104 protein-coding genes and 1 tRNA gene (1 of these 105 cut by a window edge) are annotated in these 113,767 nt (G+C 68.5%); 56 read left to right on the top strand and 49 right to left on the bottom strand.

The genetic code is table 11. The features are described 5' to 3' along the window. Both AXA68_RS05940 and AXA68_RS05935 read left to right on the top strand, forming a co-directional pair. Positions 1-90 carry the 3' portion of a DUF373 family protein gene (locus AXA68_RS05940; protein ID WP_066414093.1) on the top strand. It extends 1,050 nt beyond the left edge of the window, so 90 of the gene's 1,140 nt are visible here — the last part of the coding sequence; its start codon lies beyond the left edge, outside the window; the stop codon is at positions 88-90. Positions 91-194: 104 nt separating this feature from the next. After that, positions 195-1,040: a shikimate dehydrogenase gene (locus tag AXA68_RS05935; RefSeq protein WP_066414092.1), complete on the top strand. Its 846-nt coding sequence runs from the start codon at positions 195-197 to the stop codon at positions 1,038-1,040. 13 nt (positions 1,041-1,053) lie between these two features. Here the strand turns inward: AXA68_RS05935 and AXA68_RS05930 are convergent, their stop codons facing one another. After that, complete coding sequence (locus AXA68_RS05930) at positions 1,054-1,512, bottom strand: transporter (RefSeq protein ID WP_066414089.1); 459 nt, start codon at positions 1,510-1,512, stop codon at positions 1,054-1,056. 110 nt (positions 1,513-1,622) lie between these two features. On the opposite strand from AXA68_RS05930, the gene AXA68_RS05925 reads away from it, so the two are divergent. From AXA68_RS05925 to AXA68_RS17565, 3 genes are all read left to right on the top strand, one after another. Next, positions 1,623-2,255: a helix-hairpin-helix domain-containing protein gene (locus AXA68_RS05925; protein WP_066414085.1), complete on the top strand. Its 633-nt coding sequence runs from the start codon at positions 1,623-1,625 to the stop codon at positions 2,253-2,255. A gap of 36 nt (positions 2,256-2,291) precedes the next feature. Further along, entirely contained in the window at positions 2,292-3,254 is a 963-nt protein-coding gene (locus AXA68_RS05920) for an aminotransferase class IV (RefSeq protein ID WP_066414082.1), read from the top strand. Between the two features lie 310 nt (positions 3,255-3,564). Beyond that, positions 3,565-3,939, top strand: a complete 375-nt coding sequence (locus tag AXA68_RS17565; protein WP_394326469.1) for a Rieske (2Fe-2S) protein — start codon at positions 3,565-3,567, stop codon at positions 3,937-3,939. Here the strand turns inward: AXA68_RS17565 and AXA68_RS05910 are convergent. Beyond that, on the bottom strand, positions 3,936-4,376 hold the full coding sequence (locus AXA68_RS05910; RefSeq protein WP_066414077.1) for a DUF5788 family protein: 441 nt from the start codon (positions 4,374-4,376) through the stop codon (positions 3,936-3,938). The two genes, AXA68_RS17565 and AXA68_RS05910, sit on opposite strands and share 4 nt — an antisense overlap. A gap of 141 nt (positions 4,377-4,517) precedes the next feature. Here AXA68_RS05910 and AXA68_RS05905 point away from each other — a divergent pair, with 141 nt between their 5' ends. Next, positions 4,518-6,062: a glycosyltransferase family 2 protein gene (locus AXA68_RS05905; protein ID WP_066414075.1), complete on the top strand. Its 1,545-nt coding sequence runs from the start codon at positions 4,518-4,520 to the stop codon at positions 6,060-6,062. A 50-nt stretch (positions 6,063-6,112) separates the two neighbouring features. After that, entirely contained in the window at positions 6,113-6,883 is a 771-nt protein-coding gene (locus AXA68_RS05900; protein ID WP_066414073.1) for a YkgJ family cysteine cluster protein, read from the top strand. Between the two features lie 16 nt (positions 6,884-6,899). Here the strand turns inward: AXA68_RS05900 and AXA68_RS05895 are convergent, their stop codons facing one another. After that, entirely contained in the window at positions 6,900-7,805 is a 906-nt protein-coding gene (locus AXA68_RS05895; RefSeq protein ID WP_066414071.1) for a dihydrodipicolinate synthase family protein, read from the bottom strand. Positions 7,806-7,985: 180 nt separating this feature from the next. On the opposite strand from AXA68_RS05895, the gene AXA68_RS05890 reads away from it, so the two are divergent. Beyond that, positions 7,986-8,390: a TRAM domain-containing protein gene (locus tag AXA68_RS05890; protein WP_066414069.1), complete on the top strand. Its 405-nt coding sequence runs from the start codon at positions 7,986-7,988 to the stop codon at positions 8,388-8,390. Positions 8,391-8,425: 35 nt separating this feature from the next. Here AXA68_RS05890 and AXA68_RS05885 read toward each other — a convergent pair whose 3' ends face one another. Then, positions 8,426-9,142: a class I SAM-dependent methyltransferase gene (locus tag AXA68_RS05885; RefSeq protein ID WP_066414067.1), complete on the bottom strand. Its 717-nt coding sequence runs from the start codon at positions 9,140-9,142 to the stop codon at positions 8,426-8,428. Positions 9,143-9,372: 230 nt separating this feature from the next. On the opposite strand from AXA68_RS05885, the gene AXA68_RS05880 reads away from it, so the two are divergent. The 4 genes from AXA68_RS05880 to AXA68_RS05865 all read left to right on the top strand — a co-directional run bounded on the left by AXA68_RS05880 (position 9,373) and on the right by AXA68_RS05865 (position 11,968). Next, positions 9,373-9,645 carry a MarR family transcriptional regulator gene (locus AXA68_RS05880; protein ID WP_066414065.1) on the top strand — a complete coding sequence of 91 codons (273 nt, stop codon included), beginning with the start codon at positions 9,373-9,375 and terminating at the stop codon, positions 9,643-9,645. A gap of 72 nt (positions 9,646-9,717) precedes the next feature. Beyond that, complete coding sequence (locus AXA68_RS05875) at positions 9,718-10,755, top strand: glycosyltransferase (RefSeq protein ID WP_066414062.1); 1,038 nt, start codon at positions 9,718-9,720, stop codon at positions 10,753-10,755. Between the two features lie 84 nt (positions 10,756-10,839). Further along, complete coding sequence (gene hisF / locus AXA68_RS05870; RefSeq protein WP_066414060.1) at positions 10,840-11,658, top strand: imidazole glycerol phosphate synthase subunit HisF; 819 nt, start codon at positions 10,840-10,842, stop codon at positions 11,656-11,658. Positions 11,659-11,782: 124 nt separating this feature from the next. Then, complete coding sequence (locus AXA68_RS05865) at positions 11,783-11,968, top strand: DUF7511 domain-containing protein (protein ID WP_066414057.1); 186 nt, start codon at positions 11,783-11,785, stop codon at positions 11,966-11,968. A 338-nt stretch (positions 11,969-12,306) separates the two neighbouring features. On the opposite strand, the gene AXA68_RS05860 is transcribed toward AXA68_RS05865, so the two are convergent. Further along, positions 12,307-14,424: a glycoside hydrolase family 15 protein gene (locus AXA68_RS05860; protein WP_066414055.1), complete on the bottom strand. Its 2,118-nt coding sequence runs from the start codon at positions 14,422-14,424 to the stop codon at positions 12,307-12,309. A gap of 104 nt (positions 14,425-14,528) precedes the next feature. Between AXA68_RS05860 and AXA68_RS05855 the strand changes: the two genes are divergently transcribed. Both AXA68_RS05855 and AXA68_RS05850 read left to right on the top strand, forming a co-directional pair. Further along, positions 14,529-16,835 carry an alpha-amylase family glycosyl hydrolase gene (locus AXA68_RS05855; protein WP_066414053.1) on the top strand — a complete coding sequence of 769 codons (2,307 nt, stop codon included), beginning with the start codon at positions 14,529-14,531 and terminating at the stop codon, positions 16,833-16,835. A 77-nt stretch (positions 16,836-16,912) separates the two neighbouring features. Then, complete coding sequence (locus AXA68_RS05850) at positions 16,913-17,998, top strand: TrmB family transcriptional regulator (RefSeq protein WP_066414050.1); 1,086 nt, start codon at positions 16,913-16,915, stop codon at positions 17,996-17,998. 12 nt (positions 17,999-18,010) lie between these two features. On the opposite strand, the gene AXA68_RS05845 is transcribed toward AXA68_RS05850, so the two are convergent. Beyond that, positions 18,011-18,502, bottom strand: a complete 492-nt coding sequence (locus AXA68_RS05845) for a CBS domain-containing protein (RefSeq protein ID WP_066414048.1) — start codon at positions 18,500-18,502, stop codon at positions 18,011-18,013. 201 nt (positions 18,503-18,703) lie between these two features. Between AXA68_RS05845 and AXA68_RS05840 the strand changes: the two genes are divergently transcribed. Beyond that, positions 18,704-21,064, top strand: a complete 2,361-nt coding sequence (locus tag AXA68_RS05840; protein ID WP_066414043.1) for an amino acid permease — start codon at positions 18,704-18,706, stop codon at positions 21,062-21,064. A gap of 339 nt (positions 21,065-21,403) precedes the next feature. Here the strand turns inward: AXA68_RS05840 and AXA68_RS05835 are convergent, their stop codons facing one another. Beyond that, the gene (locus AXA68_RS05835; RefSeq protein WP_066414041.1) at positions 21,404-22,318 is read right to left on the bottom strand and encodes a serine/threonine-protein kinase RIO2; all 915 of its coding nucleotides are present in this window, start codon (positions 22,316-22,318) and stop codon (positions 21,404-21,406) included. A gap of 178 nt (positions 22,319-22,496) precedes the next feature. Here AXA68_RS05835 and AXA68_RS05830 point away from each other — a divergent pair, with 178 nt between their 5' ends. Beyond that, on the top strand, positions 22,497-22,919 hold the full coding sequence (locus AXA68_RS05830; protein ID WP_066414039.1) for a hypothetical protein: 423 nt from the start codon (positions 22,497-22,499) through the stop codon (positions 22,917-22,919). 82 nt (positions 22,920-23,001) lie between these two features. Here the strand turns inward: AXA68_RS05830 and AXA68_RS05825 are convergent, their stop codons facing one another. Together AXA68_RS05825 and AXA68_RS05820 are read right to left on the bottom strand one after the other, a co-directional pair. Then, entirely contained in the window at positions 23,002-24,711 is a 1,710-nt protein-coding gene (locus AXA68_RS05825) for a GMC oxidoreductase (RefSeq protein WP_066414037.1), read from the bottom strand. A 6-nt stretch (positions 24,712-24,717) separates the two neighbouring features. After that, complete coding sequence (locus AXA68_RS05820; protein ID WP_066414035.1) at positions 24,718-25,614, bottom strand: hypothetical protein; 897 nt, start codon at positions 25,612-25,614, stop codon at positions 24,718-24,720. Positions 25,615-25,815: 201 nt separating this feature from the next. Between AXA68_RS05820 and AXA68_RS05815 the strand changes: the two genes are divergently transcribed. From AXA68_RS05815 to AXA68_RS05805, 3 genes are all read left to right on the top strand, one after another. Beyond that, positions 25,816-26,124 (top strand): hypothetical protein, encoded by a 309-nt coding sequence (locus AXA68_RS05815; protein WP_066414031.1) that lies wholly within the window; start codon positions 25,816-25,818, stop codon positions 26,122-26,124. A gap of 38 nt (positions 26,125-26,162) precedes the next feature. Continuing rightward, complete coding sequence (locus AXA68_RS05810; RefSeq protein WP_066414029.1) at positions 26,163-27,101, top strand: hypothetical protein; 939 nt, start codon at positions 26,163-26,165, stop codon at positions 27,099-27,101. A gap of 106 nt (positions 27,102-27,207) precedes the next feature. Further along, positions 27,208-27,903, top strand: a complete 696-nt coding sequence (locus AXA68_RS05805; RefSeq protein WP_198530022.1) for a VOC family protein — start codon at positions 27,208-27,210, stop codon at positions 27,901-27,903. 43 nt (positions 27,904-27,946) lie between these two features. Here AXA68_RS05805 and AXA68_RS05800 read toward each other — a convergent pair whose 3' ends face one another. Together AXA68_RS05800 and AXA68_RS05795 are read right to left on the bottom strand one after the other, a co-directional pair. Then, positions 27,947-28,342 carry a hypothetical protein gene (locus AXA68_RS05800; RefSeq protein WP_066414026.1) on the bottom strand — a complete coding sequence of 132 codons (396 nt, stop codon included), beginning with the start codon at positions 28,340-28,342 and terminating at the stop codon, positions 27,947-27,949. 7 nt (positions 28,343-28,349) lie between these two features. Then, entirely contained in the window at positions 28,350-30,059 is a 1,710-nt protein-coding gene (locus AXA68_RS05795; RefSeq protein WP_066414019.1) for a GMC oxidoreductase, read from the bottom strand. A 449-nt stretch (positions 30,060-30,508) separates the two neighbouring features. Between AXA68_RS05795 and AXA68_RS05790 the strand changes: the two genes are divergently transcribed. The 6 genes from AXA68_RS05790 (at position 30,509) to AXA68_RS05765 (ending at position 35,048) form a co-directional block, all read left to right on the top strand. Continuing rightward, entirely contained in the window at positions 30,509-30,994 is a 486-nt protein-coding gene (locus AXA68_RS05790) for a hypothetical protein (RefSeq protein WP_066414011.1), read from the top strand. A 55-nt stretch (positions 30,995-31,049) separates the two neighbouring features. Further along, on the top strand, positions 31,050-31,928 hold the full coding sequence (locus AXA68_RS05785; protein ID WP_066414010.1) for a lipoate--protein ligase family protein: 879 nt from the start codon (positions 31,050-31,052) through the stop codon (positions 31,926-31,928). Between the two features lie 56 nt (positions 31,929-31,984). After that, a complete protein-coding gene (locus AXA68_RS05780) occupies positions 31,985-32,860 on the top strand; it encodes a deoxyribonuclease IV (protein WP_066414008.1) in 876 nt (291 codons plus the stop codon). Between the two features lie 76 nt (positions 32,861-32,936). Then, positions 32,937-33,371 carry a hypothetical protein gene (locus AXA68_RS05775; protein ID WP_066414006.1) on the top strand — a complete coding sequence of 145 codons (435 nt, stop codon included), beginning with the start codon at positions 32,937-32,939 and terminating at the stop codon, positions 33,369-33,371. A 39-nt stretch (positions 33,372-33,410) separates the two neighbouring features. Next, positions 33,411-34,223 (top strand): class I SAM-dependent methyltransferase, encoded by an 813-nt coding sequence (locus AXA68_RS05770; protein ID WP_066414004.1) that lies wholly within the window; start codon positions 33,411-33,413, stop codon positions 34,221-34,223. A gap of 96 nt (positions 34,224-34,319) precedes the next feature. Further along, positions 34,320-35,048, top strand: a complete 729-nt coding sequence (locus AXA68_RS05765) for a 3-oxoacyl-ACP reductase family protein (protein WP_066414002.1) — start codon at positions 34,320-34,322, stop codon at positions 35,046-35,048. A gap of 85 nt (positions 35,049-35,133) precedes the next feature. Here AXA68_RS05765 and AXA68_RS05760 read toward each other — a convergent pair whose 3' ends face one another. The 10 genes from AXA68_RS05760 to AXA68_RS05715 form a co-directional block, all read right to left on the bottom strand. Further along, positions 35,134-35,820 carry a CPBP family intramembrane glutamic endopeptidase gene (locus AXA68_RS05760; RefSeq protein WP_066414000.1) on the bottom strand — a complete coding sequence of 229 codons (687 nt, stop codon included), beginning with the start codon at positions 35,818-35,820 and terminating at the stop codon, positions 35,134-35,136. 79 nt (positions 35,821-35,899) lie between these two features. Next, positions 35,900-37,054, bottom strand: coding sequence for a pyridoxal phosphate-dependent aminotransferase (locus AXA68_RS05755; RefSeq protein ID WP_066413998.1), 1,155 nt, complete (start codon positions 37,052-37,054; stop codon positions 35,900-35,902). 92 nt (positions 37,055-37,146) lie between these two features. Further along, positions 37,147-37,821, bottom strand: a complete 675-nt coding sequence (locus tag AXA68_RS05750; RefSeq protein WP_066413997.1) for a DUF7095 family protein — start codon at positions 37,819-37,821, stop codon at positions 37,147-37,149. A 72-nt stretch (positions 37,822-37,893) separates the two neighbouring features. Then, positions 37,894-38,376: a Mut7-C RNAse domain-containing protein gene (locus AXA68_RS05745; protein WP_066413995.1), complete on the bottom strand. Its 483-nt coding sequence runs from the start codon at positions 38,374-38,376 to the stop codon at positions 37,894-37,896. A gap of 10 nt (positions 38,377-38,386) precedes the next feature. Continuing rightward, complete coding sequence (gene polX, locus AXA68_RS05740; RefSeq protein ID WP_066413989.1) at positions 38,387-40,141, bottom strand: DNA polymerase/3'-5' exonuclease PolX; 1,755 nt, start codon at positions 40,139-40,141, stop codon at positions 38,387-38,389. A 702-nt stretch (positions 40,142-40,843) separates the two neighbouring features. After that, positions 40,844-42,457, bottom strand: a complete 1,614-nt coding sequence (locus tag AXA68_RS05735) for a Na+/H+ antiporter NhaC family protein (protein WP_066413987.1) — start codon at positions 42,455-42,457, stop codon at positions 40,844-40,846. 365 nt (positions 42,458-42,822) lie between these two features. Then, positions 42,823-44,049 (bottom strand): MFS transporter, encoded by a 1,227-nt coding sequence (locus AXA68_RS05730; RefSeq protein WP_066413985.1) that lies wholly within the window; start codon positions 44,047-44,049, stop codon positions 42,823-42,825. A gap of 78 nt (positions 44,050-44,127) precedes the next feature. Continuing rightward, positions 44,128-45,525, bottom strand: coding sequence for a signal recognition particle protein Srp54 (locus AXA68_RS05725; protein WP_066413984.1), 1,398 nt, complete (start codon positions 45,523-45,525; stop codon positions 44,128-44,130). Between the two features lie 85 nt (positions 45,526-45,610). Next, complete coding sequence (locus AXA68_RS05720) at positions 45,611-47,206, bottom strand: N-acyl-D-amino-acid deacylase family protein (protein WP_066413983.1); 1,596 nt, start codon at positions 47,204-47,206, stop codon at positions 45,611-45,613. Between the two features lie 121 nt (positions 47,207-47,327). Beyond that, the gene (locus AXA68_RS05715) at positions 47,328-48,572 is read right to left on the bottom strand and encodes a Zn-dependent hydrolase (RefSeq protein WP_066413978.1); all 1,245 of its coding nucleotides are present in this window, start codon (positions 48,570-48,572) and stop codon (positions 47,328-47,330) included. Between the two features lie 89 nt (positions 48,573-48,661). Here AXA68_RS05715 and AXA68_RS05710 point away from each other — a divergent pair, with 89 nt between their 5' ends. Then, complete coding sequence (locus tag AXA68_RS05710) at positions 48,662-50,281, top strand: N-acyl-D-amino-acid deacylase family protein (RefSeq protein ID WP_066413977.1); 1,620 nt, start codon at positions 48,662-48,664, stop codon at positions 50,279-50,281. An 18-nt stretch (positions 50,282-50,299) separates the two neighbouring features. On the opposite strand, the gene thrC is transcribed toward AXA68_RS05710, so the two are convergent. Together thrC and AXA68_RS05700 are read right to left on the bottom strand one after the other, a co-directional pair. Further along, positions 50,300-51,529 carry a threonine synthase gene (gene thrC, locus AXA68_RS05705; protein WP_066413975.1) on the bottom strand — a complete coding sequence of 410 codons (1,230 nt, stop codon included), beginning with the start codon at positions 51,527-51,529 and terminating at the stop codon, positions 50,300-50,302. A gap of 69 nt (positions 51,530-51,598) precedes the next feature. Beyond that, positions 51,599-52,324: a helix-turn-helix domain-containing protein gene (locus tag AXA68_RS05700; RefSeq protein ID WP_066413972.1), complete on the bottom strand. Its 726-nt coding sequence runs from the start codon at positions 52,322-52,324 to the stop codon at positions 51,599-51,601. A gap of 402 nt (positions 52,325-52,726) precedes the next feature. Between AXA68_RS05700 and AXA68_RS05695 the strand changes: the two genes are divergently transcribed. Further along, on the top strand, positions 52,727-53,866 hold the full coding sequence (locus AXA68_RS05695; RefSeq protein ID WP_066413971.1) for an alanine racemase: 1,140 nt from the start codon (positions 52,727-52,729) through the stop codon (positions 53,864-53,866). A 24-nt stretch (positions 53,867-53,890) separates the two neighbouring features. On the opposite strand, the gene AXA68_RS05690 is transcribed toward AXA68_RS05695, so the two are convergent. Beyond that, positions 53,891-55,486 (bottom strand): N-acyl-D-amino-acid deacylase family protein, encoded by a 1,596-nt coding sequence (locus AXA68_RS05690; protein ID WP_066413968.1) that lies wholly within the window; start codon positions 55,484-55,486, stop codon positions 53,891-53,893. Positions 55,487-55,654: 168 nt separating this feature from the next. On the opposite strand from AXA68_RS05690, the gene AXA68_RS05685 reads away from it, so the two are divergent. Further along, positions 55,655-57,190, top strand: a complete 1,536-nt coding sequence (locus AXA68_RS05685; RefSeq protein ID WP_066413965.1) for a M81 family metallopeptidase — start codon at positions 55,655-55,657, stop codon at positions 57,188-57,190. A gap of 93 nt (positions 57,191-57,283) precedes the next feature. Here the strand turns inward: AXA68_RS05685 and AXA68_RS05680 are convergent, their stop codons facing one another. The 6 genes from AXA68_RS05680 to AXA68_RS05655 all read right to left on the bottom strand — a co-directional run bounded on the left by AXA68_RS05680 (position 57,284) and on the right by AXA68_RS05655 (position 63,967). Beyond that, the gene (locus AXA68_RS05680; protein ID WP_066413962.1) at positions 57,284-58,456 is read right to left on the bottom strand and encodes an ABC transporter ATP-binding protein; all 1,173 of its coding nucleotides are present in this window, start codon (positions 58,454-58,456) and stop codon (positions 57,284-57,286) included. Continuing rightward, positions 58,449-59,534 carry an ABC transporter ATP-binding protein gene (locus tag AXA68_RS05675; RefSeq protein ID WP_066413960.1) on the bottom strand — a complete coding sequence of 362 codons (1,086 nt, stop codon included), beginning with the start codon at positions 59,532-59,534 and terminating at the stop codon, positions 58,449-58,451. The genes AXA68_RS05680 and AXA68_RS05675 overlap by 8 nt, the downstream gene beginning before the upstream one ends. 1 nt (position 59,535) lies before the next feature. Beyond that, on the bottom strand, positions 59,536-60,483 hold the full coding sequence (locus AXA68_RS05670; RefSeq protein ID WP_066413958.1) for an ABC transporter permease: 948 nt from the start codon (positions 60,481-60,483) through the stop codon (positions 59,536-59,538). Position 60,484: 1 nt separating this feature from the next. Next, the gene (locus AXA68_RS05665) at positions 60,485-61,468 is read right to left on the bottom strand and encodes an ABC transporter permease (RefSeq protein ID WP_066413949.1); all 984 of its coding nucleotides are present in this window, start codon (positions 61,466-61,468) and stop codon (positions 60,485-60,487) included. A 54-nt stretch (positions 61,469-61,522) separates the two neighbouring features. Further along, positions 61,523-63,253 (bottom strand): ABC transporter substrate-binding protein, encoded by a 1,731-nt coding sequence (locus tag AXA68_RS05660; RefSeq protein WP_157884787.1) that lies wholly within the window; start codon positions 63,251-63,253, stop codon positions 61,523-61,525. A 213-nt stretch (positions 63,254-63,466) separates the two neighbouring features. Continuing rightward, positions 63,467-63,967 carry a hypothetical protein gene (locus tag AXA68_RS05655; protein WP_066413944.1) on the bottom strand — a complete coding sequence of 167 codons (501 nt, stop codon included), beginning with the start codon at positions 63,965-63,967 and terminating at the stop codon, positions 63,467-63,469. A 273-nt stretch (positions 63,968-64,240) separates the two neighbouring features. On the opposite strand from AXA68_RS05655, the gene AXA68_RS05650 reads away from it, so the two are divergent. The 6 genes from AXA68_RS05650 (at position 64,241) to AXA68_RS05625 (ending at position 71,363) form a co-directional block, all read left to right on the top strand. Further along, positions 64,241-64,582 (top strand): hypothetical protein, encoded by a 342-nt coding sequence (locus AXA68_RS05650; protein WP_066413938.1) that lies wholly within the window; start codon positions 64,241-64,243, stop codon positions 64,580-64,582. A gap of 135 nt (positions 64,583-64,717) precedes the next feature. Continuing rightward, complete coding sequence (locus AXA68_RS05645; RefSeq protein WP_198530021.1) at positions 64,718-66,313, top strand: N-acyl-D-amino-acid deacylase family protein; 1,596 nt, start codon at positions 64,718-64,720, stop codon at positions 66,311-66,313. Further along, positions 66,310-67,446 carry a mandelate racemase/muconate lactonizing enzyme family protein gene (locus AXA68_RS05640; protein ID WP_066413935.1) on the top strand — a complete coding sequence of 379 codons (1,137 nt, stop codon included), beginning with the start codon at positions 66,310-66,312 and terminating at the stop codon, positions 67,444-67,446. The genes AXA68_RS05645 and AXA68_RS05640 overlap by 4 nt, the downstream gene beginning before the upstream one ends. Positions 67,447-67,537: 91 nt before the next feature. Further along, a complete protein-coding gene (locus tag AXA68_RS05635) occupies positions 67,538-68,620 on the top strand; it encodes a DUF1611 domain-containing protein (protein ID WP_066413932.1) in 1,083 nt (360 codons plus the stop codon). Then, complete coding sequence (locus tag AXA68_RS05630) at positions 68,617-69,672, top strand: dipeptide epimerase (protein WP_066413929.1); 1,056 nt, start codon at positions 68,617-68,619, stop codon at positions 69,670-69,672. The genes AXA68_RS05635 and AXA68_RS05630 overlap by 4 nt, the downstream gene beginning before the upstream one ends. 59 nt (positions 69,673-69,731) lie before the next feature. Then, positions 69,732-71,363 carry a SufS family cysteine desulfurase gene (locus AXA68_RS05625; RefSeq protein WP_066413927.1) on the top strand — a complete coding sequence of 544 codons (1,632 nt, stop codon included), beginning with the start codon at positions 69,732-69,734 and terminating at the stop codon, positions 71,361-71,363. 34 nt (positions 71,364-71,397) lie between these two features. On the opposite strand, the gene AXA68_RS05620 is transcribed toward AXA68_RS05625, so the two are convergent. Next, positions 71,398-72,357: a pantoate kinase gene (locus tag AXA68_RS05620; RefSeq protein ID WP_066413925.1), complete on the bottom strand. Its 960-nt coding sequence runs from the start codon at positions 72,355-72,357 to the stop codon at positions 71,398-71,400. A gap of 93 nt (positions 72,358-72,450) precedes the next feature. Between AXA68_RS05620 and AXA68_RS05615 the strand changes: the two genes are divergently transcribed. The 4 genes from AXA68_RS05615 (at position 72,451) to AXA68_RS05600 (ending at position 75,551) form a co-directional block, all read left to right on the top strand. Next, positions 72,451-73,020, top strand: coding sequence for a zinc ribbon domain-containing protein (locus AXA68_RS05615; protein WP_066413924.1), 570 nt, complete (start codon positions 72,451-72,453; stop codon positions 73,018-73,020). A gap of 69 nt (positions 73,021-73,089) precedes the next feature. Then, positions 73,090-73,932, top strand: a complete 843-nt coding sequence (locus AXA68_RS05610) for a phosphatase PAP2 family protein (RefSeq protein ID WP_066413921.1) — start codon at positions 73,090-73,092, stop codon at positions 73,930-73,932. Positions 73,933-74,016: 84 nt separating this feature from the next. After that, entirely contained in the window at positions 74,017-74,493 is a 477-nt protein-coding gene (locus AXA68_RS05605) for a FlaD/FlaE family flagellar protein (protein ID WP_066413918.1), read from the top strand. Further along, positions 74,490-75,551 carry a rod shape-determining protein gene (locus tag AXA68_RS05600; protein ID WP_066413915.1) on the top strand — a complete coding sequence of 354 codons (1,062 nt, stop codon included), beginning with the start codon at positions 74,490-74,492 and terminating at the stop codon, positions 75,549-75,551. The genes AXA68_RS05605 and AXA68_RS05600 overlap by 4 nt, the downstream gene beginning before the upstream one ends. Before the next feature lie 57 nt (positions 75,552-75,608). On the opposite strand, the gene AXA68_RS05595 is transcribed toward AXA68_RS05600, so the two are convergent. After that, complete coding sequence (locus tag AXA68_RS05595) at positions 75,609-75,968, bottom strand: hypothetical protein (protein WP_066413913.1); 360 nt, start codon at positions 75,966-75,968, stop codon at positions 75,609-75,611. Between the two features lie 188 nt (positions 75,969-76,156). Between AXA68_RS05595 and AXA68_RS05590 the strand changes: the two genes are divergently transcribed. Together AXA68_RS05590 and AXA68_RS16650 are read left to right on the top strand one after the other, a co-directional pair. Next, the gene (locus AXA68_RS05590; RefSeq protein ID WP_157884786.1) at positions 76,157-76,918 is read left to right on the top strand and encodes a hypothetical protein; all 762 of its coding nucleotides are present in this window, start codon (positions 76,157-76,159) and stop codon (positions 76,916-76,918) included. Between the two features lie 116 nt (positions 76,919-77,034). Next, positions 77,035-77,781 carry a hypothetical protein gene (locus AXA68_RS16650; RefSeq protein WP_157884785.1) on the top strand — a complete coding sequence of 249 codons (747 nt, stop codon included), beginning with the start codon at positions 77,035-77,037 and terminating at the stop codon, positions 77,779-77,781. 158 nt (positions 77,782-77,939) lie between these two features. Here the strand turns inward: AXA68_RS16650 and AXA68_RS05580 are convergent. The 6 genes from AXA68_RS05580 to AXA68_RS16645 form a co-directional block, all read right to left on the bottom strand. Then, positions 77,940-78,012 (bottom strand) — tRNA-Gln (locus AXA68_RS05580). 48 nt (positions 78,013-78,060) lie between these two features. Further along, positions 78,061-79,416 carry a DUF5305 domain-containing protein gene (locus tag AXA68_RS05575; RefSeq protein WP_066413908.1) on the bottom strand — a complete coding sequence of 452 codons (1,356 nt, stop codon included), beginning with the start codon at positions 79,414-79,416 and terminating at the stop codon, positions 78,061-78,063. Between the two features lie 5 nt (positions 79,417-79,421). Next, entirely contained in the window at positions 79,422-80,582 is a 1,161-nt protein-coding gene (locus AXA68_RS05570; protein ID WP_066413903.1) for a signal peptidase I, read from the bottom strand. 69 nt (positions 80,583-80,651) lie between these two features. Then, on the bottom strand, positions 80,652-81,632 hold the full coding sequence (locus AXA68_RS05565) for a hypothetical protein (RefSeq protein WP_232745054.1): 981 nt from the start codon (positions 81,630-81,632) through the stop codon (positions 80,652-80,654). Between the two features lie 47 nt (positions 81,633-81,679). Further along, positions 81,680-83,287: a DUF1102 domain-containing protein gene (locus AXA68_RS05560; RefSeq protein ID WP_066413901.1), complete on the bottom strand. Its 1,608-nt coding sequence runs from the start codon at positions 83,285-83,287 to the stop codon at positions 81,680-81,682. Between the two features lie 152 nt (positions 83,288-83,439). Next, a complete protein-coding gene (locus AXA68_RS16645) occupies positions 83,440-84,147 on the bottom strand; it encodes a hypothetical protein (RefSeq protein ID WP_157884784.1) in 708 nt (235 codons plus the stop codon). A gap of 465 nt (positions 84,148-84,612) precedes the next feature. Here AXA68_RS16645 and AXA68_RS05555 point away from each other — a divergent pair, with 465 nt between their 5' ends. The 3 genes from AXA68_RS05555 to AXA68_RS16640 all read left to right on the top strand — a co-directional run bounded on the left by AXA68_RS05555 (position 84,613) and on the right by AXA68_RS16640 (position 87,307). Further along, on the top strand, positions 84,613-85,191 hold the full coding sequence (locus AXA68_RS05555; protein ID WP_066413900.1) for a DUF7344 domain-containing protein: 579 nt from the start codon (positions 84,613-84,615) through the stop codon (positions 85,189-85,191). A 140-nt stretch (positions 85,192-85,331) separates the two neighbouring features. Next, the gene (locus AXA68_RS05550; protein ID WP_066413898.1) at positions 85,332-86,177 is read left to right on the top strand and encodes a hypothetical protein; all 846 of its coding nucleotides are present in this window, start codon (positions 85,332-85,334) and stop codon (positions 86,175-86,177) included. Positions 86,178-86,545: 368 nt separating this feature from the next. After that, entirely contained in the window at positions 86,546-87,307 is a 762-nt protein-coding gene (locus AXA68_RS16640) for a hypothetical protein (RefSeq protein ID WP_157884783.1), read from the top strand. A gap of 78 nt (positions 87,308-87,385) precedes the next feature. Here AXA68_RS16640 and AXA68_RS05545 read toward each other — a convergent pair whose 3' ends face one another. Further along, a complete protein-coding gene (locus tag AXA68_RS05545) occupies positions 87,386-87,598 on the bottom strand; it encodes a type II toxin-antitoxin system RelE family toxin (protein ID WP_232745053.1) in 213 nt (70 codons plus the stop codon). Further along, positions 87,585-87,875 (bottom strand): ribbon-helix-helix domain-containing protein, encoded by a 291-nt coding sequence (locus tag AXA68_RS05540; protein WP_066413896.1) that lies wholly within the window; start codon positions 87,873-87,875, stop codon positions 87,585-87,587. The genes AXA68_RS05545 and AXA68_RS05540 overlap by 14 nt, the downstream gene beginning before the upstream one ends. 147 nt (positions 87,876-88,022) lie before the next feature. On the opposite strand from AXA68_RS05540, the gene AXA68_RS05535 reads away from it, so the two are divergent. The 3 genes from AXA68_RS05535 to AXA68_RS17050 all read left to right on the top strand — a co-directional run bounded on the left by AXA68_RS05535 (position 88,023) and on the right by AXA68_RS17050 (position 89,099). Then, positions 88,023-88,313, top strand: coding sequence for a UPF0175 family protein (locus AXA68_RS05535; protein WP_066413894.1), 291 nt, complete (start codon positions 88,023-88,025; stop codon positions 88,311-88,313). Beyond that, on the top strand, positions 88,310-88,846 hold the full coding sequence (locus AXA68_RS05530) for a DUF3368 domain-containing protein (protein ID WP_066413892.1): 537 nt from the start codon (positions 88,310-88,312) through the stop codon (positions 88,844-88,846). Before AXA68_RS05535 ends, AXA68_RS05530 begins: the two co-directional genes overlap by 4 nt. Before the next feature lie 106 nt (positions 88,847-88,952). Further along, positions 88,953-89,099, top strand: coding sequence for a DUF7550 family protein (locus tag AXA68_RS17050; protein WP_198530020.1), 147 nt, complete (start codon positions 88,953-88,955; stop codon positions 89,097-89,099). Positions 89,100-89,145: 46 nt separating this feature from the next. Here AXA68_RS17050 and AXA68_RS05525 read toward each other — a convergent pair whose 3' ends face one another. The 4 genes from AXA68_RS05525 to AXA68_RS05510 all read right to left on the bottom strand — a co-directional run bounded on the left by AXA68_RS05525 (position 89,146) and on the right by AXA68_RS05510 (position 94,133). Next, on the bottom strand, positions 89,146-90,339 hold the full coding sequence (locus tag AXA68_RS05525; RefSeq protein ID WP_066413891.1) for an ABC transporter ATP-binding protein: 1,194 nt from the start codon (positions 90,337-90,339) through the stop codon (positions 89,146-89,148). Between the two features lie 148 nt (positions 90,340-90,487). Continuing rightward, positions 90,488-92,734, bottom strand: a complete 2,247-nt coding sequence (gene purL / locus AXA68_RS05520; RefSeq protein WP_066413888.1) for a phosphoribosylformylglycinamidine synthase subunit PurL — start codon at positions 92,732-92,734, stop codon at positions 90,488-90,490. A gap of 359 nt (positions 92,735-93,093) precedes the next feature. Continuing rightward, the gene (locus AXA68_RS05515; RefSeq protein WP_066413886.1) at positions 93,094-93,936 is read right to left on the bottom strand and encodes a BKACE family enzyme; all 843 of its coding nucleotides are present in this window, start codon (positions 93,934-93,936) and stop codon (positions 93,094-93,096) included. Then, positions 93,933-94,133, bottom strand: coding sequence for a hypothetical protein (locus tag AXA68_RS05510; protein ID WP_066413885.1), 201 nt, complete (start codon positions 94,131-94,133; stop codon positions 93,933-93,935). The genes AXA68_RS05515 and AXA68_RS05510 overlap by 4 nt, the downstream gene beginning before the upstream one ends. A 124-nt stretch (positions 94,134-94,257) precedes the next feature. Between AXA68_RS05510 and AXA68_RS05505 the strand changes: the two genes are divergently transcribed. The 3 genes from AXA68_RS05505 (at position 94,258) to AXA68_RS05495 (ending at position 95,987) form a co-directional block, all read left to right on the top strand. Next, positions 94,258-94,605, top strand: coding sequence for a hypothetical protein (locus tag AXA68_RS05505; protein ID WP_066413883.1), 348 nt, complete (start codon positions 94,258-94,260; stop codon positions 94,603-94,605). A 196-nt stretch (positions 94,606-94,801) separates the two neighbouring features. Then, positions 94,802-95,272 (top strand): TRAM domain-containing protein, encoded by a 471-nt coding sequence (locus AXA68_RS05500; protein ID WP_066413880.1) that lies wholly within the window; start codon positions 94,802-94,804, stop codon positions 95,270-95,272. A 193-nt stretch (positions 95,273-95,465) separates the two neighbouring features. Next, positions 95,466-95,987, top strand: coding sequence for a Tfx family DNA-binding protein (locus tag AXA68_RS05495; protein ID WP_066413879.1), 522 nt, complete (start codon positions 95,466-95,468; stop codon positions 95,985-95,987). 58 nt (positions 95,988-96,045) lie between these two features. On the opposite strand, the gene AXA68_RS05490 is transcribed toward AXA68_RS05495, so the two are convergent. Further along, on the bottom strand, positions 96,046-97,098 hold the full coding sequence (locus AXA68_RS05490; protein ID WP_066413878.1) for a succinylglutamate desuccinylase/aspartoacylase family protein: 1,053 nt from the start codon (positions 97,096-97,098) through the stop codon (positions 96,046-96,048). Positions 97,099-97,221: 123 nt separating this feature from the next. Here AXA68_RS05490 and AXA68_RS05485 point away from each other — a divergent pair, with 123 nt between their 5' ends. Beyond that, positions 97,222-98,049 (top strand): MBL fold metallo-hydrolase, encoded by an 828-nt coding sequence (locus AXA68_RS05485; RefSeq protein WP_066413877.1) that lies wholly within the window; start codon positions 97,222-97,224, stop codon positions 98,047-98,049. A 49-nt stretch (positions 98,050-98,098) separates the two neighbouring features. Here AXA68_RS05485 and AXA68_RS05480 read toward each other — a convergent pair whose 3' ends face one another. Beyond that, on the bottom strand, positions 98,099-100,609 hold the full coding sequence (locus AXA68_RS05480; protein ID WP_066413876.1) for a DEAD/DEAH box helicase: 2,511 nt from the start codon (positions 100,607-100,609) through the stop codon (positions 98,099-98,101). Positions 100,610-100,903: 294 nt separating this feature from the next. Here AXA68_RS05480 and AXA68_RS05475 point away from each other — a divergent pair, with 294 nt between their 5' ends. Together AXA68_RS05475 and AXA68_RS05470 are read left to right on the top strand one after the other, a co-directional pair. Further along, the gene (locus AXA68_RS05475) at positions 100,904-101,377 is read left to right on the top strand and encodes a DUF5807 family protein (RefSeq protein ID WP_066413872.1); all 474 of its coding nucleotides are present in this window, start codon (positions 100,904-100,906) and stop codon (positions 101,375-101,377) included. A 672-nt stretch (positions 101,378-102,049) separates the two neighbouring features. Further along, positions 102,050-102,520, top strand: a complete 471-nt coding sequence (locus AXA68_RS05470) for a DUF6653 family protein (protein ID WP_066413870.1) — start codon at positions 102,050-102,052, stop codon at positions 102,518-102,520. Positions 102,521-102,556: 36 nt separating this feature from the next. Here AXA68_RS05470 and AXA68_RS05465 read toward each other — a convergent pair whose 3' ends face one another. Beyond that, complete coding sequence (locus tag AXA68_RS05465) at positions 102,557-103,912, bottom strand: twin-arginine translocase subunit TatC (RefSeq protein WP_066413868.1); 1,356 nt, start codon at positions 103,910-103,912, stop codon at positions 102,557-102,559. Positions 103,913-104,029: 117 nt separating this feature from the next. Here AXA68_RS05465 and AXA68_RS05460 point away from each other — a divergent pair, with 117 nt between their 5' ends. After that, on the top strand, positions 104,030-106,252 hold the full coding sequence (locus AXA68_RS05460) for a twin-arginine translocase subunit TatC (protein ID WP_066413867.1): 2,223 nt from the start codon (positions 104,030-104,032) through the stop codon (positions 106,250-106,252). Between the two features lie 35 nt (positions 106,253-106,287). Here AXA68_RS05460 and AXA68_RS05455 read toward each other — a convergent pair whose 3' ends face one another. Continuing rightward, positions 106,288-106,731, bottom strand: coding sequence for an arsenate-mycothiol transferase ArsC (locus tag AXA68_RS05455; RefSeq protein ID WP_066413865.1), 444 nt, complete (start codon positions 106,729-106,731; stop codon positions 106,288-106,290). Between the two features lie 312 nt (positions 106,732-107,043). Here AXA68_RS05455 and uvrA point away from each other — a divergent pair, with 312 nt between their 5' ends. Together uvrA and AXA68_RS05445 are read left to right on the top strand one after the other, a co-directional pair. Beyond that, on the top strand, positions 107,044-109,998 hold the full coding sequence (gene uvrA / locus AXA68_RS05450) for an excinuclease ABC subunit UvrA (RefSeq protein ID WP_066413864.1): 2,955 nt from the start codon (positions 107,044-107,046) through the stop codon (positions 109,996-109,998). 70 nt (positions 109,999-110,068) lie between these two features. Next, the gene (locus AXA68_RS05445) at positions 110,069-110,452 is read left to right on the top strand and encodes a RidA family protein (protein WP_066413861.1); all 384 of its coding nucleotides are present in this window, start codon (positions 110,069-110,071) and stop codon (positions 110,450-110,452) included. A 50-nt stretch (positions 110,453-110,502) separates the two neighbouring features. Here AXA68_RS05445 and AXA68_RS05440 read toward each other — a convergent pair whose 3' ends face one another. Continuing rightward, positions 110,503-112,527 carry a MutS-related protein gene (locus AXA68_RS05440; RefSeq protein ID WP_066413859.1) on the bottom strand — a complete coding sequence of 675 codons (2,025 nt, stop codon included), beginning with the start codon at positions 112,525-112,527 and terminating at the stop codon, positions 110,503-110,505. A gap of 168 nt (positions 112,528-112,695) precedes the next feature. Between AXA68_RS05440 and larE the strand changes: the two genes are divergently transcribed. Beyond that, positions 112,696-113,685 carry an ATP-dependent sacrificial sulfur transferase LarE gene (gene larE / locus AXA68_RS05435; protein WP_066413856.1) on the top strand — a complete coding sequence of 330 codons (990 nt, stop codon included), beginning with the start codon at positions 112,696-112,698 and terminating at the stop codon, positions 113,683-113,685. Positions 113,686-113,767 lie beyond the last annotated feature (82 nt).

The following is a 113,767-nucleotide window of genomic DNA, read 5'->3' as shown; positions in this document are numbered from 1 at the left end:
GTCAAGCTCGCGAGCGACGTGGGGACGGAGACGCTGGAGGACGTGATCGAGACCGACGCCGACCCGGACCGCGGGACGGAAGGCGAGTGACGGAGTCGACGGCGAGCGGGTCCGGTCGCGTCCGCCCCCTGACCGGTCCGCGGACCGGCCGCGAGTGGGGCGGGTTTTTGTCCGTCCGGGTCGCCGGGGCGGGTATGGACGTGTACGGACTGATCGGCAACCCGGTCGGCCACTCGCTGTCGCCGCCGATGCACGAGGCGGGGTACGAGGCGCTCTCGATCGACGCGCGCTACGTCACCTTCGAGCCGGAGCCGGACGACGCCGCGCGGGCGGTCGAGGGCGCGGCCGCGCTGGGCGTGGCCGGCCTCAACGTCACCATCCCGTTCAAACGCGACGTGCTCGCCGCCGTCGACCCCGATCCGCTCGCCGAACGGATCGGCGCGGTGAACACGGTCGTCTTCCCCGACGACGGGGAGGAAGAAGTCGACGCCGGAGACGGAAGCGGGCGCGACGCTCCCCGCGGCTACAACACGGACGCGGCGGGCGTGACCCGGTCGTTCGAGCGCCACGGCGTCCCCCTCGACGGGCGCGACGCGGTCGTCGTGGGCGCGGGCGGCGCGGGTCGTGCGGCGGCGTTCGCGCTTGCGGACGCCGGCGCGAGCGTCCACGTGGCCAACCGCACGGCGGAGCGGGCGACCGACCTCGCCGCGGAGGTGCCCGGCGCGACCGGCGGCGGCCTCGACGGCCTCGACGAACGGGTGCCCGCGGCCGACGTGCTCGTGAACGCGACGAGCGTCGGGATGGAGGAGGACGCGACGCCGGTTCCCGCCGACCTGCTTCACGCCGACCTGGCCGTCCTCGACGCCGTCTACACGCCGACCGAGACCCGGCTGCTCCGCGAGGCCGCGGCGGCGGGGGCGACGACGATCGAGGGCGCGTGGATGCTGCTCTTCCAGGGCGTCGAGGCGTTCGAGCGCTGGACCGGCGAGGACGCGCCGGTCGAGGAGATGAACGCGGCGTTGCGCGCCGAACTCGAGTGACCGCGCACTCGGCTTATAGCCCGGCGGGGCTCGCCAGCACCCCGGCGGTGAGGATCAGCCCGACCGAGAGCCCGGCCGCGGCGTAGAAGAACGGCTTCGCGTCGCGGGCGGGTTCCCGCAGTTTCCCGGTCTCGAGTCCGTCGAGGAGCTTCCCGCTCGCGACCTCGACGAGTCCCGTGATCAGGAACCAGAGGGCGAGCATCGTGAGCACGAGGTGGCCCCGCCCGGTGCCGGTCAGCGACTCGACGGTGTACAGCGTTCCCGCCATGTGTCCGCCGGTGGCGAGGAACGCGAGCGCCGCGATCCGGCTGATCCACCGGAGCCGACCCGCCACCGCGGCGAGCGCGTCGCCGCCGAGGTCCCCGCGGGTCGCCGGCGGGACCACCGCGAGCGCGACGAAGAGCACGCTTCCCGTCCAGAGCACCGCGAACCCGACGTGTACGGACCACATGACCGCATCGAGGATCGACATGACCGATCGTGTGCCCGCGACGACTTAACCGCGGCGAGACCGGTACCCCGACCGCTCGCGCCCGGGCTCGTCGCGGGCCTTTAAATACCGGGCGCGTGTATCCGACCCCAATGGCCCTGCTGAAGAAGATCAAGGAGAAGCTCGGGTTCGGGAGCGACGCGTCCGACGACGAGAGCGGGGAGACGACGGTGACCGTCGAGCGGGACGCCGGCGGCAGCGAGCCGGACGACGGGAGCGACGCGCCCGACGGAAGCGACGACGACGCCGCGGGGACCGCGGACGCCGTCGTGGACGAGGGAGAAACCGACGAGGACGGCGAGCCCGGCGGGGACGAGTCGATCGAGGACGAAGCGGCCGGGGACGAGACCGACGAAGACGGACCAGCCGGAGACGAGGCCGACGAAGACGAGGTCGACGCGCCGGAATCCGCGGACGAGGAGGCGATCGAGGACGGGGAGGACGACGCCGACGCGAGCGCGGAGTCCGAGGTCGACGGCGCGGACGGTGCGGACGACGCGTCCGACGAGGGCGACGCGGACGACGAGGGCGACGAGGGCGGCGTCGACGGCGACCCCGTCGACCGGATCAAGGGTATCGGGCCGGCGTACGCCGAGCGGCTCGGGACGATGGGGATCGAGACGGTCCAGGACCTCGCGGCCGCCGATCCCGCCGACGTGGCCGAGGGCGCGAGCATCGGCGAGAAGCGCGCGGTCAAGTGGGTCGATCGCGCCAAGGAGTTCTGAGGTGTCCGCCGGCGACCGTCCGGTCCGGCAACGCGAATGAGCGACGACGCGGACCGCAGGGGCGACGACGCGGATCGCCGGTACCACGTCGACGGCGAGATCGTCCCGGCGGAGTCGGCGACGGTCCACGTCGAGGACCGCGGGTTCGTCTACGGCGACGCGGCCCGCGAGACGATGCGAGCGTACGGCGGTCGCGTCTTCCGGTGGGAGCGACACGCCGATCGGCTGGCCCGGAGCTGTGAGGCGCTCTCGATAGACCACGGCCTCTCGGACGCGGACTTGAGAGGGCGGGTCGACGAGACGCTGGCGGCGAACGACCTGTCCGAGGCGGTCGTCGAGGTGTCGGTAACCCGCGGCCGCCGGGCGGGCGGATCCGGTCGATCCGGTGGGTCCGGCGACCGGTTCGACCCCCGCGTCGGGGGCGATCCGACGGTCGTCGTGACGGTTCGCCCGCTGCCGAGGGGCGGCGTCGGGTCGGATCCGGTCTTCGACGGACCCGCGACGCTCCAGACCGTCAAGACCCGGAAGACGCCGGACCGGGCGGTTCCCGCGGACGCGGCGACGCACGCGCGAGTGAACGAGGTCCTCGCGCGGCTCGAACTCCGGGTGACCGGCGCGGACGAGGCGATGCTTTCGGACCCCGACGGCCGCGTCGTCGGTGGGGCGGACTCGACCCTCTTTTTCACGGACGGCACGGGACTCAAGACGCCCTCGCTCGACGGTCCCGTCGTCCCGCGCGTCGCTCGCGCGGAGGTGATAGACGTCGCCGAGGAGGAGGGAGTGCCGGTCGAGGAGGGATCCTACGCCCCGAGCGAGGTGCGCGAGGCCGAGGAGGTCCTCCTCGCGAACGCGACGTGGGGGATCCGGCCGGTTCGGACGGTCGACGGGATCGCCGTCGACGGCGACGGGGACGGGGTCGCCGGCCCGCTCACGACGCTGCTCTCGCGGCTGTTCGACCGGCGCGTGGAGGCGGCGTGTTACGGCGGCGAGCGGTCGTAGCGGGTGGCGGTCGTGGCGTCGCGTGGCGCTCGTGGTCGATCCGGTCGTCCCGACGCGCAACGTTCAAACCGGCCGCAAGCCACCGGTTCGTATGGACGCGGACCGGCGGATCGCCGCCCTCGACGAGGTGCCGGAGGACAGCACGCTTCTCGTGACGCTCCGCCCGGTCGATCCCGACTCGGTCTCCGAGAGCGAGGGCGACGTGGGGAGGAACGGCGACGTGGACGCGAACCGGAACGTGAAGACGAACGGCGGCGTGGAGGCGAACCGGAACGTGAAGACGAACGGCGGCGTGGAGGCGAACTCTGGCGTGGACGGTGACGACGCGGCGGCAAACGGCGGCGGCGCCCTCGAGGCCGAGGCGATCCTGATCCGCCTCGACGACGGCGTCTCGGCGTTCCGCAACTACTGTCAACACTGGACGGACGTGCGCCTCGACAAGGACGACGGCGCGTTCGTCCGGAACGGGGAGGTGTTCTGTCAGAAACACGGCGCGACCTTCGAGGGCGGGACGGGCTACTGTAACTTCGGTCCCTGCGAGGGCGCGGTGCTCGAGGGCGTCGACGTGACGGTCGACGACGGCGCGGTGTACCTCGCGGACGACGCCTACGAGTTCGTCCGGCGCGGTCCGAGCCACCGAGACGACGACGCCGGCGACTCGCGGATCGACTTCACCGGAAACTAAAAGCGCGTGCGGCCGCCGCCGGCGTCCTCGCGGCCGAGCGCCTTCTTCAAGAAGTTCATCCACCGCTTCCGGTCCGCGGCCTCCTGCCGTTTCGCCTCGGTCTCGGGGTCGGGCGCGTTCAGCCCCTCGAGCGCCTCCAGCGCCCGGTCGATCCCGATGATCGACGCCGCCAGCTCCTCGCCGCGCTCGTAGCTCACCTCGTTCTCCTCGATGCGCTCGAGCCGCTCCAGTCGCTCGCGGCGGAGGTTCCGTTTCGCCCGCTCGACGCGGTCGCGCTCGCCCGGCGGGACCGTCTCCCGTCGCTTGATCTCGAAGACGAACGACTGGAGGTCGATCGGCTCCCCCTGGACCTCGATCTCCTCCGGGATCCGCGCGCCGACCGTGGCCGCCTCGCGCTCGACGCGCTCGAGGAGTCCCTTCCGCTCGTACTCTCTCACGACCGGGGCGTAGGGGGCGGTCGCACTTCGCTCCTTCGGCCGGGCGGGCGGAGCGGTTCGATCCGGGCGGAAGCCCCCGAGAGGAATTCGACAGACGGAAGAGACATGGTTATCTCCTCACGCCGCCTCCTGACGGGTCGAATGTATTCTCGAGGCGTCATCACGTGGGAGGTGATCGCGGTGTTGTCGCTGATCGCGGTCGCCGTCCTCGGGCTGGCGCTGTTTCTCCCCCCGGAGCTGCTCGTGCTCGTCGTCGCCGTCGCGGCGATGGCGACCGTGTACTTCAGCGGCGCGGTCTACCTGCTCGCGCGCCCGGCGTGGATTCCGGCCCGGTTCGACGGTCTCCCCGTAGTCTTAGGCGTCGGCTTCCCGCTCGTCGTCGTCGCGGTCGTCGGCTACCACTACCGGGCGCTTCTGACGCCGGTCGCGGTGGTGTTCGCGCTCGGGCTGCTGTTCGTCTTCCTCTACTACTGGCTGGTGGTGCCGCTGGCGCTGTTCCAGAAGATCCGGAACGCGAACGCGGCCCCGGAACCCGCGGAGTGGCCCCCGCTGACGGTGCTCGTCCCCGCCTACAACGAGGAGTACTACGTGGGCGACTGCCTCCGGTCGGTCCAGACGTCGCGCTACCCCGGCCCGCTCTCTATCGTCGTCATCGACGACGGGAGCACGGACGGCACGTACGCGGAGGCGTCGGCCGCGGCGGCCGACGGGACGCGGGTGATACGCACCGAGAACGGCGGGAAGCACGCGGCGTTGAACCGCGGCCTCGAGCACGTCAAGACGGACCTCGTCGTCTCCGTCGACGCCGACTCGACGCTTCACCCGGACGCGCTCGCGGAGCTGGTCCGGGACTTCGGTCGCCACGAGAACGTCGGGGCGATCGCCGGGAACGTCAAGGTGGTCAACCGGGGGTCGCTGGTGACGAACCTCCAGGCGTTGGAGTACGTCGTCGGGATCAACACCTTCCGGCGGGCGTTCGACCTGTTCGGGGCCGTGACGGTCGTTCCCGGCTCCCTCGGCGCGTTCCGCCGGGACGTCCTCGAGGAGGTCCGGGGGTACAGCGCCGACACCGTGACCGAGGACTTCGATCTCACGATAGCGATCCTCAAGCGCGGGTACGCGATCCACGCCAGCGAGGCGATCGTGTACACCGAGGCCCCCGACACGTGGCGTGACCTCTACGCGCAGCGCCGGCGCTGGTTCCAGGGAAACCTCCAGACGGTGGTCAAACACCGCGAGGTGTTCGCCGACGGCCGGTACGGGATCCTCCACCGGGTGGCGTTCCCCTACGTGTTCCTCTCGATGTCCGCGCTGCCGCTCCTCGGCGTCCTCGTCCTGGCGCTCATCGTGTTCTCGCTTTTCGCCGGCGGGACGGGACTGCTGCTCCAGCTGGCCGGCTTCTTCGTCCTCCTCCAGGTGCTGCTGTCGGCGCTCGCGGTCCTGATCGAGGGCGAGGACCTCCGGCTCGTCGTGCTCGCGCCGTTCTCGCTTTTCGGGTACAAGCAGTTTCAGGACGCCGTGTTGCTCCGGAGCCTCGGCGCGCTCCGTCCCGGTCGGGACGACGAGTGGCTGAAGCCGACGCGGGCCAGACAGCGGGCCATCGGGCCGTCGGCGGCCGTCGAGGAGACGGACGCGCCGCTCGCCCCCGAGCGGGAGCCGAACGCGCCGTCCGCGATGAAGAAGTGACCGCCGCCCGAAGGGACGCCGTTAACCCGATCGCGACCCGATCGACCGACATGGAACCGCTCGAAGCCGAACTCGACCGCGCCCGCGACCTCGACGTGGCCGAGTTGGCCGACGCGATCGAGTCGATCGGCTTCGAGTGTACGCGCTGTGGCGGCTGCTGTACGGGATACGCCCCAGACGAGCCGGGGGGCGCGCCGGCCGACGAGGACGAGAGCGAGGTCGACAGCAAGGCCGACGGCGACCGCGCCGGCACCGACCGCGAACCCCACACCGCGACCGTCTTCCCCGACGAGGTCCGCGAGGTCGCCGACGCCGCCGAGGACGCCTTCGGCGAGGCGTACGACTGGCGCGACGTGGCCCGCCCCATGCCGTACGGGCTCGTGGAGGGCGAGGACGGCGACCCCGCCGGCGAGACCTTCGAGTGGGCGCTCGCGACCGACGACTGCGGCGACTGCACCTTCTACGAGGAGTCGGACGGGCGGGGAGCCTGTACCGTCCACGACTCGCGGCCGCTGATCTGTCGGACCTACCCCTTCAGCGTCGCGCTCGGCGGGACGAGCCAGCCGATGGGCGAGGCGGTCGACGGCGAGGGGATGGTCCGCGCCCACGAGTGCGAGGGACTGGGTCGGGACATCGCCCGCGAGGACGCCGAGTCGCTGGCGGCGGCGCTGAAAGAGCGGGCGATCCGGGAGCTGGAGGAGGCGATCGCGGTGCGGGACGGCTACGACCCGACCGCCGCCGAGCGGGCCGACGGCGACGTCGTCGTCTTCGACTCGGAGGGCGCGAAGAACGCGGACGGGACGCCGATCGGCGGCGGGTGAAAACCGAGAGATCCCCTCACACCGCGTCCAGCGCCGCGTCGACGTCGGCCGCGATCGCCTCGCGCCCCGCCTCGTCGGGGAGCGTCAGCGGCGGGCGGACCGCCGGGTCGGGGATGAACCCGCGGTGGGCGGCCGCGACCTTCGTCGCGGGCGCGAAGCCGTGTTCGGCACACCGGGCGAAGAGCGGGGCGACCGCGCGGCGATGGAGGGCCAGCGCGCGGTCGTCGTCGCCGGCGCGGATCGCCTCGCCGAGCGCGACGAACGCCTCGGGGATCACCTGCGAGAGCGCGTTGATCCCGCCGTCGACGCCGACGCTCGTGCTCGGGTACAGCTGCGCGTCGACGCCCTGAAACACGGTGAACGACTCCGGGGTCGCGCGGATCTTCGCGTCGAGGGCGGTGAGGTCGCCGCTCGTGTCCTTCAGCCCGAGGACCGACTCGTGGTCGGCCACGTCGGCGACGACGTCGGGATCGATCGCCTCGCCCACGGTCGCGGGAATGTCGTACAGGTAGAACGGCAGGGGGGCGTCGTCGGCGACGGCCTCGATGAACGCCAGTTGGCCCTCGAGATCGGTCGAGGTGTGGAAATAGGGGAGCGTGATCAGTCCCGCGTCGGCACCGACCTCTCGGGCGACCGCGAGCCGGTCGCACACGCCGGCGACGGCGGTGTCCGCCGCGCCGGCGACCACGGGGACGCGCCCGTCGACCGCCTCGACGACCGCCTCGATCACGGTTCGGTACTCCGCGTCGTCGAGGCTGGCGAACTCGCCGGTCGTCCCGCAGGGGACCATCCCGTCGAGGCCGGCGTCGACGAGCGCGTCGACGTGGCTCGCGAGCGCGTCGACATCGACGCCGCCGTCAGTGTCGAACGGCGTCACGATCGGGGGCGAGACGGCTCCGTAGCGGAACTCGGGTCCGGTCATGAGGTCCGGTTCGGCGGGGCGTCACAAAGGCGTTCGTCCCCCGCGGCAGTTGCCGGGAGCGAGGGGCCGGACGTGGGACACGGGCGAGGGCGGGGCGGTCCGGCGACGCTCGGACCGCGACACGGGTCGGCAGCGGTACAACTATGGTAACCGGTCTCGACGTACCGGTCGGAGTATATCATGGAAATCTCCGAGAAGCTCCTTTGTCTGTTCAGCGCCGACGTCCGCGAGGAGGACGGCGAGTACGTCGTGGAGGTACCGCGCCGAGAGGTCGAGACCGGATCGATCGAGCCGGGCGGCACCTACCGGGTCGCGCTCATCGAGCGGGGCGGCGGCGGCGAGAGCGACGAGCGCGACGGCGCGTCCGCGTCCGCCGGCGACGGTCCGCAGCCCCCGGTCGAGCCCGGCGAGATGCGGTACGTCGAGATCGAGGACCTCGGCAAGCAGGGCGACGGGATCGCTCGCGTCGAGCGCGGGTACGTGATCATCGTCCCGGACACGGAGGTCGGCGAGCGCGTGAAGATCGAGGTGACGGAAGTGAAATCGAACTTCGCGGTCGGCGAAGTGATCGACGAGGACGTGTAGGCGGGTGCGCGTCGGGGCGCGTCGGCTCCGCGACCTCACTCGGCTCCGATCCTGGCGTCCCAGTAGGAGACCGTGGCGACGTAGTCGCCGGGGATCGTGTTCCCGATCAGTTCGTCGACCGTCCGGAACGGTTTCGCGACGGCGCTCGGGAGGCCGCGGTAGAACCCGTAGGGCAGCACGAAGTCGTGCTCCTCGCCCGCGAGGGTCATGTCGGCCGCCCCGAGGAGCTCCGCGACCTGGCGTTCCGAGTAGAGCCGCGAGCCCATCGGGAGCAGCCACGTGTACAGCACGCGGAGGCTGCGGGCGTTGAACGTGTCGAAGAACACCTGGTCGCTGCTCACCCGGCGGAGCTCCCGCATGAACTCGAGCGGCTCGTCCATCAGGTGGAAGAATCGCATCGCGACCACCGAGTCGAAGTGATCGTCCGGAAACGGCAGCCTCGAGGCGTCACCGCGCAGGAACTCGACCGCATCCGAGACGCCCGCCTCGGCGGCGCTCTCCCGGCCCTGCTCGAGCATCTCCCTGGAGATGTCGAGTCCGACGATGTCCGCCCCCTGGTCCGCGAGCATGGTCGTGAACCGACCGGTGCCGCAGGCGACCTCCAACACCCGGTGGCCGTCGTCGATCGGTCCGAGCGCGGAGAGCACCGCCTCCTTCTCGCGCCGGTCGATGAGGGCCCCGCCGCCCGAAAAGCGGAGGTCCTCGTACTCCTCGGCGACCTCGTCGGCCTGATACCAGTCCTGACCCTTCACGTTGTCTCCGGTGGACGCCGAACGACCAAAACCGTACTGGATGCGCGTCGACGGAGCTCCCCCGGACGGCGGGAGTCGTCCGGGTCGCCGGCGATCCGAGCGCCCTCCGAGTCACCTGCGATCCGAGAGAACCGCGTCGGCAGGGATGATATTAACACCTTATATAATAACGATCGTATACCTCTATATGTAGCCAACCTTTACCACCGATCGCGGAGTTTTCCGGACGTATGAGTACCAGTCCCGTGGGGTCAGCCGATCAGGACCGTCTCACCGAGAACGAATACCGCGAGCGTCTTCGCGAGCTCCCGCCGAGCGCCAAGCTCGTCGCGAAGGTCCTGGAGGGCGACGCCCCGCTCTCGCAGGGCGGGCTCGCCGAGGAGTCGCTTCTGCCCGACCGCACCGTCCGCTACGCGCTCAACCGCCTGGAGGAGGAGGAACTCGTCGACTCCCGCTACAGCTTCAAGGACGCCCGCAAGCAGGTCTACTTCCTGACGGTCTAGCTCGGTTCCGCCGCGCGATCCCGCCGTCTCACCACGGAGCCCTTTTTTACCCTCGACCCGATGGACACCCGTATGGACCTGTCGGTCGTCGTCCCGACGCTCAACGGTCGGGACCGGTTAGCCGCCTGCCTCGACGCGCTGGCGGCGCACGCGCCCGACACGGAGGTGATCGTCGTCAACGGCCCGTCCGCGGACGGCACGACGGGGATGGTTCGCGACCGCGACGACGTCGACGTGCTCGTGGAGATCTCGGACCGGACCGTCAACGTCGCCCGCAACGCCGGCATCGAGGTGGCGAACGGGGACGCGGTCGCGCTGGTCGATTTCGACAACCGGATCGGCGAGTCGTGGCTCGCGGGCGTCCGCGCGGGACTCTCGGACGCCGACGTGGTGACCGGGCCGGTCCGCGAGAGCGGACCGAGAGCCGACGACGGCCGAGCCGACGCTGACGATCGGACCGACGGCCGTGAGGACGGTCGGACCGACGGTCGCGAGGACGGTCGCGAGGACGGTCGGGGCGGCAACCGACGCGACGACCGCGAGGATGACGACTCCGACGGCCCGGAGCGCCGTCGGATCGCGGGTCGGGAGGTGACGTACTTCGCGGGCGGGAACGTGGCGTTCCGGCGGGAGGCGCTGCGGGACCTCGACGGCTTCGACGAGTACCTCCGGGTCGGCGGGGCGCGGGACGCCTCCCACCGGCTCGCGCGGATGGAGCGCGAGGTCGTCTGGCGCTCCGAGGTCGCGGTCGTCGAGGAGCCGCCGAATCCGACCGCGGCCGACGGCGGGCGGACCGCCCGCGACTGGGGCTGGAAGTACCGGGCGCTCGCGTACCGGCTCGCCAAGAACTACGGGATCCGCCCGACGACGCTGGTTCGAACCGGCAAGCACGCGGTCACGGACGCGACCGCGGTCGCCCGCGACGTGGTCCGCGGGGAGGCCACGCCGTCCGGATGGGTCGCGAACGGCCGCGACGTGGTCGCCGGGATCGTCTCCGGCGGCTCCGACGGGCTGGTCGCGCGCGCTCGCGACCGGAGCCCCGCGCGCAACCCCAACGGCGTCTCGACGCGCGCCGACCGCGCGGTGGCCCGGTACGACGTGCGGGAGTGAGTCGTCGACTCGTCGACGCGGAGGAGAACGATCGACGCCGTCCCCGCGCCTTTTACTTCCCTCGTCGCGAACGGTCGACAACGAATGGGACTCACGAAGCGGATCATCCCCTGTATCGACGTCGACCTCGACGACGACGGCGACGCCGCCGTCTACACGGGCGTCAACTTCGAGAACCTGGAGTACACCGGCGACCCGGTCGAGCTGGCGAAGAAGTACAACGCCGCGGGCGCGGACGAGTTCGTCTTCCTCGACATCACCGCCAGCGCCGAGGGGCGCGAGACGATGCTCGACGTGGTGAACGCGGTCGCCGACGAGTGTTTCATCCCGCTCACGGTCGGCGGCGGGATCCGGACGAAGGCGGACATCAAGGAGACGCTGCGCGCGGGCGCGGACAAGGTGTCCATCACGACCGGCGCGCTCGAGCGACCCGAGCTCATCGAGGAGGGCGCGGCCGCGTTCGGCTCCCAGTGTATCGTCATCTCCGTCGACGCCCGACGCCGACACGACGACGCCGGCGACCACTTCTACGAGGACGCCGATGGCGAGGAGGTGTGGTTCGAGTGCACGAAGAAGGGCGGCCGCGAGGGCACCGGGATCGACGCGGTCTCGTGGGCGAAGGAGGCCGAGGAGCGCGGCGCGGGCGAGCTGTTCGTCAACTCCATCGACATGGACGGCACGAAGGACGGGTACGACATCCCGCTGATGACGGCCGTCTGCGAGGCCGTCTCCACGCCCGTCATCGCCTCGTCGGGCTGTGGCGGCCCCGAGGACATGTACGAGGTGTTCACCGAGGCGAACGCCGACGCCGGGCTCGCCGCCTCCATCTTCCACTTCGGCGATTACACCATCGAGGAGACGAAGGAGTACCTCGACGAACGGGGCGTTCCGGTCCGGCTGTAGGAAGAATTGAGATCGTTCGATCAGATCTTCTCTCGATAGTTCGGATCCGTCGCAGTTATTCGTCCATCCCCGCCGCGAGCCACGAACCAACAGCTATTATCCGATGGAACATGAACTATCATGTATGTCCACGTCACCGATGCGTGTTCGCGGCGAGCGGCCGGAGATCGTCTGCCGGTCGGCGGCGGATGAGGAGTCCCCGGACGACGAGGTGACGTTCTTCGAGGCGGATCGGGACCCCGACGAGCGGACGACGCGGTGGATCACGGTGCGGGCGGCCGACTGCGTGCCGCGCGAGGAGTGGCGGTAGGTGGTTCGGTGCGGTCGATTCATCAGCGGTGTTCGACCGATCGGAGGATAGTCCGCGTCGAACGTCGTTGCTGACGCGGAGACCACCGCCAAAGCCCCAGTCGCGAGGACTCGCGCGACTCGCTGCGCTCCTCGACCGCTCACTCCGTTCACGGTCTGCGGTGCTTGTGTCGTCGGGTTTCGTCCTCGCGACTGCCCCTTTGAGTCCCACCCCGCACGCCCAGCACCGCACCTCACGCCTCCCCAGCCTCGTCGCTCACTTCGTTCGCGACATCCCTCGCGGGCGGTTCGCGGGCCTTCGGCCCGCTCACCGGCGCGCCACCGCACGATCGTGGGAACTCAGTCGTCGGCGGGGACGGGCTCGGCCGCCAACGCGTCGTGTTCGTCGAGCAGCCCCACGGTCGCCAGCCGGATGGCGTGGGGCCACCCGAGCGGCGTGGCGCTGTCCGGCGTCCCGTCGTCGAAGAACTGCTCGGGGAGGTAGCCGGTCGGCTCACAAAGCGATCCGTCCGGCGAGACGAGTCCGAGCAGGTCGCGGGCGCGCTCGGCGAACCGCTCGGCCCGCGGGTCGTCGCGGGCGTCGAGCAGGGCCGAGAGCTCCCCGCAGGCGTGTGCGCCCCACGCGGTCGAGACCGTCCACACCTTCTCCGTCGGCTGGTCGCCGCGTCGCCAGCCGTCGCCCTCGTAGCGGAACAGCCCCGATACCTCGTCCGTCTCGCGGGTCAGCCCGTCGACGACGGTCTCGACGTGTGAGACCAGCCGGTCGAGCCGCTCGTCGTCGACCGCGCCGCCCGCGTCGGTTCCGTCCTCGAGCGCGTCGTACGCCCGGTGCGCGCTCGCGAGCGCGAGCGTCGCGGAGTCGATCCGGTCGTCGAGGTCGCCGTGGACCGTCTCGCGGAGCGCGTACCGACCCCGATCGGGGACCCAGAGGTCGTCGATCGCGTCGTACACCTCACGGGCCCGGCGGCGGGCGTGAGCGGCGGGGCCGTCGCTGAACCGGTCGGCGTCGTCGCGTTCGCCGTCCTCGTCGCCGGCGAGGTCCTCGAGCCCCTCGCCGTGGCGCGCCAGCGCGCTGTACGCCTCGAGGAACGTCGCGGTCGTGTGCGTGAACCGGCCGATCGAGTCCTCCCAGGCGTTCTGACAGGCCACCGGGCGGCCGTCGTCCGTGAGCGTCGAGTCGAGGCTCGCGAGCGCGTCGACGAGCGTCGCGTCGAGCCCGTCGACGTCGACGCCCGCCCCTCTCGCCCGCGCGAGGAAGGCGATCACGCTGCCGGTCTGGTCGGCCTGGTAGTCCACGTCGGGGCCGTCCTCGATGCGCGCGTTGGCCCAGCCGGGCGCGAGCGCGCCGTTCCGCGGCCACACCCGATGGGGCCAGGAGCCGTCGGGACGCTGGGTCTCGACGTACATCGCGGCCGATCGGGCGTGCCAGTCGTCGAGCCCCAGCCCGAGCCGGTCGTCGGACTCGAGGAGGAACGTCGCGATCTCGGCGTCGTCGCGGAACCAGGTGTAGCCGTAGCCGCCCGAGTGCTGGTAGTGCGGGTCGAAATCGGGACCCGCGATCCGCAGCCCCGTCTCGGCCGACAGGAGCGACAGCACCCGCAGGTCCGCGACGACCGACTCGCGCTCCGGGACCGACGCGGGCACCGCCGGGGTCGTGTCGGCGGCGGCGTCCGCCAACGCCTCCGGGGAGTCCAGCCCGGCGAACAGCGCGTCGAGGCGGCTCCGGGCCGCCTCGCGGGTGGTCTCCGACCGGTCCGAAAGCAGCGTGCCGAGGGTCGCCGCGCCGTCCTCGAAAGGGACCTCGACGACGACCTCCCCGGAGAGCCGCTCCTCGTCGTAGCGGGCGGCGTCGCGGTCGCGCGGGAGGTCCATCGGCGCGTCGTCGAGCACCTCGGGGAACGTGGGCGGGAGCTGGCCGCGGAGGTCGGCGAGGCCGGTGGCGCTCGCGAGGAAGTCGTGTTCGTCGGCGTGGTACACCTCGACGGCGTCGTCGTAGCGGAGCTGTCCGACCCGCTCGTCGCGCCCGTCGGGGGCGAACGCCGCGTACGCGACGAGCGCGAAATCGTCGGCGTCGCGGTCGGCGTCCGGGGCGGGCTCGACGATCGCGTGCGTGAGGTGGGCGTCGCCGACCGCGAGGTCGTACCGGCGCACGGTCGCGCGGTCGGTCTCGTGGACCGTCTCGACGAGCGGCGTGTCGTCGACGTAGCGCTGCCGCGAGCGGGAGGCCTCGAACCAGGTCACGTCGCCGTCGACGGCGAGGCCGAACCGCGAGCGGGTGAGCCCGGTCTTCCCGGTGAGCGGGTAGCCGAAGTCGCGGAGCCCGCCGTCGGGGGCGACGTGGACGAGCCGGCCGTCCCCGCCCGTGAACCGTCCCTCGACGGTGCGTCGCTCGCCCGCGAAGAGCCGCTCGTGGCCCGCGTGTCGCTTGTAGTCGTCGAGCGCGTCGCGTAGTTGCATTGGTCGCCGGGACGTGCCGAACGTGAATGAATCTTTGGTGAAATTATCAATCACGATTTTCCGTGTGGGAAACGTTCAAGCGCGTCCGGGCTCGGGTAGGTGGCATGCACGAGCCCGGTCCGCCGCGGACGACGAGCGTCGGGCGGCCGGTCGAGTTGGCCCCCCGCGACCCGGACCCGGCGGGACGCTACGAATGGACGCTGCTCGAGACGCCCGCCGACAGCGACGCCGTGGTCGACGATCCCATCGACGGTGACGGCGACGGCGACGAACCCGGAGGCGACCCCGAAGAACGGGACGATCCCGTCCTCGAGCCCGGCGAGACGAGTCGTCCGGACGACCCGGTCGTTCACCTTCACCCGGACGCGCCGGGAATCTACGTCCTCCGGCTCGACGCCCCGGACGGTTCCCATCGCCAGCGCGTGCGAGTCTTCCCCGACGAGCGTCGCGAGACGACGATCCGCGTCTCAGCGGACGAGTTCCCGATCGACGACGACGCGGTCGACCGAGTCTCGCTCCTGTGGCGGTACAACGACCGCCTGCTCGCGCGCGACCGCCCGACCCGCGAGGGCGACGAGTGGGTCTACCGGACCCGCGTCCCCCCGGGCCGTCACGGCGTCGGCTTCGTCGCCAACGACGACCGCGCGACCGAACGCCACGTCGTCCACGAGGTCGAGGGACCGGGCCGTCCCCGGCTCTCGCTCGACTGGCGGGTCGAGGGCGGTGGCGGGAACGCCGACGGCGACCGCGACGGCGTGGGCGACGACATCGGGAACCCCCGCCTCGTCGTGACCGCCGACGTCGGCGTCCCGCCGGACTCGGAGACGGATCCCGGAGACGTAGAGGTGATCTTTCTGGTCGACGACCGGGACGCGGACCCCGAGACCGTCGAACGGATCGAGGGGCGCGCGGAGGGTCGCACGCTGTCGGTTCCGCTCGGCGAACTCGAGGCGATCGGGACGGCCGGAGAGGGGAGCAAAGCGGCCGGTGACGAGAGCGGGAAGGGCGACGGCGGGCTCCGGATCCACGCCGTCCCGCACGCGGAGCGGCACGGCGTGGCGGCGACCCTGCGGCTCGGTCGCGACGCGGAGGGGCGGCCGACGGCGACCGACCCGCACGCCCGCCCGGCGTGGGCCGAGTCGCCGACGGTGTACGAAGTGTACGTTCGGTCGTTCGCGGGCGACACGCTCCCGACGACCTTCGAGGAGATCGAGCGCCGGGTCGAGTACCTGGAGAGCCTCGGGATCGACGCGCTCTGGCTGACGCCCGTGCTGGCCTCGCCGACCGAGCACGGCTACCACGTCACCGACTACTTCGAGACGGCCGCCGACCTCGGCTCGCGGGCCGCGTTCGAGTCGCTGGTCGACGCCTGTCACGACGCCGGGATCCGGGTGATCTTCGACCTGGTGATCAACCACACCTCGCGGGACCACCCGGCGTTCCAGCTCCACTCGGCCGGCGTTCCGGCGTACGCCGACCGCTACCGCCGGGCCGACGCCGACGTCGACGTGACGGGGATCGACTGGGCCGCGCTGCCGGCGGGCGACGTGCCGGAGTACCGCTTCGACTGGGAGAAGATCCCGAACCTGAACTACGACGACCCCGCCGTCCGGGCGTGGATGCTGTCGGTCGTCGACGAGTGGGCGGGCGTCGTCGACGGCTTCCGCGCGGACGTGGCCTGGGGCGTCCCGCACGGGTTCTGGAAGGAGGTCGCCGACCGCGTCCCCGACGGCTTCCTGCTGCTCGACGAGACGCTCCCGCACGATCCCTTCTACGGCGAGGGCGAGTTCGACCTCCACTACGACACCTCGCTGTACGCGACGTTGAACGCGATCGGAGCCGGGCGGGAGCCGGCCGACGCGCTGGCCGACGCGCTCGAGCGAGCGCGGTGGCTCGGCTTCGACGACCCGAGCGCGCAGCTGCGCTACGTCGAGAACCACGACGAGGACCGCTACCTCGCGTCCCACGGCGAGGCGGCGCTGCGCGCGGCCGCCGCGGTGACGTTCACCCTCCCCGGCGCGCCGATGGTGTACGCGGGCCAGGAGCGCGGCAACGAGACGACGCGCGGACCGTTCCGCTGGCACGACGGCGACAACGCGCTCACCGCGCACCACCGTCGGCTCTCGGCGCTCCGGGACGCCGAGCCCGCGCTCCGGTCGCGGGCGGTCGACTTCGCGGCCGGGCGCGCGGCCGTCGAGGTCGTCGACGGCGACTCGGACCGGGTGACCGCCTACGAGCGGACGGCCGATTCGACGCGAACGGAGGGGACCGCCGATCGACTGCTCGTCGTCGTGAACTTCGGTTCGGACCCCGCGACCGTCGCGGTGCCGGACCGGGTCGGTCGGGAGCTGTTCGCCGACGAGCCCGTCGACGGGGAGGTCGTCGTCGGGAGCGTCGCGGTCCTCGCGTGAGCGACCGATCCGAGATCCGCCGGCCGATCCAGGGGGTCCACCGACCGGTATAAGTGTCGCGTCCCCCCGTTCGACGTATGGACGACCGAACGCTCGCGGACCTCCTCCAGCGATTCGGACTCTCCGAGAAGGAGACCGACACGTACCTCGCCCTCCTGGAATACGGCGAGGCGAAGGCCAGCACCGTCGCCGACGCCGCGGGCGTCTCGAAACGCTACGTGTACAGCGTGAGCGAGTCGCTCGCGGACCGGGGGTTCGTCGAGGTCCACGACCACGCCGTGCCGACGAGGATCCGCGCGAACCCCCCGGAGGAGGCGATAGAGCGGCTCCGGTCCGACGCGGACGCGATCCGCCTCGGGCTCGAGGAGCGCTATTCGCGGGCGGAGCGGGAGACGGAGCAGTTCGAGGTGGTCAAATCCCGCGTCACCGTCATCAAGCGGATCCGGTCGCTCGTCGAGGGAGCCGAGGCGGAGCTGACCCTGTCGCTCCCCGCGAAGCACCTCCCCGCGGTCCGGGACGCGCTGGCGGACGCGGTCGACCGCGGCGTCCTCGTGTTACTCGTCGTCACGGCCGTCGAGGACGCGGATGGCGTCCGCGAGGCGCTCGGGGAGACCGAGGGCACCGATCCGACCCTCGAGCGGATCGCGAGCGTCGTCCGAACCTGGGGCGAGGCGATGCCGACGATCCTGACGGTCGACACCGGGAGGGGGCTGATCGCGCCCCCCGAGCTGTTGCGGCGGTCCGACTCCGACCGCCAGGCGATCGTCTTCGCCCAAGAGCAGCTCTCGCCCGTCATCGTGGGGGCGTTCCTGGGGAACTACTGGCCCGCCGCGACCGAGGTGTCCCTCTCCGAGCCGGCCGCGCTCCCGGCCGAGTACGAGGACTTCAGACACGCGGTGTTCCAAGCCACGCGACGCCTCAGGGAGGGCGAAACCGTCCGCGCGACGGTCGCCGGCAGGCGGCTCGACGAGGACGCCGAATCGGTGGAGGTGAGCGGCCGCGTCCGCTCGGTCAGGCAGGCGATGGTCGAGCCGACGAGCAACGAGTTCCCCGTCGAGAACTCGCTCACCATCGAGACCGACGCGGGCTCCGTCTCCGTCGGCGGGCAGGGCGCGTTCGTCGAGGACGTGGAGGCGGAGCTCACCCGGCTGGAACTCGAGTGAGCGGGAGGAAGCTCAGATCCGTCGGTCCCGGAACGCGCGGATCACGTCCTGGCGCGCGACGAGCCCGACCAGAACCCCGTCGTCGTCGACCACGGGCAGTCGGTTGATGTCCGGATCGTCGCCGGAGAGCAGCTCGAGGACCTCGTCGACGCCGACGTCCGGCGTCACCGTCGCGGGGTCGGCGGTCATCACCTCCGAGATGGGCCGGTCCGCGTTGCGAACGAGGTCGATCCCGAGATCGAGGTCGCCCCACGGCGGTTTCACCTGATACGTGAGCGTGTCGACGAACGGCGGGAGCCCGATCGGGATCCACAGCGTCTCCTCCTCGGGTTCGAAGAGATCGACGAGGTCGGACTCCGTGATCACGCCGACGACGACCCCGTCGTCGTCGACGACTGGGAACCCGGAGAAGGGGTTGCGGGCGAACTTGTGGAAGACGTCGCTCACGTCGGCGTCCGGGGAGACCGTCTTCACGTCCTCGACCATCAGGTCGCGTGCGTTCATACCGGCCCCTCGCGGCCACGGGTGGTAGGCGTTACGACCGGCGGGACGAGCGTGTCGCGGGCGGGGGGTTCGGCGGACGTCAGGCGGGAGGTTCGGCGGGTCGTCGGACCGGGGAGACGGATCGACGGCGAGACGGACGGATTCCCTCGACGGGGGATCGAACCCCGCCGTTTTTTACGCTCGAAAGACGCGGTGGGGGGCATGGTAGAGCACACGCGAACGCTGGATTTCAAGGTGGCCTTCGCCATCGGGCTGGGGACGATGATCGCGGCGGGGATCTTCTCGCTGTCCGGGACCGCCGTCTACCGCATCGGCTCCAGCGCCGTCATCGCGTTCGTGCTCGCCGCCGTCGTCGCGGGGATCACCGCCGCGGCCTACTCCGAGTTCGCCTCGGTCTACTCCGAGAACGGCGGCGGGTACCTCTTCTGTTCGCGCACGTTCGAGGAGTTCGACCGCCTGAAGTACGGCGTCGGAATATCGCTGTTCCTCGGATACAGCGGGACGACGGCGTTCTACCTCGCCACGATGGACGAGTGGTTCTTCCGGTTCATCCTCCCCGAGTCGCTCCAGGTCCTTCCCCACGGCACCGTCGGCGTGCTCACGGCGGTGGTCCTCGGCGTCCTCAACGCGCGGGGGACCGAGGAGTCCGGACTCTTCCAGCTGATCGTGACGAGCGCGAAGGTCGGCGTCCTGTTCGTGTTCGTCGCCGGGGCGATCCTCTTCGTCGGCGCCGGCGACGCCGCGACGACGTTCGCGACCGGGTTCCAGTTCGAACCCGTCGGGATCGTCTCCGTGGCCGCGCTCGCGTTCATCACCTTCTTCGGCTTCTCGGCCATCGCGGCGAGCGCCGGCGAGATCATCGAGCCGCGGCGGACCGTTCCCCGCGCGATCGGCGCGAGCATCCTCACCGTCACGGTGCTGTACGCGCTGGTCATCGTGGCGATGGTGAACGCGCCGGTTGCTCGCGAGGTGCTCGCGCAGGGCGAGACCGCGATGGGCACCGTCGCGGCGTCGTTTCTCGGCCCGTGGGGACAGCTCCTCATCGTCGCCGGCGCGGTCTTCTCGATGGTGTCGGCCTCGAACGCCTCCATCCTCGCCGCCAGCGGCATCGGGTCGCTGATGGGTCGACAGGGACACGGGCCGCGCCGGTTCGCCCGCATCCATCCCGACTACCGGACCCCGTTCTGGAGCGTCTCGGCCGTGATCGCGACCATCGTCGCGCTCATCGTCGTGTTCATCACCCTGTTCTCCGAACACGGCCTGCTCGGCGTCGGGCTGCTCGGGCTCAACCCGCTCACCGGGTTCGCCACGTTCAACCTCCTCGTCCCGCTCGCCGTCGTCAACGCCACGCTCGTCTACTCGCGCCGGAAGTTCCCGGAGATCGAGCGGGGCTTCCGGATGCCGCTCGTGCCGGCGCTGCCGGTCGTGGGGATCGCGGCGAACCTCGCGTTGATCTCGAACCTCCCGCCCGTCGGCGTCGGCGTCGGCGTCCTGGTCGTGCTCGCGCACCTCGCCGCGTACCTCGTCTGGGGCGGGGCGCCACACGTCGAGGAACTCGTCGAGGAGGTCGTCTCGCCGCACATCCCGATGGGCGCCGGCGGCGGGGGGCCGTCCGTGGCGGGCGCGGCGACGACGAGCGGGGAGGAATCCGGCGACGACCGGTTCCGGATCCTCGTCTCCGTGGCGCGCCCGAGTCGCGTCGTGCCGTACGTCAAGCTCGCCGAGCGGATCGCGAGGGGAACCGACCGCGACCCGGTCGTCCAGGTGTTGAACGTCACGCACATCCCCGAGCAGACGCCGAACGAGATGGTCCGCGAGACGGCTCAGGACCGGATCGAGCGCATCGACGACCTGCTCAGGGAGTCGGACGCGGAGATCGGCGTCGAGTACACGGTCGAGGGCCACGTCTGTCAGGACGTCGCGTTCGACATCCTCCAGACCGCCCGCGACGACGGGGCCGACCGCATCCTGATGGGGTACCCGGAGGAGCACCAGGACATCGCCGAGACCGTCGAGTACGAGGCCCCCTGCGACGTGTTCTTCACGAGCAACGTCGACGCGATCGACGACCTCACGACGATCAACCTCGGCGCGGGCGGGGGGCCACACCACACGGCGTTGCTGCCGTTCATCAACCGCCTGGGGAGCGAGGGCGCGGAGATCCACGTCATCAGCATCGACCCGCAACGCGACGGCGGCGCAGAGCCCGTCGAACGGACGGTCGGCGCGCTCACCGACGTCGAGTCCGTCTCGGTCCACAACGTGACCGCCGAGACGATCGCGGAGGGGCTGGTGTCGACCGCGGAGCGGAACGGCGGGCTCCTGTTGATCGGCGCGACCCGCGATCGTCGGCTCCGGCGGTGGGTGTTCGGGAGCACTCCCGACCGCGTCATCACGCTGGCCCGCGGGGCCGACGTCCCCGTGTTGGTGTACGCGGGGACGAGCGACGTCTCGGGCCGCATCGAGGACTACCTGTATCCCGTCTACCGATACCTCCGGCGCCACCTCGTGGAGCGACGATCGCTCGATTCCGGTCCGGACGCGTCGAACGAGACGACCTGATCCGGGGAGACGAGCGACGCCGGGCGGGGTCGCGCCGTCGCCGGCCGCCGAGAGCGGCATCACGACCCCGGACGGGTCCGATCCGCGGCCGCCGTTTCACGTAGCGCTACGGGAGTGGTTCGAGAGAGACGTCACGTGACGTCCCGGCGGCACACCTGACGGCGATCCGGATTCACTTCCCCGTCCGATGTCTCATTCCAGCCGTTCGGCGGAACGCTGGGTCACTGATCGGCGCTCTCCCCGGAAGACGGCGCCTGTTCGGTGAGGACGCGGTCGACGACCAACGAGGCCCGGTTCGCGCGACCGGAACGTTTCCAATTTTCTATCGCGACATGTGGTTTATTGGCTCTCGAAGGTCCGAACGGTCTCGAAGGAGCCGTCGGCGATCGCGGCGGCGATCGCGGCGGTGTCGGCGTCGCGGTCGATCTCGTGGGGATACTTTCGGCCGAAGTAGCGCAACAGGTTGGCGACGTCGCGTTCGAGGAACTCGCGGGCGTTCTCGTGGTCGGTCGGGACCGCTTGAGGCCAGTCGAACAGCGTGACGCCGTCCTCGGCGACGGCGACGTTGTGTTCGGACACGTCGGCGTGGATCCAGCCGAGATCGTGGGCGGTCACCAGTTCGCGGTAGATCAGATCGAGGACGCCCGCGGCCTGTTCGGGTTCGAGCTTGGCGCGGGCGAGCTCGACGCCGGGGAACTTGTCCATCACGATCGCGTGCCGGTTGTGGTCGACCGGACGGGGAACCGACACGTCTGGATACAGCGACTCCATCGCCTCGTACTCGCGTTCGGCCGCCTTGCGCGCGGTGTACATCCAGGAGACGTGGTCACGGTCGGCGGTGTACTCCCGCTCGCGGTTGACCGCCCGAAAGTTGGTGTACCCCTCCCGGTGGTACTTCAACGCGAGCGGCTTGAACGACTGGACCTCGTAGACGTCGCCCTCCTTGCCGAGCCCGAGCGGGGAGCCGACCCCGTCTATCGTCCCGCGCTCGGAGAACGTTCGGAGCGCGAGCGCGTCGTACCCCTCGAAGGTGAGCTGGTACCCCTCGTACTGGAGCGTCTTCCGCTCTATCAGCTCCCGGTCGAGACAGCGGTCGATCCGGTAGTCGATCTCCTCTGCCGTCAGGTCGGCGTAGTCGGGTAGTTTGTTGCGGCGCACCCACTCGGAGAAACGCATCCCCTGCTCGACGCCCGAGAGGAGGTAGAAGTCCTCGGGCTCGAGTTCCGCCATGTCGCCGGCGACGTTGCGTACCATACGGGCCCTACTCCGGGGATTCGTAAAAACGGCCCGCGTTCGAAAGGTGCGGTCGGTAAACCATACTTCGCGATATAGAATCGAGTTCGGCGTGTCAAACGAACACGAGACGGGAAGCGCCGTCCGAGGGGTCGTGTGAACCCGTACCATTACCACGATCGGCCGCGTACCGGGGGCCATGGACCTCCGGCGATGGACGCCGTTCACCTTCCTCGCACCCAGTCGCTACGTCGACCGCGACGATCGGTGGGAGGAGTTCGACCTCGCGGAGTGGTCCCGGTCGGAGTACGACTGGACGCAGGACCCGTGGAACGGCTTCCGGGACTTCGCGCGGCGGCCGCGCGAGTGCGTCGAGGCGGACCGCGGGGACTGCGAGGACTACGCGCTCGTCGCGCTCTCGTGGGCCGTCGCGCACGACCGCGACGGGATCGGGATCGGGTTCTGCTGGAACCTCCCGTACCCCTGGCCCCGGCACGTGATCGCGTTCGACGACGAGCGCGTGTACTCCTCGGGCGAGATCCACGAGGGGAGCGTCGCGGAGTGGCGGGAGGGCTCCAGGTACTCGTTCGTGCTGAAGCGCCGCGTCCGCGACCCGGCGTGAGATCGAGTCCGACGCGCCCGGTCGGGCCCGTGCCGACGGACCGTCCGCGACCGGCCGCCGATCAGAGGTGTCGATCGACGAATCAGAAGTGCCGCTCGACGATCTTCTCGCCCGTGCGGGCGGCCAGCGCCTGCCCCGTGTTCGTCGGATTCGCGCCGCCGACGCCGTTCGCGAGCGCGGAGTGATCGGCCACGAACAGCCGGTCCACGTCGTACGCCTCACACGCCTCGTCCACCACCTTCCCCATCCGCATCGTGCTGTGGACGTGGAGCGCCGTCGGCGGGGAGTCCGAGCGGTGGACGTGCGAGGCCCCCGCCTCCCGCAGGATCTCGGCCGCCGTCTCGGCGAGTTCGTCCCGCCGCTTCCGGTCGCCCTCACTCGGCTCGTAGTTGACGATCGGGATCGGTCCGTGCTCGTCCGAGGCACCCGGAGCGACGCTCACGCCGTTTCGTTGATGGGGGCGGTCGTCGCTCACGACGAGCACCTGTAACATCCGGCGGTAGTCGGAGAGCAGGCGTTTGAGATCGCTCCCTGCTAGCCGTCCCATCGTGTCCCAGGGCGCGTCAGCGGGGTCGTTCTGGAACGCGAACCCCGACGCGCTCGCGCCGAACCCGAGGATCGCCCCGATCCCCGGCGCGGTGCCGACCGTCTGGAGCATGCCCACGCCGGGGTAGTCGAGGCGGGCGGCGATGTCCTGTCCCTCGTGTTGGTCGACGGTCGGCTTGCCGATCGTCTCCTCGAGGTCGTCGCCGTCCCACAGCCCCATCACGTTGTCGCCGAAGTGGATCGTCAGCCCGCGGCCGACCCAGTCGTTTTCGGGGAGATCGGCGTTGAGCCAGAGTCTGGGCGTCTCGATCGCCCCCGCCGCGAGGACGACCACCTCCGCGTCCACCCGCTCCGTCGCCCCCGACCACGTGTCCCGGAACTCCACGCCCGTCGCCGTGGGCGTGTCGCCCCGGGGGGTCTCCGTCAGCACGTCGGTGACGAAGGCGTTCGGCCGGATCGTGACGTTGTCGGTGCGTAGCGCCGCAGGGACGAAGCTCACGTTGCTCGCCCGTTTCGCCTTCTCCTCGAAGGGGGCGCCCCGCGGATGCGGATTCCCGGCGATGTTGCCGAGCGCGAGGGTGTCGCCCTCCACGTCGGGATAGGTGAACTCGCCGTCGTAGTCGCCGTCGACGTGGAGCTTCTCGTCCGGTTGTCGGATCGCGTTCGGCTGGGGCCGGTACCCCGGCTCGGTGACGTTCAGGTCCTCTATCAGGTCCCACCCCGCCGCCTCCGCCCCGCGGAAGAACAGCTCCTCCTTGGCGGTGACCGGGGCGGGCGCGACCTCGCACATCTCCTCGACCTCCCGATAGTAGGGAACCAGGTCGGCGTACTCGATCGGCCAGTGGCCCTGCTCGTCGATCGACGCCGGGTACGCGCGGGGGTGACAGCCGGTGTAGTGGAGGGTGGTGCCGCCGACGCCGGCACACTGGAGGATCGCTCCGTCGCCGGGGAACTTCCGGAACCAGAACCCCCGCTCGTGGTCTGCCGGCCCGAACACGAGGTTCGTGATCATCTCGAGCTCGCGGGTGGTGAACTGCTCGTCGAGGAGGTCGCCGCTCAGGTCCTCGACGCTCGAGGAGGCCTCTCCGCCCGGCTCCTCGTGCGGGTTCGGCCACTGCTCGTTGCCGTGAAACGGGCCGGCCTCCAGCACCAGCACGGAGAGTCCGGCCTCCGCCAGCTTCCAGGCCGTCACCGGACCGTCACCGCCCGCCCCCACCACCACCGCGTCGTAGGCGTTCTCGACCATCGGCGCTCACCCGGACTCGACGGGGAACGGCTCCTCGTAGCCGCTCGTGTCGTACTCGTTCTCGCGGAACGACCCGGGCTCGCGGCGGATCGCGACCCCGGTCGACTCGTCTATCGTCGTCCACGCGTCGCCGTCGCCGAGCGGGCCGTCGGCGGTCCCGACGTACCCGCGCAACGCGGCGTAGCCGTTCGCGAACCCCGGGAAGCCGGTCTGTCGCCAGCTCTGAACCGCGGCCGGGTCGTTCGGATGTTCGCGCCGGCTCGGGGGTTGCGTGAACTCGTCGTACCCCTGCCACTCGCTGTAGTAGATCATCTCCATGAAGCCGACGACGAGCTGGCCGACGAGGCCGGCGTCCAGCTCGAGGAGGTCGTGGTCGGTCGGAGTGAACTCGACCTCGAACTCGTCGAGGATGGCGATGGCCCGCAGCCGGTCGCGCCGCGACAGCTTCGCGAACGGGCCGACCGCGTCTTCGGTCTTCGCCGCCGAGGGATCGTCGGGGCCGAGAAGCGACAGCGCGCGGTCGAGGCTCGGCTCCGCCTCGTTGTCGCCGCGCTCCACGAGCGTCAGCGCCGCCGCGTCGAGGACGTGGGCGATCGGGTCCGCGATCGGGATGTTCCCCTGGGGGCCGAGATGGGGGAGCCCGAACTGGAAGCCGTCGTCCACGTAGGTGATCGCGAACTCGTCGAGGTCGATCGCGAGCCCGCCGGCGACGTGTTCCGGGCCGATCTCCTCCGCGAGCGCCGGCGTCTCGGGAACGACCGCGTCGGCGATGGCCCGGAACGTCACCCGCGTGTGGGGGTCGACGTCCGGACCGATCCCGAGGAGCTCCAAGAGCAGTCCCACGGTGGACGTCAGGCTTCGCCGCGCGGCCGTCAGCCACGCCCCGATGCGACTAGTTACCATGAATCAAGTGGAACGAGCGAGTGGAAAAATCTTGTCCCGATGACATCCTTCGATCGGCGCGTCACGGACCGCGGGCGCGAGCGTCCGGACGCGAACGGCGGCGAGCGTGCCCGACGCGGACGCGCCGGCGGCGACCGCGATCCACCAAAATCTATATTATTGATGACCCAACAAGTACGTGTGGAGAGGTATCAAGGGACAATGAGCTTTCTGTTGGATCCTCCCGCGCTCGTGGGCATCGGCGTCCTGCTCGACCGCTACGTCGGATCGCCGGTTCGTCGCGCCCGGTTGGCCGCGGGCGTCGTGCTCACGTTTCTCACCACGAGCACGCTGCTGTACCTCGACGTCCTCCCGTGGTGGTTCACCGACGAGGACGGCCCCGAGTGGATGCTGAACTCGGGGCTGGACACGGATCTGACCAGGGGACCGGGAACGGACGTCCTCGCCGTCATCATGTTCGCCGCCTATCCGCTCTGGATGAAGCTGGGACTCGATCTCTGCGACGACTGACGCCGCCGGGGACGGGTCGATCACACGGGTGAGACGACATGAACGAACACACCGAGGCGTTCACGGACGACCCGAGGGGCAGCACCCGCGAAACGATCGAGGCGGTGTTCCGGACGGCGGACCCGCTCCCGCTGGAGACGCTCGTCAACGAGGGAGGACGGCGGGTGAACGTCCCCGAACGGGAGGTCCGCGTCGACGAGCACTGGCGCGGGTTCTTCCCGTCGGACCACGTCGTCAGCACCGCGAACCGGTTCCTGCCGCTGCCGGCCGGGTTCCACAAGCGGTTCCGGCCCGACGGCGACGCGTACGTCGGCGAGACGACGGACGCCGACGGCGTCGTCACCGGCCACAACCGGATCCGGGAGGTGGAACACGAGGGGCGGCCGTACGGCTTACTCACCTACACGGACCTCCAGTACCGCCCGTTCTACGACCTCCTGTTGCCGGTCACCGAGGACCTCGCGGTCGGCAAGGCGTTCGTCGGCCGGTTCCCGTACGGGATCCGTCTCCTGACGTTCGGACTGACGCGGCGGTACGACTTCGACTTCCTCGCGCCGGCGGACCACGCGGCGCTGTGGGAAGAGGGGACGGTCCCCGAGCCCGACGCGCTCGAGGGGTGGTGGGACGTCCGGCTCGTCTCGAACGCCGGGCTGTCGGCCCCGCACTTCGAGTTCGAGTTCGAGACCACCGAACACGGCGTCGACGGGCGCTACGAGGTGCTCGACGCGGCGGGCGGCGACGTCCGGCTCGACTTCGACGAGGAGCAGCTACAGATGTTCGACTTCTCGAACTGGCACGACGAGATCCGCCAGGTGACGGAGGAGTTCATGGTCGGGAAGTACTGTCAGAACGAGCGCCAGCTGCTGCCGTCGCTCGGTGAGGGCTCGTTGGGCCACCTCCACGCCGAGGACACGCCGACGGAGGACCGGCTCTGTCTCTACTACGTGATGGAGGCGAAGGACGGGCCGGAGGCGTGAGCCGCATGGACGTGTCGCGTCGACTCGGACGCTCCGGACGCCCCGGACGCGAGCGACCGGGGTCGGGAGAGCGGACCGGCGGCGGCGTGGCGGGCCGGTGGTGCCCGTGAGCGACCCGATGCGCCCGAAGATCGAGAAGCCGCTGCCGGAGATCTCGCACGTCGCGTTCGTCGTCGAGGACCTCGAAGAGAGCATGCGCCGGTTCGGTGATCTCCTCGGCGTCGAGCCGTGGCTGGTGTACCGCTACGAGCCGCCGCGGCTGACGGACACGACCTACCGCGGCGAGCCCGCCGAGTACTCGATGCGGGTGGCGATGGCGGACGTCAAGGGACCGATCGACGCGGCGGCGTCCGTCGCCGGGGGAGGCACGGTCAAGCGCCTGCTCGGGTGGCTGACGTCGCTCCGCGACCTGCTCGGGTTCGGATCGTCAGCGGGGACCGGTCCGGACGGGAGTGGAGACGGAGAACCGCCGCCAGGGATCCCGCTCCCGGAGCTACCGACGCCGGGGATCCCGGGCGTGAACGTGGAGCTGATCGAGCCGCTGCGGGGACCGAGCACGTACACGGAGCACCTCGCCGAGGGCGGCGAGGGGATCCACCACGTCGGCTGTTTCGCCTACGACGACCCGCACGCGGTCGTCGCGGAGTACGAGGACGCGGGGATCCCGGTGGTCCAGAGCGGCGTCTTCGACGGGCTGGAGTTCTGGTACCTCGACATGCGGGAGGCGCTCGGCGGGGTGATCCTCGAGGTGGCCGCGAACCTCACGGCGATCGAGGAGCCCGACGTGGTCTTCCCCCGGTAGCGTCGGTTCCGCGGACGGAACGCGGTGTCGGCGCGGGGAGACGCTAGCGCCACGGCTCGTGGACGCGGAGGCCGGTCGCGCCGAGGACCACCGTGACCGCGCCCGAGAGCTGTGCGAGGAGGACGATCACCCACCGGACTGGAGTCATGTGCGCCGGGTCCACGAGATGCCAGCCCTCCGCCAGCAGGAAGAAGAGGCCGAAGAGGGTCGCGAGCGCGTACCCCCAGGGCCGGTCGGCCGCGACCCACCACAACCCCACCGCGCCGACGAGCGTGAACGCCCCCATCCCGACCGTCGCCACCGGCGGGGCGTTTATCGGGTCGAAGGGAGCCCAGTTCCCGGCGAGTTCGTCGGCGATATGCATGAACTCGAACACCAACGTCGCCGCGAGGGCGTGCGGCGTGTACCGCACCCGGTCGGGGTCGATCGTGGTCGGCATGGGTGGATCAGAAGTGCCGCTCGACGATCTTCTCGCCCGTGCGGGCGGCCAGCGCCTGCCCCGTGTTCGTCGGGTTCGGTCCGCCGACGCCGTTCGCGAGCGCGGAGTGATCGGCCACGAACAGCCGGTCCACGTCGTACGCCTCGCACGCCTCGTCCACCACCTTCCCCATCCGCATCGTGCTGTGGATGTGGATGGCGGTCGGCGGGGAGTCCGAGCGGTGGACGTGTGAAGCCCCCGCCTCCCGCAGGACCTCCGCCGCGATCTCCGCCAGTTCGTCCCGCCGCTTCCGATCCCCCTCGCTCGGCTCGAAGTTGACCTGCGCGACCGGCCCGTGCTCGTCCGCGATCCCGGGCGCGACCGAGATCCCGTTGCGCTCGTGCGGCCGGTCGTCGGTGAGGACGAAGAGGGGGAGGAGGCGGCGGTAGTCCGCGAGCAGTCGCTTGAGTTCCGATCCGACCAGCCGGCCCGTCGTGTCCCAGGGCGCGTCCGCGGGGTCGTTCTGGAACGCGAACCCCGACGCGCTCGCGCCGAAGCCGAGGAACGCGGCGATCCCGGGCGCGGCCGTGATCGGCTGGAACATCCCCACGCCCGGATAGTCGAACCGGACCGCGCTGTCCTGGCCGTGGTGCTGGTCGACCGTCCTCTTCCCGATCGTCTCCTCGAGATCGTCGCCGTCCCACAGCCCCATCACGCTGTCCGGGAAGTGGATGGTCATCCCGCGACCGACCCAGTCGTTTTCGGGGAGATCGGCGTTGAGCCAGAGCCTGGGCGTCTCGATCGCCCCCGCCGCGAGGACGACCACCTCCGCGTCCACCCGCTCCGTCGACCCCGACCACGTGTCCCGGAACTCCACGCCCGCCGCGGTCGGAACGTCCCCCAACCCCCGCTCGGTGATCACGTCGGTGACGAAGGCGTTCGGCCGGATCGTCACGTTGTCGGTGCGTAGCGCCGCGGGAACGAAGCTCACGTTGCTGGCTTGTTTCGCCTTCTCCTCGAAGGGCGCGCCCCGCGGGTGGGGGTTCCCCGTGATGTTGCCGAGCGCGAGGGTGTCGCCCTCCACGTCGGGATAGGTGAACTCGCCGTCGTAGTCGCCGTCGACGTGGAGCCGCTCGTCCGGCCGCTTGATCGCGTTCGGCTGGGGCCGGTACCCCGGCTCGGTGACGTTCAGGTCCTCTATCAGGTCCCACCCCGCCGCCTCCGCCCCGCGGGCGAAGAGCTCCTCCTTGGCGGTGAACGGGGCGGGGGCGACCTCACACATCTCCTCGACCTCCCGATAGTAGGGAACCAGGTCGGCGTACTCGATCGGCCAGTGGCCCTGCTCGTCGATCGACGCCGGGTACGCGCGGGGATGGTTCCCGAGGTAGTGGAGGGTGGTGCCGCCGACGCCGGCACACTGGAGGATCGCGCCGTCGCCGGGGAACTTCCGGAACCAGAGCCCCCGCTCGTGATCGGCCGGCCCGAAGAGCAGCTCGTTCAGCATCTCGAACTCGCGGGTGGTGAACTGCTCGTCGAGGAGGTCGCCGCTCAGGTCCTCGACGCTCGAGGAGGCCTCTCCCCCCGGCTCCTCGTGCGGGTTCGGCCACTGCTCGTTGCCGTGAAACGGGCCGGCTTCGAGTACCAGTACCGACAGCCCGGCCTCCGCCAGCTTCCAGGCCGTCACGGGGCCGTCACCGCCCGCCCCGACCACTACCGCGTCATAGGCGTCCGCGACCATGCGTGCTCACCCCGGCTCGGTCGTACCGGCTCGGTCATACCCGACCCGCTCGGCGTACGGGGTCCGGTCGCCGCGTCGGACCCGACCGTGTCGCTCGCACGGCCCCGAAGCGTCGTCTCCGTGCGCGAACCGTCCGTCCGCCGAGCAGCGATCATGCCATAGTGTCACACGGGCAAGGATTAAACGTTTGGGCGGGAGCCCGAGGGGGATCACCACGGCGACCGGTCCCGATCGGAGGAGTGGATTCGCCCGCGGGTAGGCGGCGGATCGCGCGAAGGACGGACGCAACCCGGTAACACGGCAGTTCCCGGTCGGGTCGTGTTTGGGATCCGGTATTAAATAGTTCGGTGACAATTGCCAACTATGCGCATCCAACGACCGACGGGTCCACGAACCGCACCGCGTCCGTCTCGGCTCCGACCGCACCCGCGTCGTTCTCGGTCGGGTAGATGACGGGGATCAACCTCTGGGACGTCGTCAACGTCCCGTTCGACGCCGTTCGGACCGCGTACCGCCAGCTTCGAAAGGCGCTTTTCACGGCGTCGAGACCCTCGGGAGAGTACCTCGTCGTCGACCGGACGGTCCCGGAGCTCGAACGGGAGCTGGGCGCGTTCAGTTTCGCGCCCAACTGGGAATTCTCCTACTACGAGCGCGGCGAGATCCTGAACCTCGCCCGCGTGGTGTACGAGGAACGGACGGTCGACGGGACGACGTATCGCTGGTGGCAGACGCACCTTCGCGGCTGGCACGGCGAGGACGGACGGATCGAGCTTCACGCCCACTGGGAGCTCGAACCGACCGAGACCGGCAACGCCCACATCGACGGGGTCGGCTTCGACTTCGACCGTGGGATGGAGACGCTGGCGTCGTTCCTCGAGGAGGCCGGCATCGAGTACGAGGAGACGACGATCGAGACGGACGGCGGCGGACACTGAGTCGCGGCCGACCGCGAACGCAACCGCTTTCGGCGCGCCGTCCGACGGTGACGGTATGACCGCGCCGGCAGGCGAGTGGCGGCTGATCCGCGAGGAGGCCCGTCCGGGGCCGATCCAGATGGCGCTCGACGAGGTCGCGGCTGAGACCGCGAGCGACGGCGGACCCGCCACGGTCCGCACCTACCGCTGGGACCCGACCTGTCTCACGCTCGGCTACGGGCAGGACCCGGAGACGGTCGACTGGGACGCCTGCGAGCGTGCGGGCGTCGACGTCACCCGCAGGCGGACCGGCGGCGGCGGGATCGTCCACGACTCGTACGGCGACGTCGCCTACTCGATCGCCGTCCCCGCCGGAGACGTGCCCGGAGACCTCCTCGACGCCTACCACCTGCTGTGTGAGCCGATCCTGGACGCGTTCGCCCGGCTCGGGATCGACGCCGACTACGTCGAGGAGGCGGTCCCGGAGCTGTACCACCCGGCGTGTTACCTCCGGGAGCTCCACCCCGCTCACGACGTGGTCGCCGCGGGTCGGAAGGTCGCCGGCAACGCGCAGTACCGGACCCGCGATGCGGTGATCCAGCACGGCTCGCTCACCTTCTCGGTCGACGCGGAGGCCCACCTCGACGCGTTCGCCGACCCGCCGGTGGATCCGGAGACGTTCCGGGAGCGCGTCGTCGGTATCGACGAGCTGGCCGACGTCGACCGCGCGGAGGCGGTCGCGGCGGTCGAGGAGTCGCTCGCGTCGTGGGTCGAGGCGGGGATCGAGGCGGAGGCCGAGAGGGAGGGCAGGCCCGGAGACGGTCGCTCGGACGGAGCCGGCTCGCTCGACCGGGACGGCTCGTGGACCGACGCCGAACTCGAGCGCGCGCGAGATCTCGTCGCGGAGCGGTACCGCGACGACGACTGGGTTCGGTCGCGTCCCGGCGACCGCTGAGCGGTCCGGCCGGCGCCTTCCGAAGCGGCTTTTCCCCTCCCCCGCCTATCGCCCGTATGAGCCTGAAGGTCGGCGCGCACGTCTCCATCTCCACGTCGAGAGCGTCCAACGATCCCGAGACACCACCACATGGAAACATCGCGAACGCGGTGTTCAGACAGACGCAGTTCGGCGGCAACTGCGGACAGATCTTCACCCACTCCCCGCAGGTGTGGGAGGATCCGAACCTCGACGAGGAGGAGGCCGCACAGTTCCGCGAGTACACCGAACGCGACCTCGACGGGCCGTGGGTCATCCACACCTCCTACCTCGTCAACCTCTGTACGCCGAAGGAGGGGCTCCGCGAGAAGTCGCTGGAGTCGATGCAACGGGAGGTCGACGCCGCGGCCGCGCTCGGGATCCCCTACGTGAACGTCCACCTCGGAGCCCACACCGGCGCGGGCGTCGAGGGCGGCCTCGACAACGCGGCGAGCGTCATCGACGACGTCGACGTCCCGGAGGGCGTGACGATCCTGGTCGAGAGCGACGCGGGCGCGGGGACGAAACTCGGCGGCGAGTTCGAACACCTCGCGGGCGTCATCGATCGGACGGAGACGGACATCGACGTCTGTATCGACACCGCCCACGCGTTCGCGGCCGGCTACGACCTCTCGACGGCCGAGGCGGTCGACGAGACGGTCGCGGAGTTCGACGACGTGGTGGGGTTAGAGCACCTGAAGTGTATCCACCTCAACGACTCGAAACACGCCTGCGGCACCAACAAGGACGAACACGCCCACGTCGGCGAGGGGCTCATCGGCGAGGAGGGGATGGAGCGGGTGATAAACCACCCCGACCTCGCCGAGCTCCCGTTCGTGCTCGAGACCCCGACGGAGGACGGCAAGAGCTTCGCGTGGAACATCGAGCGCGTCCGGGAGCTCCGCGGCGAGTGAGGGCGACGGGGACGCGGGAGACCGGAGACGCCCGTCTGACGCGTTTTTAAGTCCGTTCGGCGTGTGAACGCGACCCATGACGGCCACGAATGCGCTGCTGTTCGGGCGCGGGCGCGGGCGAGCGGTCGGGCTCGTGGTCGGATTCGCCGTCGCCGTGGGAATCGTGACGGCGGCGACCCTCCTCGCGAGCGCGGTCGATCACCGGACCGTGGCGACGCTCTCGACGCGGACGCTCCCCGCGGTGGCGGTGTACGCGCCCGCGCCGATCGCCGCCGTCGGCGCGTACGCCCGCTGCGGCGGACCGGCCTGTCTGGCGGTCGGCGTCGTCCCGGTCGTCGTCCTCGGGGTCGCGAGCGCGCTCGGCGCACCGGTGGTCGACGGCGGCGCGTGGGTCGCCGACCTCACGGGATCGCTTCTGGCCGGCGGCCTCGCGAGCGCGTTCGTCGGCTTCTGTGCGGGCGTCACCGCCGCGCTGGTCGCCGACCTCGTCGGGATCGGGTCGGGCGAGTGAACCCGACCGCTTAATCCCCGCCGCCGCGAACGGGACGACGTGAGACGGTTCTCGGCCGAGTACCTCGAGTTCACCCGCGAGGGGATGTGGGCGGACGGGCGCGAGGCGCTCGCGGATCTCTCGCTTCCCGACCGCGAGCGCGTCCTCGACGTCGGCTGCGGCACGGGCGAGTTCACCCGGGTCCTCGCCGAGGAGGCGGGACCGGACGCGACCGTGATCGGCGTCGACGCCGACGCGGACCTGCTGGCGGTCGCCCGCGAGGAGACGTCCGCGCCCGCGTCCTACGCCGCCGGCGACGCGACGCGGCTCCCCGTCCGGGACGACGGCGTCGACCTCGCGACCTGTCAGGCGCTCCTCATCAACCTGCCCGAGCCGGCGGACGCGGTGCGGGAACTCGCGCGGGTCTCCGCCGACCTCGTCACGGCCGTGGAGCCGAACAACGCCGAGGTGGCCGTCTCCTCGACGGTCGAGGCCGAGTCGGACCTCGAGCGGGAGGCGCGGGAGGCGTACCTCGCGGGCGTCGGGACCGACGTGGCCCTCGGCGACCGCGTCGAGTCGCTGTTCGCGGACGCCGGCCTCGTCGACGTCCGAACCCGGCGGTACCTCCACGAGAAGCGGACGGCCCCGCCGTACGCCGAGCCCGCCCTCGAGTCCGCCGCCCGGAAGGCGTCCGGCGCGGGGCTCGACGACCACCGGACGGAGCTGCGCGAGGTGCTGTCGCCGGCGGCGTACGACGACCTGCGCCGTCGCTGGCGGGAGATGGGTCGAGACGTGGTCGCGGCGATGCGCGACGGCGAGTACGAGCGCGTCGAGCTCGTTCCCTTCGAGGTGACGGTGGGGCGGGTTCGGTGACGGCGAGTCGAGTTCGGTAGAGTGCGGGCCGTCGCTTCCCGCCCCTCCCTCGCCGGGTCCGGAAGGACGAAGTCGGTCGGCCCGGACCGGAGAGACATGCCAGCCGCAGTCGTGACGGGGTCGTCGCGGGGGATCGGTCGCGGGATCGCGCTTCGGTTCGCCGAGGACGGCTACGACGTCGCCGTCAACTACCACACGAGCGAGGACGCCGCCGAGTCGGTGGCGGCCGAGGTCCGGGACCGAGGGCGAGAGGCGGTCGTCGTCGGGGCGGACGTCTCGGATCCCGAGGCGGCCGCCGGACTGGTCGAGACCGCCGCGGACGCGTTCGGCGGCGTCGACCACGTCGTCAACAACGCCGGGATCGACCAGCACGTGTACACCGAGGAGTTGGATCCCGACGACTTCGACCGGGTCATGGACGTGAACGTCAACTCCGCGTTCAACGCCACGAAGGCGGCGCTGCCGTACCTCCGAGACTCCGCGGACGGTCCCTCGGTGACGAACGTCTCCTCCATTCTCGCACACACCGGCGCGCCGATCGAGTGCCACTACGCCGCCTCGAAGGGGGCGCTGCTGTCTCTCACCCGCAGCCACGCCGCCGACTTCGCGCCCGAAGTCCGAGTGAACGCCATCGCGCCCGGCCACGTCGAGACGGACATGACCGGCGACCGGACGCCGGAGGAGGAGCGCGAACAGCTCGAGGCGATCCCCGTCGACCGCTTCGGTCGACCGGAGGACATCGCCGAGGCGGCCGCCTACCTCCGGGACGCGGGGTTCGTCACCGGCGAGACGCTGAACGTGAACGGCGGCGAGTTGATGAACTGATCGGCGAGGAGGCGATGCGCTCTCGTCGAGGACGACGAGGACCGGCCGTCTCTCGACGGTAACCGGCGGAGGGTGAACCGATCGGTCACACGAACGCCGGGATCACCAGTATCATCGCGACGTTGATCACGGCGTGCGCGAGCACACAGGCGACGAGGTTGCGGGTCCACACGTAGACGCCGACGATCGCCGACGTGAACACCGCCTGCGGGATCGCGCCGACGAGTCCCCACGCGGGGTAGTGGACGGCGAGGAAGACGACCCCGCTCGCGGCCGCCGCGAGCCGGACGCTGCCCGTGAGTTCGGTCAGGCGCTCGATGGGGTACCCCCGCCACAGCACTTCCTCGGTGACGACCGCCGTGGCGACGATCGCCAGTTTCACCGGCAGAGACAGGGTCGCGAGCGTCGAGAGCGTCTCCGGCTGCTCCAACCGAAACGCGACGACGGCCGCCCCCGTGACCAGCACGCCGAGCACGACTCCCGCGACCCCCGCGGCCGCTCCGAGGACCGCGTCGCGGCGGCTCGGCGGTTCGAGCCCGATCGATCCGAGGGGCCGTCGCTCCCAGTACAGGACGACCGCGAGGACCACGCCGACCAGGATCCACATGACGGCCGAGTTGACCAACAGCCGCCCGGCCGTCGTAGTGCCGAGACGCTCCGAAACGTCCAGCAGACCGATCAGCGGGCTCCCGAACAGCGCAACGACCAGCCCGACGACGACGGCGAGCGACGGGGCGGACCGAGACGCGGGGCGCTTCGTATCGGCGGACACTCGTGACCCTCCACGGTCGACCACTCGGCCGACTAATATGAAGACGGGTGCCGGCTCTCGCGATGCGGGAACCGCCGCCTCAGTACGCGTCCAGTCCCGCCTCGATCCGGTCGAACCCCTCCTCGATCCGCTCGGTGGAGTTCGCGAAGGAGAGGCGGAGCCGGCCGGGCGTCGAGTCGCCGAAGCCGTCGCCGGGCGCGAGCACGACGCCGTGCTCCTTGAGGAGGAACTTCGCGACGTCGATCGCGGGCGCGTCGAGGCCGGGGTCGAGGTAGGCGTAGAACGCGCCCTCCGGACGGGGACACGAGAGGCCGTCGATATCGGCGACGCGGTCGACGACGAGGTCGCGACGCTCCCGGAAGGCGTCGTACATCTCCTCGTACGGCTCCTGCGGGCCGGTGAGCGCGGCGATCGCCGCGTGCTGGGCGACGCTCGACGCGCAGGCGGTCGTCGACTCGTGGACGCGGGTCACGTCGTCGATCACGTGGTCGTCGCCGGCGAGCCAGCCGAGCCGCCAGCCGGTCATGGCGTACCGCTTCGAGCAGGAGCCGACGGTCAGGACGTGGTCGGGGTGGCCGGTGTAGGCGGCGATGCCCTCGGCGGGGCCGTCGTAGGTGAGCCCGAGATACACCTCGTCGGCGATCACGTAGGCGTCGTGGTCGGCGGCGGCCTCGACGACCGCCCGGCACTCCTCGGGGTCGAAGACGCGGCCGGTCGGGTTCGAGGGCGTCGTGAGCACGACCGCGGCGGTGTCGTCGCTCATCGCGTCGATCACGCGGTCCGCCTCGAGGTCGAACCCGGTCTCGGCGGGCATGGGCACCTCCCGGAACGTGCCGTCCGCGAGCCGCGCCTGCGTCGCGTAGTTGGGCCAGGTCGGACCGGGGACGAGCAGCTCCTCGCCCGGCGAGACGGTCGCGAGCGTGGCCAGGTGGAGCGCCTCCATCCCGCCGACGGTGACGACGATCTCCGAGGGGTCGTGTTCGACGCCGTAGTCGCGCGCGAGCGTGTCGCTTATCGCCCGGCGGCAGGCGGGCATCCCGGCGTTGGAGGTGTAGTGGGTCGCGCCGCCGCGGGCGGCGTCGGCGGCCGCGTCGATCACGTGTCCGGGCGTGTCGAAGTCGGGCTCGCCGACCTCGAGTCTGACGAGGTCTCCGCCCTGCTCCTGGGCGAGGTCGTACATCACGCGGATGCTCGATCGGTCCGCGTTCCGGACGCGGTCGGTCGGCGTGGGCATACGATCCCCACGCGGATCGGTCCCAAAAGGAGTCGGGTCGCGGAAATCGTCGGGAGGGTCTGCGCCGCGTCGCCGCGGACCGGCGGCCCCCGCTACACCATGTCGCCGCGGACCGACGACCCGTCCTGGTCGGCGCGCTGGGCCGCCAGCGCGTCCGCGACCGCCCCGGCGACGTCGTCGTCGACGCCGAGCGACGCGAGCGCGGCGGGCAGCGTCGGCATCGCGAACGCCGCCTCACGGAGCCGGGAGAGGGCCTCCTCGTCCCGGCGGCCGTCCGCCCACAGACAGACGCCGCGAGGGTCGAGGACCTCGCCGTACGCCTCCCGAGCGAGCGCGCCCTTGAGCCGCTGGGTCACGTTGTCGCCGAAGCTCGCGTTACACACCTCGAGGTGGATCGGGGCGTCGGCATCGGTGCCGGCGGCGTCCGCGTCGATCCCGGCGAGCAGCTCGGCCGCGAGGCACTTCTCGGGGGCGGCGTAGCCGTTGTCGCTGGCGCGCACGCGGTCGGGGTTCGCCTCCGCCCACGACGCGCGAACCGTCGATCCGACCCCCTTGACCCCGTACTCCGCCTCGAAGTCCGCCGCGGCGTCCGCGTCGCTCTCCATCAGCACGTCCTTCGTGAGGTAGACGTCGAGCCGGTCGATCGGGTCGAGCCCGAGCGCGACGTCGCCGAACGCCCACACCTCGCGGACGGGGACGGGCATCTCCTCCTCCTCGACGCGGTCGACGATCGCCTCCAGCCGGTCGACTGCCCGCTCCAGTTCCATCGGCCCGCGGTACGGGCGGGTCGGCCATACGGGTTGCGCTCGGCGTGGGGACGACGGGGAGTCGACGACCGGCTACCCGTCCGCGCCGATCCCCGCCACCCGCTCGGCGACCGACGCCCAGTGGCTCCCCTTCCAGAACCACTGGCCGCAGTCGCGACACCGCCATCGAGGCCGGGGATCGTCGGGGACGTACGACGGGGGATCGGCCGCCCCGTCGACCCGCTCCAGCGGGCCGTTACAGGAGCCACACCGGGTCGGCTCCGTCGCGATCGAGACCGGATAGCCCGCGTCGGCGACCTCGCGGAGCTGGTCGAGCACGTCGCGCTCGGTGAGAAGCAGGGAGTCGTCGACGCGGGCGGCGAGCTCGCGGTCACGGGTGAGGAGGGTCCGTTTCTCGGCGGCGGCCAGCGCCGCGAGCCGGTCGTCGTCCTCGACGCCTTCATCGAGCGCGTACGCCGCGTCGTACCCGCAGAACCGGAGGTACCTCGCGAGCGCGCCGCACATGACGTCGAGGAGGACGCGGGGCGGGTCGTCCCCCGTGGGATCACGAGTCACGGCTTCGTGGCTACGCGAGAAAGTCGCGAAGCTCGTCGATCGGGTACGCGTTGAGCACGTCGGCGGTCTCGGCCCAGCCGCGGCGGGCGGTGTGGACGCCGTACCGGGCGTTGTCGAGTTCGCGGGGCGCGTGCGCGTCCGTGTTCACGGCGACGGTCGCGCCCGCCTCGATCGCGGCGCGGACGGCGGCACCGTCGGCGTCGAGCCGGGCGGGGTTCGCGTTCACCTCGATCGCGACGCCCTCGCTCGCGGCCGCGGCCGCGACCCGCTCCATGTCGGGATCGAGCCCGCGGCGCTCGTTGATCAGCCGGCCGGTGGGGTGACCGAGAACGTCGACCTCGGGGTGTTCGACCGCCCGCACGAGCCGCTCGGTGGCGGCGTCAGGCTCCGCGTCGAGCGCGGCGTGCGGGGAGGCGACCACGACGTCGAGGTCGGCGAGCGTCGCGTCGTCGGTGGTGATCCCGCCGTCGGCGTCGATGTTGGCCTCGATGCCGTGGAGCACCTCGACGTCGGCGTCGACCGCGTCGGCCGCCTCGGCGACCGCCGCCGCCTGGTCCGCGATCTCGGCCTCCTCGAGCCCGACGTTTCCGAACACGCCCGGCCCCGCGGCGTGATCGGTGACCGCGTGGTACTCGTGGCCGCGGTCGGCCGCGGCCGCGATCATCTCCGCGACCGTGAACGCGCCGTCGGACCAGTCCGTGTGGGTGTGGAGGTCGCCGCGAAGGTCGTCGGGGGCGACGAGATCGGGGAGATCGCCGGCGGCCGCGGCCGCGACCTCGCCGGTGTCCTCTCGGAGCTCCGGCGGGACGTACGCCAGGTCGAGCGCGTCGTACACGCCCGTCTCCGTCTCGCCGGCGACCCGATCGCCGACCCGCTGACCGGCGTCCGGGTCCTCGACGTCGCGCACGTCGAAGAGGCCGTACTCGTTGAGCTTGAGCCCGCGGTCGATCGCGCGGTTACGGACCGCGACGTTGTGCGCCTTCGAGCCCGTGAAGTATTGGAGGGCCGCGCCGAACTCCGCGTCGTCGACGACCCGCAGGTCGACGCGGGTGCCGTCCGCGCGGACGCTCGCCTTCCCGGTGCCGGCCTCGATCGTCGCGTCCGCGGCCGGCCAGTCGACGAAGGCGTCGACGACCGGCTCGCCCTCGTCGCTCGCGACGAGCAGGTCGATATCGCCGATCGTGTCCTTCCACCGGCGGATCGAGCCGCACACCTCGACGCGGGCGACCCCTTCGAGGTCGGCGAGGTACGCGAGGGCGTCGTCGGCGACGGGCCGGGCGTCCCCGAGCCGCGTCCGCTCCTGCGACTCGCGCGCGAAGGGGAGGTTCTCGAGGATCGACTCCTCGGTCTTCGCGCCGAACCCCTTCACCTCGCGGATCTCGCCCGCCTCGGCTGCCGCCTCCATCTCGTCGAGCGTCGTGATCGCGAGCGCCTCGTACAGCGTCCCGACGGTCTTCGGGCCGACGCCCTCGATCGCGGTCAGCGCCTCGATCTCGACCGGCAGCTCCTCGCGAAGCTCCTCGAGTTCCGCGATCTCGCCCGTCTCGACGTACTCGACGATCTTCGACGCGATGGCGTCGCCGACGCGGTCGATCTCGGCGACCGCCTCCTCGCCCTCGGCCGCCAGGTCCTCGATCGGGGTCGGGTGTTCGCGGACGTTCTCGGCCGCGCGGCGGTACGCCGTGGGCTTGTACTCGACGCCCGTCGCCTCGAGTCGATCCGCGAACTCCTCGAGGAGCGCCGCGACCTCGTCGTTCCGGCTCATTCGACGACCCGTTCGGCCGGCCGGGTCTTATACTGTCGGCCGTGACGGTCGATCGCGGATCCATCACGGATGGAATCACTCAGTACAGTCGAAGTAACGATCGCGGTGGCGCGCCCGGGAGCGGGCCGCAGGCCCGCGACCGGAACGCGAGGGACGTCGCGAGCGTGGCGAGGTGCGAACGAAGTGAGTACCTCGATTGCGAGCGGTGTAACCGCGAGCCGCGAGCGGCGAGGCTGGGGAGGCGTGAGGCGCGGGGCGGGTGCGTTCCCGCGAGTAGCGAGGGACCGAAGGTCCCTCTGACAGCCGGCGCTTCGCGCCGGCGACGAAGCGAGCGGGAGCACGGAAGTCGCAGCCCGCGCAGCGAACGGAGTGAGCGAGCAGGACCGTCTTCCAGTGGTCGGGTGGACTCAAAGGGGCAGCCGGGAGGACGAAGCACACCGACGTAAGGACCGCAGGGAGCGAGCAGCGCGAGCGACTGAGGACCGCAGCGAGGTGCGCGAGTCCTCCCGGCTGGGGCTTTGGAGACGTTCTCCGCAGTCACGTTTTCAGCAGCGTACAGCCGAGCGGCTGGGGCGTTGGTAGTGTTCACCGCGCCAGCAACGATCCCGTTCTACTCGCCTCGATCCCCATCGAAACATCCGTGACGCCGACGCTCGCCGAACGACCCCGATTCGACCAAAAAAACCGGCCACCGCGACGCCGTCAGTCGTCCGACGGCGAGGACTGCTGTTCGGTCCGCGCCGCCTGCGGCGCGAGGTTCTTCCGGCTGGCGTCCCACTCCGAGAGCCCGTAGACGAGCCCGTAGAGCAGGCCGACGCCGATCGGCAGCAGGACGAGCGGCGTGATCCGGGTCGCGCCCCAGACCAGCAGCATCACCGAGGCGACGAGGATGACGGTCACCGCGTAGTACATCTGCGTCCGCACGTGGTCGATGTGGTCCGCCCCGGTGAACGTCGACGACAGGATCGTCGTGTCCGAGATGGGCGAACAGTGGTCGCCGAAGATGGCACCGCTGAACACCGTCCCCACCGCGACCGGCAGGAGCGTCGGAGCGGAGCCGCCGATGCTCCACGCCAGCGGAATGGCGATCGGCGTGACGATGGCCATCGTCCCCCAGGACGTCCCGGTGGAGAAGGCGATCACCGCCGAGGCGAAGAGGATGACGACGGGCAGGAGCATCGGGGAGATGATCGTCTCCGCGACGTTCGTCACGTAGATACCAGTCCCGAGCTCGGTCGTGACGGTACCGATGGTCCACGCCATGACGAGGATCGACGCCGCGGTGATCATCATGCTGAACCCGTCGATGATCGTCTCCATCGCCTCCTCGAGGTCCATCAGGCCGCCGGTGACCCCGCTGATCAGGCCCATCGCGACCATCGAGAAGGATCCCCACAGCAGGGCGTCGACGAACGCGGCGTTGCCGACGATGTCGATGAGCGCCGGGTTCTCGCCGGCCGCCGCGATACCGGTGTAGGCGGAGCCGGCGAAGACGACGGTGATGAGCGAGCCGACGGGGAGGAGGAAGTACCGGAGCTGCGGCGAGTCCGTCGCCATCTCGCCCAGGCTGTCCTCGGCGCTCTGCATCGGGACCGCGTTGTCCCGGAGCACCTTCCCGTGTTTCCACGAACGGTGCTCGGCGTCGAGCATCTCGCCGAAGTCACGCTGCGTGATGATGATGATCCCCACCATCACGATGGCGAACAGACAGTACATGTTGAATGGGATGCTCTGGAGGAACAGGCTGAACGCCTCCGGAGCCTGTCCGGAGATCCCGGCCGCCTCGTACCCCTGTTCGATCATGCTCAGCTGGTAGACGACCCAACTGGAGATGCCGAACGTCGCCACCGGCGCGGCGGTGGAGTCGATGATGTACGAGAGCTTCTCTCTGGACATCCGCATCTCGTCGGCCATGTCCCGCATCGTCGTGCCGACGATGGCGGTGTTGGAGTAGTCCCCGAAGAACCAGAGCATGCCGAAGATCCAGGTCGCCAGCCCGACCTTCCGTTGTGAGTCGAGCCGCGATGTGGCGGCGTTTCCGATGGCTTTCGCCCCACCGAGCCGCCATATCATGGCGACCCCGCCGCCGAGGAACATCACGATCGTGAGGATCTTGGCGTTGAACAGGCTCTCGCCGAGTGACGAGACCGTCCAGTTGAGCGTCTGGATGATCCCGATGCTCCCCGTGAAGATGATCCCGCCAGACCATATCCCGAGGAACAGCGAGAGGATCGCCCGACGGGTGACGATCGCGAGAACGATCGCCAGGAGCGGCGGGACGACCGAGATCGCCCCGAACGTCTCGGCTCCCGTCATCGGCTGCTCCCCGTGCCGCGAGATGCTTCGAGACGACCCGCCGGCGGGTCGTGGCTCGGTCCGTGCTCCGTTCCGGTGGTTAGGCTGTGTACAGGTAACATGTGCGACTCCCTACCACGTCCGGTGTAGTGTCGAGAGATATCGTACATAAACCCACCGATGTCCAAACAAAATGTGTTAATGTAAACACGTGAACCGTGAACAGTAGTCGAATCGATGAATTCCGTCGTTCGATCGGCGAGACAAGTAACGCGAATCTCGTGTTTTCTGGCGGATCGTTGACCGGCAAAACGTTCCGCGGTCGGGCTCGATCGCCTCGTCGGGCGTTCGCGTCCGCGGATCGTCGAGGGGGACGGCGGTTCGGATCACTCGGTGATCCACAGTCCCGCCGCCGCGAGCGCGGCCAGGGCGACGGAGCCCGCGAGCAGCGCGAACGCGGGACGGAACCCGGCGACGTCGGCGGTCGCGCCGACGATCCCGGGCGCGAGCGCGCCGGCTCCCATGAGGAGCGTGCGGATCGCCCCGAGCCCGCCGCCGGCGATCCGATCGGGGAGCTCCTCGATCAGATAGGCCCCCCGAACGGGGCGATACCCGTGCGAACCGATCCCGAGAACCGCGACGAGCACGCCGAGAACGAGCGGGCCGGCGTCAACGAGGACGACGACCCCGATGAGCGAGGCCGCAGCCAGCCCGAGCGCGATCGTCATCACCGGGAGGCGGCCGAGCCGGTCGGAGAGGTCGCCGGAGACGAGCTGGACGAACGTGACCGCGAAGAGGACCGAGTACAGCAGGCTCGCCGTGGAGGTGGAGAGCCCGGCGGCCCGGGAGAGATACAGCGGGAAGAAGGCGACGGCCCCGTTGTACGCGAACGAGGAGGCGATCGTCACGAGCACGAACGCCGCCATCCGCCGGTCGCGAAACAACACGAGGTAGTCGCGCGGTCGCGGGTCGGGCCCCCCGCGAGGCTCCCCGCGATCGGCGTTCTCGGGGAGCCGGCCCGGAACGCGGAGCGCGAACGCGGCCGCCACCGCGAGGACGACGACCCCGGAGACGACGAACAGCCCGCGCCAGTCCGCACCGGGCAGACGAGCCAGCACGCTCGCGAGAAACGGCGGGGCAGAGAGGAAGAGCACGACGGCCGCGGGCGCGGCGACCCCGCCGAGCGCGCCGAGGGTGTCGTGCGCGCCGAGCGCGCGACCCGTCCGCGCCGGGTAGACGCGCGCGATCAGCCGCACCGCGACCGTCTTGTGCGCGCCGGTCCCGCCGCCGATGACGAGCATGACGGCCGCGAGCGCGACGAAGGGGGCGTCGACGGCGAGCGCGAGCGCCCCAACCCCCGCGACCGCCGCGCCGACGGCCATCACCCGCACCGCGCCGACCCGATCGGCGAGCGCGCCGCTCGGGAACTGCATCAGCGCGTACACCAGCATGAATCCGGTGTAGGCCGTCCCGACCGCGGCGTTGCTCACGCCGTACCCCGTCTGGAGGGACTCGAACAGCGGCGGAAACGCGTACCGGATGAACTTGCCGAGGAACCACAGAAGCGCCGTCAACAGGAGCACGTCGTACTCGGCGAGCCGCCGGAGGTCCATCGGTCGCCCTTGTCCGGTCGGGCTCTTAAACCGGAGGAAGTCGGCAGGGTTGGCGGACGGGAGAGCCGACGGGCGTGGCTACCCGAACGGGCCCTTGCCGCCGCCCATCATGTCGCCGAGGCCGCCGCCGCCACCGCCGCCCATCTTCTTCATCATGCGCTGCATGTCGCCCTCGCCCATCCCCTGGAACTGCTCGATGGTCCGCTCCATCATCGAGTGCTGTTCGAGCAGCTGGCGGACCGTCTCCTCGTCGGTCCCCGAACCGCGGGCGATCCGGCGGGTTCGCTCCTGACCGACGACGCGGGGGTTCTCGAGCTCCTCGTCGGTCATCGAGTCCATGATCCGCTCGAACTTGCGCATCCGGTCTTGGGTCACGTCCATCGCGTCGTCGGGAAGCTGGTCCATCATCCCGCCGCCCATCCCGGGGATCATGTCCATCACCTGGTCTAAGGGCCCCATCCGGTTCATCGCGTCCATCTGTTTTTTCATGTCCTTCAGGGTGAAGCTCCCCTCCAGCATGTCCTCCGGGTCCCAGTCGTCGTCCTCCTCCTGGGTCTCCTGCATCGCGCGCTCGACGCGCTCGGAGAGCTGTTTCAGGTCGCCCATCCCGAGCAGCCGCGAGATGAACCCGGAGGGCTCGAACCGCTCGATGTCTTGGACCGTCTCGCCGGAGCCGAGGAAGGCGATGGACGAGCCCGTCTCGTTGACGGCGGTGAGCGCTCCCCCGCCCTTCGCGGTCCCGTCGAGTTTGGTGATCACGACGCCGTCGATCCCGATCGACTCCTCGAACTGGCGGGCCTGGTCCTTGGCCCCCTGGCCGATGGCGGCGTCGAGCACGAGCAGCGACCGGTCGGGGTCGACCTCGCGTTCGATCTCCTCGATCTCGGCGATCAGGTCGTCCTCGAGGGCGTGTCGGCCCGCGGTGTCGACGATGCGCACGTCGGCGTCGGCGGTCGCCTCCATCCCCTCGCGGGCGATCTCGACCGGGTCGTCGCCGTCGGGGTCGCCGTAGAAGTCGACCTCCGCCCGCTCGGCCATCTGTTTCGCCTGGTCGTACGCGCCGGGGCGGAAGGTGTCCGTCTGGATCACGGCCGGGCGGAGTCCCTTCGTCGAGAACCACCACGCCATCTTGGCGGCGGAGGTGGTCTTCCCGGAGCCCTGAAGCCCCGCGAGGAGGATCGTCTGCGGCTCCAGCGGCAGCGCCGTGGAGTCGCCGACGAGGTCGACCATCTCCTCGTAGACGATCTTGAGGACGTGGTCGCGGGCGGTCGTGCCGCCGGGCGGCTCCTCCTCCAGCGCGCGCGTCTCGATCGAGTCCGACAGCTCCATGACGAGGGAGACGTCGACGTCGGCGGAGAGCAGCGACCGCTGGATCTCCTTGACGATCTCCTCGACGTCGTCCTCGTCGAGACGCGTCTTCCCCTGGAGCGTGTCGAGGCTGCTCCGCAGGGACGTTCCGAGGTCGTCGAGCACCATTTACCGGAGGTAGGCGGGCCACGCGGTAAAGGCTTTGTTCGTCGCGGGAGGGGTTCCGGACGGCTCCCGTCGGACGCCCCGACGACTACTTTCGGACGGATCGACCGGGCAAGTTCCCGGTGGATTCGGCGTCACGAACCACGAACTCGCCGTTCACGAGCACGTGGTCGATCCCCCTCGGATGCCGTCGCGGGTTCTCGAACGTCGCCCGACTCTCCACGGTGACCGGATCGAACACGACCAGGTCGGCGTCCATCCCCGGCCGGAGGACGCCCTTCCGGTCGAGTCCCATCGCACGCGCCGGAAGCGACGTCATTTTTCGCACCGCCTCCTCGACGGTCAGAAGGTTCTCCTCACGGACGTAGTGTCCCAGGATCCGTGGGTACGTGCCGTAGACGCGAGGGTGCGGTTTGCCGCCGAACAGTCCGTCGGACCCGACACAGACCCGCTCGTACGAGAGGATGTCTCGAACGTCCGATTCCTCGAGCATGTGGACCGTCATGCTGACGCCGAGCTCCTCCTCGACGAGGAGATCGCAGATCGCGTCGACCGGCTCTACGCCGCGCTCCGCGGCGATCGCGGCCACGTCCATCCCCTCGACGTGTTCGTTCGCCTCCGTCTCGACGTTCGCGATGACGACGTTCTCCCAGCCGGTGAGCTTGCCGATGTTCTCCCACTCGTCGACGCGCCACTCCTCGATGTCACGACGGATGCGTTCCCTGGCCGTCTCGTCGGTCAGGAGTTCGAGCGTTCCGTCCGGTCCCTCCGCGTGAACCCACGGCGGGAGAACGGCCGAGAGCATCGTGCTGCCGGCCGTGTAGGGGTACTGTTCGGCCGTGAGGTCGACTCCCCGTTCACGGGCGGTCTCGACGAGTTTCCTCGCACGGTCGGCCTTTCCGTGTTGCATCGGACCGGCGACCTTGAAGTGAGAGAGGTGAAGCGGGACGTTCTCCTCTGCGCCGACGTCGACGAACTCGTCGAGCGCCTCCCAGATCCACCGCCCTTCGCTCCGGACGTGTGCGACGAACGGCCGCCCGTACGGTCCGAGACGGGCGGCCAGTTCCCGTATCTCGTGTGTGTCCGCGTAGGTACACGGCGTGTATATCAGCCCCGTCGAGAAGCCGACCGCCCCGTCCTCTAACGCCTCGGTGACCAGTTCTCTCATCTCCTCGAGTTCGTCGTCGGTGGGAGCGCGGTCGGCCATTCCGAGCACGTCGAACCGAACGGCTCCGTGCCCCACGAGGAGCGCCACGTTGGGCGCGACGCCGTTCTCCTCGACGGCGTCGAGATAGTCGGCGACGCTTCCCCAGCTCCACTCGACGTCGACGTCGCCGGCGAGCGCGCCGAGCTGTTTCGCCCACTGGTCGGCACCGCCCTCGCGGTACATCGGAGCCATGGAGAAGCCGTCCTGACCCAGTACCTCGGTGGTGATCCCCTGTCGGATCTTGGGCGCGAGCGTGGGATCCGCGAACAGTTCCAGATCCGAATGCGAGTGCGTATCGATGAATCCCGGACACACCACCTTTCCCTCCGCGTCGACGGTCGTTTCCGGATCGACGTCAGGAGATGACTTGCGGTGTATCGACTCGATCCGACCGTCCTCGACGGTCACGGCACCGCGGAACCACGGTGCGCCCGTTCCGTCGACGATCCGAGCGTTCTCGATGAGCAGGTCCGTCATGCGAGGTGGTCCCGTTCCGTCCTAGAAAAACCCGCCCCCGTCCATTCTCGGGTCGGAGCGAGCGAGGCGCTTCACTCGACGGCGACGAAGATCCGACGCCGACGGGGAGACGCCCCGGCGTTCACTCGCCGTCGGACCGTTCGTTCGCCTTCTCGACGGCCGCGTTCAGGAGGACGTTCACGCCGGTGACGACGTCGTCCCACTCGGTGAACTCGTCTTCGGTGTGGCTGACGCCGCCGACGCTGGGGACGAACACCATCCCGGTCGGACAGACGCGGTTGAGATAGCTCGCGTCGTGGCCCGCCCCGCTGACGAGTCGGGTGGCGTCGGCGTCGAGCGCGGACGCCGCGTCGGCGACCGCTTCGACCACGTCGTCGTCGAACGACTGGGATTCGATCCGCATGATCACCTCGTGTTCGGCCTCGATCCCCTCGCGTGCGGCGGCGTGGTCGATCTCCTCGCGAACCCGGTCGGCCGCTCTGTCGACGACGGCGTCGTCGTAGGAGCGGAAGTCGACCGTGAACTCCACGCGCTCCGGGATGACGTTGATCGAGTTGGGGTCGACGTCGAGCGACCCGACCGTCCCCACGAGGTCGTCGCCGCCCGTCCCGGCGATGCGTCGGACCGACTCGATCACGTCGCTCGTCGCGACCAGCGCGTCGTTCCGGAGGTGCATCGGCGTCGGTCCGGCGTGGTCCGCGCTGCCCGTGAACGCGGCGTCGAACCAGACGAAGCCGTAGACGCCCTCGACGACGCCGACGGCAAGCCCGGCGTCCTCGAGTTTCGGCCCCTGCTCGACGTGGAGCTCGAGATAACAGTGGAGGTCGCGGGGCTCACACGGCTCGTCGCCGCGGTAGCCGATCCGCTCGAGTTCCTCGCCGAACACGTTCCCCTCCTTGTCCTCGAGGGAGTGCGCGAACTCGAGGTCGAACTTCCCCGCGAACACGCCGCTTCCCAGCATGTCCGGCTGGAACCGGACGCCCTCCTCGTTGGTCCAGGAGACCACCTCGATCGGCCGTTCCGTCTCGACGCCGGCGTCGTTCAGCGTCTCGACGATCTCGAGGCCGCCGAGCACGCCGATGACGCCGTCGTACCGACCGCCGTTGTACTGGCTGTCGACGTGGGATCCGACCATCACCGGCGGAAGGTCGTCGTTCCGACCCGCACGTCGTCCGAAGAGGTTCCCCATCTCATCGACGCGGACCTCGAGCCCGGCGTCCTCGAACCACTCGACCAGCGTGTCCCGCGCTCGCGCGTTCTCCTCGGAGAGCGTCGGCCGGTTCACGCCGCCCCGCTCCGTCGCCCCGATCTCGTTGAAGCGATCGAACCGGTCTCTGAACCGTTCTCCCGATATCGTTCGTGGCATGTTTCGATGGAACGACTGTTCCGGCTTTCACTCCTCCGCCTCCCATGTGTGGGGGTGCGATTTAGCGTGGCGGGAGGGTTTCCCCGTCCATGACCGAGAACGTCGAGTTCAGAGGGGCGACCGTGTACGACGGGTCGGGAGGTCCGGCGATCGAGGCGAACGTTCGAGTCGTCGACGGCCGGATCGACGAAGTGTCCGCCGACCCGATCGGAGCCGAACGCGTGATCGACGTCGACGGGGGCGCGCTCTCTCCGGGCTTCGTCGACATGCACGCGCACTCCGAGCTTCGCCTGTTGGATCGGCCAGAGGCGGTCGAGAAGGTGACGCAGGGCGTGACGCTGGAGGTGCTCGGACAGGACGGCGTCAGCGTCGCGCCCGTCCCCGAGGGGAGACGCGGCGAGTGGGCTCGCCGCGTCCGAACGCTCCTCGGAACCCACGAGTCGTGGGAGTGGCGGACGACCGACGGGTTCCTCGACGCGCTCGAGCGGGCGGGACCGGCGGTGAACTGCGCGTACTACGCCCCACACGGGAACCTGCGGTCGTTGGCGGCGGGGTTCGAGGACCGGCCGCTCGAACCCGCCGAGCTCGAACGGGTCGCGGACACGCTCGAGGCCGCGATCGACGGCGGCGCGTTCGCGCTCTCGACCGGAATGATCTACCCGCCGAGCTCGTACGGGAGCGACGGGGAACTCGAGGCGCTGGGCGAACGGCTGGCGACCCGCGACTCGTTCATGGTCTCGCACGTCTGGAACGAGAGCGACGAGGTCGTCGAGTCGATCGACAGGTTCGTCCGGCTGTGTGAGTCCGCCGGCTGTCAGCCGCACGTCTCCCACCTCAAGGTCGCCGGCGAGGACAACTGGGGAGCCTCGGAGGAGGTACTCGAGGTCTTCGACGCCGCGAACGAGCGCGGCGTCCGGGTGACGTTCGACCAGTACCCGTGGACGGCCGGGAGCACGATGTTGACGGCGCTCCTCCCGCCGTGGGCGCGAACGGGCGAGACCGACGAGATCCGCGAGCGACTGACCGATCCCGACGCCCGCGACCGGATCCGACGCGACATCGAATCGGGAGACGGCGACTGGGAGAACCTCGCGAAAGCCGCCGGCTCGTGGGAGAACGTCCTCATCACCGACACGGGCAGCGGACGGGCCGAGGGCGAGACCGTCGCCGGGATCGCGGCCGAACGCGACGCGGACCCGATCGACGCGATCTGCGACCTCCTCGTCGAGGAGGACCTCGACGTAACCATGGCGGACTTCGTGATGGACGACGAGGACATCGACCGGTTCCTCTCCGACCCCCGCGGAACGATCTGTACCGACGGGATCTTCGGCGGAAAGCCGCATCCGCGGGCCGTCGGAACGTACCCTCGATTACTGGAGCGGTACGTCCGTGACCGCGAGGTGCTCCCGCTCGAGGACGCGGTGTACAAGGCGGCCGGTCACCCGGCCGACGTGCTCGGGCTTCCGGATCGGGGCCGCGTCTTCGAGGGGTACGTCGCCGATCTGGTCGTGTTCGATCCGGATCGGGTTCGATCGAACGCGACGTTCAACGACCCGATGCGGCTCTCGGACGGGATAGAACACGTCCTGATCGGCGGCGAGTTCGTCGTCGAGGACGGCGATCCGACCGGGAATCGTCCGGGACGGGTGCTCCGGTCGGTCGAGGAGTGGGAGGATCCGCGTCGTCCGGACCTCTCGGATCGATAACTGACGCTCCCGTCGGGATCAGACCTCGTCGGGATACCGCTCGACCACGTCGTCGATGGCGGGGTCGATGGCGTCGACCGTCCCGCCCGCTCGCATCGCACTCTTCGTGTCCTTCAGTCCGTTTCCGGTGACGACGACGACGACGGAGTCGCCCTCCTCGACGATCCCCGCCTCGCGGGCCTTCCGGAGGCCGGCGACCGGGGTGGCCCCCGCGGGCTCGGCGTAGATCCCCTCGGTCCGCCCCAGAAGCGACTCCGCCGCGAGGATCTCCTCGTCGCTCACGAGGACCGACTCGCCGCCGCTCGCCTCGAGCGCCGAACAGGCCTTCACCGTGTTCCGCGGCCGGCCGACGGAGATGCTGTCGGCGACGGTGTCGGCGACCTCGTCGGCGTCGTCGTGGTCGTGGAACGCGTCGTGGATCGCGCTCGCACCCTCCGCTTGAACGCCGAGCATCCTCGGAGCCTCCTCGACGAGGTCGAGGTCGCGGAACTCGCGGAACCCCTTCCAGCCGCCCGCGATCGTACAGCCGTCGCCCATGGAGAAGACGAGCCAGTCGGGGACCTCTTCGCGGGTCTGCTCGGCCAGCTCGTGGCCGACGGTGCGTTTCCCCTCCACCTGGAAGGGGTTGACGGCGGCGTTGCGGTTGTACCAGCCGAACCGCTCCGTCACCTCCATGCTGAGGTCGTACGCCTCGTCGTAGCTCCCCTTCACGCCGAGCACGTCCGCGCCGTAGACGAGCGGCTGTGCCAGCTTCCCCTCCGGGGCGTCGCCGGGGACGAAGAGCCGGCAGTCGAGTCCGCCCCGGGCGGCGAAGCCGGCGAGCGACGCCGCCGCGTTCCCGGTCGAGGCGCAGGTGACGACCTCCCGGCCGAACTCCCGCGCCTTCGTCACCGAGACCGCGGTCGCTCGATCCTTCAACACGCCCGTCGGGTTGCGCCCGTCGTCCTTCACGCGGAGGTCGACGCCGAGTTCCGTCCCGAGCCGGGGCGTATCGAGGAGGGGAGTTCCCCCCTCGCCGAGCGTCACCGGTTCCGACTCGTCCGCGACCGGGAGGAACGCCCGGTACTTCCACTGCGAGCGGATGTCGCCGTCGAGGGGTTCGTCGAACCGGTCGACGACGGCGTCGTAGTCGTACGTGACGTCGAGAATGCCCTTCACGCCCGGATGGTTCGGGCACGTGTAGATCACCTGGTCGGGGTCGTACTCCGCACCACAGAGGGTACACTCCAGCGTTTCGACGTGGTCCATACACTGCGATCGGGCGGGAACGAAGAGAATCCACCGCCTCTCATGGACGGCCTCGGACGGGGACGAGACCTAGTCGATCTTGCCGAGGATCTTGGCCTCCGCTTTACGGAGGTGTTCGAGGAAGGTCGTCTTCGAGATGTCGACCTCGTCCGCGAGGTCGGTGGCGGAGGTCTCGCGGGGCCACATGTAGTACCCCTCCTCCTGTGCGAGCTCGAAGATCTCCCGCTGTCGTTCCGACAACTGGTCGGTTTGCTGGCACTGAGCGGTGGTCGTCTGGGCCGATTTCATTCCCTCGATCCGGATCTCGGCGTCCATCTCCTGGCGGATCTCGTCCAGCCGCTCCTGGATCGTGTTCCGGGACGCGCGGACGATGACGGTCCAGTACTCGTAGCCGTCGTTCATCCGGATCTCCTCCTCGGGAACGAAACCGCGCGAGACGAAGGCGTCGTGAATGCTGTTCTCCGGCTCGTATTCGACGAGGAGCTCCTGTGTGGCGTTTCCGGCCGGGTTCGTCTGTAATCCGGGATTGAAGTACTCGTTGATCACTTTGGCCCGTTCGGTCAAGGGCGATTCCTTGATCTCCGCCACGAGGTCGTCGATCCGGTCGGTGGTGTCCGCGTGGGCCGTCAGTCGCGCGCTCACGATGTCGTCGTACTCGTAGACCCCGTGTGCGATGAGCCCGGCGTCGACGGCCGCGGTCGTTTGTAGCGTCCAACAGTCCGGATGCCAGATGCGTAGCGCGAGTTGCGACGTCCGGGGGATCGGAGTTGATGATCTATTGAGGGCTTCTCCCATGCCATCAGGCGTCATATGTAGTATAATAAATGTTTCGGCAGTCGTGACGAAATCATATGGATACTACCAAGAATAATAGGAGATCACAGTGGTTCGGGTCTATAACAGTGTGTCCCATATAGAGGTCCATTAGTCCGGATTATTTGAAGAAGCAGTCGAAAACCGACGACGGAAATGTCATTATACAGAAATCGAGCGTCAGTGTGTTAGTTCATTTCAAAGTTTTTGAATACTCTTCTGTATATTCGAATTAATGATGCGGGAAACCGTTTCGAGAGCATACAGACGACCACCTCCTACTGGAGAGAAGTCGCGGACGGCCGGGTTTCATAGGGAGCCACCAACCGGAAACGACGTCGAGCGGGCGGCAAGATTTTTGTCGTCGTTTTTTGTATTTCGGTCATGCCAACCCCGACGACCGCGGAGATGCGACCGGCGATAGGTACGCCGAAAGGCGAGATCGAGACGCCGGCACTGTTGGTCGATCTCGACACGATGGAGTCGAACGTCCGAGACTACGTCTCGTTCGCGGAAGCGAACGACGTCCGGCTCCGTTCGCACGTCAAGACGCACAAAAACGCCGAACTCGCCAAACGACAGAGCGAGTACGGCGGTGAAAGCGGGATCGTCTGTCAGACCCTCAGCGAGGTCGAGGTCATGGCGAGGAACGGCATCGACGACATCTATCTCTCGTATATGGTCGTCGGCCCACGAAAGCTTGAGCGGCTCGTACGGTTGTCGGAGAAGCTCGATCGGTTCGCCACGACCGTCGACGGACCGGGGAACATCGATCCGCTTCAGGAAGCCGCGGCGGACCGGGACGAAGACGTCGACGTGATCCTGGAGATCGACGTCGGATTACACCGCACGGGAGTCACGCCGGGCGAATCCACGCTGGAGACGGCACGGTTCGTTCGCGAGCAGCCGAACCTGAACCTCCGAGGGCTGCTCGCCTACGAGGCCCACGTCAAGTCCGAAGCCGAGACGCGATCGGAGTACGAGACGTACTGTACGGAGGCCATGGATCGCGTACAGGAGACGGTCGACCTGCTGGAATCCGACGGGATCGCCGTCCCGGAAGTCAAGGTGGGCGGGACCGCGACCTCGAAATACAGCGGGCAACACCCGGTCGTCACCGAGATCAACCCGGGGATGTACCCGTTCATGGACGTGGGCGAGCTCGAGCACCGACCGTTCGAGGTCGACCGGGACGACTGCGCGGCGACCGTCGTCTCGACGGTGATCTCCGCGCCGAGCGAGGACCGCGCGGTCGTCGACGCCGGGAGCAAGACGCTCTCGATGGACACGTCGCAACTGCCCGTGCCCAGATACCGTGACGACGTCGAGTACGTGAACGCGTCCGAGGAGCACGGCTGGCTCGACACTACTGACAAAGACGGGTCACTCGCGGTCGGGGACCGCATCGAGTTCATCGTTCCCCACGTCTGTACGACCGTCAATCTCCACGATACGATCGTCGGCGTACGGGAGGATCGTGTCGAGGAGCTCTGGCCAGTTCAAGCACGTGGGAAAGTGAAATAGCGCAACTGCCGACGGAGAAGCGAGTTATTTTTTGATCGCGGTCCCCGGTCGCGCATCGGTCACTTCGTCATCCCGGACGACGAAGGTACCGTCGACCATGACGTGAGGAACCCCTGATGGGAAGCGTCGCGGGTTCTCGAACGTCGCCCGACTCTCCACGGTGACCGGATCGAACACGACCAGGTCGGCGTCCATCCCCGGCCGGAGGACGCCCTTCCGGTCGAGTCCCATCGCACGCGCCGGAAGCGACGTCATCTTCCTGACTGCGTCCTCCAGAGAGAGGTGATTCTCCTCACGGACGTACGTCCCCAGAACGCGGGGATAGGTCCCGTACGTCCGGGGGTGAGGATACGCGCCGAACAGCCCGTCGGTGGCGATGCCGACCCGTTCGCTTGCCATGATGTCGCGTACGTCGGGCTCGGTGACCGTGTGGAGGATCATGGCCGGTGACAGCTCCTCGTCGAGGAGGACGTCACAGACGGTGAAGACGGGGTTCTGATCGCGGTCCGAGGCGATGTCGGCGACGGACTCCCCCTCGTACTCGCGCCACGTCTCGGTTTCGAGGTTGCGGACGACGATGTTCTCCCAGCCGGAGCGAGCGCCCTGGTTTTCCCATCCGTCGATGCGCCACTCCTCGATGTCACGACGGATCCGCTCTCTGGCCGTCTCGTCTCGAAGGACGTCGAGTACGTGGTCGGGGCCTTCCGCGTGAACCCACGGCGGGAGAACCGCGGAAAGAAGGGTGTTACCGGCCGTGTAGGGGTACTGTTCGGCCGTGAGGTCGACTCCCCGTTCACGGGCGGTCTCGACGAGCTCCGTCGCCCGTCCGGCCTTCCCGTGTTGTTCGGTTCCCGAGACCTTGAAGTGTGAGAGGTGAAGCGGAACGTTCTCGTCGGCACCGATGTCGACGAACTCGTCGAGCGCCTCCCAGATCCACCGTCCCTCGCTCCGGATGTGTGCGACGAACGGTCGTCCGTACGGTTCGAGTTCGGCGGCGAGACGCTGTGTCTCCTCGGTCGATGCGTTCACTTGCGGCGAGTAGACGAGTCCGGTCGAGAAGCCGATCGCCCCGTCCTCCAGCGCGTCGGCGACGAGCGACGACATCTCCTCGAGTTCGTCGTCGGTGGGGGCACGATCGGTCATTCCGAGCACGTCGAACCGAACGGTTCCGTGCCCCACGAGCGTGGCCACGTTGGGTGCGATCCCGTCGTCCTCGACGGCGTCGAGGTAGTCGGCGACGCTTCCCCAGTCCCACTCGACGTCGACGTCGCCGGCGAGTCCCGAGAGGTGCCGTGCCCACTGGTCGGCACCGCCGTCGCGATACATCGGAGCCATGGAAAAGCCGTCCTGGCCCAGTATCTCGGTGGTGATCCCCTGTCTGAGTTTGGGCGCGAGCGTGGGATCCGCGAACAGTTCCAGATCCGAATGCGAGTGCGTATCGATGAATCCCGGACACACCACCTTTCCCTCCACGTCGACGGACTCGTTCGCCGCGACGTCGACGTCACCCCGGATCACGTCCGTTATCCGGCCATCGTCGACGGTCACGGCACCGCGGAACCACGGTGCGCCCGTTCCGTCGACGATCCGAGCGTTCTCGAGAAGCACGTCGTTAGTCATCGATCTACCCTCTCGATTCGAACAGGCATCACCATACGAACGCACGGAGTGTGGGACACCTAACACCACTACCTCACATTCACGGGTGGTCACCGATTCGGCGTCGGCGGGACACCCCTGACCATGATAGGTCCCGACTTTAACCGGGAGTGGTCGGGACGAACGGACATGTCAAACGAGACAGTTTTGATCGGGGGTTTCGCTCACGAGACGAACACGTTCGCGAGCGGGCGAACCGGTCGGTCGTTGTTCCAGGAGCGTCGGGAGTACTTCGGAGAGGAGATCCCCGAACGGATGGGAGGAACCAACACCTGTGAGGGGGGCGCGATGGAGGTCGCGGAGAAGGAAGGGGTCGATCTCCGGTACACCGTGTCCGCGTCGGCGACGCCCAGCGGCGTCGTCGCGTCGGACGCCTACGACTTCTACACACAGCAGATCCTGGACGGCGTCGAGGAACACGCCGACGAGCTGGACGGGGTCTGTCTCTGTCTCCACGGTGCGATGGTTCCGGAAGGGATGGACGACGGCGAGGGACCGCTGGTGGCCGCGGTCCGCGAACGGGTCGGTCCGGACGTCCCGATCGCCGTGACTCTCGATCTCCACGGCAACAACACCGACCAGCTCGTGGACGAGGCGGACGTTCTGGTCGCCTACGAGGAGTATCCGCACACGGACATGGGCGACACCGGCCGCCGTGCGATGCGATACCTCACCCGAACGATGCGTGGCGAGATCGAGCCGACGATGGCCATCGAACGCCCGCCGGTTCTGCCCTTCGGTCCCAAACAGAACACGCGTGAAGGACCGATGGCCGAGGTGATGGGGCTCGCCCGGGAGTACGAGGAACGAGACGGAGTGGTAAAGGTAAACGTGTTCCCAGGGTTCCATCAAGCCGACGTCCCGTCGATGGGCTTTTCGATCCCGGTCGTGACCGACGACGATCCCGATCTCGCCCGCGAGATCTCCCGTGAGCTGGCCGCACACGTCTGGGAGCGCCGGGAGGATTTCGTCGGTAACTACCCCGAACCCGACGAGGCGGTCGCGGAGGCGCGCCGACTTCTCGACGGACTCGACGCGAACGCCGGCCCGGTCGTGATGGCCGACGTCGGGGACAATCCCGGCGGCGGCGGGGCCGCGGACGGGACCACCGTCCTCCGAGAGATGATCGATCAGGGGCTGACGAACGCCGGGTTCGCCGTCATCCGTGATCCCGAGGTGGTCGACGCCTGCGTCGAGGCGGGCGTGGGAGAGCGTGTGACCGTCGATCTCGGCGGGAAGACCGACGACAAACACGGCGACCCGATCGCGGGCCTCGACGGCTACGTGAAGGCGATCACCGACGGGGAGTTCCGCAACACCGGACCGATGGGTACGGGAAGCGAGAACCACCTCGGTACGGGGATCCACCTCCAGTGCGGCCGCGACGACGGCGTTTCCGTGATCGTCACCGAGAACCGCATGCAGCCGTTGGACGCCGAGATCTGGCGGCATGTGGGGATCCAACCCGAGCGACTCGACGTGTTGACCGTCAAGAGCACCAACCACTTCCGGGCGGACTACGAGCCGATGTCGAGCGAAGTCATCCCGATCAACAGCATCGGGCTCGTCGCGATGGATCCGCGGAAGTTCGAGTTCGACCGGATCCGCCGGCCACAGTTCCCGCTCGACGAGATGGACGACGGGATGTATCCGGACTGGGACTGAGAGTCCGCCGGTTCTCTGAACGCTCGAGTCAGGTCGCCACGAAAGGGTCGTATTCCGGTCTGTTCCCTGCGAAACGGCCTCGGTCGACTCAGGTCAGTAGGCCGTGACGTCCGACTCGAGGTCGGAGTCCTGCGTTTCTTCGAGCGGGACCGCTCGGTGCGGCTCCGCTTTCACGTCCTCCGGAACCGAGTCCATCGACCGGAGTTCCGACTCGTAGGCAGCGGCGTCGTCGTCCTCGTAGTAGGCGTGACAGGCGACCTCGCGCTTCGATCCGGGTTCGCCCTCGACCTCGATCGGTCGGAGGCCCGGGTCGACGTGGTCACAGATCGCCTCCCGTTCCGGACACCGACCCTTGAACCGACAACCGCTCGGCAGGTTGATCGGGTCGGGGATCGACCCCTGGATCTCGACGTGTTCGCGTTCCCGAAACGGATCGGGTTCCGGAGCGGCCCCGATCAGCGCCTTCGCGTAGGGGTGAACCGGGTTACTGATTATCCGCTCCGTTTCCCCGGACTCGATGATCCGTCCCAAGTACATGATGCCGATCCGATCACACACCTGTCGGAGCAACGAGAGGTCGTGGCTGATGAAGAGGATCGTCAGATCGAGTTCCTCGTTCAGCCGCTGGAGCAGACCGAGGACGCCGGCGCGGATCGAGACGTCCAGCATCGACACCGGCTCGTCGGCCAACAGGAAGTCCGGTTCGAGCACGAGGGCACGAGCGATGGCGACCCGTTGTCGCTCGCCGCCGGAGAGCTGATGTGGATAGCTCTCGAACCACGTCTCCGGCGGGGTGAGTTCCGCCCGTTCGAGCGCCTCGACGACCCGTTCGTACCGTTCATCCCCGTCGATCCCGTGGATCTTCAGCGGTTCGACGACCGCGTCGTACACGGTCATCCGCGGGTTCAGGCTCTCGAAGGGGTCCTGGAAGATGATCTGGACGTCCCGACGGAACTGCTGAAGCTCCGATCCGGTGATGTCGGTCACGTCGCGGCCGCGGAACCGGATGGTCCCCTCCGTCGAGTCGAGCAGACGGATGAGCGTCTTGCCGGCCGTCGTCTTTCCACAGCCCGATTCGCCCGCGAGGCCGACGATCTCCCCCTTCTCGATCTGGAGATCGATCCCGTCGACGGCGCGGACTTGGTCCGCTCCGCCGAACAGTCCGCCGAGAAGCCCCTGTTCCGTATTGAAGTACTTTTTCAACCCCTCACACTCCATGATGTACTCGGGATCGTCACCGTCGGCAGTGGACGCCTCCTCAGTCATCGCCGACACCTCCGGAGGTTGCGACGTCGGCTCCCGTCCGGTTCCACGTCTCCCGCTCCTTCGAGTCCTCGCGCATCCGTTCGACCGAGTCGTGATGGTAACACGCCGACGCGTGGTCCTCGCCGACCGTCTCCAGCGGCGGGTGCTCGGTCGCACACTCGCTGGTAGCGAAGGGACATCGGTCCATGAATCGACAGCCGTCGGGCAGGTCCGCGATGTCCGGCGGGCTTCCCGGGATGCTGATGAGATCCGACTGGTCGCCGCGAAGCGTGGGGAAGGCGTTCTGTAATCCCAGCGTGTACGGGTTGTACGGGTTCGCGAAGATCTCCTTGAGATTACCGTACTCCATCAGCTTCCCGGAGTACATCACTCCGAGGCGATTACAGGTCTCCGCGATGACGCTGATGTCGTGGGAGATGATGATGACGGAGATCCCGAGCTCGTCGCGCAGCTGCTTCAATCGCTTGAGGATCTGGTCTTGAACGATGACGTCGAGCGCCGTAGTCGGCTCGTCGGCGATTATGAGGTCGGGATCGAGTGCGAGCGACATCGCGATGTACGCCCGCTGTTTCATCCCGCCGGAGAACTGGTGCGGGTAGTCGTCCATGCGGTCCGGATCGAGCCCCACCACCTCGAACAGCTCCGCCACCCGCTCTCGCGCCTCGTCGGTGGAGACGTCCCGATGGGCCTGGATCGCCTCGACGATCTGATTGGATATCCTATGAACCGGATTGAGTGCGTTCATCGCACCCTGACTGATGAGCGAGAAGTGCTCCCAGCGGAGCGCGTCGAGCTCTCGTTTCGACAGCTCGGTCAGTTCGACTCCGCGAAATCGGACGGAGCCGGAGGAGATACGGCCGTTGGTCGGAAGCAGGCTCAGTATCGCTTGTGCGACCGTGCTCTTCCCACAGCCGGATTCCCCGACCAGACCGAATATCTCGTTCTCGTCGACCGAGAAGCTGATCTCGTCGACCGCGGTGAGGTCGCCGCTGCTCGTCGAGTATGTCACGACGGCGTCCTCGACGGCCAGTAACGGTGCGTCGTCGTCGAAGTCGAAGGTCGCTGTTGCTTGTTTCATCTTATTTCTCCTGTAGCTGCGGGTTGACGACTTCCTCGTATCCGCGACCGACGAGGTACGCGCCCATCACGACCAGCGTGATCGAAAGTCCCGGCGGAATGGTCCACCACCAAGCCTGTCCGAACGACTGGGTCACGAACGCCCGTTGGAGCATCACGCCCCACGAGGGGACCGCCGGGTCGCCGAACCCGAGAAACGCCACGCTCGCCTGGGCGACGATGGAGTACCCCACCGCGATGGCGGCGTACAGCGCCGACAGCGGAATGACGTTCGGAAGGATATGGACCGTCATGATGCGGAAGTCGGATGCACCGGCGGCCTCGGCGGCCTCGACGTACGGCCGCTCGCGGACCGTCAACACTTCCGACCGGATCACGCGGGCGGTCGAGAGCCAGTACAACAGGGCGACGCCGATGATGATGTTCCAGACGCTCGCGCCGAACACCGTCGCGAGAACGATGACGAACGGGATGAACGGGAGCCCGTAGAGGATGTCCACGAGCCGCATCACGATCTCGTCGATCCAGCCGCCGTAGTAGCCGGCGACGATACCGACGGTCGTGCCGATCACGGCCACCATGAACGCACCCAATATACCGACGAACATCGCGATACGCGATCCCAAGAGCAGCTGTGAGAGTACGTCGTATCCCGAGTCCGTCGTCCCGAGCGGATGCGCGAGCGACGGCGGTTGGAGCGACGCCCACGAGCCGTCGAGCATGTAGATCCGCTCGTACGGACCGTACGGGATGATGTACGGCGAGATCACTGCGAGCACGAGATAAAACAGGATGATCAGTAGTCCGGCCACCGCCATTCGGGACTGGACGAACAGCTGCGCCTGTTCGCGGCTCGATCGCTTGAGGTTGTGGAGGAATCGACGCCATCCCTGTTTGGTTTTCGTCGAGTCGGCCACGGCCCTTCCGCCCGTATCCGTTTCTTCGCTCATGTTAGCTTTCACCCAGACTGACCCGCGGATCGAGGTACGTGTACGCGATGTCCGCGACGAAGTTCATCGTGATGACGATCACGGACAGAAGAGCGAACGCGGCCTGTGCGACGGGGTAGTCGCTTCGAAGCGACGCCTGAACCATCTCGCGACCCAGCCCGGGCCACGAGTAGACGGTCTCGATCAACACCTGTCCGCCGACCGCGAAACCGATCGCGATCGCGAACGCCGTCACTACCGGGAGGATGGCGTTGCGTGCCGCGTGGACGAACAGGACTCGTCGACTGGTGAGTCCCTTGGCGCGTGCCGTATCGATATAGCTCTCGGAAAGGACTTCCAAGAGGTTGTTCCGCATCAACAACAGCGGCAATCCCGTGTAGTACGTACACAACGTGAACACCGGCAAGGCCACGTGATACAGGAAGTCCGTGCTGAGGAACTTCTCCGCCATCGTGGTGTAGCTCGCGCCCGTGCCCCGCATCCCGCCGATCGGGAAGAGACCCAGCTGGAACGAGAATACGTAGAGAACGACCATCCCCGTCCAGAACACCGGCATCGAGCGGACGAACAGCACGACCACCATCCCGGCACGTTCCTTCGTCGTGCCCCGGAGCCAGCCGAGCTGTGCGCCGAGATACGTACCGATGGTGTACGAGATGACGAACGCCGTCAGCATCAGGCTCATCGTGTTCACGAACCGGTCGAAGATGAGCGACGACACCGAGGTCCCGTAGTAGAACGACTGGCCGAAGTCGAGTTGAGCCACGTTCACGATGTACCGGAGGTACTGTCGCCAGAGTGGGTCGTTCAGGCCGTACTGTTCGATGATCGCCTGTCGCGCCGCCTGGCTCATCCGAGGGTTCGTGAACGCCGACATCGGACCGCCTGGAACCTGTCTGAAGAGGAAAAACAGGATCGTGATGACGACGAATATCGAGAGCGCCATCAACGCGAGACGCCGAGCGATGTATCGTTTGTTAACCATGTGTAATGGGGAGGATCAATAACGGATCTAATGGTCGTCGTCGGACCGACGACGTCACTTCCCGGTCATTCCTTCCGGGTAGTGGATGTTCCCGTCGCTGTCCCACACGTAACCGGCGTCCGCGAGGATCGTCGTCGCTCCCTCGATCCCGCCGTCGAAGAACGTCGTGTCCTCGTTGTGCCAGAACGACAACGAGGGGTTGATGAACGTGCGTGCCTCCTGTCCGTAGCCGTCGAACGCCTCGTTGATGATGGTCTGTTGTGAGTCGTTGACCACCGCGTTGAACGCCTGCCGCATCGGGACGTGATCGAACGGCGGGCGCTGGCAGTTGACCCACGCCGACTGGCGACCCACTCCGAGCGTCTCGATGGAGCTCAGGAAGTCGTTCTCCTCGACGGCCCCCGCGAGCTGTTCGGTGTCTCCGAACCAGTAGTCGAGCAGGTCGTAGTCGCCGTTGAGCAGCGCCTCGTATTCGGCGTCGGTGGTCGACAGCGGCCGCTGGATCCGCATGTCGATGTTCGGCGCCATGAAGTGGTCGTCGAACGACGGCATCTCGAACCGCGACCCCTGGTCCCACGTTCCCCACTGGAACGGGCCGGAGCCGACGACGGGTCTGTCGTCGGTGATCGAGATCTGCCAGGGCTGCTCGGTCGTCCCCGTCTCCTCCATCAGGCTCGTCCAGTAGTGTTCGGGGAGGATGGGGACGATCCCCGCGGTGGTCTTGATGAACGGAACGTACGGCTCCTCGAGGGAGAACGTCACCGTGTAGTCGCCGTCCTGCTCGACGCTGTCGACGACCTGAACGACGTTGTTGAGGTACGCCGGCGGCTCCAGGTCGAGCATCAGCTGGTAGGTCCACACCACGTCGCTTGCGGTAACCGGTTCCCCGTCGTGGAACGTCATCCCCTCGCGGAGCTGGAAGGTGACCGTGGTGTCGTCCTCCCACTCCCACTCCGTCGCCGCCCACGGCTGAGCTTCGAGCTCCGGTCCCGTCCGGATGAGCATGTCGTGCATGAACCGCGTGGGCGTCCAGTTCCGACTCGGGCCGATGGCGTTGGCGTTGAGGGGGTTGAGCTGGTCGGAGGGGTCCCAGTTGTTGGTGACGATGGTGTTCCCCTCCTCGTTTTTCGGCTCGATCTGGGTGTAGTTCCAGATGTTTCGCAGCCCCGTGTCCGTCACGACGACCGAGTCCTCCTCGAACCGGTCGCTTCGGAACGCGTAGTAGTACTCGTTGAACAGGAACTGGTTCTCGGGGCGTTGCTCGCCGATGATGTCCTGTGCCTGATGAACGAGCTCCTGTCTGGCCTCCCGGTCCGTCTCCTGTCGCTGCTCGTAGGCGATCTCGTCGTACTCCTCGCTGGAGAAGCCCGTCCAGTTCTGGGAGCCGTCGGACGCGAACCGCGGGACGATGATGCTGTCAGGCTCGCCGTTGTTCGCGCTCCACCGGTAGGTGACGATGTCGTACTCGCCCGACTCCTCGCGTGAGGCGACCACGGTCGCCTCCACCGGATCCGTCACCGTCGGGATCCCCATCTCGTCGGTGAGACGTTGGTCGACGTACTGGTTCGCCTGGTAGCGCCCGGGGTTGTACTGTTCGGTGTACGCGAGGTGGATCACGTCGTCCATCATCCGCTCTTCGGGAAGGTCCTCCTCCACCACTCGGGCATCCGATCCGCCGCCACCACCCGATCCGTCGTCTCCTTGGGTCGTGGTGGTTTGCTCCCCGGAACACCCCGCTATGCTGACACTACCGATGGCCGCCCCGGCGGCGCCCATCTTCCGCATGAAACTACGTCGATTGGTAGTCATACACAAGCCCAATATCAACTTCCGGGGTTATAGCCACCACCAAACTATGGAGGGTACCGTGTCGAATTCGTGATTTTCGAACACCTCGCCCCACGAGCGTACGGAAAAGAAGCGTTCACCCAGTACATTCGGCTCGGATCACCCGTAGAAGGGTTCACATCACAACTCGACGACCGGCGACCGGGTCGCCTACCGGAGGTACGCGTTCAGGATCGTGAGATTGGTACTCAGGTCCTCGACCGCCTCGTTGTGGTCGTCCAAGGCGTCGTGAGCACGCTCGAACTGTGGCTGTGGGTCCTCCTCGATCGATCCCGGGCCGCTCGACTCCAGCTCCGAGAGGTTCGTCTCGATCCGCTCTAGTGCCGTGGTCATCGCGTCGTGGAACTCCCGGAGGTGTTCGTTGTGTGCCTCCAGCTTTTCGATCGTCTGCTCTCGGTGGCGGACCGCCTGATCCACGGTGAAGAACTCAGTTCGTTCGATCAGCTGATCGATGTTCCCTTCCTCGGCGTCCAGTTCGTCGGCCAGCTCCTCGAGCGCCGCTCGTTCGTCGGCGATGGCCTCCCGGGTTCGAGGAAACGACTCCGTCTCGCCGGCCTCGTACGCTTCGAACTCCTCGCGGAACGTCGACTGACGGACCTCGTCGCGATCTCCGACCGCCTCGGCCGCGTCGAGTATGTCCCGTAATCCCATACGCCCATCGCTATCGATGTACGCTTTTCAATGTACGCTTTCGTGCGAAGAGTTTACCCGTCTCAACCCGGCATCTCGGGCCATGAACTTCCGTGTCATGAACTCCCGTGGTGGCGTCCTCCGGCGGTTGACGGCGTGTTCGAACCGACCCGCCGGAGCCACCGTGGGTCGGAAAGCCGGTCTCACGAGAAGTCACCAAACCCGTCCACGGACCGTCGAAACGGCCGACGTCCGTTTCGGCGTGTCCTCTCGAAGCAACGACGGAGGGAGAACGTGACGCAGAGCGATCCCGACCGGGAGGAGTACGCGGAGTGGGGACCACCGGGGAACACCGAAGAGTCCGTCGACGGGACCGATCCCGGAAACGGGGACGCGTCCGACTCCGACGAGATCAAACCCCCGACTGAGTTGCGCGATCCCCTGCCTCGTGACCGGATCCGTCACCGTCTCGACGTCACGCCACAGCAGTGGTACGTCCTCGAGACGTTCCTTCTGGTCGCCCCGTATCCGGTGTTCGCCCTCGTGTACTTCACGCTCGACGTCAACGAGACGGCGTTCCTCGCCGTCACGCTTCTCTACTCGATCGTCGCGACGTACGTCGGATTGCTCTCGTAGAGCACCCGACCATCCCCTCGATCCCGCGGCACGAACCCCGGGGCTCCGTCTCCGCCCGGAGTCGCCGGTGGCGGGACTCGTACCCGCACTTGGACGGTGGCACACTTTACCCGTGGCTCCCCGTGAGTTCGCTCGATGAGCTACGAACACGTGTTTCGGAACGGACGGATCGTCGACGGAACCGGGTCGCCGTGGTACCGCGGGGACGTCGCGGTCGCCGACGGCCGGATCGCCGCGGTCGGGGCGGTCGCGGGCGAAGGGGATACCGAGGTGAACCTCGACGGCGACGTGATCGCGCCGGGGTTCATCGACATCCACACCCACTCCGACTTCACGCTCCCGGCGAACCGTGACGCCCACAGCAAGGTCCGACAGGGCGTGACCCTCGAGATCGTCGGGAACTGCGGGACGAGCGCCGCGCCGCGGTACGGGGCGGCCGCCCGCTCCGTCGACGACTGGTTCGAGAGCAACGGACTCGGCGGGTCGGTCGACCCCGACGAGTGGGACTCGATGGCGGACTACCTCGAGTTCCTCGCGGCGGACGGCCTCTCGCTCAACGTCGGGTCGCTCGTCGGTCACGGGAACGTCCGCGCGGCCGTCGTGGGCCACGAGGACCGCGCTCCGTCGGGCGACGAACTCGACGAGATGCGCGACCTCGTCGCCGAGGCGATGGCGGACGGCGCGGTCGGGCTCTCCACCGGCCTCTTCTACCCGCCGGGGTGTTACGCCGACGTCGACGAGGTGGTCGCGCTCGCCGAGGTCGCGGCCGACCACGGCGGCTTCTACGCCACCCACATGCGCTCCGAGAGCGACGGCCTCATCGAGAGCGTCGAGGAGACCATCGAGATCGGCCGCCGGGCGGACATCCCGGTACAGGTGTCCCACCACAAGGCCATCGGCCCCGACAACTGGGGCAAGGTCAGGGCCACCCTCCGCCGGATGGAGCTCGTTCGCCAGCGGGAGGGGATCGACGTACAGTGTGACCAGTACCCGTACGTCGCCTCCTCGACGAGCCTCGGAGCTCTCCTCCCCAACTGGGCCCACGACGGAGGCGACGACGCGCTCCTCGAGCGGCTCCGCGAGCCCGAGACTCGAGCCCGGATCCGCGACGACCTGAAGGCAGATCGCACGAGCAATTGGGACGGCATCCTCGTGACGGGTGTCCAGAACTCCGACCTGAAGGAGTGTGAGGGGAAGACGATCGCCGAACTCGCGTCCCGGGACGGGGAGGAGCGTCCCCCCGCCGAGATCCTCCTCGACATCGTCCTCGAGGACGAGAACCGGACCATGCACGTCAACTTCGGCATGGACGAGGCGGACGTCCGAACGGTGATGCGCCACGACCTCACCATGGTCGGCAGCGACGGCTCCTCGCTCCGTCAGTCCGGGCCGCTCGGCGAGGGCGTTCCGCACCCGCGGAACTACGGGACGTTCCCCCAAGTGCTCGGCAAGTACGTCCGCGAGGAGGGCGTGATCCCGCTCGAGCGCGCCGTCCACAAGATGACGGGCATGCCCGCCTCGCGGTTGGGGCTCGACGACCGCGGCGTGGTGAAGCGGGACGCCCGCGCCGACCTGACGGTGTTCGACCCCGAGACCGTCGAACAGACCGGGGACTTCCTCGACCCCGCCGTCTACCCCGCCGGCGTGGAGCACGTCCTCGTCAACGGGGAGTTCGTCGTCGAAGACGGCGACCACACCGGCGCGCGGCCCGGAGACGTGATCGGCGCATGAGCGCCACGGTCACCGGCGTCGAGACGGTTCCGGTGTCGGTACCGGTGGAGACGTCCTACGAGACGAGCCTCTCCGTGGCGACCGGCGGGGAAGGGTCGTACGATCACGTCCTCGTCCGCGTCGAGACCGATGCCGGCGTCACGGGCGTCGGGGAGGTCGCGCCGCTGTCGACGTGGCCGCACGGGCTGACACAGCGTGCGGTCGTGGACCTGATCGAAGACCGTCTCGCGCCGCTCGTCGAGGGGGAGCCGCTCCACCGCATCCCGCGGGTCGTCGACCGGGCGGAGCGGACGCTCTCGGGGGAGCCGTTCCCGATCAGCGGCGTCGACATGGCACTGTACGACGCGTTGGGGAAGTTACGGGACCTCCCGGTGTACGATCTGCTCGGCGGCGCGCCCGACGGCGATCCGACGATACCCCTCCACTACTCCATCGGCATCCGTTCGCCGGAGGAAGTCCGTGAACTCGCGATCGAGGGCCGCGAGGAGGGGTTCACCGCCTTCAAGGTGAAGGTCGGTGGCCCGGACTTCGAGGCCGAGCGGAAGGCGATCGCGGCGATCGCCGACGCGGTTCCCGACGCGAGGATCCGCGTCGACGCCAACCAAGGGTGGTCGGCCGCGGAGGCGGTGCGTCGCGTTCCCGTCCTCGACGAGGCGGCCGGCGGACTCGTTCTGGTGGAACAGCCGGTACCCTACGACGACATCGCGGGGCTCCGGCGGGTACGGGAGGCGACGGGCGTGCCGGTGTTGGCCGACGAGGCCTGTTTCTCCCCGGCGGACGTCGCCGATCTCGCCCGACGAGACGCCTGTGACGTGGTCAACATCAAGCTCGCGAAGACCGGCGGGCTCTCGCGTGCGCGCGACGTCGCGACGGTCGCGAGCGCGCACGGACTCCCCTGTTTCATGGGAACGATGCTCGAGCTCGGAGTCGGGATGGCCGCAAACGCTCACTTCGCGGCGTCGTCGCCGGCGATCACCTATCCGTCCGGTGCCCTGAACGTCCACGCGGCGTCGACGCTCATCGAGGACCCGGAGGTGTGGAGCGCCTCGGGAGGCCGCTTCACGGTCCCGAGGGATCCGGGCCTCGGAGTGACGTTGGACGATTCGGCGGTCGAACGGTACCGGACCGATTGAATCGTCGTTCGACCTGAACCGGAGGCCATCGAGGACCCATCATGGAAGGTTGTAGGGTTTTGCCTGAACGGGAAGGACGGTCTCGTACCCAATGAACCTTCGAGACACGTTCGACGTCCCGGCGCCCGCCGTCGTCCTCGCGGAAGGGGAGTTCGGGAAGAAAGGCGGAAAGACGGCAAACGGGGTCGTCACACACAGCGAGGTGTTCGACGTCCGGGCGGTAGTCGACTCGGAAACGGCAGGCCAGACGCCGGCCGAAGCCCTCGAGAAACGCGACGCACCCGATATTCCGATCGTGGAATCCGTGGCCGACGCTCTCGACATCGCTCCGGAAGTCGAAGCACTCGTCATCGGCGTCGCGCCGGCGGGAGGGCAGCTCCCCGACGCGTGGGTCGGAGACATCGAGGACGCCATTCGAGCCGGCTGTGACGTCGTGAGCGGACTTCACTACTTCCTCGACGACGACGAACACTGGTCAGGGTTGGCCGACGAACACGACGCCCGCATCCTCGATGTACGGAAGCCCCCCGAGGAGGACGCGCTCCGCGTCGGGGACGGATCGGTCGACGACGTCGACGCCGACGTGGTTCTCACGCTCGGAACCGACTGTGCGGTCGGCAAGCGCACGACGACGTTCGAACTCTATCAGGCGGCCCGCGAGGCGGGCCTCGACGCGGGATGGGTCGCCACCGGACAAACGGGCATCATGGTCGGCGCACACGAAGGGGTCGTGGTCGACCGCGTTCCGGCCGACTTCACGGGCGGCGTCGTCGAGGACATGGTGAAGTCGGTGGGAGCGGAACACGACATCGTCTTCGTGGAGGGACAGGCGTCGCTCACCCATCGTGCGTATTCCAGTGTCACGCTCGGAGTGCTACACGGATCGTGGCCCGACGCGGTCGTCCTCGCCGACGATCCGGAGCGAACGCGACGGACACACTTCGATCGATTTCGGGTCGACGGCGTCGAGAAGGAGGCGGAACTCGTCGAAACGCTCTCCGATGCCACCATCGCCGGGATCTCGACCTGGGGGGATCCCGAGACGGAACGCGGCCGTCACGAATACCCGGTAGCGAACGTCTACGACGAGGACGGTTCGCGGGACCTCCTCGGCGCGGTCCAGGACGCCTTACAACCCGAGGCTTCGACCGGAACGACGGGGGGTGGAGCGTGAGTACCGTCGTCGACGTCACCGTGGAACCGCTCGACCTCCCCCTCTCCGAACCGTTCGAGATCTCGCTCGGCGTCCAACACGAGGCCTCGAACGTGCTCGTCACGGTCGAGACCGAGGAAGGCGTGAAGGGGTACGGCGAAGGATCTCCCCTTCCGCCCGTGACTGGAGAAACGCGCGAGGCGGCGGTCGCGACGGCACGTGCCGCCGCGGATATCGTCGAGGGCCGTGCGGTCGGCGAGTACCGGGACATCGTGAACCGGGTGCGGAACACGTTCCCCGGCATGGTCTCCGCAACGTTCGCGGTCGAAACGGCCGTTCTCGACGCGTTCTGTCGGGAGCGGGAAGTCGCGCTCTCGGAGCTGTTCGGCGGCACACCCTCGCCCGTGGAGACGGACATGACGATACCGATCGTCGACCCGGAGACCGCCAGAAAGCGAGCCGAGGAGGCGGCCGGGAACGGGTACGACCATCTGAAGATCAAGACGGGAAACGACCTAGACGCGGACGTAGAGCGGGTGGCCGCGATACGCGAGGCCGCGCCGGACGCGGCACTGAAGGTCGACGCCAACCAGGGATGGAGCCCGAAGGAGACGGCGCTGTTCGCGGATCGCGTCGCGGGGCAGGGGATACGCCTCGAACTGATCGAACAGCCCGTCCTGGCGAGTGATCTCGCGGGGCTCGCGGACGCACGTCGTCGCATTGACGTCCCTATCGCGGCCGACGAGACCGTCTTCACGCCCCAAGACGCGGTCCGCGTCGTGCGCGAGGAGGCGGCCGACATCATCAACGTCAAGCTGGGGAAATCCGGCCCGCTCGCGGTCGCGGAGATCGCCGCCATCGCGAACGGTGCGGACCTCGATCTGATGGTCGGCTGTATGTTGGAGAGTTCGATCGGCATCCACACCAGCGCCCACGTCGTCGCCGGACTGGGAGCGTTCTCGTACGTCGATCTCGACGGCAACCGACTACTGGCCGAGGACGTCGTCGAGAGCGGCGAGGGCCCGATCCACGACATCGGCGGTCCGGGACACGGCGTAACTCCCGATCGATAACCGACGGCTGCCGTCCCCTCGTCCCGAAACTTATTGTACGACTGGTATCTGTTGCCGGTATGGCCGACCCCGCACGCGTCCGAGACGACTTCCCGATACTGGGCCGGGAGGTCGACGGCGAACCGCTCGTCTACCTCGACAACGCCGCGACGACCCAGACGCCGACGCAGGTGTACGACGTGTTCCGCGAGTACTACGAGGAGTACAACGCCAACGTCCACCGCGGGATCCACGGGCTGAGCCACGAGGCGTCGGTCGCCTACGAGGAGGCCCACGAGCGGATCGCCGAGTTCGTCGGCGCGAGCGGCGGGCTCGAGGAGATCGTGTTCACGAAGAACGCCACGGAGGCGGTGAACCTCGTCGCCTACGGCTTCGGCATGGAGGAGTTCGGCCCCGGCGACAACGTGGTCGTCACGGAGATGGAACACCACGCCTCGCTCGTCACCTGGCAGCAGGTCGCCCGCCGGACCGGCGCGGAGATCCGGTACGTCCGGGTCGACGAGGAGGGCCACCTCGACATGGAGCACGCGGCCGAGGTGATCGACGACGACACGCGCATGCTGTCGGTGGCGCACGTCTCGAACGTCCTGGGGACCGTGAACCCCGTCGCCGAGCTCGCCGAGCTCGCGCACGACCACGGTGCGCTCGTCTTCGTCGACGGGGCCCAGTCGGTGCCGAACCGCCCGGTCGACGTGGAGGCGTTCGACGCCGACTTCCTCGCCTTCTCGGGCCACAAGATGGCCGGGCCGACCGGGATCGGCGTGCTGTACGGGAGACGGCACCTCCTCGAGGAGATGGAGCCGTTCCTCTACGGCGGCGAGATGATCCGCCACGTCACCTTCGAGGGGTCGACGTGGAACCGGCCGCCCTGGAAGTTCGAGGCCGGGACGCCGCCGATAGCCGAGGGGATCGCGCTCGCGGCCGCCGCCGACTACCTCGACGGGATCGGGATGGAGGCCGTCGCCGCCCACGAGAACGACCTCGCCCAGTACGCGATGCGGCGACTGGAGGAGCGCGACGACGTGACCGTCTACGGCGTCCCGCGCGGGGAGGAGCGCTCCGGGCTCGTGGCCTTCAACGTCGACGGCGTCCACGGACACGACCTCTCCTCCGTGTTGAACGACCGCGGGATCGCCGTCCGCGCCGGCGACCACTGTACCCAGCCGCTCCACGACCGGCTCGATATCCCGGGCTCCGTGCGGGCCTCGTTTTACGTCTACAACACGGAGCGGGAGGTCGACGCCCTGATCGACGCGCTGGAGAACGCCCGACAGCGCCGCGACGAGCTCGTCGCCTCCGACCGCTTCCACGACCGCTTCGCCGACCACTACCGCGCGCCGCGGAACGCGGGGGCGATCGCCGACCCGACGTTCACGAAGCACTCGGCCGAGACCTCCTGTGGCGACGACGGCGAGTTCTTCGTGGAGATCGACGACGGGACCGTCGCCGACATCGGCTTCGAGAGTCAGAGCTGCGCGGTGAGCACCGCGGTCGCGAGCATGGTCTCGGAGGCGCTCCGCGGCGAGCCGATCGAGCGCGCGCTCGAGGCCGAGGAGCTGATCGAGGGGCTCGTCGACGGCCACTACCCGGACCTGCGCCGGGACTGCGTTCGCGGCCCCGGCGAGGTGATAGCCGAGGCGGCCCGCGACCACCTCGACGCGCGGCACCCGGCGACCGCCCGGACGGACTGACGCCGGAAAGGGGCGTCGTCGACGCCGGACGCGGTCAGTCGCGACGATTATCGCTATGGCGGTTATCGCCATTCTCGACCAGCCGCGCGCCCGCGGGGTGCGTGTGACAGACGGCGGGGTCGTAGCCGGCGTCGGAGAGCCCGGTCTCGAGCGCGAAGACGGTGCGGCCGAGCATCGCCATCGCTGCGGAGCCGCCGCCTCCCTCGCTTCCGTCGACCGCGCCGCCGTCCGGGTCGCGATCGCCGACGCGGTCCACCGCCTCGATCGCCTCCGCGACCTCGGGGACGAGCAGGTCCGCCCGCTCCGCGAACTCGCGGGAGGCGTCCATCAGCGTGGAGAGCCGCGGGTCCGCGCGGAGCCGCGAGAGGGCCCGCTCGCCCGCGGCGGTGAGCGCGGCGGTGTCGCCGGCGAGGACGTCCTCGGTCGACAGCTCGCCGAAGGTGACGTACTCCACGCGGGCGTGTGTGGGGATCGCGTCGAGCTCGCCGTGGCCCGGCGCGCCCGGCTCCAGTCGGATCGGGACCCCGCCGCGGGCCTGCGCGACCACGTCGCCGAGCCCGGTTCCGCGTTCGACCTCGGCCTCGTGGGCGATCCGGACGAGTTCGTTCTCGGAGCGCCCCCGGTCGGCGGCCGCGTTGGCGGCGATCGCGGTCCCCAGCGCCGCCGCCCCCGAGACGCCGAACCCCGCCCCGAGCGGGAGGTCGGTCTCGAGTTCGACCCGCGCCCGCACGCCGAGCGCGGCGAGCACGTCGGCGACCGCGCCGATAGAGGCCGGCTCGCCGTCGAGAGTCAGCGCGGCGGAAGCGTCGGCGGTGGCGGACGCGTCGCTCGCGGCGGAAGCGTCGTCGATCGTCTCGACCGTCACGTCGACCCCGTCGGAGAGAGTGAGTCCGGCACCGCGGGAGCCCGCGACGGCCGGGTCCGCGGCCGGGTGCGCGCTGAAGAAGGCGGTGACGTGGCCGGGGACGAACGCGGTCGCCCGCTTCCCGTTCATGGATCGGCACACGCGAAGCCGCCGATTAACGGTTGTTATCCGCGACCGTCCGACACCGCAGCCGGTAAGTAGCGGCCGCGAGAAGCGAGCGCCATGCGACGCCGTCTCCGCGCGCCGGTCGCCGCCCTCTTGGCGACGCTCGTCCCCGGGTTGGGACACGCGTTCCTGGGGCGGTTCGGGCGAGCGGTCGTGTGGCACGTGACGGTCCTCGGCGGGGCGATAGCGCTGTTCAGCCTCTCGGACGCGGGTCCCATCGACCCGAGCGGGTCGATCGCCGACGTCGCGGCCGCGGTGCCGGCGGGCGTCGCCCTGCCGCTCTCGGTCCTGGTCGGGCTCTCGGCGGTGGACGCGTACCTCGTCGCGCGCTCGGAGGCCGCGGAGGCGGATCGGGCTGCCGCGACCGAGGCGGCGATCCGGCGACACGCGGCCGAGGAAGACGAGGAGGGCGATGACGGCCGGGACGGCCGCGTCGGGTCCGGAGGCGTCGAGACGGGAGACGGGAGCGGAGCCGGCGGCACGGCGGTCGCCGCGTCGGTGGGCGTCGACGCGGGCGGCGGCGACCCGACCGGCGTCGAGTGCCCCCACTGCGGGCGGGAGACCGACGCCGAACTCGACTTCTGTCACTGGTGTACGGAGCCGCTGCCGTGGGGCGATGGGGAGTAGCCGCCGACTCCGGTCCGTCCCGCCGGAAGCGGAGCAGTGAAACCGTCGCGACCGTAACCCCGGAAAATCATGCGCTTCGCGGCACTTGCGGCGCTCGTCGCGGGGGTTACGCTCGCGTGTTTCGCCCTGCTGATCCCGACGTGTATCGGGCTCGATCGGGTTCGGTCGATCGCCGCCGACCGCGACCGACTCCGGCGGCGGCTCCGGATCGCCGCCCCCTACGTGGGCGGGCTGGCGGTCGTGCTGCTGTTCAACAAGGGGTTTCTCACCCGGATCGAGGCGTTCTCCCGACGACACGGCCTCCGCCCGACGGAGCTGTTCTACGCCCTCGAGGGCGACTTCGTCGCCGCCCTCCAGTCGGCGCTGCCCGACTGGGGACTCTACTACTTCGGGCCGATGTACGTGTTCGGCTACGTCGTGGTGCTCGTCTTCCCGTTCGTCGCGTACCTGTTCGCGGCGAACGCCCGGCCGCTGAAGACGCTGGTGGCGGCGTACGCGGTCAACTACGCCGCCGCGATCGTCTGTTACGGCGCGGTGTTGGCGTACGGCCCGCGCAACTACCACCGGCTCCCCGGCGCCGATCCGGACGCGGCGCGGGTCGAGGCACCGCTGCTCGATACGTTCCCGGAGGTGACACGGCTCACCGCGCGGGTGAACGTCGAGACGAACGTGTTCCCCTCGCTCCACACGGCGCTGTCGGTGACGGTCCTCCTCGTCGCGGTCTCGACGCACGAGGAGTTCCCGCGGTGGACCCCCGTCGCGGGCCTGCTCACGGGCAGCATCGTGCTCTCGACGATGTACCTCGGAACCCACTGGGCGATCGACGTGGTGGCCGGGGCCGCGCTCGCGGCCGGGAGCGTCGCCGTCGCCCGGCGGATCGTCTCCCGAACGGGGAGCCGAGATGGCTGGTAGTTTCTCACAACTGATAACTGCGCACGAACGCTCATATACGTTGACGGGAACCGTTCGGGTACGGACGCGAACGACGGACGGACAATGAGCCTGAATCCACGGAGATACGACGTACGGGAACTGCGCTGGCTCGCGGGAACGCGGGCGGGCGCGGACGAAGCGCCTCGGGAGCGGCGCCTTCGTCGACCGAACCGGAACCGCGCCGAGCAGGCGGCTCGCTCGGCCGCGTTCCGGGAGGTTCTCCAGCGGCAACGCGGGCTGCGGCGGATCGACGACGGGGAGCGCCCCTACCTGCGATCCGTACCGAGCGTGCCCGAAGCGGAGCGGGAGATCGCCGACTGGCTCGGCTACCTCGTCGACGTCGGCGGCCACCTGCGGAGCCGCGACGCGCTGTCGTACTACGCCGAACTCGGGTGGATCGCGCCGGCGGTCGCGGACGCGTTTGAACGCCGGCTCGCCGGCTTCGACGCGCCCCGACGCACCCGGCCCTTCTCCCCCGCCGACCACCGGATCAGCCTCGTCTCCGTCGTCCGGATCGTTTCGTGTGCGAGTGAACAATGAGCGACGCAGAATCCACGGACACGACGGACTTCGACGACCAGAACGCCCCGACCCCGGTCGGAGTGAAACTCGGCAGCACCCGGACGGTGCTCGACCTCCCCGACGGGCGCGGCGGGCGCGAGCGACACTCGACGCTCACCTGTCTGGCGACCTACGAGGACGCCATCACGGGCGAGGAGAAGGCGCTGTACGGCCACGACGCCGCGGTGGAGTACCCCGACTCGGTGCGCTTCATGCTCCGGTCGGGGCTCCCCGAGAACGACGACGGCGTCGCCGACGCCGAAGCGTTCTTCGAGGCCGTCGTGGACGCCCACGACGTGCCCGCGGAGAGCGCGGTCGTCTACGCGGTGCCGACCATCGACAACGAGGCGGGCGTCGAGAACCTCAAGGCGGTGATCGAGGGCTCGAGCGTCGGCGAGGCCGCGGTCCGGAGCTTCCCCGAGTCGCTCTGCGGGGCCATCCCCGCCTACGGCGACGGGCTCGACGCGATAGACGAGGTGTTCGTCTCCGTCAACATGGGCTCGACGACGCTCGAGGCGTGTGCCTACCGGCGCGGCGAGCAGCTCTCGCCGTTCTCGACCGGCTCGGTGACGGGCAACGAGGTCGACCGCTGGATCGTCGCCGCCGTCGAGGAGGAGAGCCAGGGGCGCGTCCACATCGACCGGACGACCGCCCGGGAGTACAAGGAGGAGCACGCCGACGTGTACGACTTCGAACCGTTCACCGACGTGGTCCAACAGCCCGGCGGCGGCAGCCACGAGTTCACCGTCGACCGCGGCGTCCGCGACCCCGTCGACCGCTACATCGACGACGCGGTCGACGCCGTCGCCAACGAGTTCCTCCCCGAACTCGCGAACGACCACATGAAACCCTACCAGCTCGCGCTGGGCCGCCCGATCGCCGTCACCGGCGGGATGGCGTGTATCCCCGGGCTCGTCGAGGAGTTCGAGAAGCGGCTCTCGGCCGAGCTCGACCGCGACATCGAGGTCGTCGCCCCCGACGACCCCGCGACCGCCGCCGCGGAGGGCGCGGCTCGCATCGCCGAGCGACTGGTCTGAGCGAGATCGCGGGCGGCCGGAACCGAGCGGACGGACGTTTTTCGACGCGAAACACGCCTAGCGGAGCCGATCGAGTTCGCCCTCGCGCGCGAGTTTCCGGACCACGTATCGGTGTTGGACCGCCCAGAAGCGCTTGGCGAGCGCGTACGCGGCCGCCGCGACGCCGACCGCGACGAGCCCGAGGAGGGGACGCGTCGCCGCCGCGACGACGTACGACTGGTAGCCGAGCGCGAGCAGGATCGCCGCCGCGGCGACCGTCGCGAGCGGCTCCGATCGCGGGTTCCGAGCGACGTCGGAGAGGCTCCGGAGCTCCCGTCGGAACTCCGGCGGCAGTTCGTCCTCGAGGAGGATCCGGTCCTCGACGGGGGTTTGCTCGGCCTCGAAGGGCTGTCGAGTCGGTCGATCGCTCGCTGCCATGGGTGCCCGAGTCGCGTTCGATCGTGGTATGTCTTCCGGTGACACGGTAGCGGTGGAGAGTCGATCAGTGGAGGCGAAAACGACGAGCATCCCCACACCTCGCGTCGCGATTATTCGCCGATACGCTCGCTCAGGTCGATTAGCCCACGTGTCCTGGATCCAAAATTAAAATGTAATTCATCAACAAGATGGGTTCAATGGAGAGGGTAATACTAGACACCAAGTTCTGGATAGACTTGCGATATAATCCAGAAACCCTAGCCACCTTCGAAAAGCTGGCTTCACGAGACGATATTGAGATTCTGTTTACGTATGGAAATTTCATCGACCTCGCGAAGGCAGATGAACAGGATAAATTGTCAGAGATCATCGCATCAACAGTAGACGTGTATCTCCCAGTTATCGGTAGTGAGGGCAGCGAGTACGACATCACCACTGATCCGCTCGGTTTGATCCCTGATGTAGAAGTGAGGGAACGAGCTCGGCGTGATACCGTGGATTTTGGGGAAGAGAAGACGCTCCGGTTCATTTTCCGCATATCCGACTGGGCAGACGTAGATGTCTATAGTGACGCTATCAAGGACTACAAGCAGATCTACGATGAATTTGGCCTAGATAATCTGAAGGGCTATGTGTTCAAGGACTACCTCCATCGAGACAGTGAACCGTACGAACTACACGAACACGAGATTAACATCATTGAATACGTACGCAAGATGGTGTATGTCCATCGGATTTCGCTGATGGATGCGAAGGAGAATGTTGATTCAAGCGATGTTGCTGATATGGAAATTTGTATTCACGCAATCCTCTCAGACTGTACTGCGTTGGTAATGGAAGCGAAGTGGGTGAACGTTGGTCTCATAGAGAAAGTGACTTCCAATCTTGAATCAGATGGCGAGTTAGACCTATTCAAAAACTTCGAGACGTTCTTTGACACTTACGCCTAAACGCGTCCATCCGTGCCATCTGATCAGCGATCAAACACCCGGTGTAGTAATTGTATCGGCATTCAGAACGTATCGCCGCCCAGAACAATTATGATTAGTCTAACAGATGTACCAACATGTTTGTTGAAGCCGGCATCGCGGTTCTCGGTGCTGGTGCTGGGCAAGTGATTGCCTACGGTATTCGACGGTACCAAGCAAAAACAAGAAACGTCGATCAGTGGTATGAGGATGTGATTTCCTCGATCAACTACGGTCGTGGAGTATGCGATCTCGGACGGGAGCGCTCCAACCTGAATTACGGGAACCTTGCTGACGAGGCTGAGACGGTTTCGCATAAACTCAGGGATCATGTCAGCTCGGCTCCGTCTGGCGTTGATGAGAAGTCAGTGATACTCGTTCAAGACCTTGAAACACTGTTTCGGAAACTGACTGCAGCCACTGATGCGTCCGATGACCAGTCAACGATGGATGCAATTGAAGAATTGTTTGAGATGGGTCAGCGCGACCTCGCGAACAACGAGAATTTAGACATGGGGAAGGCCGTCAACAAGTCTACCGAGTACTCTCCAGCGATGGCAAGTCTGTTCAATCAGGCTGATGAGGATCCGCAGCAGTTCGGGAAGCAACTTGGAGAGCAGTTCGGTAATGCTGATTCGTTTTATGACTTGGTGGAGACGATGTCTTCTGCGTATGGTGATGGTGAGAGAGCTGTTGAGAGAATGTTTGATTCTCAGTTCCTTACCGGCGAGTGGGACGAAAGTCTCTCAGTCGGGATTCGGATTCTCCTACAAATAACGTCAAGTAAGTGTGTAGAAGCAATCAATCACATCGGAGAAGCCAACAACGAGCGTGTAGTCAACTAATTCTTGTAGCTTGATCCATCCTATGATTTCGGGTAGAGACTTGCCGATCCACATCACCAGCCAATAGCGCGCGCAACAACGCACCCCACAATATGCCATTTACCAGCAAAGAAAGCAGCTATTTATGCCATAAAAAAGGATTCACACCGTTTTGGTAGTAGTCCCGGGCGGATTCGAACCGCCGTCAATGGCTCCAAAGGCCATTATGATTGGCCACTACACCACGGGACTTCGAATACCGGTAACCGGGCCGGACTCAAGTAGGTTACTTTCCGGCGATCACGCGTCGTCGCCGGCGCGGTCCTCCGCGTCGGCCGCGTCGTCAGCACGCTCATCGTCGCCGTCGCCGTCGACATCGACGTCCTCGGGATCGCCCTCGCCGTCGGAGCCCCCGCCGAGGAGCGGCCGCGTGAACAGGCCCCCCTCCTCGTCGGTGCCGCCCTCGTCGTCGGTGCCTTCCTCGTTGGGGTCCTCGGACCCCGTCACGTCGGAGCCGTCCGCGCTCGGGTCGTCGGGAGGCGTCACCGCCGAGTCGTCGTCGAGGGCCCCGGCGGCGGGCGCGAGCGGGGGCCGGTAGGTGTAGACGAACTCGCCGGAGACGGCGTGGAACGCGCCCGTGTTCGGGTCCTCGACGACGCCGGTGTCGTTGTCGATGGCGAAGTCGACCAGGTCGCGGAGGTCCTCGGCGTGCGCCTCCGGCCGGTCGTGCGCCTCGGGCGGGAGTCGGACCTGCGTGATCCACTCGTCGAACTCCGAGCGGTCGTCGCGGAACGAGAGGTACTCCCGCTCCGCGTCGTCGACCCGGAGGAGCCCCTCGTACCGGACGTACCCGAGGCTGGCGGTGCCGAGGAGGCCGACGACGAGGAGGGCCGGACCGCCGATCCCCCGGAGGGGCCCGTAGGTCCGCTCGACGACCACGGTCTCCTGCTGTTCGTCGCTGTCGGACTGGACGCCCGGATCGGAGACGGTGTAGGTGGCTCCCTCGTGGCTGATCCCGAACTGGACCGACCGGGTGTACGTGACGTTCTCGCCGTTGAGCGTGCCCGCCACCTCGACGTCGGTGACGACGAACGTTTCCGTCTCGCCCGGGGAGGCGCCCAGCTCCTCCTCGATCGCCGCGACGCGCTCGTCGATCGCGGTGCTGTTGAGCGTAAACGGGGCGGAGACGGTCTCGCCCGGCTCGACGTCCGTCGCGGTCGTCGAGTCGACCGCCTCGCGCTGCTCCCAGTAGACGATCCCGCCCTCCTCGCCGCCGACGTTGCGCACGACGAGCGTCGAGTCGATCGCGACGTCGACGGACTCGGCCGAGTCGGCGGTGTAGGTCGTCTCGGCGGCGACGTCGAGCTCGGGGGCGACGCTCGCGAAGTACGTCTCGCGGTTCGTCAGCTCGTCGCCGATCGAGAACACGGGGCTCGGCTCCGTCACCTCGGCGCTGTGGACGTACTCGGTCTCGACGGTCCACGAGGAGACGGTCCGGGTCTGCGTCTCCGTGCCGGGCTCGACGTGGGTCGTGTAGACGACGGCCCCGCCCGCCGCGGCGACGAGGAGACAGACGGCGAGGAGGACGGTGAACTGTGCGTCGAGGAACGCTCTGAGCCGCAGCCGGGTTTCGTCGGGTCCTGTGGACGTGCTCATGGATGTCAGTAGAGTTTACGGAGGAGGCGTCGGTGAAGCGGGGTCTTCCGGCGCGACTCGCGGCTCCGGATCCGCGCGGGCTCGCCGCGGAGCAGGAGGAGGCCGGTGACGAGGATGCCGCCCCCGAGCAGGGCGTTGATCGCGACGAGCGGGACCCACGGGTGGACCCGGTAGAGGCCGTCGATGACCGCCGGCGGCAACACCGCCAGATAGCGGTGTTCGACGACGTACATCCGGTAGTAGCCGGTCTCCTCGGGCGCGGTGAGCGTCACCGTGGTCGACCCCTCGCCGCGGGGGCCGACCGCGACCCGTCGCGGCTCGACCGCCACGCCCGGGCTGGCGGGTTCGACGTAGGTCCGGACGGGAACGAGTCCGGCGTTCGGGACGACGTACTCCAGCTCCTGGCTCGTCCCCCGCTCGATCACGGTCGGGTTCTCGGACTCGAACTCCGCGCTGACGACGCCGTACTCCTGGGTGCCGCCCGGAACCACCATCGCCGCGGTCGCGGTGCTCATCAACACGAGCGCGAGCACGGCGAGGATGAACGCCACCGAGGTGCCGTCGTCGCGGGAGCGGTCGCGCTCCGGCCGGTCTCGGGTCCGCCCAGTCAACAGCCAGTCGGCCGCGTACGCGACGATAGAGAGCCCGAAGAGGAGATACGCGAGCCCCTGGGTCCCCTGGAGCGACCGCATCCCGAACGTCACGGCGAGCCACGTCTGGACGCCCTCAAGTCCCGACTGGAACGCCATGGCGACCGTCCCGAGGTGGGGGATCACCACGACGCTCCCGCCGACGGTGAGCGCCTTCGCGACGACGTCCGCCTCCTGGACGACCGGCTCGCCGCCGTCCTGGTCGGTGAAGGGGTTGTTGTCGCCCTGCGTGATGTAGCCGCGTTCGGTCTCGTCGACGACACGGTGGGTGGTCAAGCCGCCGCCCTGGATCTCCTGGGCCTCGAAGGTGACCACGTCGCCGACACCGATGCCGCCGGCGACCGGCGCGGGGATGGCGACGAACCCGTCGCCGGGGTCGAGCGTGGGCTGCATGCTCCCCGTCTCGACGAAGCTCAGGAGGACGGGCTGTCCCAGGAACTGTCCGACGACGAGCGAGAGGACGACGAGGACCGCCGCGACCTGTACGCCGATCGAGAGGATTCGTCGAGGGGACATGTGTCAATCAGGAAGCAGTCGCGCTCGGTAGAACGCTATCATCGACGCGTAATAAAGTCGCGGATCGTGTCAATCGCCCCGGAGATCGACGGCGGTCCCGAAGCGGGACGCCCCGCCGTCGAAGACGCCGCCCGCGAGCAGGACGTACGGGCCGATGAACGCGAGACAGAAACCGAGGAGGTGGACGTAGAGATTGATCACGCCGCCGTCGACGCCGGGGTCGGTGGGGAATCCGACGACCGGGTACGCGACCGCGAGCGTCGCGCCGACGGCGAAGAGGTCGCCGTATCCCCGCCGGTCGATCACCCGACGGAGCCCCTCCCGAAGCGAAGGGCGGCGCTCCAGCGGGGTCGACAGGATCCCGCGCGCGCCGAGAAGCGCTCCCCCGAGAAGGACGCCGGGGCCGACGAGCCCCGTCGGATCGGTCGAGACCGGCAGCGCCAGGACGCCGATCCAGCCGACGACGACGAGGAACGTCGCCGGGAGGAGACGGATCGGCACGGACCCGGAGAGCGGGACCGCCCGGCTCTCCGGGGGTCCCGCGCCGCGCTCCGAGAGGTTCGCGTGGACGAAGGCGGCGAGCAGAAGCGGGAGGACCCCCGAGAAGGCCATGTTGACCCCGGAGAAGCCGAACCCGATCGCGCGCCGCGGGACGGCGAGGTTCAGCGCGGAGAGCGCGAACGGGAACGCGAGACAGAACGTCGCGAAGGCGGTGAAGAAGAACCGGCGCTGTCCGCTCGCGACCGCCAGGAGGTAGCCGACGCCCGCGAGCAGCCCGTAGGCGGCGACGTTCGCGAGGAGGTGGGCGGCCTCGAGGTGGACGTAGTGGGCGGAAAACGCCGTGAGCACGGTCGGGTCGTGGTACGCGAACGCGAGCGACCGCCGGGTCGCCTCCGGCAGCGCGAAGACCGCGAGGAGGGCGATCGGCACGGTCGACAGCGCGAGGAGGTCGATCGGTCGGACACGCGATCGAAGCACCTCGCGGAGGGACGGAGCCGGCGGTTCCCGGGGCGGCTCGGTCCGATCGCGCCCCGAACCGGTCGTCGTCACGCCCCGGCCTTCGGCGACGAGCAGTAAATCCCTGTCGCCGCGAGGCGTCAGGATCGCGGCAGCCGACGGATCACCGCCAGCCACCCGAGGAGCACCGCGAGCACGCCCATCAGGCCCGCGAGCTCCAGCACGCCGAACCCGCCCGGCTCCTCGACCGGCTCGTCGGCCGCGGGCGACGCCGAGCCGTCGTCCGCGTCGGGCTGGCTCCCGCCGTCAGCGTCGGCCTGACTCCCGCCGTCCGCGTCGGGCTGGGGCCCGCCGTCCGTGGCGGCCTGGGTCGTGCCGTCGCTCGATCCGGTCCCGTCGCCGACGAGGAGGGTTCCGGCCGAGGTTCCGTCGACCGCGAGGTCGTACGCGCCGTCCTCGTCGAAGCCGACCGGGAAGGCGACCGTCGTCGACTCGCCGGGCGCGAGCGAGACGGTCTCGGAGCCGAGCGCCTCGCCGTCGGACGCCCCGCCGTCGGCGGTGAGCGTCAGGGTGCGCTCGCCGGCCGCGCCGCCAGCGTTCTCGACGGTCGCGGTCACGGTCGTCTCGTCGCCGGCCTCGAGCGCCGACTCGGCGATGGCGGCGTTCCGGACGCCGATCCGGTCGGTGTGGGCCGCGACCGCGAACGTCGAGAATTCCGTCGTGCGCGCGACGAAGTGGACGCGATCCTCGGAGAGGCCGCTCACCTCGACGGTCTCCTCGTCGAGGACGGCGGTCTCGCGCGGCTCCCAGCCGCCGTCGTCGCTCCGACGGAAGACGACCACGTTCTCGGGGTCGGTGTCGCCGAGCGCGTCCCGGTCGATGCTGAACCGGATGGCCATCTCCTCGACATCCGTGGGGTCGAAGTCGTACTCGAGCGCGAGGTAGCCGAGCGGAACCGGGTCCTGCGGCGTCTCGAGCGGGCCGGCCTCGGGCAGCGGGTCGGGGGTTCCGTCGGCGCTCATGCGGACGGTCCGGGTCGTGACGCCGTGGAGGTCGAGCCGGTCGAGCGTGAGGTTCGCGCGGTCGATCGCCATGCCGCCCGTCTCGAAGCGGAGGGTGTCGCCGGGGTCGACGTCGCTCGCCTCGAGTTCGCGCGCCGACGGGCCCGCGTCCGCGACGAGGATCCGCGGGCCGGAGGAGTCGCCGTCGCTCTCGGCGGAAAAGGCCGCGTTCTCCGCCGTCTCCGGATCCGTGACGTTCGCGTGGATCGCGAACTCGTCGCCGCTCAGGTACGTGCCCGCCTCCGCGCCGCGGGTGTCGAACCGGAGGCCGACCGAGACCGACCCGTTCGGACCGAGGGTGACCGCGTTCGACGCGTTCTCGATCGGACCGTCGTCGGTCACGAACGTCAGGTTCTCGCCCGCGTGCTCGATCCAGACGTCCGCGGTCTCGTCCGCGGTGTAGGTGATCCTGAACACGTCGTCGATCCGTCCGGTCGAGCCGACGTTGACGCCCTCGAAGTCGGCCGAGAGGTTCGGGTTCGTCGGCGAGACGTCGACCGTGATCTCGTCGTCCTCGTTCAGGTAGGCGTACTTGCCGTTGGGCCCGTCGGCGGGCTGGATCGCCACGCGGTCGTCGGCGAGAGTGTCGGCCTCGCCGTCGAGGACCGCCGCGCCCGTCGCGAACGCGAGCGAGCCCGCGGCTACGAGGAGGACGGCGAGGATCGCGGTGCGGCGGGCGGTTGGCATGGTTGCCTGTTAACTGCCGATTGGGTACTAGGGGACTTGATTATGGGGTGCCTGAAGACGATTCAGACACGTCTTGATAAGACTCAACGAGAGATCGGAATCTGGATCGAATACGTGAAGAGTAAGATAAACGTTGAGTGTATGCCTTGGATTTAGGCGAGAGATTGGTTCGCTGCGTTAGAGAACGCCCAAAGAGCAATTTTTGCGTCTACGTCACCAACCCCTACGTCAGTTGCCACACTACTGTTCGGAGCATCGGTAGTGTCGATATACCAACCAACACTCACCGACTCACCGGGCTTTAGTACCAGATCTTGGGAAGCACCGAAGGTGTTGACGGCACGCTCTCCGGGTGCTTTATCGACATCGGTAAGATCCGCACCATCAGCAGTGAAAAAGCCCGCACGATTGACTTGAGCGATGATGCCCGCATCGTAGAGCTTACTATTCAGATTGCCATCAGGATATCCGCTGATAGAGAATGCGTCAGATGAATCACTGGGAGAGCCGCTATCTTCACCGTTGTCATCTATGAAGATGGCGACCTGATTCGTTCCCTGATTTTCGATAGAGAAGATATCGGTGAATTGCGTGATACCGTTCTGGTTTAGGCCTTTACCGTTCTGCTCAAGGCCACCTCCCCCACCACCAGCGAAGTTGAGCTCGAGAGTACCGTCGGATGGGACCTTCGCATACTGACTCGTGGGCGTGAGACTCAGATACGCATCACGATCACCAACTGTCGCCACGGATGCTGTTCGTTCCACACTCGTCTGACTAAATGCACTTGTACCCACTGCAGCTGCGCTACCCGTGGCCAATGCGCCCAGACCGGCGATGAACTTGCGTCGATTTGCCATAGTTAATTGCCTCGTTGACCGCACACGACCCGCGGGCCGCCGACGCGGGACATCCCGCATCACCCCGGGTCGCTCTACTACGCTCATAGAGCCTATCCAATATCGTTATGAATTTCCAGAAACAGTTCCGGGTCGGACTGAAGATCGCTCGACTCCCATCCACCTCTCCCTGAACGATTGTTCGACCGTTTCAGACCCAGTCTGAAGACCACTCACTCACCGTTCACGATCGGTCTGAAGGGCGGATCTGCGTTCCAAAATACATAACTAAACAGAAATTTCATCGCGTTCTCGTGTCCCGAGATTCTCATAATCAGTTCGAATAACAACCCCAACACACAGCTATACCCGAGAATTACGCGTTTCAGACTTTCAACGACGGTTCCGTTTCAGTCCGTGAAAACCCTCACTGGGTTATCACGACCCGAGGATTTATGTTGGCGGGATCATATGTGTCTGACAGAAATGGCGTCGGCACAGCAGATCGACGGGGGGCCCTCTGACGTCGGAGTCGACATCTCCGACGACGAGCTGTACGACGTGCTCGCGAACCAGCGACGACGGTTCGCGGTGCATCTGTTGAAACGAGAGGAGGAGACGATGGAGATCGGCGACATGGCCGAGCAGATCGCGGCCTGGGAGAACGACGTCGACATGGCGGAGATCACGGGCAGCGACCGCAAGCGCGTGTACACCGCGCTCCAGCAGTCACACCTCCCGAAGATGGATCGCGCCGGCGTCGTCGATTTCAACAAGGACCGCGGGGTGGTCGAGCCCACGGTCGCGCTCCAGAACATCGATCTGTACATGGACGTGGTCGAGGGGAAGGAGATCCCCTGGAGCGAGTACTACATCGGGTTATCGGGGGTCGCGCTCGCGCTCGTGGCCGCGGTGTGGGTGGGCGCGTGGCCCTTTACTCTGCTCCCGCCGCTCGCGTGGACCCTCGCGATCGTGGTCGCGTTCATGTTCTCCGCGATCGCGCACAAGTACTACACCGCGGAGATGAAGGTCGGGGAACTCGAGGAGCCGCCGGAGCTTCAGTGAGCCGGACGGAAGGGATAGGTCGGATCTCGGAGCGGGTGATCGACGCCTGAGCCGATTTCAGGGAGCGCGTACCGGTCTTCCGGGACCGCATAACGATAGGGGTAGGAGACGATGGAACGTATGAGAGGGGGTCACTCGACATGAAACGACGACGCTTCATCCTGCTTTGCGGCGGCGCGAGCTCCGGCGCGCTGAGCGTCGGCACCGGAGCGTTCAGCAGCATGGAGGCGGAGCGGGGGGTGTCGGTGGACATCGTGAGCGACGAGCAGGCGTTCGTGGGGTACGATACGCCGAACGACGGGACAACGGTTACGGACGGAAGTGAGATCACCCTCGTCCGAGTGGAGAACCGTTTCAATGAGAACATCTCGATCGTCGACGTCACGGTAGGAGAAGGAAAGGACGTGCTGGGCGAGGTTAGCTATACTCAGGACGAGATCGGAACCGGAGATCATCTAGCGATCAAAGCTCCCGTCACGGGGATCGCACCTGGCGATCACGCCGATATTGAAATAACGGTCACCGTAGAGGGAAGCGGTGTCACAGCGCAGTTATTCGGCGATACGGAGACGCGACGATTCTCGATCAAACGCGAAGAGGATGATGACGGAGATGGCGAAGAAGGCGACGGCGAAGAAGGCGACGGCGAAGAAGCGATCAGCGGCAGCTCGAGCCCGGTAGATTTCTCCGGTGGTGGAAACGCCGAGATACTCGGAGAAGATAGGATGGAAACAGTTGACGTCTATCTACTCGGTTCCGAACGTGGTGGCGGCAACGAAGTAACAGTACGTGAGGGCGTGGAGATCAACACGAAACAGAAGATCCGGGGCCAGTTGGGGAGTGGAGATACTATCGTCGGCATCACACTCAACGGTACCGTGTACGTCCATCCACAGTGGAGCGCGGAGCAATGTGATCTCGATCAGCCCAACAATGGAGGGCCCGGTCAAGAACAGGACGATCCCCCGAGTTGTGAAACGGACTGATCGGCGAATTTCTACCGCATAGCTCTATTCATCAGAAACGGACCATACGGTAAATCACTGAAGCAGAGACATCCGTGTCAGCTGATAGTAGTTTTCTGACCTCACTGACCCAACAAGACTGAGCTATCGGACAGTACTCTCGAAAGGATCGCCTGAAAGGGGTTCAAACGTCGATCGAGCCGAGTTCAGCATGGTCCAGAACGACTTCAGATCGACCCAGAGAACGTTCAGCACGACCCAGAACTCCTTCTGATGACTCATAACGAAGGGGGATACGTCCCATGGGTGATGTAGAGCGACCCGGGGTGACGCGAGATGTCTCGTGTCCCCGAACGCGGGTCGCGTGCGGTAACAGAGGTAGACCAACCATGGAACGACGCAAGTTCATTATCGGCGCAGGTGCATTGGCTACGGGAAGTTCGGCTGCGATAGGCACAGGCGCAGTGACTAGTGTTCGTAGTGATCGAAGTTATCAGGTTGACGTAGCAGGAGATGGAGATGCATACGTCGGTCTTATTGGAAATACGGATTCGCCATTTGTGAGCGATTCAGGAGGGACGCTGTCTATTGATTTTGCATCAGATACAGCGAAGGGTGGAGAAGGAGTCAATGTTGGAGTGACGGAGTCACGTCCGGCATTCACGATTAAAAACCAAGGCTCTGAAACTCTATATATTCAATTAGAGAACCCGCTCTCGAATAACGATCTGACTACACAGGCAAGCGGAAATGCGGCAAGTGAAGCGAGTCTCACAGTCCCTGCTGGAATTGATTTCCAATTTATTGCAGTTCCAGCTGGAGATGCGAATAGCTTATCTGTTGGAGAATTTGGTGTGATCGGGCGAAACTCAGTCCCCAGTAGTGGACCCACCTTTGGAAGCACGACTGGGCAGCAAAGCATCAGAAAGCATCCCGGCGCGACTGGGTACAACATGATTGAGAAGGCAGGGTACGTGAAGCTTACTCCAGGCGATTCAGTTGATATTATCGCACGTGTGATTGCTTCGGAATCGATCCTAGATGAGGGAACACCCTCGATTCCGGATACCAGCTTCACCGTAGAGGCATTCAGTGACTCACAGAGAGTTGGTGGAGAGAGCATCTTCGAGGAAGAAGAGACTTCTGAGTAGATTCCAAATTAATATATTTTCTGACATATCTCGGCCGATTCTCGATGTCGTAGATCAACACCGTCTCACTTTCATGGTCTACCGCAGCTTCCAAACGGAAGTCACCGATCGGATCTGGCTGTACAGAACGCCCGACAACGGTTCGACGTACGCCGGCGGCTCCCGCCACTCGTCCGTCACGATCTCGTCGAGTTTCGAGACGATGCGCCGCTGGATCGCCGGATCGAGCCCCTCAAACGCCCGAGCGGCGGGCGGGCGAAACTCCCACGTCCAGTCGTCACTCTCCGTCATCGATCATCTCGAGAACGTCTTCACGGGAAATGGAGTCGTGCTCCCCTTTCCGCATCGCATACTCCTCGGCGGCGATGCTCGCCAGCATGCCGCGTGACGCACCGGGATGTTCCGTCGCGTCCCGGATCGCGTGGCGGAGGAACTCGCTTCGGGAGGTGTAGCCTTCCTCCTTCCAGACCGCGTCGATCTCCGCCAACTGCCGCTCGGTGACCCGAACGTTGATCGTCGTAGTCTCGGGGTCGTCGGAATCGACGTCGTTCGTACCCGCTTCTAACATACGTGTGTATTGCTCTCGCGGTCATATAAATCACACCCGGCCGACGTTCGATCCGGTTCTCGGCATCAAGTCGATCGAGTACTCCGACAGGCAGGCGCACAAGCGAGTCCCGAAACCTATGAATACATCGTACACATAGCAAACAACATGCCCACCATCTCCACGCGGGTCCCCGAAGACCTCGAAGCCGAACTCGAGGCGTACCTCGAGTCCGAACGTCTCGACCGGAGCACGGCGGTCAGGAAACTCCTCTCGGAGGGGCTCGAGGAGTGGCGTAGAGAGCGCGCGCTCGACCGATTCACCGACGGCGAGGTCTCACTCACCAGGGCCGCCGAACTCGCGGACCTGTCGGTCTGGGAGTTCGCACGACTGGTCGAGGGGGCCGACATCGCGTGGGTCTCGGGTGACCAGCTCGAAGCCGACCTCGAGGACCTGTGAGTTGGGTCTTCGACGCGACCCCGCTGATCTACCTCGCGAAAGCGGAACGGATCGCGGTCGTCGAGACCCTTTCGGAACCCCGACTCGTCCCTGAGCCGGTGTACCGCGAGGTCGTGACCGAGGGGATCGACGCGGGCTACGACGACGCGCGCCGGATCGAGCAGGCGGTCGAGAGGGGACAGTTCGAGATCGTCGAGACCGACTTCGACGACTCCATGATCGCGACGCGATTGGATCGACACTCGGGTTTAAGCGACGCCGACATCGCGGTGCTGGCGTGTGCCGACGCGCGCGACGGCATCGCGGTGATGGACGAGGCGGCTGGTCGCTCGGCCGCGGAAGTCGAGGGCGTCGAGACGCGCGGCACCGCGTACGTCGTCCTCTCGGTGGTGAAGCGAGGGGATCTGTCCGCCGAGGAGGGTCGCGAGACGATCGACGCGATGATCGAACGCGGGTGGTACATCGCTCCGGATCTATACACGAAGATCGTCAGGAGGCTGGAATCCTTCGAATCGAATTCCACCCACAGCTGAAGCCGTGAAATTCTTCCTAAAACCTCCGTGACGCCCCAGATCGACGCCAATCCCAAGTCGCTCCCGTTCAGATGCGTTTTTGTATCCGGCGATCACACTCCCGGGCATGGACGACCACTCCCACGAACCCGACCCGGAGAAGCGCGTGACCGCCCCGATGCAGGAGTTCGGGGGCCGCGAGGTCGGCATCGGCGCGGCCGTCACCCTCGTCGGACTCCTCCTCGCGTACGTGCTGCCGGCGCTGCTGATCTAGACGCTGGAGGAGCAAAGAGCGGTCGAGGAACGGCTTTTCCGAACGTCTACCGCGGATACCACGCCAGCGGGTGGTCGGCGATGAGGTCGATGCTCACCGGCTGGTCGAGCTCGAACTCCTCGACGTGGTTGTGGAGACAGTGGACCGCCTCGCCGGAGTCGAGTTCGACCCGGTAGATGAACGAGGGACCGACGTACTGTCTGGAGACGACGACGCCGTCGGCGACGTCCTCGTCGGCGGGCGTCGCCCGCAGGTCGTCGGGGCGGACGAGCACGTCGACGGGCGCGCCGTCGTAGGTGGTGTCATACCCCTCCAGCGTGGCGGCGTTGAACCGGCCGACGCCGGTCTCGACCTGTCCCTCCCGGAGGCTCCCCTCGAGGAAGGAGGCCCGGCCGAGGAAGGAGGCGACGAACTTCGACTCGGGCCGCTCGAAGACGGTCTCGGGGCGGCCCACCTGCTCGATGGAGCCGTCGTTCATCACGGCGACGCGGTCGGAGATGGAGAGCGCCTCCTCCTGGTCGTGGGTGACGGAGACGGCGGTGACGCCCGCCGCCTTCAGGATGCGGCGGACCTCCTCGCGCATCTCGACGCGCAGGCGCACGTCGAGGTTCGAGAAGGGCTCGTCGAGGAGGAGGACGTCGGGCTCGGGCGCGAGCGACCGCGCCAGCGCGACGCGCTGTTTCTGCCCGCCGGAGAGCTGGTCGGGCGTCTTCCCGCCGTGTTCGGTCATCTCGACGAGGTCGAGCAGCTCGTCGACGCGGGCGTCGGCCTCCGCCCCGTCCGCTTCCAGCCCGAACGCGATGTTCTCGCGCACCGTGAGGTGCGGGAAGAGCGCGAAGTTCTGGAAGACGATCCCCACGTCGCGGCGCTCGGGCTCGACGAACGCCCGTCCGGCGTCCGCCTCCGCGACCGTCTCGCCGGCGAGCGCGATCGACCCCGTCGTCGGCTCCTCGAGGCCCGCGATCATCCGGAGGGTGGTGGTCTTCCCGCAGCCCGAGGGACCGAGGAAGGTGAGCAGTTCCCCCGAGCGGACCTCGAGGGAGACCTCGTCGACGGCGCGCTCGGGGCCGAACTCCTTCGAGACGTCCGAGAGCGTCAACACGGGATCTGCCCCGTCGCCGGGGTCCGACCCGTCCGACGGGGCCTCCGCGGCGGACCGGTCCGTCCCTGCCGAGGCGGTCGACGCGCCGCCCGCGCGATCCGTCGCCTGTCGTGAGTCCGTCCCTTGTGAGTGAGCCATGTGCGTTCGGACGCCGATCGAAGCGGCGTCCGGTGGTTGGGGCCATATATTTTAGGAGAACCTAAAAGCGTGTCGTTCGCGGCGGCTCTCGGGAGGGGCGGCCGACCGGCAGATGCGAAGCGCTCGAGGAGGAACGAGTACGCCCGTTTCAGGCCAGCTCGCGGTCGATCACGCCGCGGAGCTCCCGAACCGCGTCGGCGTCGACCGCGATCGACTCCTCGCCGACCGACAGCGACAGCGTGCCGTCCGTTGTCACCTCCCCGAGCCGGAAGACGGGGAGGTCGCCGGCCAGATCGGCGACCGCGTCGGGGTCGGTCGTCTGGACGACGATCCGGCCCGGCGTCTCCTCGAAGGCCGCCGCGCGGTCCGGCAGCGACACGTCCGCGCCCGCGTCGTCGTCGACGAGCTCCGCGAGCGCGACCGCGAGCCCGCCGTCGCTGGCGTCGTGGCTCGCGAGGGTGGCCTCGTGGCGCGCGACCGCCGCGAGCGACGAGACGACGGCCGCCGGCTCCTCGGGCAGCGTCGGGAACCGGTCCGACCCGCCGGCCGCCGCGAGGTACGCCGAGCCGCCGAGCCCGTCGCCCGCGTGGCCGACGACGAGGAGTTCGGAGTCGCCCGCGGCGTCGCCGTCGAGCCGGGCCGGCGGGGCGTCGTAGCCCGCGCGCGTGCCGAGCACCGCGAGCGTCGGCGTCGGCGGGATCGGCCCCTCGACGCTGTCGTTGTACAGCGAGACGTTGCCGCCGACGACCGGCGCGTCGAGGGCGGCACACGCGTCCGCCAGCCCGTCGACGATCGCCTCGAAGCCGCCGTACACGTCCGGCTTCTCCGGGTTGCCGCCGTTGAGGCAGTCGACGGCGGCGAGCGGGACCGCGCCCTTCGCCGCGAGGTTCGTCGCGTTCTCCAGCGCGACCGCGCGCGCCCCGTCGTAGGGCGCGACGCTCGTCCAGCGGGGGTTCGCGCCCGAGGAGAGCGCCAGCCCGACGCCGGTCGCGTCGTCGGTACCGTCGGCCGCGCCGGCCCCGTCCTCGACGGGCTCCGGGTCGTCCGGAGTCGCGCCCGCGGCCGTCTCGCGCATCGCGAGGATCGCGGCGTCGTCGCCGGGCTTCATCGCGGTCCGCGTCCCGACCTCGTGGTCGTACTGGCGGTACACCCAGCGCTTGCTGGCGGCGTTGGGGTCCGAGACGACCGCCTCGAAGGCGTCCCCGAGGTCGGGCTCGGGCAGGTCGCGCTCCGGCTCGGCCGGCTCCGTCGACGGGAGGTCGTTCATGGGCGCGCCGTCCGCGAGGAACTCGGCGTCGACGTCGACGACGGTCTCGCCGTCGAACGTACAGACGTAGTCGCCGTCGGTCACCTCGCCGATGACCGAACAGCCGAGGTCGAACCGCTCTGCGAGCGCGCGCACGCGGTCGACGTCGTCGGGGGCGACCTCGTAACACATCCGCTCCTGGCTCTCCGCGAGCAGGATCTCTAAGGCGTTCATGTTCGGCTCGCGCTGGTGGACCGCCCCGAGGTCGATCGCCGCGCCGAGCCCGCCCTTCGCGACGAGTTCGGAGGAGGCCCCGCCGAGGCCGGCCGCGCCGAGGTCGCGCGCGGCGACGACGAGGTCCTCGTCGACCAGCGCCTCGTTACACTCGATCAGCCGCTTCTCGGCGTAGGGGTCGCCGACCTGGACCGCGGGGCGGTCCTCGGTCTCGGCGTCCTCGGCGAGGTCCTCGCTCGCGAAGGAGGCCCCGCCCAGCCCGTCGCGGCCGGTCGCGTTGCCGACGAGCACCAGCTTGTTGCCCGGCTCCTCTGCGGTCGCGGTGACGAGCCGGTCCGCGTCGGTGACGCCGACGCAGGCGACGTTGACGAGCGGGTTCCCCTCGTAGCCGTCGTGGAAGGCGACGCTGCCGCCGACCGTGGGGACGCCGATACAGTTGCCGTAGTGGGAGATCCCCTCGACGACGCCCTCGAAGAGGTACCGCGACTCCTCGCTCCCGAAGTCGCCGAAGTACAGCGAGTCGAGCAGGGCGATCGGGTACGCGCCCATGCTCATCGTGTCGCGGACGATGCCGCCGACGCCGGTGGCCGCGCCGTCGAACGGGTCGACGTAGGAGGGGTGGTTGTGGCTCTCGATCCCGAACGTGACGTAGGTATCGCCGTAGTCGTCGGCGTCGCGCTCTCCGGCCGGTGCGTCGGCCGCCTCGGGGGTCGGCAGCGCGAGCACGGCGGCGTCGTCGCCGGGGCCGACGACGACCTGGTCGCCCTCGCTGTCGAACGCCGACAGCAGGGGCCGCGAGGAGCGGTACGCGCAGTGCTCGCTCCAGAGGTTCTCGAACAGCGCGGCCTCGGCCGCCGTCGGCTCCCGGCCGAGCTCCGCGACGACGAGCTCGTGGTCCGGCTCGGACAGACTCATTCACTTACGTGGTTATCGAGCCCGTTCTAATGCTTTTCTATGCGCACGTTCGTGGGTATCGCTGGCGAATCGTCTCGATCGGCTGTACGTCGTTGTTGACGCAGTGAACACCGCCAAAGCCCCAGTCGCGAGGACTCGATGCGCTCGCTGTGCTCCTCGGTCGCTCGTTTCACTCGCTCCCTTCGGTGCTTGCTTCGCGCGTCTTCGCCCTCGCGACTGCCCCTTTGAGTCCCTCCGACCGCAACCGTCCCGCACCTCACGCCTCCCCAGCCTCGCGGCTCCTTCCAGTCGCCGCGTCCCTCGCGGGCTCCTCGCGAGCCGATGGCTCGCTCGGAGGCGCGCCACCGTTCGAGAAGCTGCTACCGTCCCCGCAATCCCAGCAGCTCCCGCGTCTCCGCGGGGGTCGCCACCGGCCGACCCAGCTCCGCCGCGATCCGGGCCGCCCGCGCGACGAGATCCTCGTTGGTGGCGAGTTCGCCCCGCTCGTAGTAGCGGTTGTCCTCCAGCCCGACCCGGACGTGGCCGCCGAGAAGCAGCGACTGCGTCGTCATCGGAAGCTGGTGGCGGCCGAGGCCGATCACGTTGAACTCGACGCGCTCGGGCAACCCCTCGACGCGGTTGACGAGGTTCCGCGGGTGCGGCGGCGACGTGGTGCCGCCGCCGAAGAGGAAGTTGAGGTACGGCGGCTCCTCGAACTCCTCGAGGACCGCGAGCGACTCGTTGAGGTGGCCGTCGTTGAACACCTCGAGTTCGGGTTTGATGTTCCGCTCGCGCATCTCGTCGTGGAGCGACGAGACGAGCTCTCGGGTGTTCTCGGAGGTGAGCCGGTCGTAGCGGTTGAGCGGCCCCATGTCGAGCGACGCCATCTCCGGGGCGGGGTCGGTCCGGAGCGGCTCGTGTCTGAGGTCGTTCGACGCGGCGGTGCCGCCCGTCGAGTGCTGGATCACGACGTCGTCGGTCGCCTCGCGCACCGCGTCGGTCACCTCCTGGAACCGCTCGGTCGAGAACGCGCGCTCGCCGTTCTCGCGGCGCGCGTGGAGGTGGAGGATGCTCGCGCCCGCTCGCTCGCAGGCCGCCGCGGCCTCGGCGATCTCGGTCGGCGTCTCAGGGAGGTCCGGGTGCGCCTCCTTCCCGTGGACGCCGCCGGTGAGCGCCGCGGTGATCACGACCGGCTTCCCGTCGAGGTACTCGTCGTAGGTCATCGCTCCGCGGTCCCGCCGTCGGGGGCGACGTAGAACTCGCAGTCGGTCGTCGGGTCGAGCCCGTGTCGGGCGTTACAGACGTCCGCGCGCATCGGCTGGACGAACGATCCCGTCACGGTACAGAACGCGCGGGCGACATCGAACGACCGCCCGTCGCCCTCCTCTCGGTACTCCAGGTGCGGACACGTCTCGCTCATGCCCGGTCATCGGAGGGAGGCGGCTTGAAACCACTCCTCGGGGTCCCTTTCCTCCCGCCCCGCGAGTCCGCCGCTCCGACGCGCCACCGACGGGATTTAACCGGCCGCCCGAAAAGGACGGGCCATGGAGCCGGTCGACGACTGGCGGACGGCGATCGAGGCGGCCGGCGAACTCACCGGCCCGATCGCCGCCGCGATCGTCGGGGAACACGGCGACCGCGGGAAGCGCGCGATCGAGGCGGTCGGGGAGGGACGAGTGAAGCGCTACCGCGATTTCACGGTCGTCGTCGGCCACGAGGACGAGTACGTCGTCGAGGACGGCGGCTGCGACTGCGCGGACGCGACGTACAACCTCGACCCCGAGGACCCCGCGGAGCGGTGCTGGCACGCCATCGCCGTCGACGTCGCGGACGCGGTCGGCGCGGTCGACCACCACGACATGTGGTACTCCGAGGTCCGCGAGTTCCTGTGAGGGCGGGTCGGGCGCGGGGACCCTCCGGAGCCGGCCGCGAGCCCGGAGATGCGTCGGACACGGTCGAGAGCCGGCGACGCCGAGATCCCCGAGACCCCGAATCTCCGGATTTTCACCCGAACGAGCCGGTCGTTCTCGGCGTTTCACACCCGGAGAGTCGAAAACGTTTACAACGGCCGCCGGTCTGACCTACTGTATGGCGGACTGTCCACTCGCCGACGACTGCCCCAGTTTCGACGAACGGATCCAGGGCATGGGGTGTCAACACTACGGCAACAAGGGGGGTGCCGAGTGGTGCAACCACTACGACATGCCGATCTACGAGCTCAAACGACAGCCGGTCCAGCCCGGCGAGGAGGTCGTCGTCGAGGTCGACGACATCCACGAGAGCGGGGCCGGGGTCGGCCGCACCGACGACGGGTTCATCGTGCTCGTCGACGGGCTGCTCCCGCCCGCCCGCGCCGTGGTGTCGATCCACCGCGTGAAATCCAGCCACGCGACCGCCCAGGAGATAGTCGAGCGGCTCCCGGACGACCCCGACGAGGAGGAGGGAGACGACGCCGACCGCGACGGGAGCGACGAGGACGACGAGGACGACGAGCGGGACCGCCCGAGCCGCACCGACCGCGAGCGGCTCGGCAGCCGCGAGAACTTCTGGGGCAAGTGAGGCGGACCGGGGTCGGGTCACCCCACGGACAGTCCACGCGCCGCCGATCCGACCCGACCCCACCGATCCGATCACCGCCGACCCGACCCCCGCCGATCCGACTCGCCCCGACCCCCGACGACCGCCGCTCCGTCGGTCGTCGCGTCCCCGCCGAAACCGCCGTTTTTTCACCGCCCGTCCCGTCGGTCGAGCCATGGTCGCAGACGACGCCTCCCCCGCGGACGCCGCGGACGATGTCGACGCCCCGGACGACGTCGTCGACGCGGACGACGTCGACGCCGCGGAACTGTTAGCACGCGCCGGCTTCGACGCCGACGCGAGCGTGCTCACCGAGCGGCAGGCGGAGGTCCTCGCGCTCCGCGAGCGGGGGCTCCGACAGTCGGACATCGCCGACCGGCTGGGGACCTCGCGCGCGAACGTCTCCAGCGTCGAGGCGAGCGCGCGCGACAACGTCGAGCGCGCGAAGGAGACCGTCGCGTTCGCCGAGGCGCTCTCCGCCCCGGTTCGCGTCGAGATCCCCGCGGGAACCGACCTCTACGACGCGCCACAGCGGGTGTACGACGCCTGCGACGAGGCGGGCGTGAAGGTGAGCCAGACCGCGCCGGACCTGATGAAGACCATCGGCGAGCGCGCCGGCGACGCGGTGTACGGCCGGGAGGTCCGCGAGCGCCTGCTCGTCACGGTCGCCGCGGACGGTCGGATCCGGGTGCGGTGACCGCGGTAACTGCGGTAACTGCGGTGACGCCCGCTTGCGGAGCCGCACCGCCGCCGGTTCACTCCTCGATCCGCTCGGCGACGCCCACCAGCGTCGCGCCCGCGGTGACGGTCGACTCGCGGGCGACGGAGTAGACGATCCCGTCGCGGTCCGCCTCGGCGACCTGGAGCGTCTCGAAGGTCGCCGGGTCGTACACCTCGCCGAGCCGCTCCCCGTCCGTCACCTCGTCGCCGATCGCGAGGTCGGGCTCCGCCCGGAACAGCCCGGAGTCGGCCGCGGTCACCCGCCCGAGGTGGTTGCGGGCGACGGTCCCCTCCCACGGGTCGGGGTCGCCGGCGAGCACGCCCTCGTGTCGCAGGACGCCGACCATCCCGTCGACGCCGGTCTCGACCGCCTCCTCGACGATCTCGCGGCTGTGCGCGAGCTCGGGCGTGATCGTCGGGATCCCCTCGCGGGTGGCGGCCACACGGAACTTCCCGCCGAAGTTCCGCTCCGCCCACTCCGTGTCCGCGTCGTCGCCGGCGGCCTCCGCCAACAGGAGGTCGGTGCCGAACGCCTCCGCGAGCCCTCGACAGGCCTCGTCGCCGCGCATGTAGACCGTGTGGGTGAGCATGGTCGGCGAGCCGGTGTGGAGGTCGACGACCGCGTCGGCCGCGCTCGCGAACGGCCAGAGCCGCGCGGCCATCCGCTCGTGGAGCGTCCCGTCGGAGTCGCCGGGCCAACAGCGGTTCATGTTGGCGTTGATCGAGTCGAGCGACTCGGGCGTCGTGTAGGAGACGTGATCGAACGTGAGCGGGTCCGCCACCGGGACGCTCACGAGCGTTCCGCGGACGTCATCGTCGACGGCGTCGCCGTTTCCGGCGTCGGCGTCACCCTCCCCGTCCCCGCCCGTCAGCCGTTCGTGGAGCCGCCGGAGGACGGCTGCGCCGTTCACCTCGCGGCCGTGCTGGGCCGCCTGCGCGTAGACGACGGGACCGCCGTCGTCGGGGACATCGAGCTCGGGACCCTCCTCGCCTTCGACGAGGCTGCCCTCGCCGTAGACGTGGACGGTCGTGCGGATCGGGACGCCGGACGGGAGCCGTGCGAGGACGAGCTCGCGGCTGTCGTACATACCCCAGGCGTGGTGCCGGACTCGCTTATAAACCCGGGTCGCGAGCGACGACGGTCGACTGGGGCCAAAGCCGGTTTCCCGATCACGGACGCTAAGGCCGTGCGGCGAGGAGCCCACCACGAGATGCGGGTCACCCTCCTCGGAACCGGCGACACGACGGGGACGCCCACCGTCGGCTGCGACTGTGACACCTGTCGCGAGGCGCGCGAGCGCGGGATATCGCGCTCGCGGTTCTCGGTCCACGTCGAGAACGAGCGGACCGGCGAGTCGCTGCTGGTCGATTTCAGCCCCGACTTCCGGAGCCAGTTTTTGGACAACGACGTGGGGCTGCCGGACGCCGGGATCGTGACGCACATCCACTTCGACCATCTCGACGGGCTCGGCAACGTCTACCGGCTCGTCGACGGGCTTCCCGTCCACGCGCCGGACGAGACGGATCCGGCGACCGACGAGAGCGTCGCCGAGACGGTCCGCCGGAAGTACGACTACCTCGAGGACCGGATCGGCGTCCACTCGCGCGAGCCGTTCGAGCCGTTCGAGACCTGTGGGTTCGAGGTCCGGTTCGTCCCGGTCGACCACCCGCCCCTCCTGTGTTTCGGCGTCGTCATCGAGGACCCCGAGACCGGCGGGAAACTGTCGTTGACGGGCGACACGAGCTACGACGTGCCCGAGCGCTCCCGGGAGGCGCTCGCCGACGCGGACCTCCTGCTCGCCGACGCCATCGTCCCCGCCTCGCTGTGTGAACACCACCCGATCGGCGGGCGACACGAGGGTCCCGACGGCGTCCCGCGCACGTTCGGCACGAAACACATGACCCGGGAGGGGGCGCTCGCGCTCGCCGAGGACCTGGACGCCGACCGGACGCGACTCGTCCACGTCGCGCACTTCTACCCGCCGGAGGAGGCGTTCGCGGAGCCGCTCGCGGTCGACGGCGAGACCTACGAGCTGTAGAAGGGAACCGGTCGGTCGCGACCGCGGTCGGCCGCGCTGGGTCGGCCGCTCACTCGTACTCGCTCCCGACGACCTCGCGGATGCGCTCGGCGGTCACCGGGCCGACCCCCTCAACCTCGAGTAAGTCGTCCTCCGGGGCGGTCATCACCGCCTCGACCGAGCCGAAGTGCTCGAGCAGCGCGCGTGCGGTGATCGGGCCGATGTCGGCGATGGAGGAGACGACGTACTCCTGTTGTTCCGCGCGGGTCTTCGTCGTCTTCTCGCCGTGGACGCTCACCTCGCGGTCGCGGGTCTCCTGCTCGCGTCTGGCGATCGTCGCGAGCAGCTCCGTGGTGTCCGTCTCGCCTTCGGTCCGGAGGACGCTGATCCCGAAGTCGACCGCGAGCGACGCGAGCGCGCCGCGGATCGCGTTGGGATCGATGTCGCGCTGGCCGTAGAGGTTCGTTCCCTCGACGACCAACACGGGGCGGGCGTACGCCCGCGACAGCTCGCCGACCTGTTCGAACATCGAGCGGTCGGAATCGAGCATGGAGTCGACGAAGTCCGCCGCCGACTTCCGCTCGACGGCGACCCGGTCCGAGAGCACGTAGTCCCCCACGGCGAGCGTTTCCAGCCGGGTGAGTAGTCCGTCCCGCGTCGAGAGGTCCTTCGCGATGGAGGAGTCGAGCTCGCGCTGGTCGATCACGACCTCGACCCCCTCGTCGACGCCGGCGGTCGCGACGACGGCGTTCTCGTCGTTCCCGGCATGGCTGTCGCCGTCCGCGCCGTCGTCGCCGCCTCGACTGTTGCCGTCGTCCTGGGCGCCGTTCTCGCCGTCTCCGCCCTCGCGAGCCTCCGCGGCGAAGTCGGTCAGGCCGGGATCGTCGTCTCCGCCGTCCGCGTCCGCGTCGGCGGCGGCGGCGGTCTCGCCAGTGGCGTCGTCCGCGTCGCTGCCGGTGGCGCCGTCCGCGTCGGCGGCAGCGGAACCACCGCCGGCGAACGCGTCGAGCCCGGCCTGTCCGTCGTCCCCGACCATGTCCTCGATGTCGTCGGTGGCGGCCTTCAGGTCGGCGAGCTGGCTCGCCATCTCCTTCTCGCGCCGCCTGGAGATCCAGAAGAACGCCTCGTCGCGGGTGTCCTCGGCCATCAACACGACGACCTTCCCCTCCGCCTGCCGCCCGGTCCGTCCCTTGCGCTGGATCGACCGGATCGCGGTGGGGACCGGCTCGTAGAAACAGACGAGGTCGACCTCGGGTACGTCGAGGCCCTCCTCGGCGACGCTCGTGGAGACGAGCACCTCGAACTCCCCGGCTTTGAACTCCTCGAGCGTCTCCTGCTGCTGTTTCTGGCTCATGCCGTCCGACCCCTCCTTGTCGCCCTGGCCGACGAACTTCCGGACGTCGAAGCTCGCCTCGAGGAACTCGACGAGCGCCTCCGCGGTGTCTCTCGACTCCGTGAAGAGGATCGCGCGCTCGCCCTCGTTGATCCCGAGCGTCTCCGCGAGCAGGATCCGCGCCTTCGAGAATTTGGGATGGAGCCCGTCGAACGACTCGGCCTTCCGCATCGCCTCCCGCACTTTGGGCTCCGCGACCATCCGCTGGCTCGCCTTCGACGCCCCCGACGAGCGGGCGGCCTCGCGCTGGCGCTCGAAGTACCGCCGGACCGACTCCACCGACTGCGTCTCGACGAGTTCGACCGCCCGGCGGAGCTTCATCACCTCGGCGTGGGTGCTCATCCCCTTGTAGCCGTCCGACTGGTCGTTGTCCATCATCCGCTTCAGCTTCCCGCGCATCTCGTTGAGGTCGCGCTGGGAGAGGTCCGGGCTCGTCGTGTTCGTCACGCCGAGCGACTTCAGCTTCTCCAGGCGGTCTTTGATCACCTCGTTCAGCGCGTCGCGGATCTCCAGTACCTCCTCGGGGAGCGTGACGCGCTCCCAGCGCACGTCGGTGTCGTGGGTGTACTCGTCGACGTCGGCGTCCTCCTCCGTCATCACCTCCACGTTCGTCAGCCCGAGGTTCTCACAGACGGTCTCGATCTCCTCGATGTCGCCGCCGGGGGAGGCCGACATCCCCGTCACGAGCGGGTCGGCGGCGTCGGCGTGGTAGCGCTCGGCGATGTAGACGTACGCGTAGTCGCCGGTCGCGCGGTGGCACTCGTCGAAGGTCAGGTGGGTCACGTCACGAAGCGAGATCCGGTTGCCGACGAGGTCGTTCTCGATCACCTGCGGCGTCGCGATCACGACGCGGGCGTCGCCGAACAGCGCCGCTCGGTCCTCGGGCTTCACGTCGCCGGTGAACACGACGATCTCGTCGTCCGGGATCGCCATCGCCTCGCGGTAGAACTCCGCGTGCTGCTGGACGAGCGGCTTGGTGGGGGCCAGAAACAGAGCGGTCCCGCCCGCCTCGTGAAGTCGTCTCGCGGTGACGAGCAGGCTCACCGTGGTCTTGCCGAGGCCGGTGGGGAGACACACCAGGGTGTGGTCGTCGAGCGCGGCGTCGGCCAGTCGAAGCTGGTAGCGGCGGGACTGGAGGAAGTCGTCGACGAGCAACGGGTGATCGATGCCGGTGGCCTCGGTCGCCATCGGCGACGCTTCGCCGCCCTCAGCCTAAAGGCTTCGCGAACCGGGGTGAAAGTTATCGGTCGCCGGGACGGTCCTCTCGGACCTCCTCCGGCACGTCCTCGTCGACCAGCCTCGCCCACTCGACGAGCCGGTCTCCAGACGGGGTTTGCGTGCTCATCGGCTGACGGATCTCCGTGGTTCGTATTAACACTTACCCCGATTCCAGTCTCGCCGGGATCGGTTCCGGCCCTCACGGCCCGACACGCTGCGGCCGCGACTCGCACCCCTTTTAGGGTTCACGCGCCTCCGCCCGGCATGAGCAAGCTCGAGGCGTTCCTCGCCGGCGACCGGCTCGACGACGTCGTGTTCTACCTGAGCGACGCGTTCCTCGACGACGACTCGCGGCTCCGCGAGGTCGGCACCGAGACCGACGACGGGGTTCGTCTCGTCCTCGACGGCGAGACCGGCCGCTCGGCGTTTCAGGCCGGGACCGGCATGGGCGCGATGGAGTTCGCGAAGGAGGCGATGGCCAACGAGGGCGCGATCGCCCGCTCGCTCGACGGGGGCGAGTGTCCGTTCGCCGGCGACGACGGCGATAGCGACGACAGCGACGACGATGGCGACGACGATGGCGACGACCACGAGGTCCGGTTCGTGTTCGCGTTCGCCGAGGGAGAGAACCCGGAAGTGGGGGGCCTCTACGCCGAGGGTGACGTGATCCACGCGTACGCGCACTGTACCTGCGGGGAGAGCTACTCGCACAAGTGGGTCGTCGGCGAGCGGGCGTAGCGCGACCGTCGAACCGTGAAGACGGCGCTGTAGAGATCGCTATGAGTTGGATGTGGCCAGTACAGATGAGAGAGTGAGCGATCGCCCGAGGGGTGGCGCGCCGGTGAGTGGTCGCCGTAGGCGACCGCGAACCGCCCGCGAGGGACGCCGCGAGCGGAGCGAGCGGCGAGGCTGGGGAGGCGTGAGGTGCGGGGCAGTGCTGTCGGGTGGGACTCAAAGGGGCAGTCGCGATTCCCGCGAGCGTAAGCGAGCGGGAAGTCGAGAGACGAAGTCTCTCGGAAGGACGAAGCCCGGCGACGTAAGCAGCGTGGCGCTACGCGCCACGAGCAGCCGGCGGCGGAGCCGCCGGCGACACTGGAAGGAGCGAACGAAGTGAGTGACTGAAGCGCGTGGTTCGAGACGCCGGAGGCGTCTCGTCATCACGAAAGGCGCTTCGCGCCTTTCGAACGACAACGAGCCGCGCGAGTCCTCGCGACTGGGGCTTTGAAACAGTTCACCGCCCCAGCAACGACCTCCTTCTACTCACCTCGATCACTCACGAAACACCCTATCTATAAGCACTCTCCGGGAATCAGCCATTTCAGACTAGACTCTATCTGAAGAGTAAAACATCAACTGTCCGAACGATCGAGTCGGGGAAATCGCTATGCTCTCGGCGACTCGAGATCGGGCATGGATCCCCTCGAGTCGATCCCCGACGCCCTCTGGAAGCGACACGCGAATCCGAAGAGCGGGTGGAGCCGGGTCCTGATCACGCCGCTCCTGCTGTACGCCGTGTACCGGCGAAGCGGGAAACTCACCGCGCTCGCGCTCGCGTTCACGATCGTGAACCCCGTCCTGTTCTCGCCGCCCGAGGACGACGACGCGTGGATGACCCGCGTCGTGCTCGCCGAGCGGTGGTGGGTCGACGAGCGCGGGAAGCCGGTCCTGTCGCGTTCGTATCCCGCCGTCCTCAACCTGATCAACCTCCCCGTCTTCGCGTACGCGCTGCTGGCCGCGTATCGGAAGCGCCCCGCTCGGGCCGCGCTCGCGGGGCTCGCATCGATCCTGTTGAAGCTGGGGTTCGTCGCCGAGCTCGTCAGCCGGTACGACGCGGCGAAGGCGGGAAGTGCGGCGAGCGCGGCGAGAACGGACGCCGAGTGAGACCGGCGGATCGAGAACGGCCGCCGACGGCGGGGCTCAGTTCCCGGTCCAGCGCAGGATCGCCAGCGTCCCCTCGAAGAGGACGATCATGGTGAGCGTGACGATGATCGGGGCCATCCCGGTCGGGTCGGGACTGAACAGGAAGGCGATCCCGAGGAACGAGCCCCAGAAGATGAGGCGTTTGTCCTGGAGCCACTGGCGCGTGACGAGGTTCATCATGATCGCGAGCATGATGAAAAGCGGGATCTGGAAGACGATCGCCATGAACGCGAGCATGATCACGATCAGGTTGAACGTCTCCGCGAGCCCGAAGGCGATCGTCGCGGCATCGGCGGTGTAGGTGGTGAAATACGAGAAGATCGCGGGCAACACGAGGAAGTGCGCGAACGCGATCCCGATCCCGCCGAGGATCAGGCTCGTGGGGACCGCCGCGAGGTAGTACCGGCGCTCGTTCTCGTAGAGGCCGGGCTTCATGAACCGGTACGTCTGGTAGACGAACGCCGGGAGGCCGACCACGACGCCCGCGAGCCCGGCGACCTTCAGCCGGGTCAGGGGGAGCTCCAGCGGCCCGTACAGCCGCGGGCGGTTCTCGAGCGGGGCGGGGATGTGGTACCCCCAGAAGTAGTTGATGAGGTCGGTCGACTCCGTCACTGCGACGAGCGTCGCGAGACCGCCGAAGAGGAACACGACCGCGAGCCGCCGCATCATCTCCTCGATGTGCTCCGCGAGCGGCATCTCCTCGTCCGTCTCGGGGCCTTGGATCCCCTCCAAGTCCTCGACGTCCCCGGCGGTCGCCGTCGTGCCGCCGTCGCCGGCGGGGTCGGGAGCGGATTCGGACTCGGCGTCTTCCCCCGCAGAGCCGTCCTCGTCTGCGTCTTCTCCGGAGTCGTCTTCATCCTCTACGGAGTCGTCTTCATCCTCTACGGAGTCGTCTTCGTCCGGGTGGACGGAATCGTCTTCGTCGCCAGGGTCGTCTTCGCTCGTGGACCCACCCTCATCGTCATTGGCGGAGTCGTCCGCGTCTTCCTCCGAGTGATGTTCCTCGGCGGAGTCCTCCTTCGAGTCGTCGTCAACGGGGTCCTCACCCCCTTCTTCCTCAGCAGAGTCGTCCTCGTCCTCCTCGACGGAGCCGCCTCCACTGGCGGGCTCGGCTTCGTCTTCCTCGGGGTCGTCCCCCTCGGCAGAGTCGTCTTCGCCCTCCTCGACAGGGTCGCCCTGACCGGCGGAGTCGTCGTCGCCCTCGACGCCCTCGTCTCCGACACGGTCGTCGCCCTCGCCGTCGACCGAGCCGGGATCCCCGTCGTCGGGGGTAGTCGATCGCTCCGATTCGACCGACGGCGACAGGTCTTCGGGGTCCGACGGCTCGTCGCGCGGCCGGTCGTCGTCGTCCATTCACCTTAGGTACGCCACCGGGTGATTATAGGCCTTTTCGGATGACGTCGCTCGCGGCGGGGGGGTTCGCGGGCGCGGTCGAAAAGGTTGATAACGGCGACGGTCCTCTGCCGCCGTATGGCGAGTGCCCTCGACGAGGACACCCAACAGTCGCTCGCGGCCGGCCGCGAGTCGGCTCGGGCGTTCCTTCGATCCATCCAGAAGGACCTCCAGAAGGTGTTCGTCGTCTTCCTCATCGGCTTCGTCGGCACGTTCTGGGCGCTCCGCGTACACGTGTGGGACTACCTCTTCGCGATGACGCGAGCGAACATGTCCGCCGACGTCGCCGCCGAGGCCGACGTCATCGCGACCACGCCCTTCGAGGTCATCCTCCTCCAGGCGAAGATCGGCCTGGTCGTCGGCGCGATCGTCTGTCTGCCCGCGCTGATCTACTTCACCCGCGACGAGCTCCGCGAGCGCGGGCTGTGGCCGCAGTCGCCGATCGCCCGCTGGAAGCTCGCGGCGATCGGGCTGCTCGGCGGCGGACTGTTCGCCGTCGGCGTCGCCTACGGCGTCTACGCCTTCTTCCCGATCATGTTCTCCTTTCTGGCCGGGTTCGGGCTCGAGGCCGGCATCGAGCCGACCTACGGCATCGTGATGTGGACGGAGTTCATCGTCTTCCTCTCGCTGTCCTTCGGGCTCGCCGGCCAGATGCCGCTTCTCATCACCGGGCTCTCGTACGCCGAGATCGTCCAGTACGAGACGTTCCGCGACAAGTGGCGCTACGCCGTCGTCGCCATCTTCGTCTTCGGCGCGGTGTTCTCGCCGCCGGACCCGTTCACCCAGCTGATGTGGGCGTTCCCGCTCGTCGCGCTGTACGGGTTCAGCCTCTACCTCGCGAAGCTGGTCGTCACCGCGAAGCGCAGCTCCGACCGGATCCGCGTGCTCGGGGCGGTCCGGAACCACTGGAACGTCGTCGGCGGGTCCGCAGTCCTCGGCGGCGGCCTCGTCTACGCCTTCTACGAGTACGGCGGCCGGACCGCCGTCAACGACCTCCTCCGGTCGCTCGACAGCGACTGGCGATTTCTCGCACCCGGAGAGGGACTCGGGCTCGACCCCGTGACCGCCGCCGCGCTCTACGCCGGCGTTTGGGCGCTCGCGTTCGCGGCCGTCGCGACGCTGTGGGCGGTGTACACCGACCTCGACACCACGAGCGCGGGGTATCAGTACGGCGACCCGGCCGCCATCGACCTCGACGAGCTCGACGCCGCGGGGATCCGCGCCGCCCCCGAGGAGCCGTTCCTCGAGATGACGGAGGAGGAGTCGCTCGCGCGGGCGCAGGCGGCGCTCGACGACGACGACCACGAGAAGGCGCAGGCGATCCTCGACCGCTTCGACGAGGCGACGGACGCCGACGGGGAGGGTGGTGACGGCGGAAGCGCGGACGCGGCGGGCGGGAACGCGGGCGGCGGAGGCGGCGGTGGTGCCGGCGGCGGCCTCGCCGCGTCGGTCGGCGACCGCACCTCCCGCGCCTCCTCGACGTTCCTCTCCGAACTCACCGGCGACGACGAGGCGGAGGACGACATCGGCGGCTACTACAAGGACCTCAAGTTCATCTTCGACGCGATCCGCTCGAAGTCGTTCATCCTCCTCGTGGTGTTCGGCGGCGTGATGGCCGCGGCGTTCACCTGGCTCTACATCGGCGGGCTCGCGGCGGTGCGGGCGGACCTCCAGCGGCGGGTGCCGGCGGAGGTGGGCGGCGGGATCAACATCATCACGCTCCACCCCGTCGAGGCGCTGATCTTCATGGTGAAGTTCTCGCTTCTGATCGGCGGGATCGCGGTCTTCCCCGTCCTGCTGTACTCGGCGTGGCCGGCGCTTCGCGACCGCGGGTTCGTCGCCGGGCGGATCCGGCAGGTGTACCTCTGGACCGGCGCGCTCTTTTCCGGGCTGATCGGGGGGTTCGCGCTCGGCTACGCGTACATCGCGCCGCGGATCATCGGCTGGCTCGTCACCGACGCCGCGAACGCGAACATGATCATCACCTACCAGGTGAGCGACTTCATGTGGCTCGTGATCTTCACCACCATCGGGATCGGGTTCCTCGCGGACATCCCGGTCGCGATGGTACTTTTAAACAACGCCGGCGTTCCCTACGACGTCTTCCGCGGCCGCTGGCGGGAGGTCACCGTCGGGATCATGCTGTTCGCGGCGGTGTTCACCCCCGCCGACGTGATCACGATGTTCCTCGTGACGATCCCGCTCATGCTCGCGTACGGGGTGGGGCTCGGCGTGCTGTTCCTCCTCACGCTCGGCGGCCGACGGAACCTCTCGCCGCCCGCGGAGATCGTCGGCCGGTAGCGGGGCGAAGGCGATCCGATCGCCGGCGGACCGGGTCAGTCGGCCGCCGCGATCTCGTCGAACAGCGCGACCACGCGTCGTTCGATCTCGTCGCGGATCCGTGCGACCGCCTCCGACGGCTTCCCGTCCGGGTCCTCGAGACCCCAGTCGCGGTTCTCGCCGGCCCAGCCCGCCGGACAGACGTCCTCCGCGGAACACCCCATCGTGATCACGTAGTCGCTCGCCCGGATCTCCTCGAAGGTCACCTCTCGGGGGGTTCGGTCGCCGAGGTCGACGCCGACCGCCGCCATCGCCTCGACGACCTCGGCGTGGACGCGATCCGCGGGACGCGTTCCGCCGGTGACGAGTTCGACCGCGCCGTCGAGGCGGCGGGTGGCGAGCTCACGTTCGGCGAACGCGTGAGCCATCTGGGACCGGCCCGCGTTCTGTACGCAGACGAAGGCGATACGTGTCGAACTGGAGTCATTTCGGGTGGACATGGTGGGACGGTAGTGGGTCGGTGACCGTCGCGGCCGGCGGTCGGTTCGCGCCTCGGGGGCGCCTCTCCGGCGGCGTGGTCCGTACGTCGCGGTGAGGCGGAGTCACGGTAAACGGTTGCTATGACGGCTATGGAGGCGTCCGTACCGGCACGTCGTGCGTGCCAGTAGGTTCGTGGCGGGTATCAGTAGGTCCGTGGCGGGTGCCAGAGGGACTGTGCGGGATCGTCGCGGCGGTCGGATCGCCAAGGACGTCGGCAGCCGACCGACGAAACCGACGGGTATTCCCGCGCGCGGGCGCAACACGCGGGCAGAATGAGCAAGGACTACATCGAGGTCCGCGGCGCGGAGGAGCACAACCTCAAGGACCTCGACGTCCGGATCCCGCGCGAGGAGTTCACGGTCGTCACCGGCCTCTCCGGGTCGGGCAAGTCGTCGCTCGCGTTCGACACGATCTACGCTGAGGGGCAGCGCCGGTACATCGAGTCGCTGTCGGCGTACGCCCGCAACTTCCTCGGGCAGATGGACAAACCGCAGGTCGAGTCCGTGGAGGGGCTCTCGCCCGCGATCTCCATCGACCAGAAGAACGCCGCCAACAACCCGCGATCGACGGTCGGCACCGTCACCGAACTCCACGACTACCTCCGGCTGCTGTACGCCCGGATCGGCGTCCAACACGACCCGATCACGGGCGAGGAGGTCGGCGAGCAGTCCGCCCAGGACATGGTGAACCAGATCCTCGAGTTACCCGAGGGCACCCGCGCGAAGATCGCCGCACCGATCGTGCGCGACCAGAAGGGGGCGTTCGAGGACCTCTTCGAGGAACTCGTCGCCGACGGCTACGCCCGCGTCGAGGTCGACGGCGAGCCGCTCGATCTGACGCTCGACGATCCCGACCTCGACCAGAACTACGACCACACGATCGACGTGATCGTCGACCGGGTGAAGGTGAGCCCCGACGCCCGCTCGCGGATCACGGACTCCGTCGAGACCGCCCTGGAGGAGGCCGGCGGCGCGCTCAAGCTGATCGTCCCGGACCCGCCCGCCGACACCCCGTTCGCCTCGAACGCCCGGTCGACCGGGTCGCTGGCGGCGGACGCGGAGGGCGACGACCGGCTCGTCGTCGAGTTCTCCGAGGAGCTCGGCAACCCCAACTCCGACTTCCAGTTCTCCGCGATCGAGACGCGCTCGTTCTCGTTCAACAGCCCGTACGGCGCGTGTCCCGAGTGCGAGGGGATCGGCTCGACGAAGGAGGTCGACGAGGACCTGGTGGTCGTCGACCCCTCGAAGCCGCTGAAACACGTCTTCGAGCCGTGGAGCTACAACCGGACGTACTACTCCCGACAGATCGACAACGTCGCGGAGCACTTCGGCGTCGACCTCGAGACCCCCTTCGAGGAACTGGACGAGTCGGTCCGTCGGCAGTTCCTCTACGGCACCGACGACGTCGTCCACTTCGAGTGGACCACGAAGAACGGCACCCGCGAGAAGACGGAGCGCTTCGAGGGCGTCATCCCGAACCTGGAGCGCCGCCACGTCGAGACCGACTCCGACCGCGCCCGCGACCACATCGAGGAGTACATGGCCGTGACGACCTGCCCGGAGTGTGGGGGGACGCGGCTGAAGGAGCAGTCGCGACACGTCCTCGTCGCCGGCACGCCGATCACCGACGTCAACCGGCTGTCCATCGCCGAGGCCCGCGAGCACTTCGAGGGGATGGAGGCGGAACTCGGCGAGCGGGACACGAAGATCGCGACGGAGATACTCAAGGAGATCCGCGCGCGGCTCGGCTTCATGGAGGAGGTCGGGCTGGAGTACATCACGCTCGACCGGGAGGCGTCGACGCTGTCGGGCGGCGAGAGCCAGCGGATCCGGCTCGCGACGCAGGTCGGATCCGGGCTCGTCGGGGTGTTGTACGTGCTCGACGAGCCCTCCATCGGGCTCCACCAGCGCGACAACGACCGGCTGTTGAACACCCTGGAGGGGCTCCGCGACCTGGGCAACACCCTGCTCGTCGTCGAGCACGACGAGGAGACGATGCGGCGGGCCGACGAGATCGTCGACATGGGGCCGGGGCCGGGGAAGCGCGGCGGCGAGGTGGTCGCACAGGGCGACTTCGACGACATCGTCGCGGCCGACGACTCCGTCACCGCCGACTACCTCGCGGGCCGGAAGTCGATCCCGGTCCCCGACGAGCGGCGCGATCCGGACGGCGAGCTGGTCGTGCGCGGCGCGCGCCAGCACAACCTGAAGGACCTCGACGTGCCGATCGAGCTCGGCACGCTCACGACCGTCACCGGCGTCTCCGGCTCCGGGAAGTCGACGCTCGTCAACGACGTCCTCTACAAGGGGCTCGCCCGCGAGATGAACGACAACACCTCGGTCGACCCCGGCGAGCACGACGCGATCGAGGGAATCGACGGGATCGAGACGGTGCGGCTCATCGACCAGTCGCCGATCGGCCGGACGCCCCGGTCGAACCCCGCGACGTACACCGACGTGTTCGACCACGTCCGCGAGCTGTTCGCGGAGACCAAGCTCGCGAAGCGCCGCGGCTACGAGAAGGGCCGGTTCTCCTTCAACGTGAAGGGCGGCCGCTGTGAGGAGTGCGGCGGCCAGGGCACCGTGAAGATCGAGATGAACTTCCTCTCCGACGTCCACGTCCCCTGCGAGCAGTGCGGCGGGGCGCGCTACAACGACGAGACGCTCGAGGTGACCTACAAGGGCGCGACCATCGCCGACGTGCTCGAGATGAGCGTCGCGGAGGCGTACGACTTCTTCGAGAGCCACCAGGGGCTCCAGCGCCGCCTGAAGCTCCTGAAGGACGTGGGGCTCGGCTACATGGATCTCGGACAGCCCTCGACCACCCTCTCCGGCGGCGAGGCCCAGCGCGTGAAACTCGCCGAGGAGCTCGGCAAGAAGGCCACCGGCGACACGCTCTACCTCCTCGACGAGCCGACGACCGGGCTCCACAAGGAGGACGAGCGGAAGCTGATCGAGGTGCTCCACCGGCTCGTCGACGCCGGCAACACGGTCGTCGTCATCGAACACGAACTCGACCTCGTGAAGAACGCCGACCGCGTGATCGACCTCGGTCCCGAGGGCGGCGAGGGCGGCGGCGAGCTCGTCGCGCGCGGGACGCCCGAGGCGGTCGCCCGCGAGGACGACTCCCACACCGGACGGTACCTGCGCGACCTCCTCCCCGACGTCGACATCGAGGGGCCCCGAAACGACCGGCGGAAGCCCGCGACGGCCGCGGACGACGACTGAGACGGGGATACTTCGGGACCCTCCCCGCCGACCCGCACTTTGATATGCCGCTGTGTCGTCGCTCGGAACGATGAGGGAGATCACCAGCGACGACGTCCCGGACGCGCTCGGCCCGTACTCGCAGGCCATCGTCTCGGACGGTACCGTCCACGTCTCGGGCAAGACCGGCGTCGACCCCGAGACCGGGGAGGCACCGGAGTCGGTCGGCGAACAGACGACCCAGACGCTCGCGAACGTCGAGCGGATCCTGGAGGCGGCCGGCACGGACGCCGACGCGATCGTCCGCGCCACCGTCTATCTCACGGACATGGACGACTACGACGAGGTGAACGAGGCGTACCGGTCGTACCTCTCCGAGCCGTATCCCGCCCGGACCTGCGTCGAGGTGTCGCGGCTCCCCGCGCCGCTCGACGTCGAGATCACGGTCGACGCGGAGCTCGACGGCGGCGAGTAACCCCGATCGGCCGAGCGGAACCGACACCCGGTCTCGGACCTTCGCTACGCTCAGAACTTCTCCAACAGGTCTCCGTAGAACCCGCCGCCGCGGTCCTCGGCCAGCTTCTCGACGATGAGCTCCGGCGTCGACCGCGCGAGGTGGCCCTCCCGCGGCGAGCGGTTCACGCGGAGCTCGCCGTCGACGAGCCCGACCGCCTCGATGCCGTCGACGGCCACGTCGTAGTCGGCGGCCTCGCGGATCTCGCGGGCCAGGTGGGAGACGAAGACGGCGGTCGCCTGCTGGTCGGAGAGCGCCTCCAGGATCCCGGCGATGATCTTCGCGGACGCCCCCGGCTCCGTGATCGACTCCAGCTCGTCGACTAACACGAGCCGGCCGTCCGCGCCCTCGACGAGGTCGCCGAAGTCTCGCAGCGTCGCCTCGAACGCGCCCGCGTCGAGAGTGCCCTGGGATTTGGCGTAGTAGTGGATCTCCTCGAAGCGGTCGATCTCGGCGCTCTCGGCCGGGACGGGCATCCCCATCTGCGCGAGGACGACCACCAGAGCGACCAGGTCCAGGGTCGACGTCTTCCCGCCGGAGTTCACCCCCGAGAGCAGCCGCACCCCGTCGACGGCGTAGTCGACCGGCTCGACCGCCTCGAACGCCACGTCCAGAAGCGGCGAGCGGCCCCCCTCGAGCCGGAAGCCGCCGGGAGCGCCGCATCCGGCGTCGTCCGCTCCGTCCTCCTCACCGACCTCACCCGGATCGCGGACCTCGGGCATGACGCAGTCGAAGTCGCGGGCGAAGCGGGCGATCGCGAGCTCCACGTCGAGCTCGAGGGCGTCCCGCACGAGTTCCTCGACGGGCTCGCGGAGGTCGCCCAGATCCGCCGCGAGGTCGGCCTTCAGCCGGGCGGCCCGCCGGTCCCGGCCGGCGGCCAGCTCGGTCCGGAGCCGCGAGACGGCCGACTCGTCGCGTTCGACCGGAAACGAGGGGTCGTCGTCGAAGACGCGTTCGGCGAGGTCGGCCTCCTCGGGCGCGAGATCGAGCGCGTCGACGAGGTGGTCGCGGGCGCGCTCCATCGCGGTGTCGTACTCGTCGGCGAGCTCGCGGTCGAGAAGCGAGTCGACGCGCGCGCCCTGCTCGACCAGGGAGAGGAAGTCGGTCCCCTCGATGGTGACGTCACGCTCGCGGATCGCCTCGCGGAGGTGGTCGTCGGCGACGGACTCCGCGGTCGAGACCGCCGCGTCGAGGTCGTCGACGGCGGCCGTCAGCCGCTCGAGCTCCGCGTCGCCGACGATCGTCCCGTCGTCGTCGAGCCGCGAGAGGGCGTCCCGGAGCGCGTCGAGGTCGGCGGCCGCGGGGATGTCGGCGGCCTCGTGGACCGCCGCGGCCGCCTCCAGCCGCTCGCGGTTCGCGGCGAAGAACGCGAGCAGGCGCTCGGGGACGGTCTCGGCGGGCGTCTCGAGCGCGTCCGGCCGCACGTGGACGTCGCCCTCGACGTCCATTCCCGCGAACTCCTCGTCGAGGACGATCACGGTCGCGTACGACCGCGCGAGCTCCGCGACGTCCCGGGTGTCCTCCGCCGTCTCGACCGAGAGCTCGGGCACGCGGGCCTCGGCGCGGGCGTACACCTCGGCGTCGGCGGTCGCCAGACAGCGGTCGCGCACCCTGACGGTCGGCGGGTCGGCGAGCGGCTCGACGCCGGAGAGCGCCTCGAGGACGGCCGGGTCGGGGTCGCGATCGGTCGCCGCGGTCGCGAACGCCTGCGCCTCCGCGATCCGGGAGGCCGACGCGCTCGGGTAGAACGTCTCCAGCCGCTTCTCGGCGTAGTCGGTCACCGTGCGCTCCTTCAGCAGGCCGAGCGCGTCGCGGTACACCTCCCGCGCGCGGTCGGTCGCCAGCACGCGGCTCGCGTCGTCGTGGCGGCGGCGGATCGCGCCGCGGGCGACGCGAGCCGCGCGCGCCTCGTTCACGCCCGGCGCGCGGGCGATGGCCGCCACGTCGCCGGACTCGACGGTCGCCGCCGGCTCCTCCAGCTCGCGGAGCGCCCGCGCCGTCTTCTCGCCCACGCCGGGGATCGCCTCCAGATCCATTCACGCCTCATATCGCGGCAACCCGCAAAAGGATGCGGGTGCCGGCGGGGCGTTCCTCGCCGGGGAGAGGGTCGGACCCCGTCGGGGAGGGGATCGGACCTCGCCGCCGCGGTCCCGGCGGCGATCCGACGCCGACGCCCTTTTTCCCGACGACGACGAACCGCGCGCATGGATCAGGACGCTCCCGCGACCGGGACCGACGACCCCATCGCGGCGGGAACCGACCGTCTGGACCCCGAGACGGCGGAGAAGGCGCGAGCCGCTCGCGAGGCGCTGGCCGCTCGCGACGGGGTGCTCGTCGCCTTCTCCGGCGGCGTGGACTCCTCCGTGGTGTCGGCGCTCGCCCACGACGCGCTCGGCGAGGACGCGGTCGCGTGTACGGCCCGCAGCGAGACGCTGCCGGCGGCCGAGCTCGACGACGCGAAACGGGTCGCGGAAGAGATCGGGATCCGCCACGACACGGTGACCTTCTCGGAGCTCGACGACCCGAACTTCGTCGCCAACGACGGCGACCGGTGTTACCACTGCCGGACGATGCGGCTCGGCCGGATGTACGACCGCGCCCGCGAACTCGGGATCGAGACGGTGTGTGACGGGACGAACGCGGACGACCCCGGCGAGGGCCACCGCCCCGGCCTGCGCGCGGTCGAGGAGCTCGAGGTCTCCTCGCCGCTTCTCGACGCCGGGATCACGAAAGAGGAGGTCCGTGCGGTCGCCGAGGCGTACGACCTCTCCGTCGCGGACAAACCGTCGATGGCGTGTCTCTCCTCGCGGATCCCGACCGGGCTCGAGGTGACGGAGGCGCGGCTCTCGCGCGTCGAGCGGGCGGAGAACCGGCTCCGCGAGTGGGGATTCGAGGGGTTCCGCGTCCGCGACCACGACGGGCTCGCACGCATCGAGATCGCTCCGGAGGAGCTGGAGCGCGCGCTCGATCCCGCCTTCGCCGACGCGGTCCACGAGCACCTCACGGAGATCGGCTTCGAGTACGTCACCCTCGACATGGCGGGCTACCGGACCGGGAGCGTGAGCCCCGGCGGCGGCGAAACGGCCGAACGCGACGACGACGCGGCCGGCGACGGTGACGACGACGCGGCCGGCGACGGAGACGACACCGCCGACGCCGAGGGACTCGATCTCGACCGCCGGTACCCGCGCTGACGCCCCGAGAGGAGGCCGTCCGGGGAGCCGGCTCCGCCCCGACACGTCAGCCGGTTCACGTTATCAGCCGGGAGAATCCGGC

The sequence above is a fragment of the Halorubrum aethiopicum genome, assembly GCF_001542905.1.
Classification (GTDB): domain Archaea; phylum Halobacteriota; class Halobacteria; order Halobacteriales; family Haloferacaceae; genus Halorubrum; species Halorubrum aethiopicum.
The sequence above is the reverse complement of the archived record's forward strand: the minus strand, read 5'-3'. Positions and strand labels throughout refer to the sequence as shown.

Coding starts and splice junctions, on each gene's coding strand:
- AXA68_RS05675 (WP_066413960.1), bottom strand. CDS start 59,534: ATGAAACAAGCAACAGCGACCTTCGACTTCGACGACGACGCACCGTTA.
- AXA68_RS05695 (WP_066413971.1), top strand. CDS start 52,727: ATGCCAACCCCGACGACCGCGGAGATGCGACCGGCGATAGGTACGCCG.
- AXA68_RS05920 (WP_066414082.1), top strand. CDS start 2,292: ATGAGCGACGACGCGGACCGCAGGGGCGACGACGCGGATCGCCGGTAC.
- AXA68_RS05575 (WP_066413908.1), bottom strand. CDS start 79,416: ATGAGCACGTCCACAGGACCCGACGAAACCCGGCTGCGGCTCAGAGCG.
- AXA68_RS05795 (WP_066414019.1), bottom strand. CDS start 30,059: ATGGTCGCGGACGCCTATGACGCGGTAGTGGTCGGGGCGGGCGGTGAC.
- AXA68_RS05865 (WP_066414057.1), top strand. CDS start 11,783: ATGTCCACGTCACCGATGCGTGTTCGCGGCGAGCGGCCGGAGATCGTC.
- AXA68_RS05545 (WP_232745053.1), bottom strand. CDS start 87,598: ATGACGGAGAGTGACGACTGGACGTGGGAGTTTCGCCCGCCCGCCGCT.
- AXA68_RS05515 (WP_066413886.1), bottom strand. CDS start 93,936: ATGACCTACGACGAGTACCTCGACGGGAAGCCGGTCGTGATCACCGCG.
- AXA68_RS05845 (WP_066414048.1), bottom strand. CDS start 18,502: ATGAACGCACGCGACCTGATGGTCGAGGACGTGAAGACGGTCTCCCCG.
- AXA68_RS05660 (WP_157884787.1), bottom strand. CDS start 63,253: ATGCGGAAGATGGGCGCCGCCGGGGCGGCCATCGGTAGTGTCAGCATA.
- AXA68_RS05540 (WP_066413896.1), bottom strand. CDS start 87,875: ATGTTAGAAGCGGGTACGAACGACGTCGATTCCGACGACCCCGAGACT.
- AXA68_RS05780 (WP_066414008.1), top strand. CDS start 31,985: ATGAGCCTGAAGGTCGGCGCGCACGTCTCCATCTCCACGTCGAGAGCG.
- AXA68_RS05790 (WP_066414011.1), top strand. CDS start 30,509: ATGACGGGGATCAACCTCTGGGACGTCGTCAACGTCCCGTTCGACGCC.
- AXA68_RS05700 (WP_066413972.1), bottom strand. CDS start 52,324: ATGGGAGAAGCCCTCAATAGATCATCAACTCCGATCCCCCGGACGTCG.
- AXA68_RS05445 (WP_066413861.1), top strand. CDS start 110,069: ATGAGGGAGATCACCAGCGACGACGTCCCGGACGCGCTCGGCCCGTAC.
- AXA68_RS05495 (WP_066413879.1), top strand. CDS start 95,466: ATGGTCGCAGACGACGCCTCCCCCGCGGACGCCGCGGACGATGTCGAC.
- AXA68_RS05890 (WP_066414069.1), top strand. CDS start 7,986: ATGGAAATCTCCGAGAAGCTCCTTTGTCTGTTCAGCGCCGACGTCCGC.
- AXA68_RS05475 (WP_066413872.1), top strand. CDS start 100,904: ATGAGCAAGCTCGAGGCGTTCCTCGCCGGCGACCGGCTCGACGACGTC.
- AXA68_RS05535 (WP_066413894.1), top strand. CDS start 88,023: ATGCCCACCATCTCCACGCGGGTCCCCGAAGACCTCGAAGCCGAACTC.
- AXA68_RS05850 (WP_066414050.1), top strand. CDS start 16,913: ATGGACGACCGAACGCTCGCGGACCTCCTCCAGCGATTCGGACTCTCC.
- AXA68_RS05470 (WP_066413870.1), top strand. CDS start 102,050: ATGGATCCCCTCGAGTCGATCCCCGACGCCCTCTGGAAGCGACACGCG.
- AXA68_RS05925 (WP_066414085.1), top strand. CDS start 1,623: ATGGCCCTGCTGAAGAAGATCAAGGAGAAGCTCGGGTTCGGGAGCGAC.
- AXA68_RS05620 (WP_066413925.1), bottom strand. CDS start 72,357: ATGAACGGGAAGCGGGCGACCGCGTTCGTCCCCGGCCACGTCACCGCC.
- AXA68_RS05490 (WP_066413878.1), bottom strand. CDS start 97,098: ATGTACGACAGCCGCGAGCTCGTCCTCGCACGGCTCCCGTCCGGCGTC.
- AXA68_RS05825 (WP_066414037.1), bottom strand. CDS start 24,711: ATGGTCGAGAACGCCTACGACGCGGTGGTGGTGGGGGCGGGCGGTGAC.
- AXA68_RS05525 (WP_066413891.1), bottom strand. CDS start 90,339: ATGGCTCACTCACAAGGGACGGACTCACGACAGGCGACGGATCGCGCG.
- purL (WP_066413888.1), bottom strand. CDS start 92,734: ATGAGTCTGTCCGAGCCGGACCACGAGCTCGTCGTCGCGGAGCTCGGC.
- AXA68_RS05605 (WP_066413918.1), top strand. CDS start 74,017: ATGAGCCTGAATCCACGGAGATACGACGTACGGGAACTGCGCTGGCTC.
- AXA68_RS17050 (WP_198530020.1), top strand. CDS start 88,953: ATGGACGACCACTCCCACGAACCCGACCCGGAGAAGCGCGTGACCGCC.
- AXA68_RS05895 (WP_066414071.1), bottom strand. CDS start 7,805: ATGACCGGACCCGAGTTCCGCTACGGAGCCGTCTCGCCCCCGATCGTG.
- AXA68_RS05655 (WP_066413944.1), bottom strand. CDS start 63,967: ATGGGATTACGGGACATACTCGACGCGGCCGAGGCGGTCGGAGATCGC.
- AXA68_RS05765 (WP_066414002.1), top strand. CDS start 34,320: ATGCCAGCCGCAGTCGTGACGGGGTCGTCGCGGGGGATCGGTCGCGGG.
- AXA68_RS05875 (WP_066414062.1), top strand. CDS start 9,718: ATGGACCTGTCGGTCGTCGTCCCGACGCTCAACGGTCGGGACCGGTTA.
- AXA68_RS05550 (WP_066413898.1), top strand. CDS start 85,332: ATGAAACGACGACGCTTCATCCTGCTTTGCGGCGGCGCGAGCTCCGGC.
- polX (WP_066413989.1), bottom strand. CDS start 40,141: ATGAGCCGGAACGACGAGGTCGCGGCGCTCCTCGAGGAGTTCGCGGAT.
- AXA68_RS05930 (WP_066414089.1), bottom strand. CDS start 1,512: ATGTCGATCCTCGATGCGGTCATGTGGTCCGTACACGTCGGGTTCGCG.
- AXA68_RS05775 (WP_066414006.1), top strand. CDS start 32,937: ATGACGGCCACGAATGCGCTGCTGTTCGGGCGCGGGCGCGGGCGAGCG.
- AXA68_RS05810 (WP_066414029.1), top strand. CDS start 26,163: ATGAACGAACACACCGAGGCGTTCACGGACGACCCGAGGGGCAGCACC.
- AXA68_RS16650 (WP_157884785.1), top strand. CDS start 77,035: ATGTTTGTTGAAGCCGGCATCGCGGTTCTCGGTGCTGGTGCTGGGCAA.
- AXA68_RS05625 (WP_066413927.1), top strand. CDS start 69,732: ATGGCCGACCCCGCACGCGTCCGAGACGACTTCCCGATACTGGGCCGG.
- AXA68_RS05840 (WP_066414043.1), top strand. CDS start 18,704: ATGGTAGAGCACACGCGAACGCTGGATTTCAAGGTGGCCTTCGCCATC.
- AXA68_RS05855 (WP_066414053.1), top strand. CDS start 14,529: ATGCACGAGCCCGGTCCGCCGCGGACGACGAGCGTCGGGCGGCCGGTC.
- AXA68_RS05480 (WP_066413876.1), bottom strand. CDS start 100,609: ATGGCGACCGAGGCCACCGGCATCGATCACCCGTTGCTCGTCGACGAC.
- AXA68_RS05640 (WP_066413935.1), top strand. CDS start 66,310: ATGAGCGCCACGGTCACCGGCGTCGAGACGGTTCCGGTGTCGGTACCG.
- AXA68_RS05455 (WP_066413865.1), bottom strand. CDS start 106,731: ATGTCCACCCGAAATGACTCCAGTTCGACACGTATCGCCTTCGTCTGC.
- AXA68_RS05815 (WP_066414031.1), top strand. CDS start 25,816: ATGAGCTTTCTGTTGGATCCTCCCGCGCTCGTGGGCATCGGCGTCCTG.
- AXA68_RS05590 (WP_157884786.1), top strand. CDS start 76,157: ATGGGTTCAATGGAGAGGGTAATACTAGACACCAAGTTCTGGATAGAC.
- AXA68_RS05900 (WP_066414073.1), top strand. CDS start 6,113: ATGGAACCGCTCGAAGCCGAACTCGACCGCGCCCGCGACCTCGACGTG.
- AXA68_RS05800 (WP_066414026.1), bottom strand. CDS start 28,342: ATGCCGACCACGATCGACCCCGACCGGGTGCGGTACACGCCGCACGCC.
- AXA68_RS05500 (WP_066413880.1), top strand. CDS start 94,802: ATGGCGGACTGTCCACTCGCCGACGACTGCCCCAGTTTCGACGAACGG.
- AXA68_RS05465 (WP_066413868.1), bottom strand. CDS start 103,912: ATGGACGACGACGACCGGCCGCGCGACGAGCCGTCGGACCCCGAAGAC.
- AXA68_RS05690 (WP_066413968.1), bottom strand. CDS start 55,486: ATGACTAACGACGTGCTTCTCGAGAACGCTCGGATCGTCGACGGAACG.
- AXA68_RS05715 (WP_066413978.1), bottom strand. CDS start 48,572: ATGCCACGAACGATATCGGGAGAACGGTTCAGAGACCGGTTCGATCGC.
- AXA68_RS05830 (WP_066414039.1), top strand. CDS start 22,497: ATGGACCTCCGGCGATGGACGCCGTTCACCTTCCTCGCACCCAGTCGC.
- AXA68_RS05615 (WP_066413924.1), top strand. CDS start 72,451: ATGCGACGCCGTCTCCGCGCGCCGGTCGCCGCCCTCTTGGCGACGCTC.
- AXA68_RS05505 (WP_066413883.1), top strand. CDS start 94,258: ATGGAGCCGGTCGACGACTGGCGGACGGCGATCGAGGCGGCCGGCGAA.
- AXA68_RS05560 (WP_066413901.1), bottom strand. CDS start 83,287: ATGCCAACCGCCCGCCGCACCGCGATCCTCGCCGTCCTCCTCGTAGCC.
- AXA68_RS05440 (WP_066413859.1), bottom strand. CDS start 112,527: ATGGATCTGGAGGCGATCCCCGGCGTGGGCGAGAAGACGGCGCGGGCG.
- thrC (WP_066413975.1), bottom strand. CDS start 51,529: ATGGACCACGTCGAAACGCTGGAGTGTACCCTCTGTGGTGCGGAGTAC.
- AXA68_RS05570 (WP_066413903.1), bottom strand. CDS start 80,582: ATGTCCCCTCGACGAATCCTCTCGATCGGCGTACAGGTCGCGGCGGTC.
- AXA68_RS05610 (WP_066413921.1), top strand. CDS start 73,090: ATGCGCTTCGCGGCACTTGCGGCGCTCGTCGCGGGGGTTACGCTCGCG.
- uvrA (WP_066413864.1), top strand. CDS start 107,044: ATGAGCAAGGACTACATCGAGGTCCGCGGCGCGGAGGAGCACAACCTC.
- AXA68_RS05460 (WP_066413867.1), top strand. CDS start 104,030: ATGGCGAGTGCCCTCGACGAGGACACCCAACAGTCGCTCGCGGCCGGC.
- AXA68_RS05755 (WP_066413998.1), bottom strand. CDS start 37,054: ATGCCCACGCCGACCGACCGCGTCCGGAACGCGGACCGATCGAGCATC.
- larE (WP_066413856.1), top strand. CDS start 112,696: ATGGATCAGGACGCTCCCGCGACCGGGACCGACGACCCCATCGCGGCG.
- AXA68_RS05665 (WP_066413949.1), bottom strand. CDS start 61,468: ATGGTTAACAAACGATACATCGCTCGGCGTCTCGCGTTGATGGCGCTC.
- AXA68_RS05600 (WP_066413915.1), top strand. CDS start 74,490: ATGAGCGACGCAGAATCCACGGACACGACGGACTTCGACGACCAGAAC.
- AXA68_RS05750 (WP_066413997.1), bottom strand. CDS start 37,821: ATGGAACTGGAGCGGGCAGTCGACCGGCTGGAGGCGATCGTCGACCGC.
- AXA68_RS05735 (WP_066413987.1), bottom strand. CDS start 42,457: ATGACGGGAGCCGAGACGTTCGGGGCGATCTCGGTCGTCCCGCCGCTC.
- AXA68_RS05730 (WP_066413985.1), bottom strand. CDS start 44,049: ATGGACCTCCGGCGGCTCGCCGAGTACGACGTGCTCCTGTTGACGGCG.
- AXA68_RS05485 (WP_066413877.1), top strand. CDS start 97,222: ATGCGGGTCACCCTCCTCGGAACCGGCGACACGACGGGGACGCCCACC.
- AXA68_RS05555 (WP_066413900.1), top strand. CDS start 84,613: ATGGCGTCGGCACAGCAGATCGACGGGGGGCCCTCTGACGTCGGAGTC.
- AXA68_RS05820 (WP_066414035.1), bottom strand. CDS start 25,614: ATGGTAACTAGTCGCATCGGGGCGTGGCTGACGGCCGCGCGGCGAAGC.
- AXA68_RS05935 (WP_066414092.1), top strand. CDS start 195: ATGGACGTGTACGGACTGATCGGCAACCCGGTCGGCCACTCGCTGTCG.
- AXA68_RS05670 (WP_066413958.1), bottom strand. CDS start 60,483: ATGAGCGAAGAAACGGATACGGGCGGAAGGGCCGTGGCCGACTCGACG.
- AXA68_RS05680 (WP_066413962.1), bottom strand. CDS start 58,456: ATGACTGAGGAGGCGTCCACTGCCGACGGTGACGATCCCGAGTACATC.
- AXA68_RS05880 (WP_066414065.1), top strand. CDS start 9,373: ATGAGTACCAGTCCCGTGGGGTCAGCCGATCAGGACCGTCTCACCGAG.
- AXA68_RS05510 (WP_066413885.1), bottom strand. CDS start 94,133: ATGAGCGAGACGTGTCCGCACCTGGAGTACCGAGAGGAGGGCGACGGG.
- AXA68_RS05785 (WP_066414010.1), top strand. CDS start 31,050: ATGACCGCGCCGGCAGGCGAGTGGCGGCTGATCCGCGAGGAGGCCCGT.
- AXA68_RS16645 (WP_157884784.1), bottom strand. CDS start 84,147: ATGGCAAATCGACGCAAGTTCATCGCCGGTCTGGGCGCATTGGCCACG.
- hisF (WP_066414060.1), top strand. CDS start 10,840: ATGGGACTCACGAAGCGGATCATCCCCTGTATCGACGTCGACCTCGAC.
- AXA68_RS05860 (WP_066414055.1), bottom strand. CDS start 14,424: ATGCAACTACGCGACGCGCTCGACGACTACAAGCGACACGCGGGCCAC.
- AXA68_RS05595 (WP_066413913.1), bottom strand. CDS start 75,968: ATGGCAGCGAGCGATCGACCGACTCGACAGCCCTTCGAGGCCGAGCAA.
- AXA68_RS05635 (WP_066413932.1), top strand. CDS start 67,538: ATGAACCTTCGAGACACGTTCGACGTCCCGGCGCCCGCCGTCGTCCTC.
- AXA68_RS05685 (WP_066413965.1), top strand. CDS start 55,655: ATGTCAAACGAGACAGTTTTGATCGGGGGTTTCGCTCACGAGACGAAC.
- AXA68_RS05710 (WP_066413977.1), top strand. CDS start 48,662: ATGACCGAGAACGTCGAGTTCAGAGGGGCGACCGTGTACGACGGGTCG.
- AXA68_RS16640 (WP_157884783.1), top strand. CDS start 86,546: ATGGAACGACGCAAGTTCATTATCGGCGCAGGTGCATTGGCTACGGGA.
- AXA68_RS05905 (WP_066414075.1), top strand. CDS start 4,518: ATGTATTCTCGAGGCGTCATCACGTGGGAGGTGATCGCGGTGTTGTCG.
- AXA68_RS05725 (WP_066413984.1), bottom strand. CDS start 45,525: ATGGTGCTCGACGACCTCGGAACGTCCCTGCGGAGCAGCCTCGACACG.
- AXA68_RS05835 (WP_066414041.1), bottom strand. CDS start 22,318: ATGGTACGCAACGTCGCCGGCGACATGGCGGAACTCGAGCCCGAGGAC.
- AXA68_RS05720 (WP_066413983.1), bottom strand. CDS start 47,206: ATGACGGACCTGCTCATCGAGAACGCTCGGATCGTCGACGGAACGGGC.
- AXA68_RS05645 (WP_198530021.1), top strand. CDS start 64,718: ATGAGCTACGAACACGTGTTTCGGAACGGACGGATCGTCGACGGAACC.